108 protein-coding genes and 2 pseudogenes (1 of these 110 running past the window's edge) are annotated in these 111,818 nt (G+C 72.2%); 57 read left to right on the top strand and 53 right to left on the bottom strand.

The window, feature by feature from the left end; genetic code table 11:
• A partial coding sequence (locus ACWDXC_RS32225) for a TetR family transcriptional regulator (protein WP_449988708.1) occupies positions 1-118 on the bottom strand: 118 nt, incomplete at its 3' end.
• A gap of 2 nt (positions 119-120) precedes the next feature.
• Between ACWDXC_RS32225 and ACWDXC_RS32230 the strand changes: the two genes are divergently transcribed.
• Entirely contained in the window at positions 121-777 is a 657-nt protein-coding gene (locus ACWDXC_RS32230) for a response regulator (protein ID WP_449988058.1), read from the top strand.
• Positions 778-841: 64 nt separating this feature from the next.
• Positions 842-2,062, top strand: coding sequence for a sensor histidine kinase (locus ACWDXC_RS32235; RefSeq protein ID WP_449988060.1), 1,221 nt, complete (start codon positions 842-844; stop codon positions 2,060-2,062).
• A gap of 62 nt (positions 2,063-2,124) precedes the next feature.
• Here ACWDXC_RS32235 and ACWDXC_RS32240 read toward each other — a convergent pair whose 3' ends face one another.
• Both ACWDXC_RS32240 and ACWDXC_RS32245 read right to left on the bottom strand, forming a co-directional pair.
• A complete protein-coding gene (locus ACWDXC_RS32240) occupies positions 2,125-3,075 on the bottom strand; it encodes an SDR family NAD(P)-dependent oxidoreductase (RefSeq protein WP_449988062.1) in 951 nt (316 codons plus the stop codon).
• Positions 3,076-3,106: 31 nt separating this feature from the next.
• Positions 3,107-4,528, bottom strand: a complete 1,422-nt coding sequence (locus tag ACWDXC_RS32245) for an MFS transporter (protein WP_449988063.1) — start codon at positions 4,526-4,528, stop codon at positions 3,107-3,109.
• Positions 4,529-4,618: 90 nt separating this feature from the next.
• Between ACWDXC_RS32245 and ACWDXC_RS32250 the strand changes: the two genes are divergently transcribed.
• The gene (locus tag ACWDXC_RS32250; protein WP_449988066.1) at positions 4,619-5,209 is read left to right on the top strand and encodes a TetR/AcrR family transcriptional regulator; all 591 of its coding nucleotides are present in this window, start codon (positions 4,619-4,621) and stop codon (positions 5,207-5,209) included.
• A gap of 401 nt (positions 5,210-5,610) precedes the next feature.
• On the opposite strand, the gene ACWDXC_RS32255 is transcribed toward ACWDXC_RS32250, so the two are convergent.
• The gene (locus ACWDXC_RS32255) at positions 5,611-6,069 is read right to left on the bottom strand and encodes a MarR family winged helix-turn-helix transcriptional regulator (protein ID WP_449988069.1); all 459 of its coding nucleotides are present in this window, start codon (positions 6,067-6,069) and stop codon (positions 5,611-5,613) included.
• Between the two features lie 63 nt (positions 6,070-6,132).
• Between ACWDXC_RS32255 and ACWDXC_RS32260 the strand changes: the two genes are divergently transcribed.
• A complete protein-coding gene (locus ACWDXC_RS32260; protein ID WP_449988072.1) occupies positions 6,133-6,663 on the top strand; it encodes a hypothetical protein in 531 nt (176 codons plus the stop codon).
• Positions 6,664-6,706: 43 nt separating this feature from the next.
• On the opposite strand, the gene ACWDXC_RS32265 is transcribed toward ACWDXC_RS32260, so the two are convergent.
• The 9 genes from ACWDXC_RS32265 to ACWDXC_RS32305 all read right to left on the bottom strand — a co-directional run bounded on the left by ACWDXC_RS32265 (position 6,707) and on the right by ACWDXC_RS32305 (position 15,648).
• Entirely contained in the window at positions 6,707-7,492 is a 786-nt protein-coding gene (locus ACWDXC_RS32265) for a Cof-type HAD-IIB family hydrolase (protein ID WP_449988075.1), read from the bottom strand.
• Positions 7,489-8,292, bottom strand: a complete 804-nt coding sequence (locus ACWDXC_RS32270; RefSeq protein ID WP_364178148.1) for an inositol monophosphatase family protein — start codon at positions 8,290-8,292, stop codon at positions 7,489-7,491. Before ACWDXC_RS32270 ends, ACWDXC_RS32265 begins: the two co-directional genes overlap by 4 nt.
• Positions 8,283-9,047 (bottom strand): HAD family hydrolase, encoded by a 765-nt coding sequence (locus tag ACWDXC_RS32275; RefSeq protein WP_449988079.1) that lies wholly within the window; start codon positions 9,045-9,047, stop codon positions 8,283-8,285. Before ACWDXC_RS32275 ends, ACWDXC_RS32270 begins: the two co-directional genes overlap by 10 nt.
• A complete protein-coding gene (locus tag ACWDXC_RS32280; RefSeq protein WP_449988082.1) occupies positions 9,044-10,141 on the bottom strand; it encodes an ABC transporter ATP-binding protein in 1,098 nt (365 codons plus the stop codon). The genes ACWDXC_RS32275 and ACWDXC_RS32280 overlap by 4 nt, the downstream gene beginning before the upstream one ends.
• Positions 10,142-11,983 carry an ABC transporter permease gene (locus tag ACWDXC_RS32285; protein WP_449988085.1) on the bottom strand — a complete coding sequence of 614 codons (1,842 nt, stop codon included), beginning with the start codon at positions 11,981-11,983 and terminating at the stop codon, positions 10,142-10,144.
• A gap of 26 nt (positions 11,984-12,009) precedes the next feature.
• Complete coding sequence (locus ACWDXC_RS32290; protein ID WP_449988087.1) at positions 12,010-12,666, bottom strand: DUF47 domain-containing protein; 657 nt, start codon at positions 12,664-12,666, stop codon at positions 12,010-12,012.
• Positions 12,663-13,655, bottom strand: a complete 993-nt coding sequence (locus ACWDXC_RS32295) for an anion permease (RefSeq protein WP_449988090.1) — start codon at positions 13,653-13,655, stop codon at positions 12,663-12,665. The genes ACWDXC_RS32290 and ACWDXC_RS32295 overlap by 4 nt, the downstream gene beginning before the upstream one ends.
• Positions 13,656-13,761: 106 nt before the next feature.
• The gene (locus ACWDXC_RS32300; RefSeq protein ID WP_449988093.1) at positions 13,762-14,643 is read right to left on the bottom strand and encodes a Cgl0159 family (beta/alpha)8-fold protein; all 882 of its coding nucleotides are present in this window, start codon (positions 14,641-14,643) and stop codon (positions 13,762-13,764) included.
• Positions 14,644-14,676: 33 nt separating this feature from the next.
• The gene (locus tag ACWDXC_RS32305) at positions 14,677-15,648 is read right to left on the bottom strand and encodes a Gfo/Idh/MocA family protein (RefSeq protein WP_449988096.1); all 972 of its coding nucleotides are present in this window, start codon (positions 15,646-15,648) and stop codon (positions 14,677-14,679) included.
• Between the two features lie 215 nt (positions 15,649-15,863).
• Here ACWDXC_RS32305 and ACWDXC_RS32310 point away from each other — a divergent pair, with 215 nt between their 5' ends.
• On the top strand, positions 15,864-17,030 hold the full coding sequence (locus ACWDXC_RS32310; RefSeq protein WP_449988099.1) for an ABC transporter substrate-binding protein: 1,167 nt from the start codon (positions 15,864-15,866) through the stop codon (positions 17,028-17,030).
• 114 nt (positions 17,031-17,144) lie between these two features.
• Entirely contained in the window at positions 17,145-18,377 is a 1,233-nt protein-coding gene (locus tag ACWDXC_RS32315; RefSeq protein WP_449988101.1) for a phytase, read from the top strand.
• Between the two features lie 80 nt (positions 18,378-18,457).
• Here the strand turns inward: ACWDXC_RS32315 and ACWDXC_RS32320 are convergent, their stop codons facing one another.
• Genes ACWDXC_RS32320 through ACWDXC_RS32330 form a run of 3 tightly spaced genes read right to left on the bottom strand, consistent with a single transcriptional unit; the run spans position 18,458 to position 20,651 of the window.
• A complete protein-coding gene (locus tag ACWDXC_RS32320; protein WP_449988104.1) occupies positions 18,458-18,724 on the bottom strand; it encodes a hypothetical protein in 267 nt (88 codons plus the stop codon).
• Positions 18,725-18,783: 59 nt separating this feature from the next.
• A complete protein-coding gene (locus ACWDXC_RS32325; protein ID WP_449988107.1) occupies positions 18,784-19,470 on the bottom strand; it encodes a response regulator in 687 nt (228 codons plus the stop codon).
• Positions 19,467-20,651 (bottom strand): sensor histidine kinase, encoded by a 1,185-nt coding sequence (locus ACWDXC_RS32330; protein ID WP_449988110.1) that lies wholly within the window; start codon positions 20,649-20,651, stop codon positions 19,467-19,469. Before ACWDXC_RS32330 ends, ACWDXC_RS32325 begins: the two co-directional genes overlap by 4 nt.
• A 170-nt stretch (positions 20,652-20,821) precedes the next feature.
• Between ACWDXC_RS32330 and ACWDXC_RS32335 the strand changes: the two genes are divergently transcribed.
• Positions 20,822-21,709, top strand: coding sequence for a CPBP family intramembrane glutamic endopeptidase (locus ACWDXC_RS32335; RefSeq protein WP_449988113.1), 888 nt, complete (start codon positions 20,822-20,824; stop codon positions 21,707-21,709).
• A gap of 60 nt (positions 21,710-21,769) precedes the next feature.
• On the opposite strand, the gene ACWDXC_RS32340 is transcribed toward ACWDXC_RS32335, so the two are convergent.
• Positions 21,770-22,441: a TetR/AcrR family transcriptional regulator gene (locus tag ACWDXC_RS32340; RefSeq protein WP_449988116.1), complete on the bottom strand. Its 672-nt coding sequence runs from the start codon at positions 22,439-22,441 to the stop codon at positions 21,770-21,772.
• A 45-nt stretch (positions 22,442-22,486) separates the two neighbouring features.
• On the opposite strand from ACWDXC_RS32340, the gene ACWDXC_RS32345 reads away from it, so the two are divergent.
• The 7 genes from ACWDXC_RS32345 (at position 22,487) to ACWDXC_RS32375 (ending at position 30,370) form a co-directional block, all read left to right on the top strand.
• Positions 22,487-23,497 carry a saccharopine dehydrogenase NADP-binding domain-containing protein gene (locus ACWDXC_RS32345; RefSeq protein ID WP_449988118.1) on the top strand — a complete coding sequence of 337 codons (1,011 nt, stop codon included), beginning with the start codon at positions 22,487-22,489 and terminating at the stop codon, positions 23,495-23,497.
• Between the two features lie 92 nt (positions 23,498-23,589).
• Positions 23,590-24,408 (top strand): GNAT family N-acetyltransferase, encoded by an 819-nt coding sequence (locus ACWDXC_RS32350; RefSeq protein ID WP_449988120.1) that lies wholly within the window; start codon positions 23,590-23,592, stop codon positions 24,406-24,408.
• 186 nt (positions 24,409-24,594) lie between these two features.
• Complete coding sequence (locus tag ACWDXC_RS32355) at positions 24,595-25,269, top strand: hypothetical protein (RefSeq protein WP_449988122.1); 675 nt, start codon at positions 24,595-24,597, stop codon at positions 25,267-25,269.
• A gap of 78 nt (positions 25,270-25,347) precedes the next feature.
• On the top strand, positions 25,348-26,577 hold the full coding sequence (locus ACWDXC_RS32360; RefSeq protein ID WP_449988125.1) for a sensor histidine kinase: 1,230 nt from the start codon (positions 25,348-25,350) through the stop codon (positions 26,575-26,577).
• A gap of 51 nt (positions 26,578-26,628) precedes the next feature.
• Complete coding sequence (locus ACWDXC_RS32365) at positions 26,629-29,133, top strand: NPP1 family protein (RefSeq protein WP_449988128.1); 2,505 nt, start codon at positions 26,629-26,631, stop codon at positions 29,131-29,133.
• Positions 29,134-29,440: 307 nt separating this feature from the next.
• Positions 29,441-29,848 (top strand): hypothetical protein, encoded by a 408-nt coding sequence (locus ACWDXC_RS32370; RefSeq protein ID WP_449988131.1) that lies wholly within the window; start codon positions 29,441-29,443, stop codon positions 29,846-29,848.
• Positions 29,849-30,007: 159 nt separating this feature from the next.
• Positions 30,008-30,370, top strand: a complete 363-nt coding sequence (locus ACWDXC_RS32375; protein WP_449988134.1) for a nuclear transport factor 2 family protein — start codon at positions 30,008-30,010, stop codon at positions 30,368-30,370.
• 80 nt (positions 30,371-30,450) lie between these two features.
• Here ACWDXC_RS32375 and ACWDXC_RS32380 read toward each other — a convergent pair whose 3' ends face one another.
• Positions 30,451-31,560, bottom strand: coding sequence for a hypothetical protein (locus ACWDXC_RS32380; protein WP_449988137.1), 1,110 nt, complete (start codon positions 31,558-31,560; stop codon positions 30,451-30,453).
• Positions 31,557-32,063 (bottom strand): SigE family RNA polymerase sigma factor, encoded by a 507-nt coding sequence (locus tag ACWDXC_RS32385; protein ID WP_357592228.1) that lies wholly within the window; start codon positions 32,061-32,063, stop codon positions 31,557-31,559. The genes ACWDXC_RS32380 and ACWDXC_RS32385 overlap by 4 nt, the downstream gene beginning before the upstream one ends.
• Before the next feature lie 173 nt (positions 32,064-32,236).
• Between ACWDXC_RS32385 and ACWDXC_RS32390 the strand changes: the two genes are divergently transcribed.
• Together ACWDXC_RS32390 and ACWDXC_RS32395 are read left to right on the top strand one after the other, a co-directional pair.
• Positions 32,237-35,773: a serine/threonine-protein kinase gene (locus tag ACWDXC_RS32390; protein ID WP_449988142.1), complete on the top strand. Its 3,537-nt coding sequence runs from the start codon at positions 32,237-32,239 to the stop codon at positions 35,771-35,773.
• Positions 35,774-35,838: 65 nt separating this feature from the next.
• On the top strand, positions 35,839-36,411 hold the full coding sequence (locus ACWDXC_RS32395) for a GNAT family N-acetyltransferase (protein WP_449988144.1): 573 nt from the start codon (positions 35,839-35,841) through the stop codon (positions 36,409-36,411).
• Positions 36,412-36,467: 56 nt separating this feature from the next.
• On the opposite strand, the gene ACWDXC_RS32400 is transcribed toward ACWDXC_RS32395, so the two are convergent.
• Positions 36,468-36,953, bottom strand: a complete 486-nt coding sequence (locus tag ACWDXC_RS32400) for a hypothetical protein (protein WP_449988147.1) — start codon at positions 36,951-36,953, stop codon at positions 36,468-36,470.
• Between the two features lie 574 nt (positions 36,954-37,527).
• On the opposite strand from ACWDXC_RS32400, the gene ACWDXC_RS32405 reads away from it, so the two are divergent.
• Positions 37,528-38,337 (top strand): hypothetical protein, encoded by an 810-nt coding sequence (locus ACWDXC_RS32405; RefSeq protein WP_449988150.1) that lies wholly within the window; start codon positions 37,528-37,530, stop codon positions 38,335-38,337.
• A gap of 28 nt (positions 38,338-38,365) precedes the next feature.
• Here ACWDXC_RS32405 and ACWDXC_RS32410 read toward each other — a convergent pair whose 3' ends face one another.
• From ACWDXC_RS32410 to ACWDXC_RS32420, 3 genes are all read right to left on the bottom strand, one after another.
• A complete protein-coding gene (locus ACWDXC_RS32410) occupies positions 38,366-39,160 on the bottom strand; it encodes a sulfite exporter TauE/SafE family protein (protein WP_449988153.1) in 795 nt (264 codons plus the stop codon).
• 53 nt (positions 39,161-39,213) lie between these two features.
• Positions 39,214-39,996: a GntR family transcriptional regulator gene (locus ACWDXC_RS32415; protein WP_449988156.1), complete on the bottom strand. Its 783-nt coding sequence runs from the start codon at positions 39,994-39,996 to the stop codon at positions 39,214-39,216.
• Positions 39,997-40,165: 169 nt separating this feature from the next.
• On the bottom strand, positions 40,166-41,059 hold the full coding sequence (locus ACWDXC_RS32420; protein WP_449988158.1) for a hypothetical protein: 894 nt from the start codon (positions 41,057-41,059) through the stop codon (positions 40,166-40,168).
• Between the two features lie 319 nt (positions 41,060-41,378).
• On the opposite strand from ACWDXC_RS32420, the gene ACWDXC_RS32425 reads away from it, so the two are divergent.
• The 5 genes from ACWDXC_RS32425 to ACWDXC_RS32445 all read left to right on the top strand — a co-directional run bounded on the left by ACWDXC_RS32425 (position 41,379) and on the right by ACWDXC_RS32445 (position 46,320).
• On the top strand, positions 41,379-42,107 hold the full coding sequence (locus ACWDXC_RS32425; RefSeq protein WP_449988160.1) for an ABC transporter permease: 729 nt from the start codon (positions 41,379-41,381) through the stop codon (positions 42,105-42,107).
• Positions 42,104-42,892, top strand: coding sequence for an ABC transporter permease (locus ACWDXC_RS32430; protein ID WP_449988162.1), 789 nt, complete (start codon positions 42,104-42,106; stop codon positions 42,890-42,892). The genes ACWDXC_RS32425 and ACWDXC_RS32430 overlap by 4 nt, the downstream gene beginning before the upstream one ends.
• 155 nt (positions 42,893-43,047) lie before the next feature.
• Positions 43,048-44,007: an ABC transporter substrate-binding protein gene (locus ACWDXC_RS32435; protein WP_449988165.1), complete on the top strand. Its 960-nt coding sequence runs from the start codon at positions 43,048-43,050 to the stop codon at positions 44,005-44,007.
• Between the two features lie 43 nt (positions 44,008-44,050).
• Positions 44,051-45,223: a flavin-dependent oxidoreductase gene (locus ACWDXC_RS32440; protein ID WP_449988168.1), complete on the top strand. Its 1,173-nt coding sequence runs from the start codon at positions 44,051-44,053 to the stop codon at positions 45,221-45,223.
• A 113-nt stretch (positions 45,224-45,336) separates the two neighbouring features.
• Positions 45,337-46,320 (top strand): hypothetical protein, encoded by a 984-nt coding sequence (locus tag ACWDXC_RS32445; protein WP_449988169.1) that lies wholly within the window; start codon positions 45,337-45,339, stop codon positions 46,318-46,320.
• Between the two features lie 16 nt (positions 46,321-46,336).
• On the opposite strand, the gene soxR is transcribed toward ACWDXC_RS32445, so the two are convergent.
• The 3 genes from soxR to ACWDXC_RS32460 form a co-directional block, all read right to left on the bottom strand.
• Positions 46,337-46,813, bottom strand: a complete 477-nt coding sequence (soxR, locus tag ACWDXC_RS32450) for a redox-sensitive transcriptional activator SoxR (protein ID WP_449988172.1) — start codon at positions 46,811-46,813, stop codon at positions 46,337-46,339.
• 26 nt (positions 46,814-46,839) lie between these two features.
• Complete coding sequence (locus ACWDXC_RS32455) at positions 46,840-48,327, bottom strand: MFS transporter (RefSeq protein WP_449988175.1); 1,488 nt, start codon at positions 48,325-48,327, stop codon at positions 46,840-46,842.
• A 65-nt stretch (positions 48,328-48,392) separates the two neighbouring features.
• Positions 48,393-49,358: a LysR family transcriptional regulator gene (locus tag ACWDXC_RS32460; RefSeq protein ID WP_449988177.1), complete on the bottom strand. Its 966-nt coding sequence runs from the start codon at positions 49,356-49,358 to the stop codon at positions 48,393-48,395.
• A 140-nt stretch (positions 49,359-49,498) separates the two neighbouring features.
• On the opposite strand from ACWDXC_RS32460, the gene ACWDXC_RS32465 reads away from it, so the two are divergent.
• The 5 genes and pseudogenes from ACWDXC_RS32465 to ACWDXC_RS32485 all read left to right on the top strand — a co-directional run bounded on the left by ACWDXC_RS32465 (position 49,499) and on the right by ACWDXC_RS32485 (position 53,815).
• A complete protein-coding gene (locus ACWDXC_RS32465) occupies positions 49,499-50,185 on the top strand; it encodes an MBL fold metallo-hydrolase (protein WP_449988180.1) in 687 nt (228 codons plus the stop codon).
• 448 nt (positions 50,186-50,633) lie between these two features.
• On the top strand, positions 50,634-50,966 hold the full coding sequence (locus ACWDXC_RS32470; RefSeq protein WP_449988184.1) for an RICIN domain-containing protein: 333 nt from the start codon (positions 50,634-50,636) through the stop codon (positions 50,964-50,966).
• Positions 50,967-51,685: 719 nt separating this feature from the next.
• Positions 51,686-52,075: pseudogene (locus tag ACWDXC_RS32475) on the top strand (hypothetical protein); the annotation flags it as partial.
• 340 nt (positions 52,076-52,415) lie between these two features.
• Entirely contained in the window at positions 52,416-53,003 is a 588-nt protein-coding gene (locus tag ACWDXC_RS32480; RefSeq protein ID WP_449988711.1) for a hypothetical protein, read from the top strand.
• A gap of 233 nt (positions 53,004-53,236) precedes the next feature.
• Positions 53,237-53,815, top strand: coding sequence for a dihydrofolate reductase family protein (locus tag ACWDXC_RS32485; protein WP_449988187.1), 579 nt, complete (start codon positions 53,237-53,239; stop codon positions 53,813-53,815).
• On the opposite strand, the gene ACWDXC_RS32490 is transcribed toward ACWDXC_RS32485, so the two are convergent.
• Entirely contained in the window at positions 53,797-54,507 is a 711-nt protein-coding gene (locus ACWDXC_RS32490; protein WP_449988189.1) for a helix-turn-helix domain-containing protein, read from the bottom strand. The genes ACWDXC_RS32485 and ACWDXC_RS32490 overlap by 19 nt on opposite strands.
• Positions 54,508-54,717: 210 nt before the next feature.
• Here ACWDXC_RS32490 and ACWDXC_RS32495 point away from each other — a divergent pair, with 210 nt between their 5' ends.
• The 3 genes from ACWDXC_RS32495 to ACWDXC_RS32505 all read left to right on the top strand — a co-directional run bounded on the left by ACWDXC_RS32495 (position 54,718) and on the right by ACWDXC_RS32505 (position 57,546).
• Complete coding sequence (locus tag ACWDXC_RS32495; protein WP_449988191.1) at positions 54,718-55,131, top strand: hypothetical protein; 414 nt, start codon at positions 54,718-54,720, stop codon at positions 55,129-55,131.
• Positions 55,132-55,216: 85 nt separating this feature from the next.
• On the top strand, positions 55,217-56,308 hold the full coding sequence (locus ACWDXC_RS32500; RefSeq protein ID WP_449988194.1) for a PLP-dependent cysteine synthase family protein: 1,092 nt from the start codon (positions 55,217-55,219) through the stop codon (positions 56,306-56,308).
• Between the two features lie 5 nt (positions 56,309-56,313).
• A complete protein-coding gene (locus ACWDXC_RS32505; RefSeq protein WP_449988196.1) occupies positions 56,314-57,546 on the top strand; it encodes an MFS transporter in 1,233 nt (410 codons plus the stop codon).
• A gap of 22 nt (positions 57,547-57,568) precedes the next feature.
• Here ACWDXC_RS32505 and ACWDXC_RS32510 read toward each other — a convergent pair whose 3' ends face one another.
• A complete protein-coding gene (locus tag ACWDXC_RS32510; protein ID WP_449988198.1) occupies positions 57,569-58,132 on the bottom strand; it encodes a copper resistance CopC family protein in 564 nt (187 codons plus the stop codon).
• Between the two features lie 157 nt (positions 58,133-58,289).
• A complete protein-coding gene (locus ACWDXC_RS32515; protein WP_449988201.1) occupies positions 58,290-58,889 on the bottom strand; it encodes a hypothetical protein in 600 nt (199 codons plus the stop codon).
• A gap of 189 nt (positions 58,890-59,078) precedes the next feature.
• Between ACWDXC_RS32515 and ACWDXC_RS32520 the strand changes: the two genes are divergently transcribed.
• Positions 59,079-59,483: a VOC family protein gene (locus ACWDXC_RS32520; RefSeq protein WP_449988204.1), complete on the top strand. Its 405-nt coding sequence runs from the start codon at positions 59,079-59,081 to the stop codon at positions 59,481-59,483.
• A 26-nt stretch (positions 59,484-59,509) separates the two neighbouring features.
• Here ACWDXC_RS32520 and ACWDXC_RS32525 read toward each other — a convergent pair whose 3' ends face one another.
• Complete coding sequence (locus ACWDXC_RS32525) at positions 59,510-59,962, bottom strand: winged helix DNA-binding protein (protein WP_449988207.1); 453 nt, start codon at positions 59,960-59,962, stop codon at positions 59,510-59,512.
• Between the two features lie 94 nt (positions 59,963-60,056).
• Here ACWDXC_RS32525 and ACWDXC_RS32530 point away from each other — a divergent pair, with 94 nt between their 5' ends.
• The 3 genes from ACWDXC_RS32530 to ACWDXC_RS32540 all read left to right on the top strand — a co-directional run bounded on the left by ACWDXC_RS32530 (position 60,057) and on the right by ACWDXC_RS32540 (position 62,885).
• On the top strand, positions 60,057-60,887 hold the full coding sequence (locus ACWDXC_RS32530) for an alpha/beta fold hydrolase (RefSeq protein ID WP_449988209.1): 831 nt from the start codon (positions 60,057-60,059) through the stop codon (positions 60,885-60,887).
• Positions 60,888-61,248: 361 nt separating this feature from the next.
• Positions 61,249-61,722: a SigE family RNA polymerase sigma factor gene (locus ACWDXC_RS32535; RefSeq protein WP_449988212.1), complete on the top strand. Its 474-nt coding sequence runs from the start codon at positions 61,249-61,251 to the stop codon at positions 61,720-61,722.
• Positions 61,719-62,885 (top strand): hypothetical protein, encoded by a 1,167-nt coding sequence (locus ACWDXC_RS32540; protein WP_449988215.1) that lies wholly within the window; start codon positions 61,719-61,721, stop codon positions 62,883-62,885. Before ACWDXC_RS32535 ends, ACWDXC_RS32540 begins: the two co-directional genes overlap by 4 nt.
• 24 nt (positions 62,886-62,909) lie before the next feature.
• On the opposite strand, the gene ACWDXC_RS32545 is transcribed toward ACWDXC_RS32540, so the two are convergent.
• Both ACWDXC_RS32545 and ACWDXC_RS32550 read right to left on the bottom strand, forming a co-directional pair.
• Positions 62,910-64,316, bottom strand: a complete 1,407-nt coding sequence (locus tag ACWDXC_RS32545) for a thiamine pyrophosphate-dependent enzyme (protein ID WP_449988714.1) — start codon at positions 64,314-64,316, stop codon at positions 62,910-62,912.
• Between the two features lie 54 nt (positions 64,317-64,370).
• A pseudogene (locus ACWDXC_RS32550) lies at positions 64,371-64,649 on the bottom strand (thiamine pyrophosphate-binding protein); the annotation flags it as partial.
• A 409-nt stretch (positions 64,650-65,058) separates the two neighbouring features.
• Between ACWDXC_RS32550 and ACWDXC_RS32555 the strand changes: the two are divergent.
• Both ACWDXC_RS32555 and ACWDXC_RS32560 read left to right on the top strand, forming a co-directional pair.
• Positions 65,059-66,549 carry an alpha/beta fold hydrolase gene (locus ACWDXC_RS32555; protein WP_449988217.1) on the top strand — a complete coding sequence of 497 codons (1,491 nt, stop codon included), beginning with the start codon at positions 65,059-65,061 and terminating at the stop codon, positions 66,547-66,549.
• A 149-nt stretch (positions 66,550-66,698) separates the two neighbouring features.
• Positions 66,699-67,802: a hypothetical protein gene (locus ACWDXC_RS32560; protein ID WP_449988220.1), complete on the top strand. Its 1,104-nt coding sequence runs from the start codon at positions 66,699-66,701 to the stop codon at positions 67,800-67,802.
• Between the two features lie 23 nt (positions 67,803-67,825).
• On the opposite strand, the gene ACWDXC_RS32565 is transcribed toward ACWDXC_RS32560, so the two are convergent.
• Positions 67,826-70,918, bottom strand: a complete 3,093-nt coding sequence (locus tag ACWDXC_RS32565; RefSeq protein ID WP_449988221.1) for an AfsR/SARP family transcriptional regulator — start codon at positions 70,916-70,918, stop codon at positions 67,826-67,828.
• A 73-nt stretch (positions 70,919-70,991) separates the two neighbouring features.
• Between ACWDXC_RS32565 and ACWDXC_RS32570 the strand changes: the two genes are divergently transcribed.
• Complete coding sequence (locus tag ACWDXC_RS32570; RefSeq protein ID WP_449988224.1) at positions 70,992-72,524, top strand: MFS transporter; 1,533 nt, start codon at positions 70,992-70,994, stop codon at positions 72,522-72,524.
• Here ACWDXC_RS32570 and ACWDXC_RS32575 read toward each other — a convergent pair.
• Positions 72,521-73,747 carry an MFS transporter gene (locus tag ACWDXC_RS32575; RefSeq protein ID WP_449988227.1) on the bottom strand — a complete coding sequence of 409 codons (1,227 nt, stop codon included), beginning with the start codon at positions 73,745-73,747 and terminating at the stop codon, positions 72,521-72,523. The two genes, ACWDXC_RS32570 and ACWDXC_RS32575, sit on opposite strands and share 4 nt — an antisense overlap.
• Before the next feature lie 56 nt (positions 73,748-73,803).
• Between ACWDXC_RS32575 and ACWDXC_RS32580 the strand changes: the two genes are divergently transcribed.
• Complete coding sequence (locus ACWDXC_RS32580) at positions 73,804-74,187, top strand: winged helix-turn-helix transcriptional regulator (protein WP_449988230.1); 384 nt, start codon at positions 73,804-73,806, stop codon at positions 74,185-74,187.
• 3 nt (positions 74,188-74,190) lie between these two features.
• Here the strand turns inward: ACWDXC_RS32580 and ACWDXC_RS32585 are convergent, their stop codons facing one another.
• Positions 74,191-75,039, bottom strand: coding sequence for an alpha/beta fold hydrolase (locus ACWDXC_RS32585; RefSeq protein WP_449988233.1), 849 nt, complete (start codon positions 75,037-75,039; stop codon positions 74,191-74,193).
• The gene (locus tag ACWDXC_RS32590) at positions 75,036-76,637 is read right to left on the bottom strand and encodes an MFS transporter (RefSeq protein WP_449988236.1); all 1,602 of its coding nucleotides are present in this window, start codon (positions 76,635-76,637) and stop codon (positions 75,036-75,038) included. The genes ACWDXC_RS32585 and ACWDXC_RS32590 overlap by 4 nt, the downstream gene beginning before the upstream one ends.
• A gap of 66 nt (positions 76,638-76,703) precedes the next feature.
• On the opposite strand from ACWDXC_RS32590, the gene ACWDXC_RS32595 reads away from it, so the two are divergent.
• Positions 76,704-77,288, top strand: coding sequence for a TetR/AcrR family transcriptional regulator (locus ACWDXC_RS32595; RefSeq protein ID WP_449988239.1), 585 nt, complete (start codon positions 76,704-76,706; stop codon positions 77,286-77,288).
• A gap of 232 nt (positions 77,289-77,520) precedes the next feature.
• Positions 77,521-78,255: an alpha/beta hydrolase gene (locus tag ACWDXC_RS32600; protein ID WP_449988242.1), complete on the top strand. Its 735-nt coding sequence runs from the start codon at positions 77,521-77,523 to the stop codon at positions 78,253-78,255.
• A 197-nt stretch (positions 78,256-78,452) separates the two neighbouring features.
• On the opposite strand, the gene ACWDXC_RS32605 is transcribed toward ACWDXC_RS32600, so the two are convergent.
• The gene (locus ACWDXC_RS32605; protein ID WP_449988245.1) at positions 78,453-79,046 is read right to left on the bottom strand and encodes a hypothetical protein; all 594 of its coding nucleotides are present in this window, start codon (positions 79,044-79,046) and stop codon (positions 78,453-78,455) included.
• A 96-nt stretch (positions 79,047-79,142) separates the two neighbouring features.
• Between ACWDXC_RS32605 and ACWDXC_RS32610 the strand changes: the two genes are divergently transcribed.
• Positions 79,143-79,736: a TetR/AcrR family transcriptional regulator gene (locus ACWDXC_RS32610; RefSeq protein WP_449988267.1), complete on the top strand. Its 594-nt coding sequence runs from the start codon at positions 79,143-79,145 to the stop codon at positions 79,734-79,736.
• Between the two features lie 64 nt (positions 79,737-79,800).
• Here ACWDXC_RS32610 and ACWDXC_RS32615 read toward each other — a convergent pair whose 3' ends face one another.
• Positions 79,801-80,676: a zinc-binding dehydrogenase gene (locus ACWDXC_RS32615; RefSeq protein WP_449988270.1), complete on the bottom strand. Its 876-nt coding sequence runs from the start codon at positions 80,674-80,676 to the stop codon at positions 79,801-79,803.
• A gap of 142 nt (positions 80,677-80,818) precedes the next feature.
• Between ACWDXC_RS32615 and ACWDXC_RS32620 the strand changes: the two genes are divergently transcribed.
• Positions 80,819-81,469, top strand: coding sequence for a TetR family transcriptional regulator (locus tag ACWDXC_RS32620; RefSeq protein WP_449988271.1), 651 nt, complete (start codon positions 80,819-80,821; stop codon positions 81,467-81,469).
• 83 nt (positions 81,470-81,552) lie between these two features.
• Here the strand turns inward: ACWDXC_RS32620 and ACWDXC_RS32625 are convergent, their stop codons facing one another.
• The 5 genes from ACWDXC_RS32625 to ACWDXC_RS32645 form a co-directional block, all read right to left on the bottom strand.
• On the bottom strand, positions 81,553-82,176 hold the full coding sequence (locus ACWDXC_RS32625) for an RICIN domain-containing protein (RefSeq protein ID WP_449988274.1): 624 nt from the start codon (positions 82,174-82,176) through the stop codon (positions 81,553-81,555).
• Positions 82,177-82,502: 326 nt separating this feature from the next.
• A complete protein-coding gene (locus tag ACWDXC_RS32630) occupies positions 82,503-83,405 on the bottom strand; it encodes a serine protein kinase RIO (protein WP_449988277.1) in 903 nt (300 codons plus the stop codon).
• Between the two features lie 194 nt (positions 83,406-83,599).
• On the bottom strand, positions 83,600-85,105 hold the full coding sequence (locus tag ACWDXC_RS32635) for a pyridoxal phosphate-dependent decarboxylase family protein (protein ID WP_449988279.1): 1,506 nt from the start codon (positions 85,103-85,105) through the stop codon (positions 83,600-83,602).
• 228 nt (positions 85,106-85,333) lie between these two features.
• The gene (locus ACWDXC_RS32640; protein ID WP_449988281.1) at positions 85,334-87,001 is read right to left on the bottom strand and encodes an outer membrane protein assembly factor BamB family protein; all 1,668 of its coding nucleotides are present in this window, start codon (positions 86,999-87,001) and stop codon (positions 85,334-85,336) included.
• Positions 86,983-87,813 (bottom strand): hypothetical protein, encoded by an 831-nt coding sequence (locus ACWDXC_RS32645; protein ID WP_449988284.1) that lies wholly within the window; start codon positions 87,811-87,813, stop codon positions 86,983-86,985. Before ACWDXC_RS32645 ends, ACWDXC_RS32640 begins: the two co-directional genes overlap by 19 nt.
• A 428-nt stretch (positions 87,814-88,241) precedes the next feature.
• Between ACWDXC_RS32645 and ACWDXC_RS32650 the strand changes: the two genes are divergently transcribed.
• On the top strand, positions 88,242-88,754 hold the full coding sequence (locus ACWDXC_RS32650; protein ID WP_449988285.1) for an RICIN domain-containing protein: 513 nt from the start codon (positions 88,242-88,244) through the stop codon (positions 88,752-88,754).
• 46 nt (positions 88,755-88,800) lie between these two features.
• On the opposite strand, the gene ACWDXC_RS32655 is transcribed toward ACWDXC_RS32650, so the two are convergent.
• Genes ACWDXC_RS32655 through ACWDXC_RS32665 form a run of 3 tightly spaced genes read right to left on the bottom strand, consistent with a single transcriptional unit; the run spans position 88,801 to position 92,224 of the window.
• Positions 88,801-89,616, bottom strand: a complete 816-nt coding sequence (locus ACWDXC_RS32655; RefSeq protein WP_449988288.1) for an SDR family NAD(P)-dependent oxidoreductase — start codon at positions 89,614-89,616, stop codon at positions 88,801-88,803.
• A 40-nt stretch (positions 89,617-89,656) separates the two neighbouring features.
• Positions 89,657-90,970, bottom strand: a complete 1,314-nt coding sequence (locus ACWDXC_RS32660) for a wax ester/triacylglycerol synthase domain-containing protein (RefSeq protein WP_449988291.1) — start codon at positions 90,968-90,970, stop codon at positions 89,657-89,659.
• 12 nt (positions 90,971-90,982) lie between these two features.
• On the bottom strand, positions 90,983-92,224 hold the full coding sequence (locus tag ACWDXC_RS32665) for a beta-ketoacyl-[acyl-carrier-protein] synthase family protein (protein WP_449988294.1): 1,242 nt from the start codon (positions 92,222-92,224) through the stop codon (positions 90,983-90,985).
• 170 nt (positions 92,225-92,394) lie between these two features.
• Here ACWDXC_RS32665 and ACWDXC_RS32670 point away from each other — a divergent pair, with 170 nt between their 5' ends.
• The 3 genes from ACWDXC_RS32670 to ACWDXC_RS32680 all read left to right on the top strand — a co-directional run bounded on the left by ACWDXC_RS32670 (position 92,395) and on the right by ACWDXC_RS32680 (position 97,523).
• Positions 92,395-95,874: an SDR family NAD(P)-dependent oxidoreductase gene (locus ACWDXC_RS32670; protein WP_449988297.1), complete on the top strand. Its 3,480-nt coding sequence runs from the start codon at positions 92,395-92,397 to the stop codon at positions 95,872-95,874.
• An 85-nt stretch (positions 95,875-95,959) separates the two neighbouring features.
• Positions 95,960-96,208 (top strand): acyl carrier protein, encoded by a 249-nt coding sequence (locus tag ACWDXC_RS32675; protein WP_219517033.1) that lies wholly within the window; start codon positions 95,960-95,962, stop codon positions 96,206-96,208.
• Positions 96,183-97,523 (top strand): wax ester/triacylglycerol synthase domain-containing protein, encoded by a 1,341-nt coding sequence (locus tag ACWDXC_RS32680; protein ID WP_449988300.1) that lies wholly within the window; start codon positions 96,183-96,185, stop codon positions 97,521-97,523. The genes ACWDXC_RS32675 and ACWDXC_RS32680 overlap by 26 nt, the downstream gene beginning before the upstream one ends.
• Here the strand turns inward: ACWDXC_RS32680 and ACWDXC_RS32685 are convergent.
• From ACWDXC_RS32685 to ACWDXC_RS32695, 3 genes are all read right to left on the bottom strand, one after another.
• Positions 97,513-98,103 carry a hypothetical protein gene (locus tag ACWDXC_RS32685; protein ID WP_449988303.1) on the bottom strand — a complete coding sequence of 197 codons (591 nt, stop codon included), beginning with the start codon at positions 98,101-98,103 and terminating at the stop codon, positions 97,513-97,515. The two genes, ACWDXC_RS32680 and ACWDXC_RS32685, sit on opposite strands and share 11 nt — an antisense overlap.
• A gap of 81 nt (positions 98,104-98,184) precedes the next feature.
• A complete protein-coding gene (locus ACWDXC_RS32690; protein ID WP_449988306.1) occupies positions 98,185-100,380 on the bottom strand; it encodes an MMPL family transporter in 2,196 nt (731 codons plus the stop codon).
• Positions 100,381-100,410: 30 nt separating this feature from the next.
• Entirely contained in the window at positions 100,411-100,806 is a 396-nt protein-coding gene (locus ACWDXC_RS32695) for a hypothetical protein (protein WP_449988309.1), read from the bottom strand.
• Positions 100,807-101,029: 223 nt separating this feature from the next.
• On the opposite strand from ACWDXC_RS32695, the gene ACWDXC_RS32700 reads away from it, so the two are divergent.
• Entirely contained in the window at positions 101,030-101,245 is a 216-nt protein-coding gene (locus ACWDXC_RS32700; RefSeq protein WP_449988312.1) for a hypothetical protein, read from the top strand.
• Positions 101,246-101,268: 23 nt separating this feature from the next.
• Here ACWDXC_RS32700 and ACWDXC_RS32705 read toward each other — a convergent pair whose 3' ends face one another.
• Complete coding sequence (locus tag ACWDXC_RS32705; RefSeq protein ID WP_449988315.1) at positions 101,269-102,279, bottom strand: 3-oxoacyl-ACP synthase III family protein; 1,011 nt, start codon at positions 102,277-102,279, stop codon at positions 101,269-101,271.
• Between the two features lie 198 nt (positions 102,280-102,477).
• On the opposite strand from ACWDXC_RS32705, the gene ACWDXC_RS32710 reads away from it, so the two are divergent.
• The 3 genes from ACWDXC_RS32710 to ACWDXC_RS32720 are packed head-to-tail and all read left to right on the top strand — an operon-like array spanning position 102,478 to position 105,282.
• Positions 102,478-102,726 carry an acyl carrier protein gene (locus ACWDXC_RS32710; protein ID WP_375072813.1) on the top strand — a complete coding sequence of 83 codons (249 nt, stop codon included), beginning with the start codon at positions 102,478-102,480 and terminating at the stop codon, positions 102,724-102,726.
• The gene (locus ACWDXC_RS32715; protein ID WP_449988319.1) at positions 102,726-103,955 is read left to right on the top strand and encodes a beta-ketoacyl-[acyl-carrier-protein] synthase family protein; all 1,230 of its coding nucleotides are present in this window, start codon (positions 102,726-102,728) and stop codon (positions 103,953-103,955) included. Before ACWDXC_RS32710 ends, ACWDXC_RS32715 begins: the two co-directional genes overlap by 1 nt.
• A gap of 16 nt (positions 103,956-103,971) precedes the next feature.
• The gene (locus ACWDXC_RS32720) at positions 103,972-105,282 is read left to right on the top strand and encodes a cytochrome P450 (RefSeq protein WP_449988322.1); all 1,311 of its coding nucleotides are present in this window, start codon (positions 103,972-103,974) and stop codon (positions 105,280-105,282) included.
• Between the two features lie 75 nt (positions 105,283-105,357).
• On the opposite strand, the gene ACWDXC_RS32725 is transcribed toward ACWDXC_RS32720, so the two are convergent.
• Positions 105,358-105,645, bottom strand: coding sequence for a DUF4287 domain-containing protein (locus ACWDXC_RS32725; protein ID WP_449988325.1), 288 nt, complete (start codon positions 105,643-105,645; stop codon positions 105,358-105,360).
• A 105-nt stretch (positions 105,646-105,750) separates the two neighbouring features.
• Between ACWDXC_RS32725 and ACWDXC_RS32730 the strand changes: the two genes are divergently transcribed.
• Positions 105,751-106,398, top strand: a complete 648-nt coding sequence (locus tag ACWDXC_RS32730; RefSeq protein ID WP_449988328.1) for a winged helix-turn-helix transcriptional regulator — start codon at positions 105,751-105,753, stop codon at positions 106,396-106,398.
• Between the two features lie 37 nt (positions 106,399-106,435).
• Here ACWDXC_RS32730 and ACWDXC_RS32735 read toward each other — a convergent pair whose 3' ends face one another.
• Positions 106,436-106,804: a hypothetical protein gene (locus tag ACWDXC_RS32735; RefSeq protein ID WP_449988330.1), complete on the bottom strand. Its 369-nt coding sequence runs from the start codon at positions 106,802-106,804 to the stop codon at positions 106,436-106,438.
• A 228-nt stretch (positions 106,805-107,032) separates the two neighbouring features.
• Between ACWDXC_RS32735 and ACWDXC_RS32740 the strand changes: the two genes are divergently transcribed.
• From ACWDXC_RS32740 to ACWDXC_RS32760, 5 genes are all read left to right on the top strand, one after another.
• On the top strand, positions 107,033-107,227 hold the full coding sequence (locus tag ACWDXC_RS32740) for a hypothetical protein (RefSeq protein ID WP_449988333.1): 195 nt from the start codon (positions 107,033-107,035) through the stop codon (positions 107,225-107,227).
• A gap of 130 nt (positions 107,228-107,357) precedes the next feature.
• Positions 107,358-107,831 carry a carboxymuconolactone decarboxylase family protein gene (locus ACWDXC_RS32745; RefSeq protein ID WP_449988336.1) on the top strand — a complete coding sequence of 158 codons (474 nt, stop codon included), beginning with the start codon at positions 107,358-107,360 and terminating at the stop codon, positions 107,829-107,831.
• Positions 107,832-107,868: 37 nt separating this feature from the next.
• Entirely contained in the window at positions 107,869-108,378 is a 510-nt protein-coding gene (locus tag ACWDXC_RS32750) for a carboxymuconolactone decarboxylase family protein (RefSeq protein WP_449988339.1), read from the top strand.
• A 187-nt stretch (positions 108,379-108,565) separates the two neighbouring features.
• Entirely contained in the window at positions 108,566-109,405 is an 840-nt protein-coding gene (locus ACWDXC_RS32755; RefSeq protein WP_449988342.1) for a helix-turn-helix domain-containing protein, read from the top strand.
• Positions 109,406-109,471: 66 nt separating this feature from the next.
• Positions 109,472-110,053 (top strand): dihydrofolate reductase family protein, encoded by a 582-nt coding sequence (locus ACWDXC_RS32760; protein WP_449988344.1) that lies wholly within the window; start codon positions 109,472-109,474, stop codon positions 110,051-110,053.
• Between the two features lie 148 nt (positions 110,054-110,201).
• Here the strand turns inward: ACWDXC_RS32760 and ACWDXC_RS32765 are convergent, their stop codons facing one another.
• Complete coding sequence (locus ACWDXC_RS32765; protein WP_449988347.1) at positions 110,202-110,621, bottom strand: winged helix-turn-helix transcriptional regulator; 420 nt, start codon at positions 110,619-110,621, stop codon at positions 110,202-110,204.
• Positions 110,622-110,738: 117 nt separating this feature from the next.
• Here ACWDXC_RS32765 and ACWDXC_RS32770 point away from each other — a divergent pair, with 117 nt between their 5' ends.
• Positions 110,739-111,818: the 5' portion of an FAD-dependent monooxygenase gene (locus ACWDXC_RS32770; protein ID WP_449988350.1), read on the top strand. The gene runs 321 nt beyond the window's last position; only the first 1,080 of its 1,401 coding nucleotides appear in the window; the start codon lies at positions 110,739-110,741; its stop codon lies beyond the right edge, outside the window.

Below are 111,818 nucleotides of genomic sequence, written 5' to 3' on the forward strand. Positions count from 1 at the left end.
GGGGCAGCGTGAGCTGGTGGAGGATCTCCTCCTTGGAGTCGAAGTGGTAGTAGAGGGCGGCCTTGGTGATCCCGGCCCGGGCACCACGGCCCGCCAGGGCGGATGGCAGACTCAGCAGACATGATCAGGATTCTGCTCGCCGACGACGACCCGATGGTCCGCCGGCATCTCAAGACCATCCTCGGCTCCAGCACGGAGCTCGACGTGGTCGGCGAGGCACGAGACGGGGCAGAAGCGGTCGAGGAGGTCCTGCGCAACCAGCCCGACGTCGTACTCATGGACCTCAGGATGCCGGGCGTGGACGGGATCACCGCGACGAAGGAGATCACCGCCCTGGCCGCGCCGCCCGCGGTGGTCGCGCTCACCACGTTCGACTCCGACGAGCACGTCCTCGGCGCCCTCGAGGCCGGAGCCGCGGGCTTCCTGGTGAAGGCCACCCCGGCCGAGGAGCTGCTCAACCTGGTCAAGGTCGCCGCCGACGGGAACGTCGTGATGTCCCCGAGCGCGGCGCGCAAACTGATCGCACAGTCCTCCAGAGGCGACGAGCGGCGCGACGCCGCCCGGTCACGGGTGGCCACGCTGGCCGAGCGCGAACGCGAAGTGCTGGCCTGCCTCGGTGAAGGACTCACCAACCCCGAGATCGCCCGGCGGCTGTTCCTGTCGGAGACGACCGTCCGCAGCTACGTCTCCCGCCTCCTGGCCAAGCTCGACCTCACCCACCGGACGCAAGCGGCCCTGCTCGCCCACCAGGCCGGACTCCTCGACGAGCCCGTCTGAACACCACCCGCGACCACCCGGCCGCCACAGACGACACCACGGCGGCCTTCCGAGGTACCCCGCTGTGCACACACTGTCCCGCTGGCCGGAACTCATCGTCCGCGATCGAAGAATCATGCTCATGGCCGCCATCGGCGCGGCCACGCTGTGCGCCGTCGTCCAGATCGTCCTGTACACCACGAGCGGGGACGGCCGCGGCCCCGGCTCACTCGCCGGCCTCGCCCTGAACCTCCTGCTCAACGTGTCCTTGCCGCTGGTCGTCCGCCTCCCGCGGACAGTAGGAGCACTGGCCGTCGTGGTCACGACCGTGCTCGCTCTCGGGACCGGCCTGACGCCGGATGCGGTGGCAGCGCAGACCGGCTCGATCACGACACCCGTGGCAACCCCGGTCGTGGTGTCCTTCCTGGTCACCCTGCTGCCCTGGCACCAGGCGTTCGCCTTCGCCGCCGTCCTCGCGCTGCCGGTGATCCCGATCTGGGCTCCCTCGTGGGGAAATCTGTACGCAGCGCTGTCGTCCACCGCCCTGCCCGCGCTGGGCGCCCTGTACCTCAGGGCCCGGCACGAGCTGCTGCGATCACTACGCAAACGGGCCGAGCTGGCCGACTCCGAACGCCGCCTGCTCGCCGAGCGCGCCGAAACCGCCGAACGACAGCGCCTGGCCGCCGACCTGCACGACATCGTCACCCACCACGTCACGGAGATCGTGCTGCACGCCGACGCCCTCCGCGTCACCACCCGCGACGACGACGCCCGTACGGCGGCTGAGCAGATCCGGCGAGCCGGCACCCGCACCCTCACCGAGCTGCGTGATCTCATGCGCGTGGTCACCACAGGGGCCCGGCCCGCGCCCGCCGGGCGTCCCCAGGACGACACCGGCGGCGACCTCGCCGCCCTCGCGGCAGCCGACCACGCGGCCCTGCACGTCGAGGGCGACCCCGACACGGTGCCCGCCGTCGTGGCCCGGGCCGTCTACCGGGTGGTGCAGGAGTCGCTGACCAACGCCCGCAAACACGCCCCCGGAGCACCGGTCACGGTCGCCATCTCCTACCCCGGCGACCGGGCCGACGTCGAGGTACGCAACGCGCCGCCCCGGCGGAGCGCCGATCCCACGCTGACCAGAGCCGGCTCAGGAATGGGCCTGACCGGGCTCGACCGCCGGGTGACCCTGCTCGGCGGCACCTTCAGCGCGGGACACGACGGCGAGGGCGGCTTCACCGTCACCGCCAGCCTCCCCGCCACCCGCAACGCCGCCACATCAGAACCTCGGACCTCCGGCGTGACGTGAGGAGGCGGCCACCGGCGGCTTCGTGCCGGTGGACAGGCACCTCGGCTCCGGTCCAGCTCCGCTCAGCTGAGGTTCGCGCCTGGGTCGAGGCCGGCCAGGCCGGCGGACGCGGCCCACAGGCGCGCCGCCAGTACGGGGTCGGCCAGGTGACCTCGGACGGGTTCGAGGGCAGGCAGGCCGCGGATCCCGAACACCCGAGGCCCCCAGAGCTGGCCACCGCGTACGGACGGGTCGAGGACCGCCCGCACGGCGGGCCACGCGGCGGCCTCCTTGCCCTGCAAGAGCAGACCGGCCGGCAGGCCCCGCAGTCGTTCGCCGGCCGTTCGGACGCGGACCGGCGGACGTGACGGGGTGAGGGAGTCGAGCGCGCCACCGGGGTGGGTGACCACGCTCAGCGTCGTGCTGCCGGCGGCGCGCAGGCGGCGGTCGAGTTCGAAGCCGAAGAGCATCTGCGCGAGCTTGGACCGTACGTAGGTGCGCTTCGGCCGGTAGTCGCGCATGCTCTGGAGATCGTCGAGGTCCAGGCTTTCGGACTTCGCCGTGAAGCTGCCGGTGGTGACGACGCGGCCGGCGGGTGCAGCCGCGAGCAGGGGTGCGAGCCACGAGACCAGCGCGAAGTGCCCCAGATGGTTGGTGGCGAACATCAGCTCGTTGCCGTCCCCGCTCTCGCGCCGTGGCGGATCGTCGAGCAGCACGCCGGCGTTGCAGACGACCGCGTCCAGCCTCTCCAGCTCCAGGGCATCCACGCAGGCCCTGAGCGAGGAGAGGTCGGCGAGATCCAGGCGGATGTGACGGACGCGCGCACCCGGGACGCGGGCGCGGATCGAGACCCGCGCGGCCTCGGCCCTGGCCGTGTCACGGCAGGCGAGGACGACCGTGGCGCCGGTGCCGGCCAGCTGTTCGGCGACGAAGTAGCCGATGCCCGCGTTGCCGCCCGTGACGAGGAAGTTCTTGCCCTCGGCACGTGGCAGGCGCCGTACGTCCCAGGGGGCAGGGCTGTGGAGGGAGGACACCGTCCGGCTCCTTACGGTGATCGGGTCTGGGTCAGTGCCGGAGTTCAGCCGGCGCTCGTCTGGGCATCAGGGTCACGGCCGGGACGGTGACGGCGGTCAGGGCCGCGACGACGAGGAGGCTGGCCGTCATGGCGGGGCCGAAGCCGGAGCCGGCCGACTGGAAGAAGACCGACGTGACGGCGGCCGAACCGGCACCGGCCGCCAGTTGCTGGATCGCCGACAGGGAACCGCTGGCGCTGCCGGCCTCGCCGGGAGCGATGTCGCCGATCGCGACGTCGAAGATCGTGCCGTAGCAGGCGCCCATCCCCAGGCCCGTGAGGAAGACGGCCGGTGCGAGGGCCCACAGGCTCAGGTCCGTGCCCGAGGCCGCGACCAGGACGAGCAGCCAGCCGCAGCCGGCCAGGATGACGGCCAGGCCGAAGAAGATGAGCGTGCGCCCCAGCTTCCTGATCAGCGCCATGCATGCTCCCGAGGCCACGATGATGCCGACGGTCATCGGCAGCAGTCCCAGGGAGGCGTCCCGGGCCGAGGCGTGCAGCCCTTGCTGCATGAACAGCGACAGGACGTAGACCAGCCCGGTGGTGGCCGCGAAGACGATCAGGCCGACGAGCAGCCCGGAGCTGAAGCCGCGGTTGCGCAGCAGGGACGGCTTGAGCAGCGGATCGGCAGCGGTGCTCTGGCGGCGGGCGAAGGCGGCCAGGAACACCAGGCCGGCGGCGACCGAGACGATCGGGACGGCCGTCCAGCCGTTCTCCGACCCCTCGACCAGCCCCAGGAGCAGCCCGAACATGGCGGCGGCGAGCAGCCCCGAGCCCACCCCGTCCACGCCGGTGGCGGCGTCGCCGTCGTCGTGCGGCAGCAACCGGACGGCCAGGACCAGGCCGAGGCCGCCGAGCACCAGGTTGACCAGGAAGATCGGGCGCCACGACAGCCCGGCGAGGTCGGCGTCGATCACGAACCCGGCCAGGATCGGGCCGCCGACCGAGGCGGCCCCCAGCAGGGGCCCGAACAACGCGAACGCCTTGGTGAGCATGTCACGCGAGAACGTCTTCGTCATGATCGCCATGCCTTGCGGGATCAGCAGCGCGCCGAACGCGCCCTGCGCGCCACGGGCCAGGATCAGCAGAGCGGGGTCGGGCGAGAGGCCCGCCACGGCCGAGGCGATCGTGAAGCCGCTCATGCCCACGAGAAACAGCCTGCGCTGGCCGTACTTGTCGCCCAGCCGCCCGCCGACCACGAGCAGGACGCCCATGGCGAGCATGTACGCCGACCCGAGCCACTTGATCAGGCCCTCGCCGCCGTGCAGTTCGGCGGCGATCGTGGGCGCGGCGATGTTGGTGACCGTGGCGTCGATCATGTCGAGGGCGTCGGCGAGCAGCACCAGCCCCAGGATCGCCCACATGCGGCGGGTGGACGCGGTCGCCGGCGGGCCGGCGGCTGCGGGGATTGCCATGACACATCTCCGTTCGAAAAACCTGAACTGACTCTGAAACTATAATCACTATAGATTCAGAGGCGTTCCAGGTTACGGTACGATGGAGACATGCCGACGACGATGGGACGCCGCGAGCGCAAGAAGGCACAGACCCGCCAGGCACTGTCGGAGGCCGCACTCCGGCTCTTCAGCGAGCACGGCTACGACGGCGTCACCGTCGCCCAGATCGCCGACGAAGCAGACGTCTCCATCGCCACCCTGTTCGCGCACGTACCCGATGGCAAAGAAGCACTGATCTTCGACGACGGCTCCGAACGACGCATCTGGCTGACCGCCGCGGTCCACGACCGGCCCCCCGGCCAGTCCATACTGGAAGCCCTGCGCCGCAGCATGGCGGCCCGAGGCCCCTTCACCGACGACCTCCCGCCCGAACTGCGGCGCAAACGCGACCTGATCGTCAGCACACCCGCGCTGCGGGAATACTCACGCAAGCTCTGGATCGCCTGCGAAGAAGCCCTCGCCGAGGTGATCGCCACCGAGAGCGGCCGCGACCCCTCCGACATGACCATCCGCGCGCTGGCCCGCTACGTCCTGGAGATCCCCGAACTCGCAGGCACCGAACCCGACCCCCTGGCCGCGCTCAACGCCATCTTCGACCTTCTCGAACACGGCTGGCCCCAATCCCCCGGCAAACCCTGACCAGCCCCACCCCGCCGACCCAGCGGAGGCACACATCAAGGGGACCCAGGATTCTGAACTCGAAATCCCGCGTTAATCACAACTGATTGCCATCAGTCTATTACTATGGGTGAGAGCCGAACCCGCCAGGGCGTCTGGTTAGTTGGAGAATGTACGGGCGGAGCCCGTTCGTTTGCGGTGGGCGGTGGATTCGCAACCGCCCACCGCCTTTACATTGTAGATTTCTAGTCGCGTGATACGAGTGCGGACCCGCACTTTGCGTTGATCCCGGCATTGGCCTCACGGGCCTGGAGCTGCTGGTGGCGGCCGGCCCGGCGGCTTCCTCACGGCAACACCCCCGGACGACCGGCTTGGCGCTTGAATCGGGCGCGCGACGCAGTTTGATGGGCGAGAACACTCCCCTACCCGGCGCCGGTCTCCGCCGTCGCCTCCTCGCTCGACAGGAGGCGGTCGATGAGGGCCTTGAGCGTCTTGGCGTGGTCCGGGCCGAGCCGGTCCAGCAGGTGGCATCGGGTGGCCGTTTCCAGCGTCGGCAACGTCATGTCGATCACGCGCCGGCCTACCGGGCACAGCGTGACCTCCACCCCGTTCGGAACCTTGTCGCGGGCCACGTAGCCGCGGTCGGCCATCCGGGTCAGCAGGTGCGACAGCCGCGTCCGATCCCAGCCGAGGGTGGCGGCGAGGGCGTTCTGCCGCAGGCTCCCGCCGGACTCGTGCAGGCAGACCAGGACGCCCAGCTCCGGCTCGGAGACTCCGGACGCCGCCGTGGTTTCGGCGATGACGGCGGCACGGACCAGCTCATGGGCGCGCTTCCACCGCAGCCACAGCTCGGTCGCCTCACCCGGGCCAAGTGTTGACATATCAACAGTCTACTTCCTAGTGTTCGTCCCGACCACATACTTCGATGTGCAAGGACTTCCCTGATGCTCGATCCTCGACGGCACTACGTCAGCCTGCGCCTCGTGGCGCTACTCCCCCTCGTGCTGTTCCTCCCAGCCGTGATCGCCTTCTTCACCGACCCGGACGTCGCGTGGGGAGAATACCTGGGCGTCTTCTTCCACCTCTCGATCCTCTTTCTGGTCTCGCGCCTGGAGGCGGCGCCCTGGGCCAAAGCAGCAGGCTACGGCTGGGTGGCGCTCGACGTGCTCGCCGGCATCCTCATGATCAACGGGGTCGAGTACGACACGGCCTGGGCGGTCCGGCTCGGCGGCCACGTTCTCGCCGGGGTCTGGATCGTGGCGAGCTCCGTGGTCAGCCGGTCCTGGCCGGTCCGGGTGGTCGGCGTCGTCACCGGCGTCTGGCTCGCCGGCTACTCCTTCGTCGGCACCGTTCTCGCCGAGGAGTTCCTGCGCCCGGCCGGGATCATGATCCTGGTCTGGTTCGGCCTCCTGGCGATCTTCCACCGCGACGAGCCCACGCACCTGGCAGCGCCGACCAGCCCCGCACCGGCCTGACGCACGGCACGCCCACAGTCCGGCGAGCGCGTTGATGTCTCCCTCACGACCAGCCGTTGCGCTGGAAGGCCAGCTCCACGAGCTGCGCCACCGCGCCGTCCGCGCACGGGCGGACGACCACGTCGGCGGCGGAACGGACGGCGGGGTGGCCGTCACCCACCGCCGCGCCGATCCCGGCGAGCTCGATCATGTCGAGATCGTTCGGCTTGTCGCCGACGGCGGCGATCTCCGCCGGCGCCACGCCCCGCTCCTCGGCCAGCGCGCGCAGGGCCAGGCCCTTGCTCACCCCCTGCGGAAGGATCTCCAGGTACGTGTCCTCGGACAGCACCGTGGTCGTCCCCGCGACTCGCACATGGGGCAGCTGATCGCCGATCAGCATGCACTTGGTGACCTCGTCGGCCGGCAGCGCCGTCCAGGAGCCGGGGTCGGCCAGCTCGATGCGGTCGCGCCGGGCGTAGTCCCGCAGTTCGGGTACGTCGTCCACGGCGTAGGCCCGGCCGCCGGAGAACACCACGGGGTACGCCCCCGGGGTCACGTCGGCGAAGACGTCGATCAGCGCCTTCCACGCGGCGGCCGGCAGGCAGCGTGAGCGCACCACCGCACCGGTGGCCAGGTCGACGGTGCGGGCGCCGTTGTAGAGGATGGCCGGGCCGTCCAGAGCGAGCTCTTCGTAGTACGGAAGGGCCGAGCGCTCCATGCGTCCGGTGGCGATGACGACCTGCCCGCCCGCCGCGCGGAAGCGGCCCAGGGCGTCGCGGCTCGCGGGCACCATGGCCAGGTCGCGGCCGACCAGGGTGCCGTCGAGGTCGGTGACGATCCAGCGGATCACGGCTGCCTCCCGGCTGCGGCGACCTCGGCCATGACCGAGCCGTCGAGGTCGAAGCCGCCGACGCAGGCCAGGTAGCCGCCCGGGGTGAAGACGCTGCCCGACAGGGGCAGGTAGGTGCCGCCCGCCTGCCGTACCAGAAGGGAGCCGGCGGCGACGTCCCAGGCGTTGACGTGCGTGCCGTAGGCGACGTCGGACCAGCCCGCGGCGACGTGCGCCAGCTTGAGCGCGGCGCTGCCGGGGCGGCGGGTGCTGGCGAAGGCGTTGACCATGCGGGCGAAGCGGTGCAGCGCCGCCTCCCCCTCCTCGGCCAGGTCGCGCGGGGTCGGATAGCTGGACAGCAGGACGGCCTCCCGGTCGGTGCGCGCCCCGGCGCTGCGGATCGGCTCGCCGTTGCACTCCGCGCCACCCAGCCAGGCGGTGAACTCATCGTCGCGGACCGGGTCGTACACGACGCCCGCCACCACCTCGCCGTCCACGACCGCGCCGATGGAGGTGCAGAAGAACGGGAGGCCGACGGCGAAGTTGGCGGTGCCGTCGATCGGGTCGACGTACCAGCTGATCGCGCCGGACCCCCGGGTGCCGCCCTCCTCGCCCACCACGACGCTGTCCGGGCAGCGGCGGGCCAGCACCTCACGGATCTCCTCCTCGGCCGCCTTGTCGTGCTCGGTCACGGGGTCGTGGAAGTCGCGTTTGGTCGCCACCTCCGGGCTGGACCGGAATGCCGTGCGCAGGCGGTCGCCGACGGCCCTGGCGGCCTCGGCCGCGATGGCCGCCAGGGCGCGTGAGGTGGTCAGGTCCATGTGTTCTCCAGCAGTCTCAGCAGGCCGATGGGGTCGTCGACGGTGGCGTGCGGGGTCTGCCGCACCTGGTAGGGGATCTTCTCCGTGCTGCGCGACCGCATCAGCACCGTCGCACCGGCTCCGGCACGGACGCCGCAGACGACGTCACGGTCGTGGTTGTCCCCGACGTACCAGACCCGTCCGGGCGCCACGCCCAGGGCCCGGCAGGCGATGTGGATCAGCTCGGGGTTCGGCTTGCGCACCCCGGCTTCGTCGCTGTAGACCTGCACAGCGAGCTGCCCCGCCAGGCCCTCGCGAGCCAGGAAGTCCCGGTGCACCAGGCCGCACAGGGCGTTGCTGACCACGGCCGGTCGCACGCCGCGCTCCCAGCAGGCGGCCAGGAGCTCCTTGACGCCGGGGCGGAGCGCGCGCTCGCGGCGTCGTTCGCCCATCAGGCGGCACAGCGGGCTCGCCTCCACGGTCACCAGTTCGCGGGCCTGCTCCGGCCAGTCGGTCGCGACGAACTCCGCCCAGAAGCGGCGATGCGTCATCTCCGCCGGGGCGTACTGCCGGGAGGTAGAGTCCTTCCAGCAGGAGTCGGCACGGGCGCCCGCGCGGATGTCGGTCTCGATCTCGGCGGCGCTCAACCCGCCGAACCCGGCGCGCTCCAGCATCGCGTGCACCTCGGCGGCCAGCTCGGCGGCCCACGCCGGGCGTTTGACGGTCTCGGCCACCACGCCGCCGAAGTCGAGCAGCAGGACCTCGGGCACGATCATGCGCGGGCCTCCGCCGTGTCCCGGTCCTGGAGGCGCAGGCCGTCGGCGCCGAACAGGTGGAGCTGATCGGTCCAGCAGGTGACGGTGTCGCCGGGCGCCGCCTCGACGGGGCTGTGGGTGACGGCGAACAGTTCGGTGTCCAGGACGCGCAGCCGTACCGTCCAGGAAGCGCCGGCCGGGAGCACGGCCTCGACGGTGGCGGGTTCGGACCAGACGCCGGGGGGTGGCGTGCCGAGGCGCAGCGCCTCCGGGCGGATGCCGAACGCGGCCGGGCCGACGGCCCCGTGCCTGTCGCGGCTGTGCGCCAGCAAGGAGCGCCCCAGCCCGGCCGGCGTCGAGCCGACGTCGACGAGGGCCATCGCCGGGCTGCCGACGAACTCGGCGACGAACCGGTTGGCGGGGCGGGCGTACACCTCCATGGGGGGCGCGAGCTGCTGGAGCTCGCCCTGGTTCATGACCGCCACGTGGGTGGCCATGGTCAGCGCCTCCAGCTGGTCGTGGGTGACGAAGACGATCGTCGCCCCCGACTCCTCATGGATGCGCTTGAGCTCGGCGCGCATCTCCAGCCGCAGCCGGGCGTCGAGGTTGGACAGCGGCTCGTCGAGCAGCAGCACCGCCGGGTCGACGGCGAGCATGCGGGCCAGCGCGACCCGCTGCTGCTGGCCGCCGGAAAGCTGCGAGGGATAGCGGTCCATCGCGTCGGAGACGTGCACCATCTCCAGCGCCGCCTCGGCGCGGGAGCGGCGTTCCGGCGCGGGCACCTTGCGCATGCGCAGCCCGAACTCCACGTTCGCGCGCACCGACAGGTGCGGCCACAGGGCGTAACTCTGGAAGACCAGTCCCATCCCGCGTTTCTCCGGCGGGACGTACAGGCCCTTCTCCACGGAGTCGAGGACGCGGTCGCCGACGGTGATGGAGCCGGCCGTCGGCTGCTCCAGTCCGGCGATCATGCGCAGGGTGGTGGTCTTGCCGCACCCTGACGGGCCCAGCAGGCACATGAAGGCGCCGTCCGGGACGACCAGGTCGAGGTTCTTGACCGCGTGGTCGCCGCCGCCGTAGCGCTTGGCGATTCCGCTCAGGACGATGGTGGGCATCTATCCTCCCAGGCCGGAGGCGAGACTGCTCTTGGTCAGCCTCTGGGTCAGGTACGTCATGGTGAAGGAGACGAGCGCGATCACGAGCACGACCGCGTTGGCGAGCTGGGTGTAGCCGTAGTCGACCAGGCCGATCGACAGCGTGGTGAGAAGTTCCGTGCCGGTCGTGGTCAGCATGATCACGATGCTCAGCTCCTTGAGCCCGGAGATGAACGGGAGCACGATCCCGGTGACCAGCGCCCCCTTCTGGATGGGGAAGACGATCCGCCGCATGCGTTGCCACCAGGAGGCGCCGGCGATCTGGGCGGCCTCCTCCGGTTCGCGGCCGAGCTGCGTCATCGCCGCGATGCCGGAGCGGGAGCTGTAGGGCAGATGTGTCACCGCCATGACGAGGATGAGCAGGAACGTGGTCCCGTACAGGGCGGGCACCGGGCCGCGGGCGACCGCGAACAGCGACAGCGACGCCGCCGCGAACGCGATGCCGGGGATGAGGTACGGCAGGAACGAGACCTGCCGCAGGAACGCGGCGACGCGGGGCGCCGAGCCGCGCACCACCACGTACCCGATGAGCAGCCCGGCGACCGCGCAGATCAGCGAGGCGATGCCGACGATGCGCAGCGAGTTCCAGGCCGCGGCCCACAGTTCGGCGCCGCGGAAGACGCCGTGCGGGAACCCGACGGCCCCGGGCAGGCTCTCGGCGAACCAGTAGCTCAGGGTGAAGGTCGACAGGTCCATCGGGGTCCGGGTGAGCGACGACAGGAGCAGCGTCAGGATGGGCACCAGGACGCTCGCCACGAACACGACCCCGCCCAGCGCGAAGGCGGGCCAGCGCCATCCGCGCAGGTCGCTCAGCCGGTCCATGGCGCCCTTGCCGCCCACGGTGACGAAGCGGCGGTGCTCGCGCAACAGCCGTGCGTCGGTGAGGACGATCAGTACGCCGATGAGCACGATGACGGCGGTCAGCACGGAGGCGACCCCGGTGCTGCGGTCACGGATCGACTGGTACAGGCCGGTGGAGAGCACCCGGTAGTCGGCCGGCAGTCCCAGCACGTACGGGGTGCCGAACGTGCCGAGCACCCGCCCGACGACCAGCAGCACGGCCGACGACAGCGCGGGCAGCATCAGCGGGGCGACGATCCTGCGGATGACCACCCGGCGGGGCGCGCCCAGGATGCGGGCCGAGTCCTCCAGTTGCGCGTCGATGCGCCGCAGCGCGTTGCCGACCAGCAGGAAGACGAAGGGGTAGTAGTGCAGGCCGAGCGTGATGACGATCGGCAGCGGCCCGTAGGCGAGCCAGTCCGGCGTCGCGATCCCCTGGGCCTGCAGCACGCCGGCCTGCCCGCCGGCCCGGTCGTTCTTGAACAGGGTGAGCCAGGCGAGCGAGAAGGTCCACGAGGGCAGCATGTACGGGACCACGAGCGCCCCGGCCAGCCACGTGCGTCCCGGCACGTTGGTACGGGTCACCATCCAGGCCATGCCGCCGCCCACGACCAGCGCGAACACGACCGTGCCCAGCGAGATGACCAGCGTGTTGAGCAGCGGCTCCCAGAACAGCAGGTCGCTCACCTGCGAGCGGAACACCCGCCACAGGTAGTAGCCGGTCCACTCACCGGGTTGCTGCCCCGCGTGCGCCTGGTCGCCGTACTGGAGCCGGAAGGCGTCCGACAGCACCGCGACGAGAGGGGCGACGACCATGTACGCCAGCACGACGACGAGAATGAAGCCGAGCGCGGCGGTCGGGTCGTGGCGCAGGACGCGCAGGCGGTAGAGCACCCTGCGCCGTCTCGGAGGCCGTGGTGGGGGCGGCGGTGGCGGCGGCTTCGGCTCGGTGAGAACAGCCATGATGGGTTCCTTCGGGGGGTCGTGCGTCAATGGCTTCGTTTGAGCATCGCGTCGGCCAGGGCGTCGGCCGCCTCCCCGAGACGCTGGCCGACGGCGTCGAGGCGGGAGAGCAGTTCGCGGCGGCGCAGGGTGTCCATGTCCAGGGGCATGGTGAACAGCTCGCCGAGCCTGCACTGGCGTAGCTGCCGCATGCGCGTCCTGGCCTTGCGCGTGGCCAGCACCGCGGTGGTGACCGCGCCAGGGTCGTCCACCATGTGCGTCACCGCGCGTTCGAGCTCGTCCAGGCCCTCGGCCAGCGCCTGGAGCGGCTCGGCGGCGAAGCCGAGGTCGCCCGGGCCGAAGATGTCGGCCTCGCGCACGTAGTCGCGCAGCTGGTCGAGCACGTCGTCGATGCAGCGGGACAGGCGGAACAGGTCCTCCCGGTCGATGGGCGTCACCAGGACCCGGCGCAGCAGCGCGACCAGCTCGGCGCGCGCCGCGTCGCCTTGGTGCTCGACCTCGGCCATCCGGGCGCGGGCCAGCGGCCGGTCGGACCCGGCGGCCACCTCGCCCGCCAGCCGCGCGCCCGCCCGGGCGGCGGCGATCTGCGCCTGGACCAGCTTGACCACGCGCCCGCCCGATCCGCCGCTCAGCTCGTCCCAGACCCGCGCGAGCCCGCGCCGCCCGCGTCCCGGCCGGCTCACAGCCACCTCACCGCCAGCCCGGCCAGGCAGCCCAGGGCCATCGACGACGGCAGCGTGACCATCCAGGCCGCCCCCAGGGTCACCACGCCGCGCCACCGCACCCTCTTGCCTCCCTCGCTGGCGGCCGCGCCGACGACGCCGGCCGTGACGGACTGGGTCATGCTCACCGGCGCGCCGAGGACCGAGCTGCCCAGCACGGCCCCGGCCGCGGCGGCCTCCGCCGACACCACGTGCAGCGGCCTGGCCAGGACGAGCCCCCGGCCCAGTCGCGCGCCCACCCGGGGCAGGCTGGTCAGCGCCCCGGCCAGGAAGACCGCCACGAGCAGCGCCATCCACGCCGGACCGACGTGAACCGGGCCGATGCCGCCGACCCCGTGCCTGCCGACCTCGTGCCTGCCGACCTCGACTGCCACACTGACGACGGCCAGCATCTTCTGGCCGTCGTTGACCGCGTAGGCGACGCATTGCGCGCCGTAGGCCAGCAGGTGGGCGGCCAGCACGATCCGCGGCATGCGCCCGTGGCTCGGCACCCGGCGGGACACGGCTCCCATGACGTAGCCGAGCAGGACTCCCGCGAGCGGCGCCGCCACGCCGACCGCCAGCACCGTGCCGAGCCCGGACAGCGACACCGGCAGTCCCGCGCCGAAGCCGGCGCCGGTGATGCCGCCGACCACGGCCAGCGTCAGGCTCGTCGGCAGGCCCCGCCCGGCCAGCACCGCGACCACGCCGACGGCGATCACCACGCCGGCGAGGAACGCCGCCGCGCCGCCGTCCGCGTCGAGCCCCGCCAGCCGCTCGGTGAAGGTGGCCGCCACCGCGACCCCGAGCAGGTACGGCACGGCGATCAGCGCGCCGGCGAGCAGCCCGACGGTGAACCAGCCGGGCGCCTTGGGGAAGCGCAGGCCGAGACCGATCAGCGCCGCCCCGTCGTTGGCGCCGGTGACCAGCACGAACAGGACCGCGGCGACGGCGAAGGCGATGGTCCACATCACCGGTACGGCCGCCGGTCGCGCGACAGCCGTACGGCCGGCGGCCTCCGTCCGGGATCGGCCCGCCACTCCCCCGGCCGGACGGCGCGCCCGCGTGGGAGGGGCGTCATGTCTCCTCCAGCAGGCTCGCCGCCGCGTCGACGGCCGCCGCCACGTCGTCGCCTGGCGGGTAGAGCAGGGCCCGGCCGACGACCAGGCCACGGGCCCCGGGCAGGCGCAGGGCCTTGCCCCAGGCGGCGAACGCCTCGCCGGCCGCCCGTCCGGGGTCGCCGCCCAGCAGCAGCGTCGGCAGCGTGGTGGCCGCCAGCACCCGCTCCATGTCCTCGACCACCGGGATCTTCAGCCAGGTGCGTGCCGAGGTCGTGCCGAGCGCCTGCACCACGCTGATCGCCTTCACCATCGCCGCCGCCGACAGCTCGTGCCTGACCGAACCGTCCACGTGCCTGGACCAGAAGGGCTCGATCATGGCCATGAGGCCGTGCCCCGCCAGCGCGGAGACGGCCCGCCCGCAGGACTCCAGGGTGCGTACGGTCGCCGGGTCCTCCGGGGCGATCCGGCACAGCATCTTGCCGCCGTCCAGTCCCATCGCGGCGATCGACGGCGCGTCATAGGCGGTGAACCGGTCGTCGAACTCGAAGACCGAGCCCTGCATGCCGCCCCGGTTCATCGAGCCGATGACCAGCTTGTCGTCGAGCGCGCCGAGCAGCAGCAGATCCTCGACGACGTCCGGCGTCGCCAGCAACCCGTCCACGCCGGGCCGCGCCAGCGCGGTCATCAGCCGGTCGAGCAGGTCGAGCCGGCTCTCCATCGCCATCGGCCGCTCCCCCGCCCCGAGGGCGGCCCGGCCCGGGTGGTCGGCGGCGACGATCAGGAGCCGGCCGCGACCGGCCAGCAGCGGCCGGCGCCGCCGCCCGGCGGCCAGTTCGCTCACGCGCTCCGGCCGCCGGGCGCGGTCCTCCCGCAGCCGGCAGAGGGCGTCCTCAAGCATGCGCTTCCTCCTCGGAACGGGTGGCGGCGATTCTCACTTGGTCACCTCCGCGAGCTGGACAGGGCGTCCGTCGCGGCGTGACAGGTCGGCCGCCTCCGCGAGGTGCAACGCGGCCAGCGCGTCGCGCACGGTGCAGGGGCTGTCCCGCTCGCCCCGCGCCGCGGCCAGAAAGGCCTCGATCTCGGCCGTGTAGGCGGCGGCGAACCTGCTCCGGAAGTCCGGCCACGGCTGGTCGGGATGGCCGCCGTCGTCGGCCCGATGCAGCGGCGCCCGCTCGCCCAGCCCGACGGCCCAGGTGGCCCGGGTCCCGGCCAGTTCCATCCGCACGTCGTAGCCGGCGCCGTTGTACCGGGAGCCCTGCAGGGTGACCAGCGTCCCGTCGGCCATCGTGATCAGGGCGGCGCTGGTGTCGACGTCGCCCGCCTCGGCGAAGAACGGCTCACCCCGGTTGGCGCCGGTGGCGTAGACCGTGTCGGCCTCCAGCCCGGTCACCCAGCGCAGGATGTCGAAGTCGTGGATGTGGCAGTCGCGGAAGATGCCGCCCGAGCTCGGGACGTACTCGGGAGCCGGTGGGCGCGGGTCACCGGTCAGGAGGTGAGCCCGGTGCAGCTCCCCGAGCTCGCCGTCGAGCAGCGCCTGGCGCGCGGCGGCGAACCCGGCGTCGAAGCGCCGCTGGAACCCGATGTGGACCAGGGTTCCGCCGCGTTCGGCCGCCTCGGCCACCCGGATCGTCTCGGCCACGGTGGGCGCGGCCGGCTTCTCGCAGAACACCGGGATGCGCCGCTCGCAAGCCCTGACGAGCAGCTCCGCGTGGGTTGAGGTGGGGGTCGCGATCACCAGCGCGTCCGCGCTCCACGGGTCGCCGAGGGTGCTCCCGAGCCGACCGGCGACCTCCGCCGCGTGATCCTGGTCGGCATCGGCGACGATGAGGTCGTCGACCAGGCGGGTCAACGTTTGTGCATGAAATAACCCAATTCGCCCAAGCCCTATCAAACCGACCCGCATATCGTCTCCTTCGCCGGGAGCTTCAGTCTTAGATGAACGAGAGATGAACGTCAATGATTTGTCCTGACATTCTGACGAGATGACGTTCTTTCAAGATTGGGCATGAATATGTCTTGACAACCTATTAATTACGCGTTCATCGTGGTGCGCACTGCGGCGTCAGTCGGGGCTCTGAGCCGCGTACGGCACTGCGAGCCATGAGGAGTACCGCCATCATGCGGCGTACCAAGAAGATCGTCACCGTTGCAGCCCTGCTGGCCCTGGCCGCATGCGCACCGTCCACCGGCGGCCAGGCCGGCACCATGAACGCGGAGGCCGAACCGCTGCCCTCAGCCTCCGTCGACGCCGCCTTCGACCTGAACGCGCTGGTCGAAGCGGCCAAGAAGGAAGGCAGCCTGCTCGTCTACGACTCCAGCGGCGACATCGAGGAGGTCGCCAAGGCCTTCACCGCCAAGTACGGCATCGCGATGGAAGGCGTGAAGTCCGACACGCCGCAGACCGCGGAGAAGATGACCCGCGAGCACGCCGCCGACAACGTCACCATCGACGCCGCCATGTACGAGGACGGCGGGGTGCTGATGGGCCAGCTCATCCCGCAGGGCATCGTGCGGACCTGGGTGCCCGCCGACCTCCAGGACCAGATCCTGCCCGAGGACCGCAACCCCCTGCGCGCCCTGTCGAAGGCCACCGTGTTCGCCTACAACACCAAGCTCTCCCCCGGCGGCTGCCCGGTCGGGAACATCTGGGACCTCACCGAAAGCGACTGGTCGGGCAAGGTCGTCATGCAGGACCCGCTCGGCAAGCCGACCGTGCTGTCGTTCCTCACCCAGCTCGACTCACACGGCAACCAGGCGCTGCAGCAGGCCTACCAGGCCAAGTACGGCGAGCCGCTGAAGACCGAGGAGAAGAGCGCCGCCTACGAGTGGATCAAGCGCCTGGCAGCCAACGAGCCCGTGCTCACCGGCTCCGACGAGGACACCTCCGGCGCCGTCGGCGCGCCCGCCGCCACCGACAGGAAGATCGGCTTCATGTCGATCTCCAAGTTCCGCAACAACGAGGACAAGGGCTACACCCAGGCCACCTGCGAGGGCATGGCGCCCTTCGCCGGGTTCAGCTATCCCAAGTACGTCGCCATCGCGGCCAAGTCGAAGCATCCGAACGCCGCCAAACTGTACGTGCACTTCATCATGACGGAGGAAGGCGTCAAGCACGAGATCGGCGAAGGCGGCATCTCCGGCAACAGCACCGTCAAACCGCTGGTCGCCCCGGCCGGCCTGAGCGACTGGAAGGGGCAGCTCTTCCACACCGACCCCCGATCCCTGGTGGCCGATCTGCAGAACAGGCAGATCATGTCCGACTTCTGGCGGCTCAACCACCGCTGAAGCCATAGGACCGGGTCGTTCGCCCTGGCGACCTCCCCCGCAAGAAGAGTCCCTCACTGCCCAAGGAGAACAATGCGTCCTGCCCGCCCCCTGTTACTGGCAGCCCTCAGCGTCATGCTGACAGGCAGCCTGGCCGCACCCGCCTCCAGTCAGAGCATCCCCTCCGTCGACCCGAAGATCGAGACGCCCGCCCTGTTCGACGACGAGGCCGGCGGCAACGCCAACGGCGACGACCCCGCCATCTGGGTCGACCCCGACGACGACGAGGACAGCCTCATCGTCACCACCGCCAAGGAAGGCGGCCTGAACGTCTACGACCTCGACGGCGACCTGACCCAGCACATCGACGCCCCCGCCGCGCCGGGCCCGGACGACGAGAACGGCCGCTTCAACAACGTCGACGTCGCCTACGGCTTCGCCGGCAAGGACCTGGCCGTCGTCTCCGACCGAGGCCGCGACCACCTGCGCTTCTACGCCGTCAAAGACGGCCGTCTCACCGACGTCACCGACCCGGCCGTGCCGTTCCTGTTCAACACCACCCAGGAACAGGTCAACGACCAGGAGACCGGCTACGGCCTGACCACCTGGAAAGACGCCACCGGCACCTACGCCCTGGTCAGCCGCCGCCACAAGACCTCCATCGGCCTGTTCAAGCTGGTGGCCACCGCCGGCGGCAAGGTCAGCTACCGGGCCGTCCGCACGCTCGACCTGCCCGCCTCCTTCACCCTGCCCAACGGCGCCACGTGGACGCCGTGCATGGAGCCCGACGAGCTCGCCCAGGTCGAGGGCATGGTCGTCGACCAGCAGCGCGACGTGCTCTACGCCGCGCAGGAGGACGTCGGCATCTGGCGCATGCGCGCCGACCTCACCGGCGCCCCGGTCCTGGTCGACAAGGTCAAGGAGTACGGCGTGCCCGGCACGTACGACCCCGAGACCGAGGAGTGCGTGCCCGGCGCCGACCCCGGCTACGGCGGCGCCCACCTGTCGGCCGACGCCGAAGGCCTGACGATCTACTACCGGGAGGACGGCAAGGGCTACCTGCTCGCCTCCAGCCAGGGCGACAACACCTTCGCCGTCTACCGGCGCGAAGGCGCCAACGCCTACCTCGGCCAGTTCCGCGTCGGCGCCGACGACGGCATCGACGGCGTGGAGCACAGTGACGGCTCCATGGTCCTCAACGTGCCGCTCGGCGACTTCGACAGCGGCCTGTTCATCGCCCACGACGGCGCCAACACCCCCGAGGTGCCCGACCGGGAGAACACCAACTTCAAGTACGCCGACTGGAACGACATCGCCGACGACCTCGGCCTCGACGTCGACACCGACGGCTGGCACCCGCGCGACTGACGAGCCCGGAGCCTGCACAGGGCGCACGACCTCCAGGCCCGGGTCCGGCCTGGAGGTCGTCAGTCCCGGACCTGGACCTCCTAGCCGGCCACGTCACTGTTCTTGTCATGCGTGAGGTTCGCCTGGCCGCGGGTGATGACGCCGGTGGCGCCGGCGCCGCAACGGTCTCCTTGGCAGTAGCCGTTGCTGAGAATCAGCTGGCCACGCTGGACCGTGAAGGCTCCCGCTTCGACGCCGACGATCACTCCCTGGCAGGTGGAACAGACGAGGGCCTGCGCGGGGGCATCCGCCCGGGTGACTGAACTGGGGGCATCGGGCACGACGCTGGTGGCAGGCGAGTCGCTCATGCGATCACTGTGCCGCACGCCACCGACAATTCCCGGGAGAGGCGGTGTGACCGGCCGGTTCAGTACGCGGTCGAGACCAGCCCCACCCGGTAGGCCAGCACGACCGCCTGGACGCGGTCACGCAGGTGCAGTTTCGCCAGGATGCGTGACACGTACGTCTTCACGGTCTCAGGAGTGATGAACAGCTTGGCGGCGATCTCCGCGTTCGACAGTCCGGCGGCGATCTGCTCGAGCACCTCCAGCTCGCGCGGCGTCAGGGCCCGTACGACCTCCTCCCTGGCGGAGCTGGAGGTGTCGGCAGGGCGGAGGCGGTCGGCGAAGTGGCCGATGAGGGAGCGCGTGACGGCGGGGGCCAGCAGCGACTCGCCGCGTGCGACGGTACGCACGCCGTTGACCAGCTCCGCCGGTTGCGTGTCCTTGAGCAGGAAGCCGCTGGCTCCCGCCCTGAGCGCTTCGTACACGTACTCGTCGACGTTGAACGTGGTGACGACCAGCACCTTCGCCGGAGTGGCGCTGCCGGGGCCGGCCAGTTGCCGGGTGGCCTCGATGCCGTTCAGGACGGGCATCCGGATGTCCATCACGATGACGTCCGGGCGCAGCCGTCGCGCCGCCTCGACTGCCGCCCGGCCGTCGGCGGCCTCGCCGACCACGTCGAGGTCGGGCTGGGCGGAGAAGATGGCGGTGTAGCCGGCTCGTACCAGCTCCTGGTCCTCGCAGACGAGGACCTTGATCGGGGTGTCGGTCATGTCTCACTCCTGGCGGGGATGCGGGCACGTACGCCGAACCCGCCGTCGGGCCGGTGCTCTGTGACCAGTTCGCCGTCCAGCAGGCGCAGCCGCCGGCGCAGGCCGTCCAGCCCGCGCCCGCCCGACGGCACGGCGGGCACAGCGGGCACGGCGGGCACAGTGCCGGCGGCGCCGTCGTTGGTCACCTCGACGGCGAGGTGGTCGGGGTGGTGGTGCAGCGTGACCGTGGTGCGGCGTCCTGGCGCGTGCTTCATCGCGTTGGTGAGCGCTTCCTGCACCACCCGGTAGGCGGCCAGCTCGACGTCCACGCCCTGTGGCCGCTGCTCGCCGTGCTCGGTCAGCTCGGCGGGCTGGCCGGACAGGCGGGCGTTCTCCACCAGGCCGGCGATCCCGGCCAGCGTCGGGGCGCGGTCCGCGCCGCCCGAGTCGCCGGTGGCTTCCAGTACGCCGAGCAGGTGGCGCAGCTCGGTCAGCGCCCGCCGCCCGCTGTCGCTGATGGCGGCGAACCCCGCCGTCGTGCCGGACGTGAACTGTGCCGCGTCCGCCTGGACGACCATGGCGGTCACGTGATGCGTGACCACGTCGTGCAGCTCGCGGGCGATGCGGGCGCGTTCGGCGGCCCTGGCCACGTCCGCGCTGAGCCGCCGGCGCTCGGCCTCGTCCGCCCGCCACCGGCGCATCGCCGCGCCGGCCGTCCAGATCACCGCCAAGGTCAGGTAGAACGCCACGAAGTCCTGGACCCGGCTGGGCGACCCCAGGCCGTGCAGCACCACCGCCAGCACGGCGTAGCCGGCGGTCGACGCCGCGGCGAGTCCATGACGGAACCGGGCCTGATGGGCTCCGGCCGCGTACACCGCCAGGTAGAGCCCGATGCTGGCGAAGGTCGGCGGGTAGGCCAGCGCCTGGTGCAGAGCGAACGCGGTGCCGGTGACCGCCAGGCAGAGCGCCGGCCAGCGGCTGCGCACGGCCAGCGGCGCGGACTGCGCCAGGGTCAGCACCACGGCCGCCGCGTCGGACGGCCGCTCGGCCAGATCGCCGATCCGCGCCGCGATCGTCGACAGTGTCGGCACGAACCCCAGCAGCGTGAGCGACGCCGCGAGCGCGCTGTCCTTGGCGAGGGTGGAGCGAGTTCCCCAGAAGTCCAGCCAGGAGCGGGCAGAACGGACGACGTTCGCGAACACCGTGCAAGCTTAATGGCGCAGGCCGGTTCCGCCGTGCCTCCATCCCCCGTGAGAGCTACAGCGAATGTCCGTTCCGGTGGGATGGCAGGCCCCGCGCCGCTTCCTAGTCTCGGTGAGGTCGCGGAAATCGCCGCGGCGATTCGGTCGAGAGGAACGCGATCATGGCGTCCATGGAACACCCGGCAAGCGCTTCCCCGGAGGCCGCCCCCTCGGCGGGGCGGCTCCGGTTGCGGCAGTTCCGCTTCCCTGTCCTGCTGGTGGCCATGTTCGGTGTGATGACCGCGATCGCCGGGATCAACCAGGTCGTCTCACCCGTCCCGATCCTCGCCCTGCCGGTGGGGGTCGGCCTGGCCGTCGCCGCCGTGACCTGCTACCGATGGCTGTGCCGGACCGTCGAGCTCCGCCAGGACATCGCCGAACTCCCGAAGGCGGGCAGCCGGTCCCAGCTGTGGCGCGGGGCGCTGCTCGGGTTCGGCCTGTTCGCCGGGTTGATGGTGCTGATCGCGATGTTCGGGGGCTGGCAGGAGGTGTCCTGGGGCTCCGTCGGCGGGCTCGCCGGCGCCGCAGGCATGATGTCGAGCGTCGCGGTGGCCGAAGAGCTCCTGTTCCGCGGGGTTCTGTTCCGCATCATGGAGGGGCGTATCGGCACGGCCGGCGCGCTGGCCGTCTCCACGCTGCTGTTCGGCGCGCTGCACCTGGTCAACCCCAACGCCACGCTGTGGGGAGCGCTCTCGATCGCATTGACGGGCGGCTTCCTGATGACCGCCGCCTACGTCGCCACCCGTGCGCTGTGGCTGCCGATCGGGCTGCACTTCGCGTGGAACTTCACCCAGAGCGGGATCTTCGGCGTCACGATCTCCGGGGCTGACGTGCCGTCCCACGGCCTGCTGAACGTCACGCTGTCCGGCCCCTCCGTGCTGACCGGCGGCACGTTCGGACCCGAGGCCAGCCTGCTCGCCCTGCTGCTCTGCCTGGTGCCCACCGTCCTCCTGCTGCGGCGGGCCGCGCGCAACGGCCAGATCCGGCCCCGCTCCCGCCGCACCGAGCACGCCGCCTGACCTCCCGGCTCGTACGTCCCGTCATCGCATCAGACCCAGGCCGGGTGCCACGCCCGCGGTTCAGGCGTGGCCGTCCGCCGGGGTGAGCAGGCGGGTGAGCGCGTCGACGGCCCAGTCCTGCCACTGCTGGTGGGACCAGCCGCGGTGGTTGACGAGCAGGTTGTAGTTCTCCGGCGAGAGCACGGCCAGGGCGACGTCGGCGGCGGCCTCGGCGGTGAGCCCGCCGCGCAGGGTCGTCTTGCGGGCCAGGGCGTCGGTGAAGACGCGTTGCACGGTGAGGCGCTGCTGGAGGTTGGCGGCCCAGACCTCGGCCAGGTCGGGGTCGGTGGTGGCGGCGCTGCGGACCACGTCCAGCAAGGGTGCGGCGCGCAGGTAGATGTCCGCGGCCCCGGCGACCTGGCGGCGTAGCTGCCCGAGCGGGTCAGGGTCGGCGAGAGCGTCGCGCACCCACTGCCGTTCCAGGGTGGGAACGGGCTCGTCGTCGCCGGCGACGGCCAGGTCGAGGGCGGTGGTGAGGATGGCCCGCTTGGTGCCGAAGGAGTAGTAGACGGTCGGTTCGCTCACCTCGGCCTTGGCGGCGATCGCGGTGATGCTCGTGGTGGTGTAGCCCGCCGTGGTGAACAGTTCGGCGGCCGCGGTGACGATGCGGGCACGGGTGGACCGGGCCCGCGCCGTGCGCCCGTCCTTCTTCCCGGGTACGCGCCCCGATGGGGTTCGTGGTGTTTCGCTCACGACTTGACTATAGCGGCACTATGAAAACATCCTTATAGTGTGACTATGAAAACTCGGGGCTCAAGGGCGCCGCGCTCGATCCTCGTCCTGGGCGGCTACGGCGCGGTCGGCCGCGAGGCCGCGCACGCGCTCACCAGCCACCCCGGCGCGAACGTCATCGTCGCCGGGCGCAACCCCGGCAAGGCCCCGCCCGTCCCCGGCACCACCGCCAGGCGCGTGGACGCCGCCGACCCGGCCGACCTGGCCAGAGCGCTGGACGGGGTCGACACCGTGCTCATGTGCGCCGAGGTCGACAACGCCCGCGTCGCCCGCGCCTGCGTGGAACGCGGCATCCACTACGTGGACGTGACCGCCTCCCACCACCTGCTCGCCGCCCTCCAGGCCCTGGACGAGCCGGCCAGGGAGCACGGCGTGACGCTCGCGATGAGCGTCGGCCTGATCCCCGGCGTCACCAACCTGCTGGCCCGCGTCTGCGCCGAACGCTCCCCCTCCACCGAACTGCTCATCGGCGCGCTGCTCGGCTCGGGCGAGGCGCACGGGCCCGCCGCACTCGCCTGGACGCTGGACGGGCTCGGCCGGCTCGACGGCTCGTGGACCATGAACTTCCCCGCGCCGTACGGCGAACGCACCGTGCACCGCTTCCCGTTCTCCGACCAGCACACCCTGCCCACCACCCTGGGCGTCCCCTCGGCCCGTACGGGGCTGTGCCTGGACTCCCGCCTGGTCACCCGGTTGCTGTCGGTGGCCGGACGGCCGGCCGTCGCCCGCCTGCTCCACCGCCCCCGAGTCCGTCGCCTGCTGCTCACCGCACTCGGCACGGCCCACGTCGGCGGTGACGGCTTCGCCGTGACGGTGCGTTGCGGCGCGGTCCAGGCCTCGTTCACCGGACGGCGGCAAAGCCTCGCCACCGGGCGCACCGCCGCCCTGCTCATCCGCCACCTTCCTGACCTGCCACCCGGGGCCGCCCACATCGAGCAGCTCGTGGACCCCGTACCGTTCCTGACCGAGCTGGCCACCGGCGGATTCACCCTCGACCTCGGCGACGACCCCGCCTGACCGTCGCTCAGCACGAACCCGCTCCCAGGAACAGGCAGCAGCGTGCCGAGCCCGGTCTTCATGGCGAAACCAGGGGATGTAGGTTCTCGCCTGTGAGTGATATTCGACGTCTTGGTCCGGAAGACCTGCCCCTGTGCCGGCGGCTCGAAGCCGATCGCGGCTGGGCCACCGACGAGGCCAAGTGGCGGTTGATGTTCGAGGCGGGCGAGGTCTACGCCGTCGACGCGGCGGACGGGGACGGGCTGGCCGGGTGCGTGGTGGTGAGTCCGTACGGCGATGCGCTGGCCGCCGTCGGCATGATGATCGTCGCCGGCAGGTACGGCAGGCGGGGGCTCGGCACCCGGCTGATGGAGCATGCCCTGGAGGTCGCCGGGGACCGCGTCGTGGAGCTGACCGCGACCCGCTTCGGGCGCCCTGTCTACGAGCGGCTGGGCTTCCGGCCGACGGGAAGCCTGACGATCACCACGGGACCGATGCGGGAGACGGCGTCGTCGTCCGCCGTCCGCGTGGCCACACCCGACGACCACGCCGCGCTGATCGCCCTGGACGCCGAGATCACCGGGGCCGACCGGAGCAAGGCGCTGGCCGCCCTGCTGTCCATGGCCGAGCGCGTGGTCGTCACCGACGGCGGCTTCGCCGTGGCCTGGAACGCCGGCCCCCACCGTGTCATCGGCCCAGTGGTCGCTCCTTCGGAGGAGGCCGCCCGCGAGCTCATCCTGGCCGCCGCGCACGGCGCCGACCGCGACGTGCGGATCGACCTGCTGGACGCCTACCCGGGCCTGCGTCCGTGGCTCACCGGGCTGGGGCCCGTGCAAGGACCGTCGGCCCTCCCGACGATGGTCCACGGCGCCGACCGGCATCCGGGCGACCGCAGCCGATACGTCGCGCCCATCCTCATCTCGATGGGCTGACCGGACATCAGAAGGGGGCCGGTCGCGTAGAGATCAGCGAGCCGGGGTGCGCCGCTGATGGCCGTGCCCGCCGCGTACGCCGAACCGCTCGCCGCGCTTCAAGCCCCGATGCCCGGGACATTCCTCCCGGGCATCGGGGACCAGGGCCCCGGGCCGCCCGGGACCGGTTGCCGGTTGGCTGGGCGCATGATGAAGGATCCTGACGCGTTCCGGCGGGTGGCCGCCGCGATCGCCCTGTTCGCCTGGCCGGTGCTGGAGTTCCTGGCCTTCCTCACCTCTCCGCCGGGGGCCGAGCACGATCCGGCCGTCTTCCGCGCGAGCGCGACGGCGGTGCAGGTCAGTGCCCTGCTCTACATCTGGGCGGCGCTGAGCCTCATCCCGGTCGTCCTGGCCCTGGGACACCTCCTGCGCCGGCGCGCCCCCGTGACGAGCGGGATCGCGACCGCGGCCGGGCTGGTCGGCGCGGGCCTCGGCCTGACCTTGTTCACCACCGACTTCTACGACCTGGCCCTGGCCCAGACGCTGCCCGACGCCCAGGCCGAGGCGGTCATCCAGCAGGCCAACGGCCTGCCGGGCTTCGTGTACGGGATGCTCCTGCCCGGATTCGCGCTGCACCTCGCCCTGCTCACACTGCTGGTGACCCTGGCCAAGGTCAAGTCCGTGCCCTGGTGGGTCCCGGCCGCCGCGCTGGCCGGCACCCTCGTGCCGTTCCTGACCATGGATCAGGCGCCCGTCGTCCAGTCCACCGGCGCCCTGCTGCACCTGGCCGCCTACGGCTGGATCGGGTGGCGCGTACTGCGCATGACGGACGCCGAATGGCGGAGCGGAGTCCCGGGAGCGCGGCACCTCGCCCTCGCGTGACAGCGAGCGACCTTTATGACGATTCCTCCATCCGAAGGCGTGCACTATGCGTCCAGCTCCAGGAGAGGCAGAGGCCGGATGGCGACGCTGCCCCCGCATCTCCAGGTGATGATCGTGGTCGGATGGACGCTCATTTACACGGCGATGACGTTGCGGCGGCTGGTGGACCGGTTGCTGTACGGCAGGGTCGGTGACCCCGCGCTGCTGGCCGAGCGGCTGACCCAGGCCATCCGGCGTGGTGATCCCGCCGAGGCGCTCACGTCGGTCGTCGCGGTGCTGAAGGACGGGCTGGCGGTGGAGGGCGTGGCCGTCGAGGTCGCCGACGGCGAGCCGCGCTACGTCGAGAACGGCCGCGTCGGCGCTGCGCCGCGGCGGGTGCCGCTGGTCTGGCACGGCGAGCAGGTCGGCCGCCTGCTGGTGGGCGCGCCCGGCCCACGCCGCTTTCCGGCCGCGCACAACGAGCGCGTGCTGGCCACGCTCGCCCCGTACGCCGCCGACGTGGCCCACGCCGTGCGCATGGCCGCCGACCTGCAACGCTCACGCGAACGGATCCTCAGCACCCGCGAGGAGGAGCGCCGCCGCCTGCGCCGCGACCTGCACGACGGGCTCGGACAGAGCTTGTCGAGCATGGCGATGATCATCAACATCGCGCGCAGCCGGCTCAAGGACTCGCCCGATTCGGCCGACGCCCTTCTGCAGGATCTGCGTACCGGCATGGACGCGGTGGCCGGTGACGTCCGCGAGCTGGTGCACGGGCTGCGCCCGCCCGCGCTCGACGACCTGGGCCTGGCCCGCGCGCTGCGTGAGCTGGCGGGGCCGCAGGTGCCGGTCCGGGTCGAGGGGGCGCTGTCGGATCTGCCGGCGGCCGTCGAGGTGGCGGTCTACCGGATCGTGCAGGAGGCGCTGACCAACATCCGGCGGCACGCCGAGGCCGAGACCGTCACCGTCACGCTGCGCCGGGAACGGTGCGTGCTGCGGGTCACCGTCACCGACGACGGGCGCGGCCTGCCCGAGTCCCACCGGCCCGGCGTCGGGCTCTCCTCGATGCGGGAGCGGGCGGCGGAGCTGGGCGGGATCTGCGTCATCACCGGAGAGCCTGGCCGGGGGACGCGGGTGGAGGTGATGCTGCCCCTGCCGACGACGGTCTCGGCGGGAACGCCGGCAGGCGGCCGTCCTGATGCCCCAGGAGGACGCCCCCTTCTGACCACAAAATGGACAACAGGTGGTCTGTCGGAAGATCGCGCCGGTGGTGGACCCTGGCCAGGCGAAGGTCGATCCGGTCATCGACGGCCGGCATGCCAATGCTGAGGGGAAGCATTCATGAGAAGATCGTTAAGGCTCGCGGCCCATGCCCTGACCATGGGTTTGGTCGCCGGCCTCGGCATCGTGGGCGTCACCGCGCCCGCGTGGGCCGAGCCGCCCCCTCCCGAGATCGCGGAGAGCGCCAGCGCCGCCCACCTGAAGTTCCGGCCGCTCCTGGACTATGACAACGACGGCTGCTACCCGTCGGTGGCCATCGGCCACGACGGCGCCTTGAACCCGGGGCTGAAGCTCGGCGGCGCACGCAACGGGGCGTGCCACGACGCCTCCGACCTGAAGAACAGCAACATGTACGCGCGCACCCGGTGCAACGCCAACGGCTGGTGCGCGCACAAGTACGCACTGTACTTCCAGAAGGACCAGAAGAACGACGGCACCCTCGTACACAACGGACACGTCCACGACTGGGAACACATCGTGGTCTGGACCAAGGACGACCAGGTCAAGTACGTCGCCGCCTCCCAGCACGGCAGCTACGTCGTCAGGGAGCCTGCCGAGATCGAGATGGACGGCGACCACCCGAAGATCGTCTACCACCTGCAGGGCGGCGACACGCACGCGTTCCGCTTCGCCGACAAGGGCGAGCAGCCGGAGAACCACGAGGGGCGCTGGCACGAGCCGGACCTGATCAGCTGGAGCGGCTTCCCCACCAACGCGCTGCGCGACGACCTCGCGGCACACGACTGGGGCTCAGCCACCCTCGCCCTCAAGGACCAGGGCAACGAATTCGCCCGCGACCTCGCCAAGGCCCACCGCCGGCTCGTCGCCAACGGCGAGTATTACGAGGAGGAGGAACTGCCCTTCGACTTCAACATCTACACCAACATCCTGCCGCCGGGGATGCCGGACCCGAACACCCCGCCCCGTGACGACGACGGCGGCGGCGACGACGACGGCGGCGACGGCGAACCCGCGGACTCCCTGCGGGTGATGGGGCTGGGGTCGTCCAGCACCTTCGGCGAGGGCAGCCCGGACGGCAACGGCTACAGAGACGTGGCCGACCACGGGTTCAGCGACCTCTTCGAGGCCAAGGGCGCGACGGCGGCCGCCGCCCAGGACACCACCCCCAAGGTGGACTGGGTCGGATCCGTACGGGTCGGGACCATGCCCGACCGCGACGTCGAAGGCTGGCGGGGATACAAGATCAACGAGATCGCCGGCAAGGCGCGGTGCGCCGTCAAGACGTACCAGCCCAACCTCATCACGCTCATCGCGGGCGGAAACGACGTCATCTATGACCACGAGATGGGCGGGGCGATCGGCCGGCTCGAAGCCCTGATCAAGCAGGTCATCGAGGACGACTCGCGCGTGACCGTGCTGGTGGCCGGCATGCAGCCGTTCGGCGACCCGGCCACCAACCGGCGCGGAGAGGCGTTCACCGCCCAGATCGCCGAGCTGGCCGGACGGCTGGCCGGCCAGGGACTGCGGGTCGGGTACGCCGACACCACCGGGCTGGACCTGTCCGATATCGGCTCCGACAACGTCCACCCGAACGCCGCCGGCTACCGCAAGATCGGCGAGGCGTTCGTGAAGGCGGCCCGCGAGGCCATGGGCAAGAACTGGATCCGCAAGCCCCACGCGATGGCGGCGAACGCGGGCAGCAATCCCTGCGGTCTCGTGGACCACGGCCCCGGCCTGCACGTGCCGTCGTCGGACAAGCTGGGCACCGGCTGGGAGGACCGCGGCGTCATCCAGGAGACCCAGTTCCCCTCCAGCAACAGGTTCTGGATGGTGGACATCAACCAGGACCGCAAGGCCGAGTTCGTGACCGTGGACACGAACCAGAACTTCCGCTTCTGGTGGAACAGCGGGCCCTCGGGGAGCAAGTGGGTGCCGTTCGTGGAGGGCACCCACTCCTACAAGCCGCCCGGCGGCGCGGTCGGCAACATGCTGCGCTTCGCCGACGTGGACGGCGACGGCTTCCCCGACTGCCTGACCGTATGGCTGACCGGGCAGGTGGACGTGCGCACATGGAACGCCGGCGCCCCTGCCGGGCAGCGCATGTGCATGAAGAAGTACGACGGCGTGGCGAACGTCTTCTCCAACGGCTCAGAAGGGGACAAGCTGACCATCGATCCCACCACGAGGATCCGCTTCGCGGACGTCACCGGAGGCGGGCGCGACGACTACCTGCTGCTCAAGCCCGACGGTACGGCGACCGCGTGGTACAACAGGGACTTCCAGGTCAAGGGCGAGCGCAAATACCTGGACTGGGCCCCGCCCCAGAAGATCAGCGGCCCGCTCAAGTATCCCCGCGAGATCCGTTACGCCGACATCAACGGCGACAGGCGCGCCGACCGCATCCTCATCACCGCCAAGGGCGGCGCCAGGGCCTGGATCAACGAAGGAGCCAAAGGCGCCGGCGGGAAGTATCGCGACATCGGGCGCATAGCCGGTGACGCGGAGGTGCCGGTCAAGGACATCCACTTCGCCGACCTCGACGGGGACGGCAAGGCCGACTTCCTGCGCATCGGCTGGACCGGCGTCACGCACGCCTGGCTCAACAAGCTGCCGCCCGAGTACTTCGCCAAGTTCCACCCGTAGGACACTCCGGCCGGGGCGCGGAGCCGGTCAAGGACGGCGTCGTGCCGCGCGACGGTGATCCCGTCGAGCTCCGCCCTCCGGCCGCCCGAGCATCACGGAACCCTCTGGGGAAAACCAGGCCACGACTTCTTGGGGACAGGCCGCACCATGCAGTGTTTGCGTAAAAGCTTGAATCGACCGTAAAAACTCCCGCACCGCCGCGCGGCAGCGGTTCCGGAAATCTTGCGCAGCGACTTGACGTCGGCCCGGAAGCAGGAGTGACGATGGAAGGAGAAAGCGCGAGGCGACACAAAAAGGGGGTGGTCTCATGCTCAAGGAAGTATTCGCGGCGAGCGCTCTGGTGACGGTCGCGATCGCTCCCTCGGCGGTGTCGGCGACTCCGCAGGTCCGGGCCGGGGGCTCTACTCAATACACGCCGGCGGCAGCGCCGGCGTCGCTCGGCGCGTGCGCGGCGGCTGCGGCCCCGAAATGCAAGTGGATGGAAGGCAGCAAGAACCGGTGCCGGCTCTGCAAGACGAAGAACGGCAACTGGAAGCAGCAGTACTGCGAGCCGAAGGCCGGCAAACCCCAGAAGGAAGAAGGGCCGAAGCAGATCACCTGCACGGTCAAGACGAGTCAGATAATCGAGGACGGAAAGACGAAGACCCGTCACTGCGAGGTGTGCAAGGACAGAAATACAGGCAAGGTGATATCCGATAAATGCTTCGAAGGCTGACCCGAGTCGCTGCTGGGCTGTGCCGAAACGGCCCAGCAGTTCCGTGCCCCGCAGGAGAGCCCGCCCCCGCGCCGCCGGGGTCCCTGGATCGGGCTGCGAAGATCAGCCGAGCGTGAACGTCCTGGCCGGGACACGGCCCCGGCTGGGAGGGTGGGCGTCATGATGGAAGACTTGCGGGACGCCGAGCGCCGACTCCAGGCCGCGCAGCTCGCCGGAGATGTCGAGGCGCTGGATCGGCTGCTGGACGATCGGCTGATCTTCACGTTCGGTGCGAACGTCGCGACCAAGGCGGACGACCTGGAGCTGCACCGCACTCGGACGCAGGTGCTGACGAAGGTGGCCGAGGAGGAGTTGACCGTCCTCGCCGATGGGCGCACCGGGGTGACGTGGTTCCTCGGCACCGTCGAAGGGACCGTCTCCGGTGCGCCGTTCTCGGCCAGGATGCGCTACACCCGTACGTGGCTGTACACCGAGACGCACGGCTGGCGAATCATCGCCGTGCACGCCGGCACGACCGATTGACATAGGCGCGCACGGGCCGCCGTCGCAGCCACGCCACCACCCGCCTCCCCCGGTGGCTGCCCCGGGCGAGGCGGTTTCCGCTACTTGAACTCGCCGTTGATGCCGGGCAGGGCGAGCGTGGCCCGGGAGGAGGATTTCCCGTAGTCGGCCACGAGCCGGGACTGGCCGGTGGTCACGTCGACGGCGTAGGCGTATCGCTCTCTCCGGTCGGCGGCGATGACCGTGACCTCCTTCGGGTTGAGCCACACGCCGGTCCCGTCGATGGCGCTGCCCTTCGGCAGGCCGCGCACGGGCAGCGGCCGCAGGATCCGCCCGGTCCTGGCGTCGAGCACGGTGAGTTCGCGCGAGCCGGACTGCGAGTGGCGCACGGCGACGACCGTGCGGCCGTCCGGCGCGAGCTCGCTGAACATGATGAACACTCCGTCGAACCGCACCGGCCGGCCGCCCCCGGTGACCGGCATCAACCACAGGTCGGTCTTGCGGTAGCGGACCAGCGAGGCGACGCCGTCCTTGACGCCGACCACCTCGTACACGCCCGGGACCTGCGTGGTCCTGCCGGTGCGCAGATCGATGAGCAGCCCGGGGTCCTTGCTTCCCTCGCGCGGGTCGAACGCCAGGTAGCGGCCGTCGTCGGAGATCGCCAGCGTCGAGCCGATGCCGATCCGGCTCTCCGGGATCGGCACGGGCGAGGTCAGCTCCCCGCCGTCGACCAGGTCGCGGACCACGAGCGTGCCGGCGTCGTGGCTGTAGTAGGCCACCTTCCGCCCGTCCCTGCTGATCGCGACGGGGACCCGGGTGGCGTCGCGGACCGCCGTGAGCGCGTCCGGCAGCGCGTACGTCCTGCCGTCGCGGGTGACCACCCGCCACTCCACGGCCGAGCAGTCCGGGCCGCGGTCCTCCTTGTCAAGCTCGCAGGGTGTCTGGTAGGCGTGGGCGACGGGTCCCACGCGGCCCGTGGGCAGGTCGGGCACGGTCACCCGCTCCTGGGTGGCCGCCGTGTCGACGCCACCCGGCCAGAGCTCGATCGTGCCCATCGTGGCGACGACCCCCAGCGCCGCGGCCAACGCCACGGTGCCCGCCGCCAGCCTCGCCCGCCGCCCGCGCCGGTAGCGGGCCATGGCGGCGTCCGCCAGGCTCACCGGCGGAGCCTCCTCCGCCAGGCCGTCCAGTGCCTCACGCAGCCGCGTCATCGGGCCACCTCCTCAAGGCGCGCCTCCACCAGGCCGGGGGCGAGCGCCCGCAGGCGGGCCAGCGCGTGATGGGTCTGACTCTTCACATTGCCGATCGAACAGCCCAGCGCGTCGGCGGTCTGCGCCTCGGTCAGGTCCGCCCAGAAGCGCAACACGATCACGGCCCGCTGCTTGCGGGTCAACTCGGCCAGCGCCCGGCGCAGCATGACCCGGTCGAGCACCGCCTCGTCGTAGGACACGCCCGTCTCGGGCGGGCTGGCGCTCGCCACCTCGGGCCGTGCCCGGCGCGTCCAGGAGATGTACTGGTTGACCAGCGCTTTCCTGGTGTATGCCTCGGGGTTGCCCTCCCGGGACAGCTTGGGCCAGTGCCTGGCTACCTTGGCCAGCACACTCTGGAGCAGGTCTTCCGCGAGGTGCGCGTCCCCGATGAGCAGGTACGCGGTGCGCATCAGCGCTTGCTGGCGGGCCAGCACGAACTCGTGGAAGCCTTCATGACGGTTCAATGGGCTCTCCTCTCAACCGTTGCCAACGCCACCGGCGCGGCGAAAGGTTGCAGGCGGAGGATCGGCCGGCCCCGGTCGGGGAAATGGCTCAGCTCGTGGCGGCGGGGGGACAAACCCTGGCACGTAACGCGGAAGACGCAAACTTTCCCGGCTGACCGCACATCCAACGCTCCGTGGACATACTGATCGACGGGGATCCTCAGTACCTGGGGACGTACTGGCTGGCCGGGCGGCTCGGGGCGGGCGGCCAGGGGGTCGTCTACGAGGGGTACGCGGAGGACGGCGCCCGCGTCGCGATCAAGGTGCTGCACAGCGACCAGGACGCCGGCCAGCTCGCCAAGGAGGCCGCGGCGGCCCAGCGGGTGGCGTCGTTCTGCACGGCGCGGGTGATCGAGGCCCGGCTGGACGGGGCCAGGCCGTACATCGTCAGCGAGTACGTCGCGGGCCCGAGCCTGCGCGCCGCCGTCACCGAGGGACGCCGTTTCTCCGGCGGTGACCTGCACCGGCTGGCGACGGCGGTGGCGACCGCGCTGACCGCGATTCACGACGCCGGGGTGATCCACCGCGATCTCAAGCCCGACAACGTGCTGCTGGGCCCGGACGGCCCGCGCGTGATCGACTTCGGCATCGCCAGGACGGCCGAGATGTCGCTGACCGCGACCGGCCTGGTCCGGGGCACGCCGACGTACATGGCGCCGGAGGTGTTCACCGGCGACCGGGCGGGGATGCCCGCCGACGTGTTCGCGTGGGGCGCGATCATGCTGTACGCGGCGACCGGCAAGGACCCGTTCGAGGCCGCCACCCTGGGCGCCGTCATGCACCGGGTGCTGTCGTCCATCCCGGACCTGGGGGTGCTGCCCGAGTCGCTGCGCCCGCTGGTCGAGGCGGCGCTCAGCAAGGAGCCGCTGCACCGGCCGAGCGCCCGCGACCTGCTGCTCTCCCTGGTCAGCGGGGGGCCGGACCTGGGCCAGCTGCTCGTGCAGGGCGGCAGGGAGGCGGCCGGGGTGACCGGCGCCGCCGATCCCGGCCTCGGGGCGCTGGCCGAGGACGCGTACGGGATGCTCGCCCCGGAGGAGCGGGAGCTGGTGCCGGAGGTGTTCCTGCGGCTGGTCACGGTGGGTGAGAGCGGCGGGCTGTCGGCGTGCCGGGCGGAGCTGGCCGAGCTGGTCGAGGGCAGGTCGCTGCCCGAGGTCTCGTCGGTGAACAGGATTCTGGAGGTGTTCGGGTACCTGCTGGGCCGGGACGGCGAGTCGGTCTGGCTCACCCGTCCCGCGCTGCCGCGCGCCTGGCCGCGCTACCGCCACTGGGTGGAGGCCAACCGGGACGGCCTGGCCGTGCACCGGGAGATCCTGACCGCGGCACGGCGCTGGGACCAGTCGGGCCGCAGGGACGGCGACCTGTTCCAGGGCTCGGCCCTGGAGAACGCCCTCCAGTGGGCGGCCACCTCCCGAAGGAACATCACCCTCTCCCCCACGGAGCGCGACTTCCTGGAGTCCGCCGCCGCCCTGACCAGGCGCAGGGCCAGGCGCAGCCGCCTGGTCACGCTGAGCCTGGCGGGATTGCTGACGATCGCGCTGGTCGCGGGCGGCCTGGCGGTGCAGCAGGGCAGGCTGGCCGACGAGCGGGCGGCCCGCATCGCCGTCCAGCTCGGCAAGGCGGAGGCGGCGCGGCTGGCGCAGGTCGCGGACACGTACCGGCACAGCGATCCCCGCCTGGCCATGCACCTCAGCCTGGCCGCCTGGCGGCTGGACCGCACGCCGCGGACCAGGACGGCGCTGACGGCATCGCTGGCGCAGCGCGAGGTGTCCATGTTCAGGGACCCGGCGACGGCGGGCGACACCCTTCGCGTGCTCAGCTCGGACGGCCGGACGATGGCCAGCGTGAGCGGCGACGCGGTACGGCTCTGGGACGTGACCACGGGCAGGTCCAAGGGCGGGATAGCCAGGCTGGGGCTCGGGGACGGCAGCCCGGCCGGCGCCGCGCTCTCCCCGACCGGCCGCCGGGTTCTGGTGGCCACCGGCACGCAGGCCGGGGTGTGGGAGCTGCGAACGGGCCGGCGGATCGCGACGTGGCGGTTCGACAAGGAACTCGGGCAAGGCGTGGACCTGCCGGTCAGCGTGGAGTACGGCAGCGTGGACAGGTACGCGGTGGTCCGCATCGACCGCGACGACTACCTGTGGGACGTGGAGCGGAACCGCCGCGCCAGAACCGCCGACAAGCTCGGCCCCATGACCCCGACCGGGACGGCCGTCTACTCCTCCGCCTCCGTCTCGCCCACCCGGATCGACCGGCGGCGCGTCCCGGACCTCGCCACGCAGGCCACCCGCCGCGCGGCCGGCCGGTGCGACCTGTGCGGATGGCCGCTCGCCCTCACGCCGGACGGCCGCGGGCTGGCGCAGGCGGCGCCGAACGGCCTGGTGATCACCTCGGTCAGGGACGGCTCGGTCATGCACACGATCGGGGACCGCGGCACCCTCTGGAACCAGGGCGAGGTGACCTTCAGCGCCGACGGGCGGCTGCTCGCCACGGCCACCCGCGACGACATCCAGGTGTGGATGCGGGACGGCCACTTCCTCACCGAGGTGACGCTTCCTGAGGGCCTGTCGGACGAGGCCCTGGCCCCGGGCGCCATCCCCCAGGTCGCCTTCGACGGCCGCGTCCTGCGCTACCTCCTGGTGGACCGGGTCGTCACCGTGAGCCTCGCCGACGTGTCACTGGTCTCAGGGAGGACGTACTGGGCGAAGGCCGCGCTGACCCCGGGACGCCTGCTGAGGGTCGAGGCCGACGGCCGCGAAGAGATCCGCGTGATGACGCCCGGCGAGCCGGGCGAGATCCTTCAGCGCCGGACCGGCGACGACGGGACGACGGCGCTCGCCCTCAGCCAGGACGGGCGGCTGGCGGCCGTCGGCGGCGCCCGGACGATCTCCGTGCTGGACGCGGACGCCCGGCGGGAGCTGGCCAGGCTGACCCCTGCCGCCTTCACCGCCACAGAACAGCTGGCGTTCAGCCCGGACGGCACGCGGCTGGCCGCGGTGGTGCAGGGGCCGGAGGACGGCGCCGCCCGCACGTACTCGCTGGCGGTGTGGGACTGGAAGGCCCGCCGCCTGCTGTGGTCGCGCGACGTGCGGCGGGCTCAGGACGTGGAGTTCGCGCCGGACGGCAGGACGCTGGCGGTCGCCACCGACGCCGAACGCCTCTACGACGCCGCCTCCGGCCGTCCGATCGGCGGCCCGTTCGGCGGCGCGGGCCAGGGCATCACGCTCACCGACGCCGTCTTCACCCGGGACGGCCGGTCGCTGGCCGTCGTGGACTCGGGCGGGCGCCTGACCGTCTACGACGTGGCCACCCGCCGCCCGGCCGGGGAGGCGATCCGGGGGAACCTCAGCGGGCACGCGGTCAGATCGCCGCGCGAGGACGTCGTCGCGGCGGTCACGCGGGACGACCGGGTGCAGCTGTTCGACCTGGCGGGACGGGCGTCGCTGGGGGTGCTGGCCGACGCCAACCAGTACGGCGTGCAGTCCCTGGCCTTCGCCGCCGACGGTACGAGGGTGCTGGTGCTCGACGGCAACGGGACGGTGCGCGAGCAGCTCGTCGAGCCGGGCGCGGTCGCGGCGGCGGTGTGCGCCCGCGCCGGGAGCCCGTTGAGCAGGACGGAGTGGGCGCGTCACGTCACGGGTGCGCCCTATCACGAGACGTGCCCCCGGCGATGACGGCGACGGGCCGGGCCCGGATATTCGGTGGCCGGCCTGCCCGCCGAGGACACAGGATGGTGCCCGTGACTCTGGCCACCCCCATGCTGAACACCGCTCGCCTGCGCCTGCGACCCTTCGCCGACGGCGACGCGGACGCCCTCTTCGCGCTGCACGGCAACACCCATGTGATGCGCTACTGGGACTCCCCGCCGTGGACCGAACGGGCCCGCGCCGAGCGTTTCATCGCGGTATGCCGGAAAATCGCGGACGAGGGCACCGGAGCCCGGGTGGCCATCGACCGTGTCTCCGACGGCGCCTTCGTCGGCTGGTGCGGTCTGACCGGCTGGAACCCGGACTACCGCAGCGCGTCGCTGGGCTACTGCCTGGACGATGCGATGTGGGGCCACGGCTTCGCGACGGAGGCCGCGCACGCGTTGCTGCGGTGGGCGTTCGACACACTGGACCTGAATCGCGTCCAGGCCGAGGCTGACACGCGCAACGTGGCATCCGGCCGGGTTCTGGAGAAGATCGGATTCGTACGTGAAGGAACGCTGCGGGAAGACTGCATCGTCAACGGCGAGGTGTCCGACTCTTGGGTGTTCGGGTTGCTCAGGCGGGAGTGGCGCCCGTCAGCCGTACCGGTCCCGGCCTCCTAGGGCCTGGCCGGGAGGGCCGTCCGCGAGAGGACGACCCTCTGGCCATCGGAGGTACGTCAGTTCACGCAGTCCTGGCTCTTGAGGGCGAGGCCGAGCTGCTCGACCTTGTTCTGCCGGTTGAGGCCGAAGTAGTAGTGCGCCTTCCGGTTGCCGGGCACGGTGGCGTAGTAGCCGCTCGGTTCCTCCTTGACGCCCGGGTAGGCCTTCTTGATCTGGCGGAGGGTCGAGCCGGCGCCGATGCCCTTGGGGGTGCGCACCCCGGCCGGCGCGAAGATGACGGCGACGCCGCGCTTCTTGGAGATGTAGAGCCCCACCTCGTCGCGAGCGTTGCGGTGGGCCTTGTAGTCCCAGCCGGAGCAGTAGCCGCGCCACTTGAGCACGAGCTTGCCGGTGGCCTTGGCCTGCTTGGCCGTCATGCCCAGCTTGACGCCGCCGTAGCCGTACGGGCCGAACGTGCCCGACGGAGCGGTAACGGCTCCTGCCGGGCTCGCGATCACCAGCGTCGCGCCGGCGACCGCCAGCGCCGCAACCAGCGGAGTCATCTTCATTCTCATCGCCCCGTTTCTTCAGTGGTTCGTGGAAATCCCTCCTTTTGATGCCGCCCGCGGGTGGTTGGTTCGCCACCAGTCGATCTCAGTGGCGAAGACGTACGGGCGGAGCGTCCAGGACCGGCCGGTCAGGGCCGATGATCACACCCAGCGCCCCTCTGCGCGCCGGTTCTTCACCTGAGGGAGATCGTGCTCTTGACAGGGAGCACTCCAGAGCGACGCCGAGCGCCTGCGCAGCGGACACGGCGTCCCCGTGTTCGTGCCTGCCGCCGACGCGGCCCGCAGCCCGCGCCGTTCACCGACGACCCGGCCGAAGCGCTCTCTTCCCTCGACCGGATCTCCGGACTGCCGGCGTCCTGGGTTCTCCCCGGCCACGGCGCTCCCTGGCGCATCTCGCCGACCCGAGTGCGCGAAGCGGTTCAGTCCGCGTAGCCAGGCAGCGACAGCACCGTGCCCGTGCCGCCTGACTGCTGCCTCCCGTCGCCAAGCCGCTCCTCACCCAGTACATTCCCCTTAACGGGTTCGGGTTCGGTGTCTCCTTTCCTCTCGGTGTGGACGGGACGGTGGCATGGATTTCCAGCTTGCCGTGGTCGCCGACCATGTCGTCTGCGTGACCAGCATCCTCATGCTCGTCCTCTCGGGGGCGGTCCTCGCCTTCTCCGCGTTCAAACGCGACGCCGCGGAGAACGCCGGGAAGAGAGGGCAGGTGTTGTCCGCCGGCGCCCTCACTCTCCTGGGCAGCCTTCTGGCCGGCGCCACGTGCCTGCCGACGTGGTTCGGCGTCTCGTACGAGGATTCCAGCAAGGTCATGCAAGCGATCGGCGGCGTCGCGGCGCTGGTGGGCGCGACGATGGCCAACAAGTCGCTGCCCGGTTTCATGCGCTTCATCCGTCCCGCGCTCCGGCTCCTCCAGGCTCTGGGAGCGCTCGTCGTCTTTCTCGCCGTGATCATGGGCATAGCCACGATCCCCCGGGCGGCCACCGGGTACATGGACATCGCATACCTGAAGGGCGACAAACCGGCCAAAACTCGCGAATGCGGGCCAATTCTGGGCTTCGCCTACTGCACCGACCACTACACCCTGCGACTCCCCAGCCGCTCCGAAACGGACACGACATACCGGGTCAACTGCCTGGCCTACTGCGGCGGAAACACCGTCATCCGCCTCCAGCTTGCCGGATGCCCGGAAGCGGAATCCAGCTACGAAATCACCGGGACCGTCCCTCCCCTCCGAGGCGAACTCCACTCCGCCCACTCACCTCTCCAGGTCAAGACGGACGACATGTCCCCCGGTCAGGACCTCCGAATCCACCTCCGCAGAACCGATCCGGCCACCTGCCCTGCCGACCTCATCCTGACCTCCGGCAAGCTGATGTAGTTCTCCCGTACGCCGGCGGGTGGCCGGCTCAGCCGTGCAGGGCGAGGTAGGGGGCGAGGGCCAGCAGGGTCACGAGCAGCGCGTACTTGAGCGTGCGGGCGGGCAGCGCCCGGGCGATCTTCCAGCCCAGCAGGACACCGGCGAGCTCGGGGACGCCGACCAGGACGGCCAGCGGCCAGTCGACGGCGTCATGGGCGAGATAGCCCGCGCTGCCCACGACGGCGATGGCGATCGACTGGGCCTGGGCACAGGCGAGGGATTCCAGCACGGGCACGCCCAGGGCGACCAGCAGGGGGACGGTGAGCATCGGCCCGCCGACGCCGACGACGCCCGCCGCGACGGCCACGGCCAGCCCCAGTACGGCCACCGCGCCGGGTGACGGGTGCGGCCGGGTCTCCGCCGGACGGCGGCGCTCGCGCAACCACATCAGGGCCGCCACGCCCGCCACGAAGACGGCCAGCACCCCGCCGAACACCTGCCTGGACACCAGCGTGTTGATGAGCACACCGAAGGGGGCGCCGGCCAGGGCGGCCGCCGCGAGGATCAGCGCCGTGCGCCGGGTCCGGGGGTCCCGGAGCTGCCCGGAGCGGGTGTAGGCGGCGGTGGCCAGCACCCCGGTGGCGACATGGGTGACCATGGCGGTGCCGGCCACCTGGGCAGGCGCCAGATCGGTCAGGGCGAACAGGGCGATGGTCGGCAGCACCCCGCCGGGTCCCACGGCGGTGATCCCCACCCCGCCGACCAGCCCGGCCAGGCCGAGCGCGACCAGCACCGGCAGGCTCAGCCCGGCCATCACCGACCACTCCAGACGTGGGGCCGGCACGGCAGCGTGGGACACAGCACGGACAAGACGATCTCCAGGAAGAGGCGGGGCGGTCAGGCCGTGGCCGGTGGCAGGCCGCGGTGCAGCGTCGCGCGCAGGGTCATGCGGTCCGCGCGGATGCGGATGGACTCGGCGTCGACGGGGCGGCCGTCGGCCAGCCGGGTCAGCCGTTCCAGGGCGAACACCGCCGCCCCGGCCGCGATGCCCAGCAGCGCCGCGGTGTCCGGGTCGGCGCACACGGCGTGGACCGCGACGTCGGCGCGGCCCAGCCGGCTGCCGGTGGTCTCCTCGATCAGGCCGAACACGTCCCGGCGCACCAGATCACCGGCGAGCACCGCGGCGCCGACGTCGGCGGTGAGATAGCTGGTGTCCAGCGACAGCGGCAGGCCGTCCAGCCACCGCAAGCGCTCCAGGCGCACCCCGCCCGCCTCGGCGGGCACCTCCAGCCGGGCGGCGACCGCGTCCGGCAGGATCGCCACCTTCTCGGCCACCCGCACCTCGTTGGTCACCGTCCCGTGGCCGGCCAGCGTCTCGGCCAGGCCCGCCAGCCGGTCCAGCCCGTGCCCGTACTTGGGCATCACCACCGTGGTGCCCACCCCGCGCCGCCGCGTGATCAGGCCCTCCTGCCGGAGCAGGCCGAGCGCTTCACGAACCGCGTTGCGGGAGGCTCCCAGCTGCCTGCCGAGGGTTCGCTCGTCCGGCAGCGCGCCGCCGAAGCGGTCCTCCGTGATCTGCTGCCGCAGCACGTCGGCCACCCGCCGGGCGCGCTCGGCCCGGGGCCGCGACGACCCCCACTCCGCGGCCGGGGCACCGGCCGCCTTCCCGCTGCGGTCCATGCCGGCCACGCTAACCGCCGCCCGTTACGCCAGTGTTACGCCACCCGCGCCGACCAGCGCGAACGCCTCACCAGCCGGTACGGCGGCGGCCCCGCACGCTCCGCCACCCGCCCCGCCCGCTCACAGCTCCGATGCCCGGTCGCCGGGTCCACGGACCGGCGATGGCCGGCTACCCCGGCTGCCGGATCAGGCGGACGTAGGTGCGATCGTCGAAGCTGTCCGCACCAGGCCGGACCGCTTTGGTCGCCGGGTGCTCGTCGATCCGCAGCGGGTCGGTGGCCACGGACGCCGCCAGCCGGCGCTCGGCCGCGGCGAGGCTGGGTTCGGCGCTCAGGTAGCCGTCCGAGGCCAGCACGACCTGGTCGACGCCGTCCAGGGGGAAGATGTCGATGTACTGCTCGGGCACCCGCCGCCCGTCCAGCACCCCGTACCCGTAGGGGCCTGCCCGGTTGGCCAGGATGCTCTGCCGCCGCAGGAGCGGCAGGATCAGAGCCCGGCCGGGATCCTCGGCCGCCAGCGTGCTGACGTCGCCGTCGCCGGCCAGCAGGCAGTGCAGGAAGGCCGCCCTGGCTTGCGCGAGCACCCGGTCCAGGAGTTTGTCCCCGTCATGCCGCTCCCAGCGTGATCCCGCTCCACCGTCCGGCCTGGGCGCGGCCTCCTCCGCGCTGCGGGCCAGCGCGACATGGACGTCACCCACCCGCCACACCACCTCCTGCTGCGGCAGCATGACCGCGGCCACCGCGCAGGGCGCGACCAGGTCGTCGTTCGCGATCCCCCACCGGGCGCGTAAGCGGGCCAGATCGGCGGTGATCTCCCGCACCGCCCGTTCCGGTCGAGCCTCCGCCGGCAGGCGGGCCAAGGTTCCGGCCACCTGCTCGGCGGCACGAGCTCCGCCGCTCAGCCCGCCGTAGTCCCGGCCGCTCTTGTCCGTTGCCCCGTCGACGACCGCCACGCAGCGCAGCGCACCGTGCCTGTCGTGCAGGACCACCAGCCGGTCCTCCCCTGCCCCGCCTTGCCGATCCTTGGGGACAGAGTGCCGCTCGGCCACGCTCCAGGTCCGCATCTGCCGCCTTCCCTACCCCACCGGACTTTCGCCACAACGCTGGCATGACGGTCACGGTCCTGCGATGCGCGCATTTGAGCACATCCGAAATGCCCTCGCTAATACTTCAAGAGTCACAAAATATTTACGGACCGCGCAAAACCGTACAAATCGCACGATAAGCGCGGCAGTCGGCTCGGGTTACGCTGACACCTGGACACCTCCTCGAGAGAGCTGAAATGTCATCCTTCACGAATAGTGCGACGGCGTTATCGTGGGTCTGATCCCCCCGCGCCCTTTTCAGAGCGTCGTGGTCTGCGGTGTCGCGGGAGTTGCCGGGGTGGTCTGCCTCGCCGAGGTCGCAGGCCGGCTCGGCCTGGTGTCTCCCCTGCAGTTCCCGCTCGCCTCGACGATTCTCGTCACCGCCGCCGCGCTGGCCGGTGACACCGGCTTCCTCGCCGACGTCCTGGCCACCTTCACCGGCTGGGCGCTGGGGCTGCTGGCCGCCGTGGCCCTCGCCGTCCCCGCCGGAGTGCTGCTCGGCAGCCTCCCGCCGCTCGAACGGGCGCTGCGTCCCGTGATCGAGTTCCTGCGGCCGATCCCGTCGGTGGCGCTCATCCCGCTGGCCGCCTTCGTCTTCGCCGACCGCCTGGAGATGAAGGTGGCGATGATCGTGTACGCGTCGGCCTGGCCGATCCTCCTCAACACCCTCTACGGCCTGCGTGAGACCGACCCGGTCGCCAAGGACACGCTGCGGGCCTTCGGGTTCGGCCCGCTGTCGGTGCTGTGGCGGGTCAGCCTGCCCAGCGCGGCGCCGTTCATCGCGACCGGGATCCGGGTGGCGGCGGCGATCGCCCTCATCCTGGCGGTGAGCACCGAGCTGCTGGCCGGCGGCACGCGCGGCATCGGCCATTTCATCATCCTGGCCGAGAGCAGCCCGGACGGCCTGCGGCTGACCATCGCCGCCACCATCTGGGCCGGAGCGCTGGGCCTGCTCACCAACGGGCTGCTCGTCCTCGCCTCCCGGCGCCTGCTGCCCTGGCACACCGCAGCGAGGGCAGAGCGATGATCAGATCGCTGCTCGCCGCCCTGGCGCGGCTGTGGCTCGTCCCGGTCATCCTGGGTGTCTGGGAACTGACCACCCGGCTCATGCGGCACCCATACTTCCCGCCGCCCACGGCGATCGCGCAGCGCATGCGGGAGCTGTGGTTCGACGGCCCTCCCAGCAGGCTCTGGCTCAGCGCCATGGCTCTGGACAACGCTCCGCACAGCCTCTCCAGGCTGCTGGCCGGATGGGCGCTGGCCGGGATCATCGGCGTCCTCGCCGGGATCGCGCTCGGCCGGTCGCCGCTGCTGTCCAGGTTCCTCGACCCGATCATCCAGTTCGGCCGCGCCCTGCCGCCACCGGCTCTGCTGCCCATGTTCCTGGCCCTGTTCTCCACCGGCACCCGCATGCAGATCGCGACCATCACCTGCGGCATCATCTGGCCGGTCCTGATCAACGCCGCCGACGGCGCCCGCAACGTCGACCCGCTCCACCTGGACTCCGCCCAGGTCTTCAAGCTGTCCCGCACGCAGCGGCTGCTGCGGGTCCTGCTGCCCTCGGCGGCGCCCAAGATCCTCGCCGGGTTACGCGTCAGCCTGTCGCTCGCGCTCATCCTCATGGTGATCGCCGAGTTCTTCAGCACCGAGGGCATCGGCTTCCAGCTGCGTGCCGCGCAGCGCGCCTTCGACCTGCCGGGCATGTGGGCCGCCATCGTCCTGCTCGGCGTCCTGGGCTATCTGCTCAACCAGGCCTTCCTCCTGCTGGAACGCCTGGCCTTGAGCCGGCACCCCGCGCACACCACCACCTGACCGGCACCCCGCCACGTCCGCCGACACAATAGTCGTCGCCGAAATCGTCTCGCGAAAAGGCGACCCGAATGGCAAAGTCGCCCCATGGAACTGCTGGCCATCTGACGTTTTCCCCTTTCTTTGGAGCGTTCATGTCCGGACCCAAAAGCTGTCGCATGCGCATTCGCGCGCTCTTACTCACCGTCATCGCCGTGGTCGCCGCAGGCTGCGGCGGTGACCCGGCCACCGGAAAGGCCGGGCTGGAAAAGAGCACCATCACCCTCGGCATGCTCCCCCTGCCGGAAGTCGCCCCCATCCAGATCGGCATCGACAAGGGCTATTTCGCAGCGCAGGGCCTCACCGTCAAGGTCGAGATCATCCAGGGCGGCGCGGCCGCGATGCCGGACCTGCTCAGCGGCAAGCTGGACGTCCTGCACAGCAACTACGTCTCGGCGATGCTCGCCGCCGGTCTCGGCGTGGCCAAGCCCAAGGTCATCGGCGAGGCCTACGTCGCCCAGGACGGCAACTTCGTCCTCATGACCAAACGCGACTCCCCCATCACGACGCTCGCCCACCTCAAGGGGAAGAAGGTCGGCGTCAACACCCTCAACAACGTCGCCACCCTCGCCGTCAGCGCACTGCTGAAGACCGCCGGGCTGGCACCGGACGACGTCAAGTTCGTCGAACAGCCCTTCCCGCAGATGGCCGGCGCCCTCGACAGCGGGCTCGTGGACGCCGCCGTCCTGCCTGAGCCCTTCTGGCAGACGGCGGCCAAGGACAGCGGCGCCCGCCAGTTGTCGGAGCTGTTCGCCGCGGCGACGGCCAAGTGGCCGATGGCCGGCTACGTGGTCACCGACCAGTTCGCCCAGCAGCACCCCAAGACCGTCGCGGCCTTCCAGCGCGGCCTGCGGCTGGCCACGACCACGGCCATCTCGAACTCCGCCGACGCCAAGGCCGCCATCCTCAAATACACCAAGATCGAAGAGGCGACGGCCGACCTCATGCGCCTGGGCGGCTACTCCACCTCGGTCGACAAGGACCGGCTCCAGCGGGTGGCCGACCTCATGCTCGAGTTCGGCTACCTGAAGGAGAAGCTCGACGTCTCCTCCTTGCTCCTGACGGCAGGCACGTCATGAGCACCACCCCACCACCCACGCCTCGCCAGCGGGAGAACAAGCCATGCGCGTGAAGATCGCCGGCGCCGGGATAGCCGGGCTGAGCACGGCCCTGAGCCTGCACGCCGCCGGAATCACCGACGTGGTCGTCCACGAAGCCGTCGAGGACATCCAGCCGCTGGGCGTGGGCATCAACATCCTGCCGCACGCCGTACGCGAGCTCATCGAACTCGGCCTGGGTGATCGCCTGGCGGAGATCGGCGTCGAGACAGCCGACCTGACCTTCATCAACCGGTACGGCCAGCGCATCTGGAGCGAGCCGCGCGGGCGGCGGGCCGGCTACGCCTGGCCGCAGTACTCCATCCACCGCGGCCGCCTGCAGCTCATGCTCCTGCGAGCGGTCCGCGAACGCCTGGGCGCCGGCGCCGTCGTCACCGGCTCCCCCGTGACGGGACTTCACCATGACGCCGACCTGCTCGTGGGCGCCGACGGCATCCGCTCCAGCGTGCGGCAGGCCCTGTTCCCCGGCGAGGGTGAACCTCTGTGGGGCGGGCACGTGCTGTGGCGCGGCACCACCTACCGGGCCCCGTTCATGACCGGCCGATCCATGATCATGGCCGGTGACGGGGCGACGAAGATCGTCATCTACCCGATCGCGCCCGACGAGGACGGGAACCAGCTGATCAACTGGGCCGTCCAGCACCAGGCCCCCGAATCGACCCCGCGCGGCGACTGGAACCAGCCCGTCAGCGTGGACAAGGTCCTCCCCCACGTCCGCGACTGGCACTGCGACGAGCTCGACATCACCGAGCTCGTCGCCGCGGCGACGAAGGTGTACGAGTACCCGCTGGTGGACCGGGACCCGCTGCCCCGCTGGTCGACCGGCGACGTCACCCTGATCGGCGATGCCGCTCACCCGATGTACCCCACCGGGTCCAACGGCGGCACCCAGGCCGTCATCGACGCCCGCGTGCTCGCCTACGCCCTGGCCACCGGCCGGGGCCTGAAGTTCTACGAGGACGAGCGCCGCCCTGTCACGAACCGCATCGTGCTGGCCAACCGCCAGGACGGCCCCGAGATCATCCTGCGCCTGGCCCACGAGCGCGCCCCCCACGGGTTCGCCGACATCGAAGCGGTCCTGCCTCTCGCCGAGCGCGAGGAGATCGCCCTGCACTACAAGCGGCTGGCCGGCTTCGAACCCGCCACCCTGAACGCGCGCCGCAGCTGGTCCAGGTGAGCCTCCGCCTCCTGCCACGGCACCGGCGTACGACCTGAGGCGTACCAGCGGCCGTCCCCCGTCTGGCCTGAGGGGGACGCGCGGACGCCGGCGCGACTCCTAACGTCGGCGCCATGAAGGTTCCTACGCTGCTGGACGGCCGCGTGTGGCCGCCGGTTCTGTTCCTGGTGGTGTCCGCGCCGCTGCTGGCCGAGGTGCTCAGCGGGGCCACCTCGCTGATCGGCTTCCTGGCGCCGGGCACGTTCGCCGCCTACGTCCTCGTCCTGTACGGGATGCCGGTGCTGGTGATCCGGGAGGTCGCCGTCCGCGCCCGGATCGGCCTGCTCGGGCTGCTCTGCCTCGGCATGGTGTACGGGCTCTACAACGAGGGCCTGCTCACGGAGTCGCTGTACCACCCGCTGAGCGTCCAGGACGACAACTGGGCGGCGTACGGCCTGGTGGCCGGGCTGCGGATCCCGTGGCTCGTGTTCATCGTGCCGTGGCACGGGCTCTTCTCCGTACTGACCCCGATCCTGCTGACCGAGCACGTGTTCACCCGGCAGGCGGGACGCCCGTGGCTGCCGCTGCCGGTCACGTGGGTGCTGGGCGTCCTCGTCGCCGCCCTGGGGGCCGGGCGGTTCCTGACCATCGGTGAGGACGTGCGCACCCAGCCGGTCTCGACGTTCGCCGTTCACGCCGTGGTGGTGCTGGGGGCGGCGGTGGCGCTGTGCCTGGTGGCGGCGATCGCGCGCCGATCGGCGCGGCCGGAACCCGCCGCGGGGGCCGGCCGGCCGTGGTGGGCGGCCGGACTCGGCGCGGTCGTGTTCGTGGCGCTGTTCCTCGTCCTGCACCTGCTGGCTCTCTCGCGGGTGCCGTGGCCGTGCCTTCCGGCGTACGGTGCCCTGGTCGGCGGTGGCGCGCTGTGGTCGGCGGTCCGGCGCGGGCCGATCGGGCCGCGCGACGCGGTGGCGTTCGTGCTCGGCGCCGGGCTGGCACAGGCGGCGCTGGCCGTGCTGTTCGGCGCACTCACCGGAAACCCGCTGTGGGCGGCCGCGGGGGCGTTGTTCGGGGCCGCGTTCGTGGTGCTGCTCGCACGGGTCCGCCGGACCGGCCCCTGACCGGGTGGCCGGCGGGTCAGCGGCTAGCTGGGCCAGCAGGGGCGCCGGGCTGCTGGAGCCGTACCGGCCCGGGCCCGCTGCCCTGGAGGGCGTCGTCGGGGTTGAGGAGCAGGCAGGCCCTCATGGACAGGCAGCCGCAGCCGATGCACCCGGTGAGCTCGTGCTCAAGGCGTTCGAGGGCCCGGCGGCGTTCCTCCAGCTGCTTCTTCCACACCCGGGAGACCCGCTGCCAGTCCCTGTGGGTGGGGGCGCGGTCGGCAGGCAGGGTGGCGAAGACGTCGGCGACGTCCGACAGCGGGATGCCCAGCCGCTTGGCCACGATGATCAGCGATATCCGGCGCAGCATGTGGCGGGAGAAGATCCGCTGGTTGCCGGTGCCGCGTTCGCTGAAGATCAGCCCCTTGCGCTCGTAGAAGCGCAGCGCGGAGGCGGGCACGCCGGTCCGGCGCATGACCTCGCCGATGGTGAGGGGATCGTCCGGACTGGCGCGCACGGCATCTCTCCTTCGAGGAGGGGTGATCAGGTGTGGTGGTGCGAGCGTGGGACGCGGAGGAGCAACACTCCCACGGCGATCGACAGGACGAGGCAGAGCAGGGCGACGCCGAGCTGGGTCACCTGCCAGGCCCAGGTGAACGCGTCCAGTTGCGCGGCCGCCCCGGCTCCGCCGGCCAGGCGTCCGGCGCTGACCGCGGCGGCGTCACCGGCGTCGCCGAGCCTGACGGTCAGGAGGCCGGCGAGCGAGGCGCCGAACGCGGCGATCACGAGCGCCTCGGCCGCTCCGCGCAGGGTGTTGAGGAATCCCGTGGCCATGCCGACGATGTCCGCCGGGACCAGGGCCATGGCCTGGCCGTCGGTGATGCCGAAGGAGGCTCCCATGCCGATGCCGATCATCAGCAGCGGCGCCGCGACGGCCGTGACCGTGTCGTCGGCGTTCAGCCCGGTGAGCAGCAGGTTCCCGGCCACGACCAGCACCAGCGCCACCATGATGAGCAGGCGGGCCGCGACCCCTCTGTTCACCAGGGTCACCGCGACCATGGGCATGAACAGGACGGGAGCCGTCAGCAGCAGCATGACCACTCCCGCGGCTGCCGGGGAGAACCCGCCCGTCGCCTGGAGGTAGGTGGGCAGGAAGACCAGGACGCCGAGGAACCCGATCGAGGTGGTCAGCGTCGCGAGGCTCCAGCCCAGGAAGCCGCGGTTGGCCACCAGCGAAGGGGCCAGCACCGGTGCGGCGCTCCGCCGCTGCCCGGCGCTGAAGATCGCCAACGTGGCCAGGCCGGTGATCCCGGTGACCAGGATGACCGGGTGGGTCCAGCCGAGCGCGGGCGCCTCCAGAAGCGTGAACATGAGCAGGGCCAGCGCGGCGACGAACAGCGCGTTGCCCGCCCGGTCGATCGGGCCGGCGCTGTCGGCTCGTGACTCGCGGGTCCGGATCGCGCCGAGGGCGATCAGCAGGCCGATCGCCGTGAAGATCGCGAAGCTGCCCCGCCATCCGGTGGCGGCGATCAGGAAGCCCGTCAGCGTGGGGCCGATGGCGATGCCGATCCCCGCCATGGTCCCCATCAGCGCGAAGGCGCGGTTACGGGCGGCGCCGTCGTAGCTGGAGGCGAGGATGGCGCCGCCGGCCGCCATGATCCCGGCCCCGCCCGCGCCGGAGACGATCCGGGCGAGGTCGGTGACGACGATCGCCGGGCTCAGCGCCGTCACGAGGAACCCGGCCGCGAAGACCAGCGCCGCGACGAGGAACACCCGGCGGCGGCCCACGCGGTCGGCGGCCGAGCCCGCGACGAGGGTCATCGCGGCGAAGGCGAGGTTGTATCCGGCGACGACCCAGTTCAACGCCGATCCGGAGGCGTCGAGATCACGTCCCATGCTCGGCAGCGCGACCGCGGTTCCCGAGATGGACATCGCCACCAGGACGACGCCGGCGAGGACTACGGGAAGTGTCAGCGGTGACGGCCGGTCCCTGACGGCCGAACCGGGGGACGCGTCTGTGGTGGGGTTCATGCTGCTCGCTCTCCCTGGGCTTGGGTCCGAGGGCGAACAGCCCATCAGTTCAACCGAAGTTGAGGTCAACTCCCCTGGTCAGCCGCCGACTGCCCCGGCGCGACGTGGTCGATGTCGGGGACCCAGTGGCGCGGGTCGGCCGGGTCGGGCAGGTGGGCGGGCCGGAGCTGGGCGAGCAGGGAGCGCAGGAGCGGGCGGGGGTTGCGCCGGTGCCAGACCACCGACCACGGCAGCAGGGGCGTCGGCTCGACGATCGGGATCCGGCGCAGCCCGCTCGCGGCGGCGTCGATGCTCATCTCGCCCAGCCCGACGGCGCTCTTCTCGCCCAGGAACTGCTCCACCAGGTGCTGCACGCCGATCGCGGGCACGTTGAAGCGCAGCGGCACGCCGAGCCTGGCGGCGAGGCGTTCCAGGTAGCCGCGCCACTCCTCGGCGCCCGCCGGGTCCGGCATGGCGATGCCGCCCGCCCGCAGGTCCGCCGGGCGCAGCTCGCTCCGTCCCGCGAGCGCGTGGTCCTCCGGTACGAACGCGGCCAGCGGCTCCACGCGCACGAGCCGGTACGCCAGCTCCGGCGGCCACGGCCCGGGCAGGTCGTGCACCCGCCCGAAGGCCGCGTCGATCTCCTGCCTGCGCAGCGCGGGCAGCGCGACCGCCAGCCCCTGCCGCATGCTGAGCTCCACCCGCAGCCGGGGGTCGCGCTCGCTGGCCTCGCGCACCAGGCGCAGCGGCGTGAACCGCTCGTCGTAGATGTCCACCCGGACCGGGTCGGCGGCCTCGCGGACCGCCTCGACGGCCCGGTCGAAGGCCGCCACCGCCTCGGCCGCCGCAGGCAGGAAGCTCCGCCCGGCGTCCGTCAGGCGGATGGACCGGGTGGTCCGCTCGAACAGCGCGGCGCCCAGCCCCTCCTCCAGCCTGCGGATGCGCTTCGACAGCGCCTGCTGCGTGACGAACAGGCGCGCTGCCGCCCTGCCGAAGTGCAGCTCTTCCGCGGTCACCACGAAGGCGCGCATGCCGGAGATGTTCGCGTCCACGTCAGGAGCATGGATTGACAACCACCAGTTGTCAATCGGGCGCGGATGGCTGTTGGACGCGGACGGCGCCGACCGGGTTACCTGGTCGTCGCGACGCAGGAGGGCTGCTCGCGGCGTTGGGAGGCGGAACAGTGGAGATCGTGGAGATCCGTCCGGAGCTGCACCTGCTGCGGCTTGCGTTCGGGCAGGCGTACCTGTGGAACGACGCGGGCGCGCTCACGCTGGTCGACACGGGCATCGCCACCAGCGGTGACGAGATCGCCGAGGCGATCGGCCGGCTCGGCCTGCGTACGGACGCCGTACGCCGGGTCGTGCTCACCCACTACCACGAGGACCACTGCGGCGGCGCGGCGGCGGTCGCGGCGTGGGGCGAGGTGGAGGTGCTGGCCCACCGGGCGGAGGCGCCGGTGATCAGGGGCGAGGTGCCGGCGCCGCCGCCGAACTTCACCGACGAGGAGCGGGCGCTGCACCGCAGCCTCGGCGCCCATCTGCTGCCGCCGGCCCCGCCGTGCCGGGTGGATCGGGAGCTGGAGGACGGCGACCTGATCGCCTTCGGCGGCGGCGCCCGCGTGATCGCCACCCCCGGGCACACCGCCGGCAGCATCGCCGTGCACCTGCCCCGGGCGGGAGTGCTGTTCACCGGCGACACCGTGGCGCACGTCGACGGGCAGGTCATGCCCGGGGTGTTCAACATGGACCGCCACGAGATGCTCCGCTCGTTCCGGCGGCTCGCGGACCTCGACGCGGAGGTGGCGTGCGTGGGGCACGGCGACCCCGTCACGGACGCGCGGGCCGCGCTCGGGAAAGCGGCCCTGTCAGCGCCGTAGCGCGACCGGCTCCCCTGCCTGCGGGCGACCATGCCGCCGCCGCCCCCACACAGGGCCCAGAACAGCTCGTCATCCGACGGTGGGGCACCGGTCCAGCGGCAGCCCGGCTCCGGCAGAGGCCAGGCCGGCGGGCACCCGGATGGTCGAACGGCGGCGGAAGCGGACCGACCTGCCGGGGCGGCGATGACCGTGCCCGGCAGGATGCCGCAGACCTCACCGTGACGACACATCACAGATTGTAGTTAATTGCTTACTCTGTGCGATGTACGGTGGTCCGCCCTTCCTCTCACGGCCTCCGGCTCCTCCCCGGCCCCTCCCTCGATCTGACCCCGGGAGGTCTCGGCTGCCGCAGTTGGGCCGTCTGGCGGGCCGCCAACGACCCGACGATGTCCCGCATCCCAGAAAGGCACCGCCCAACGTCTGCCGCCTCCTGGCGTGGACCGCCGGCGTGACGCCGCCGGCCAACGAGTGGTACTTCGAGGAAGCGCAGACGCGGCATGGGTACGTCTGGTTCCGCATGCGCAACGCCAAGTCCAGCAAGTGCGCCGTCCCCGGCGGCATCGCCTGGGGACTGCCCAGCGCCGTCGTCAGGACCTGCAGCAGCGGCGACGAGTTCCTGTGGCGGGCCGAGCCCGACCGGCCCGGCGACTGGCGCACCGTCAAGTTCGTCTCCTACACCACCAGGGACGCCATCAGGCCGTACAGCACCTCGCCGCACGAGTACGTCGTCCTGACCGATGACGGCTACGGCCCCACCTACTACTGGTCGGTCTCCCGATAGCCTCCCGGCACCCGGCACCCGGCACCCGGCCGCGCGCCGGGTGCCACCAGCAGGACAGCGGCCCGCCGATTGGCCCCGGTGACCCAGGCAGGGCTTCGGACACGGGCCGCTCCGACGCCCACGCCCCTCACCGCCGTCAGGCGAATCCATGGCAGTGATGACGGCCACCAAGACGTAACGGTAAGTAATCACCACCTCTCCTTCGCGATGGTGAAAAGAGCGCCAATCAGCCGCTATCACTAATAGTAGTCAAATGACTACGGAGCGCGCTCGACGGAACACGACCCCACCGGCGTCGGCATCGGCACGAGCAGGCCCCAAGACGGCCTCCGCTCCCCCGCCCCCTTCACGAGAGGCAACCCGCCATGGCTGAACCCCAGGACCCCACCCCCGGCGGCTGCGGCAAGCCCGTCCGTCTCGACAACGGCGGCTTCGAACAGCCGCACAACAGCGACCGCAAGTATCCGACCTTCCTCCAACAGGGCAATGTCCCCGGCTGGAACACCACCGACAGCCAGAGCCAGATCGAGGTCTGGCCGGCCGACTCCAACATGGAGGGCATCGAAAGCTCGGGCGACGGCAACCAGTTCGCCGAGCTCAACGCCAACTCCGCCTCCATGCTGTTCCAGGACCTCGACACCGTCCCCGGCCAGAAGCTGTACTGGAGCCTGAAGCATCGCGCCCGCCGCGGCGGCGGCGTCAACAACGGCCAAGACACCATGTACGTGCGGATCGGCCCGGTCCCGCAGTCCGGCGGCGCCTTCACCCCCAACAACCCCGACAAGGACAGGGCCCTCACCGACGGCACCGCCTGGGGATCGCACACCGGCGTCTACACCGTCCCGCCCGGCCAGACCCGCACTCGATTCGGCTTCGAGGCCGGCGCCACCGCCACCGGCGACAGAACCGTGGGCAACTTCCTGGACGCCATCTCCTTCGGCACCGAGCCCTGTGTGGTGCTGACCAAGACGGCCGTCCCCGCCTCAGGTGAGGTCAAGGCGGGCGACACCATCACCTACGAGGTGACCGCCACCAACGAGGGCGGCTCCCCTGCCGACAATCTCGTCCTCACCGACGCCATCCCGCCCGGCACCAGCTTCGTGCCCGGCTCGCTGCGCATCACCGCCGGCCCCGGCACCGGCAACTACACCGACAGCCGCGGGGACGACCGCGCCTACTACGACGCGAACTCCCGTACCGTGGCGTTCCACCTGGGCGAAGGCGGCAACGCCAGCAAGGGCGGCCAGCTGAAGGAGACCAGCCAGAGCGCGCCCGTCTCCACCACCGCCCAGTTCAAGGTCACCGTCGACCGCATCGGCGGCGGCAGGAACATCGAGAACCAGGCCACCGCCACCTACGACAACATCATGGAGACCCCGGCCGTCCACAAGAGGTCGGTTTCCAACGTCGTCGGCCACACCCGGCAGCGCCTACGACCCGGCCACCGGCGTGTGGAACGTCGGCACCCTGGCCCCCAACGCGGCCGCCCACCTGGAGCTCAAGGCCGTCGTCACCAGGCCGGGCGCCATCCGCAACATCGCCCGTGCCACCGCCAACGAGACCAATACCGAGACCGGCACCGGGATCAGCACGCTGATCATCTGCGCCCACCCTCAACCGCCCTGCCCGCCCGGCGGGGGCGGCAACTGCGGCTGCGGCGGCGGCGGAGGCGGCTGGAGCGGCGGGAGCCAGGGCGGATGCGCGCCCTTCCCCGCTCCCTGCCCCGACGCCTGCGGCCTGACCGCCTCCGGCCGCACCGAAGCCGGGCAGGGGTGGAAGTCCATCGACTCGACGCACCTCTACATCGACGTCGACACCAGCGACGCCGGCTTCACCGCAACCCCGGCCTACGTCACCACCATCCACACGTCCGGCACCCGGGCGTACGTCTTCGACGGCTTCACCGACTTCGGCGCCACCAGCCCCACCGGTTTCCGCCTCTACTTCTGGCGAGCCGACCACAACCCCCTGACGCCCGCCGACGCCGAGCGCATCGGGCTACGGGTGAACTGGATCGGGCACCAGCAAGCCACCTGACACATCAGGAGCCCCACCTCCCGAGGGGGGCGCGCCACGCAGCCACTGGCATTCCGCCAGTGGCTGCTTCGGTGACGCGTGTGGACGAGAAAGTCGTTGAAGCCGGGGTCCGGCACGACTGGTGGTGATGATGTCCGTTCCGGCTGTGCTGTCGGTTTCGTTCAAGACGGCGACCGCAGCCGTGGTTTACCGTGTGGACCCGGCAGTTCGCCCGCGTATGAGGAGACAGCACAGTGCGTAAGTTGGTCTACACCGGTTTCATGTCGCTCGACGGCGTCGTGGACTCGCCCGGCGGCGGGCCGGGAGAGGAGCACCGCAGCGGCGGGTGGGTGTTCAAGGACCTCGACTTCGTCCCCGAAGCCTGGTCGCTGAAGGGTGAGGAGCTCGCCGACACGACGGCGTTGATGTTCGGTCGCCGCAGTTACGAGGCGTTCTCAGCGGTCTGGCCCGCCTCGCAGGACCACGCCGGCTACAAGGAGCTGCCCAAGTACGTGGTGTCGGCCACGCTGTCCGATGACGCGATCGTCGACGGGTGGGGGCCGACCACGATTCTGCGCTCGGCCGAGGACGTCGCCGCGCTCAAGAAGGGTGAGGGCGGTGCGATCTTCATCCACGGGAGCGCGGAGCTGGCCAGGCGGCTGTCGGACGCGGACCTGATCGACCAGTACAAGCTGCTCGTGTTCCCCGTGCTGCTCGGCGCCGGGAAGAGCCTGTTCGGCCGGGCCGACCGGGGCAAGCACATGCTGACGCTGCGCGAATCGGAGAGCTACTCCAACGGGATCCTGAAGCTGGTCTACGACGTCAGGCGCTGATCCAGGTCGAGGGCGATCGCGCCGCCGGCGCCCTCGCGCAGTTGCCCGGCGGTGCGTCCGACGTAGGAGCGCAGGGCCCGGGCCAGGTGCGGCTCGTCGCAGTAGCCCAGCTTGGCGACGACGTCGGCGGCCGGGGCGCAGGCGGTCAGCAGGTGCGCCGCCGTACGGGCGCGTTCGATCTGCCGGACGGCGCCCCGCGTCAGTCCGGTCGCGGAGCGGAACCGGCGTTCGACCGTGCGCTCCGAGACGGCGGGACGGTGACCCCGCAGCACCTCGGCGCAGAGCGGGTCACGGACCACGATCCCGGCCCGGACGAGACGTCCGGCCAGAGCCTCGGCGTCGTCGGGGCCGGGCCTCTCCCAGCGCGTGCCGTCCAGCCGGAACGTCCGGCGCGAGGTGTCGGGAAGCTCGATGCCGCCGTCGACCAGCGACGGCGTGGGCACGGCCCGCAGCGAGGTGCCCACGGCGAACTCGATGCCGGTGAAGGTGGCGCCCTCCGGCACCGGCGCCGTGCCGGTCCGGGTCTCCGGACCGGTGATGCCCGCGTACGACCGGCCGGCGTGCTCCCAGAACACCAGGCCCCAGCGCGCGCCCGCTACCGACGTCATCGCGGTGACCTGCTCGCTCGTGCACGTCCACACGGTGTCGACCCATGCCGAGTCCGACTCGCGCGTCTTGAACCACAGCCCCACGGGGGAAGGATACGTCGCCTCGCGTTCTCCGTGGTCCAGGGCCTTTCTCACCTCATATCAGCGGGAACTTTCAGGCGGCAGCGGATATTTCCTTTCTGCACGACGACCTTCTCCGATGTCGACGGGATATGGCGACGACGGCGGGAGTTTTACCTGAAGCTTTGCGATCGCCCGGCGCGCCGGGCGGCTTTCCGGGCATCATCACCGGTGATGCTCGCGACACGAACGGCACGTTCACGCCGCCCGGCCACCTCCGCCGCCGGGCGACTGGCAGGGCACGCGCTGCTCGTGATCGTCATGGTCCTCGGTGCGGTGTTCGCCCACGGCGGCGCGTGCGCGGCCGTGGAGCTGTCCGAGCAGGCCGGCCACAGCGCCGACGCGGGCGTCGTCACCGCTGATCACGACGCGCACTGCCGGCATCGTCAGCTACCGGCGGGACACCAGCACGGCACGGAGCAGAACTGCTCGGCGGTCAGTCCGGCGAGCCCACCGGCCGGCGCGCCCGCGCACTCGGCCGCCGCCGTCTCTCACCCTCCCGCCGCCGCCGCGGTCGCCGCGCCCTCAGCAGCAACGATCCGCCTTACGGCGCCCTATCGGGAAGATCTCTGCGTGATGCGCATATAGGACACACGACTTCTTGAGTCGTCAAATGTCCGTCATTGTTCGCGGTATGTCGTGAACAATGCTATTCACTTCGGGGATCGTACCCATGTCGTCATCAGCGATTTTCGCGCGCCCGAAAGAGGCGCCGCCCATCGGATTCTCCACACTTTCCCTCTCGGTCGGAAACACTCCGCTGGCCTTCATCTCCGAGCCGTTCGTGCCGGGCGGCGGAGGGTTCTGGGCCAAGCTCGAAGGCTTCAATCCCGGCGGCATCAAGGACCGCCCCGCCCTGCACATGGTCCGCCAGGCGAGAGCACGGGGAGACCTGCGGCCGGGCGCTGCCGTCATCGAGTCGACCAGCGGAACCCTCGGGCTCGGCCTCGCGCTGGCCGGCATCGTGTTCGGCCATCCGGTCGTCCTGGTGGGCGATCCCGGGATGGAGCCGCTCATGCGCCGGCTGCTCACCGCCCACGGCGTACGTCTGGAGATCGTCACCGAGCCGCATCCCGCCGGTGGATGGCAGCAGGCCCGGCGCGAACGGGTGCGGCGCCTGCTGGACGAGGACCCAGGCGCCTACTGCCCTGACCAGTACAACAACCCGGACAACGTGGACGCCTACGCCGGGCTGGCCCACGAGCTGCTGAACCAGCTGCCGCAGATCGACACGCTGGTGTGCTCGGTCGGCACCGGCGGGCACAGCGCGGGCATCTCCGGCGTCCTGCGCCGCCACTTCCCGGACCTGCGGCTCGTCGGCGTCGACACGGTGGGCTCGACCATCTTCGGCCAGCCCGCCCGGCCGCGCCTGATGCGGGGGCTCGGCTCCAGCATCCATCCGCGCAACGTCGCCTACGACGCCTTCAGCGAGATCCACTGGGTCTCCCCGGCCGAAGCGGTCTGGGCCTGCCGGACGCTGGCCGCCCAGCACTACGTCTCGGGCGGCTGGAGCACCGGCGCCGTCACCCTCGTGGCCCGCTGGCTGGCCCGCACCCGGCCCGGCCGGACCATCGTCGCCGTCCTTCCCGACGGGCCCTGGCGCTACTGGAACACCGTCTTCGACGACGCCTACTGCCAGGCTCACGGCCTGCTCGGGACCGTCCCGGCCGACGAACCGGACGTGGTGCACGCGCCGTCCGAGCGGGAGGTGCACCGCTGGACGCGCTGCACCCGCGTGACCGATCCGCTGGCGGGCACCCGATGAGGGGCATGCTGGCGGAGTTCCGCTCCTTCGACCGGCCCGTCCAGCTCCTGCAGATCAACCAGGCGGGCATCAATCTCGGCTTCTACATGCTCATGCCCTACCTCGCCCAGCATCTGTCGGCCGGCGCCGGTCTGGCCGCCTGGACGATCGGGCTCGTCCTGGGCCTGCGGAACATGAGCCAGCAGGGCCTGTTCCTGATCGGCGGCACCCTGGCGGACCGGCTCGGGCACAAACCGCTGATCATGCTGGGGTGCGGGCTGCGTACCGTCGGCTTCGCCCTGTTCGGGCTGAGCACCTCGCTGCCCTGGCTTCTCGTCGCGGCGGCTGTGACGGGGTTCGCCGGGGCGCTGTTCAACCCGGCGGCGCGCGCCTACCTGGCGTGCGAGGCAGGTGAGCGCAAGGTGGCCGCGTTCGCCGTGTTCAACGTGTTCTACCAGGGCGGCATCCTGCTCGGCCCGCTGGTCGGCATCGCGCTGCTGAACGCCGGATTCACCGCCGTGTGCCTGTCCGCCGCGGGGGTCTTCGCGGTGCTGACCGTGCTGCAGGGCGTGTGGCTGCCGGCCCGGCGTGCGCCCGTGACCGGACGGCCGCCGGTGCTGAGCGACTGGCGCCGGGCGTTCGGCGATCGGACGTTCGTGTCGTTCGCCGCCGCGATGATCGCCTCGTACGCGCTGTCGTACCAGATGTATCTGGCCCTGCCGCTCGAAGTGGCCCGGCTCGGCGGTGGCGAGACGGGCGTCATGGTCCTGTACGCGCTGTCGGCGCTGCTGGGCATCGCCGCTCAGGTGCGCCTGACCGCCTGGTGCTCGGCCCGCTGGCGCCGGGGGCAGGCGATCAGCCGCGGCCTGGCGCTCATGGGGGCCGCGTTCGTGTACCCGGCCATGACAGCCGGCCTGGCCCTGCCCACCGGGTGGGCGCTGCTGCCGCTGGTGGCGTGCACGCTGCTGCTCACCGTCGGGACGCTGATCGCCTTCCCGTTCGAGATGGCCACCATCGCCGACATGGCGGGAGAACGGCTCGTCGGCACCTACTACGGGCTGTACAACCTGCTGTCCGGCGTGGGCATCCTGGCCGGGAACCTGGTCGCGGGCGCCCTGGTCGACGCGGGCCGCTCCGTCGGGCTGGCCGGGCTGCCGTGGGTGCTGCTGGCCGCCGCGGGGTTCGCCTCCGCGGCGGCCGTCCGGCACCTGGATCGGCGCAGCCGGCTGCCGGTGGCCGGTCAGGTCGTCACCGGCTGACCGCACCCGGCCCGGGCGCCGGTCAGGTGCCGCCCAGGCCGGAGCTCCGGTTGCGGCGGCCGACGAGGAAGACCGCCGCCCCCGCGAGCAGGAGCACCACGGCGGCGATCAGCAGCCAGCCGGGCACCCCCGCGCCGCCCTCGGCGGCAGCGGGCTGCGCCTCGGCCGGGGAAGGAGGGTCGACGGATGGCGCCGGCTGCGTGGTCGCGGCCGACGCGTCGGGGGTGGGGCTCTCCGTGGTCGGTGGCGCGGCGAGGGTGAAGCGCAGCTCGCCCTCGATGGGGTGGCCGTCGGAGGAGACCACCCGCCAGGCGATCCGGTACCGGCCGTCCGCGAGCTCCCCCTCGGGACGAGCGGACACCGTCGTGCCCTCCGCCCGCGGCTTGCTGATCGGTACGGGCTTGCCGCCGGGACCCTCCAGAACGACGATCGGCATGGTCATGCGCGAGGTGAATTCGAGCTCGATCATCTCCAGACGCTCGATCTTGGCCTTGTCGGCGGGTGAACTGGACTTGAGCCGGTCGTGCGCCAGCGCGGCAGGCGCGGTCAGCGACAGCACCAGGGCGGCGCCGGCTGTCGCGGCCACAGCCCGCCGGATGAACGTATACAGGTAAGCCAAAAGGGACTCCGAAGGATGCGGGGCCCAGCAGCATGCCGGGCGAGGGAACGGACGCCCGCCCCGGGCACGGCGTAGTCGCCGGGCGAGCGTCGAGGAAATGTCAGAGATGGCCGTACGGCGCGCGTCAGCCGCAGAGCCGGAGCGCCGGTGGCCCGCGCCGGGAGACGGCACGGACCAGGGCCGCCGGGATGCGCCGGGCCGTGTCCGGCCAGGCCGGCGTGAGGCGGGGACGCGTGGTGACCGGCGGGCCGGCCGGCACGGCGAGCGCCGCCATGAGCAGGCGCCAATACCTGGTCATCCCGACGGCGGCCAGGTGCAGGACACACGCCAGCGCGCTCTCGCCGCGCGCCAGCCAGCAGCTCGAGGCGAGGGCGACCGCGACGTGGATCAGCAGCATGCCGAACCCGGTGCCGTGGTCGTGACCGCTCTGCGGAATCGCCTGCATGGCCGAGGCGGTCTGCTCACCGGCGGCGAACAGCTGGTGCAGCCCCCACTGGGAGGCTCCGCACAGGGCCAGCAGCGTCGGCCGGCCACGCTGGCGCGAACCCAGCGCGTAGGCGCTCGCCCAGGTCGCCGCCACGGCGACGACGAGCGCGCCCGGCCTGATCGAGGTGCCTCCGACCAGCATGTGCAGGGCGGCCGAGGCCAGCACGCAGATGGCGGTGAAAGCCGCGGCGCGCAGCGCGCGGACCGCGGGACGCCCGATCTGCACCCCGGCATGCACGCCGCCATCCTGCCAGACCAGGCCGTCGCCGGCGCCTTACGGATTCTCCTGGACCTTCGAGAACCGTACCTCCGCCGCGCTCTCGCCCTGGACGGGCCGCGCATGGAAGAACGTGCGCGAATACGCGACACAGGATGTCGTGATTCGCTGGGAGGCTTCCCGCAACCCACGCATTCGGAGGATCATCACATGGGATCTCAGCTCAACCCCTGCCTCGCCTTCAACGGGAACGCCCGGCAGGCGATGGAGTTCTACCGGGACCTCCTGGGCGGTGAGCTGGAGATGGGCACGTACGCCGACTTCGGCTCCTCGGACGCGCCCGCCGACCAGATCATGCACGCCACGCTCCGCACCCCGGACGGCTACACGCTGATGGGCTGGGACGTCCGGGACGGGATGCTCCACACTCCCGGCAACAGTGTCGCGGTCTTCCTCGGTGGCGACGACGCCGTGCTTCGCGACCACTTCGAGCGGCTGTCCGCCGGTGGCACCGTGACGTTGCCGCTGGACAAGCAGTTGTGGGGCGACGAGGCCGGCTCGCTCGTGGACCGGTTCGGCATCACCTGGATGGTCAACATCACCCAGCGGCCCTGATCGCCCGGGGAAGCGGCCCGCACTGGTCAGTCGCGCAAACGGCTGAGCGCCTGGGGGGACAGGTGCCGGGCGAGCTCCTCCAGGAGGGCGGTGATCTCGGCGACCCGGTGCGGGTCGTCGCTGCCCAGCGCCTTGGCCAAGGCCGCGTCGATGGCGGTCGAGCGGACCTGCTCCACGCGGCTGGAGAGCTCCGGGGCGGGCCGGACGCGGAGTCGCCGGCGGTCGCGGGCGTCCGGCTCCGTGACGACGGCGCCCGCCTCCCGGAGCCGGGCGACCGCCGCCGACACGGCGCTCTGCGGCAGGCCGGTGCGGGTGACGATCTCGCTGATCGCGCTGCCGGGGTGCGCGCGGATGTCGCTGACCACGATCAGCACGCTCCGGGTGCTCCCGGGCTGGTCGCCCAGCCCTTCGGTGGGCAGGGCCTCTTCGCCGATCTTCATCAGGGTGCGTCCCAGCAGGAACAGGTCCACTCCGTTCACGTGACCGAGGTTACATCACAAACGATACATCAATTTTGATGTATCAACAATGATGGAATATGGTGATCGTGAGCCAAGGCGAAAGGACCCTCCCATGACCACGACAACCGGCTACCTGCCCGTCCCGGGCGCCGGCCTCTACTACGAGATGCGCGGCAACGGCCCCACGCTGCTGATCGCCCAGAGCGGCGAGGGCGACGCCGGACGCAGCGCCGATCTCGTCGACCAGCTCGCCGACGCCTACACCGTGATCACCTACGACCGGCGCGGCCTGTCCCGCAGCACCCTGGACGACCCCGGCAACGGTGTGACGATGGCCGAGCACGCCGGCGACGTCCACCGGCTGCTGGCCGCGCTCACCGACGAGCCGGCGGCGATGCTGGGCTGCAGCCTGGGCGCGGTCATCGGCCTCCACCTGGCCGTCCGGCACCCCGGCCAGCTCAGCACCCTCATCGCGCACGAGCCGGTCGCGCCTCGCCTGCTGCCCGCGCCGGACCGCGCCCGTCATGAGGCCGAGCTGGCCGAGATCCAGCAGCTCTACCGCGAGGAAGGGCTCCCGCCGGCGCTCAAGGTGGTCGCCGAGGTCCTGGGCATCGACCCGGCCAACCCCGATGCCGAGCCCGGCCTGACGCCACAGCCCATGACCTCGGGGCGGATCGCCAACTTCGCCTTCTTCATCGAGCACGACTTCACCGCCGTCATCGACGACACCCTGCCGGTCGGCGAGCTGGCGCACACCTCTGCCCGCATCGTCCCGGCCGTCGGCCGCACCACCCCGCGCACGGTCTTCGACCATCGCTGCGCGCAGGAGTTGGCCACGCTGCTCGGCGCCGAGGTCACCGAGTTCCCCGGCGGCCACAACGGCAACACCACCCACCCCCGCGCCTACGCCGCCCAGCTCCGGCGCGTCCTGCAGAACGCCTGACTCCCCCGGCGCACCGGCCGGAGCCGTACGAGCTGGTAGGGCGAGCACCTCGGAGGGCAGGGCCGGGCGGTCGGTGACGTGCCGCACGACCGGCTGTTCCCCCAGGTGGCCGCCGTCGCCCACCCCTGCGGCAGCGGTCACCGGCCCGGCCTACCGGCGCCGGGCCCACGCCCTCGCGGCCCGGGTCCCGGCGGAGGACGGCGCGGCGCCCGTGGTCGAGGCGGTGAACCGCCTCTCGGCAGTGTGACCTTCGTCTCACCAGGCAACCTGCACAGCGAGCAGGCATGGAAGAGGTATGCGATTCGCGATTCAACGAGCGGTGGAGGATTCGGCACCGCCGCCGCAGGGAGTGCCGCCTGCTGTGGCCGACCTGTTCCTGACTGAACGGCTGGGCCTGGTCCGGTTGGCGTTCCTGCTGGTGGGCGATCAAGAGACGGCCGAGGACGTCGTCCAGGACGCCTTCACGGCGCTGCACCGCCGATGGAGCCGGTTGACCCACCATGATCGTGTCCTTCCCTATCTGCGGGCGAGTGTGGTGAACGGATGCCGCATGGTCCACCGGCGCCGGTCCATCACGAGCAGGTTCACCGGCGATAGGCAGACGCCAGCTCGGTCGGCGGAGGCTGCCACGCTGCTCGGAGAGACGCGCCGGGAAGTGTCCGAGGCCGTACGCGCCTTACCCCGCCGCCAGCGAGAAGCCGTGGTGTTGCGTTACTACCTCGACCTGTCCGAGGCAGAAATCGCCGAAGCCATGGGAATCAGCCGTGGCACGGTGAAATCGACCGTCTTTCGAGCCCTGAAGACACTCACCGTCAAACTGGAGGGAAACCGATGACGTCCTGGCTCGAAGAACAGCTCCGGGATGCCCTCACCGCCGACGCCGAGCAGATCCGCCCGGAGAGCTTGCGCCCTGCCGAAAAGGCGGCGCGAACAAAGACCGTCGTTCCCACGCGCCGGTTCGCCCTGGCGATCCCGCTCGCGGCCGCGCTCGTCGTCGTGGTCATCGGCACAGTCGCCGCCATAGTGGCCGGAACAGGCGGAACGACCCCAACCAGGCCCGCAACGCAAACCCTCGGTGGTCCGCGTTTCCTGCTGATCGCCGGCAATGACGGCGTGACGGTTCACGACGCCCGCACCGGGAAGGTGACGAGTCGACTCGAACTGCCCCCAACCCCGGAGGGCAGCTTCCGGCAGCCCGGCGGATACCTGCTCGCGGGCGCCGGTGACGGCAAGACCTTCTACATCGCCCAGAGCGTGCGATCCCGCGAAACTCAGGTAAGCAGCACGACGTTTCACCGGGCTCGGGTCGACGAACAAGGCAAAGCAGCCGAGTTGGTTCCCGACGCGATCCCCAAGGTGATCGGTACAACAGCGAGCTCCCTCGCCGTTACCAGTGACGGCACTCGACTCGCCTACAGCCTCGACGGCAAGGTGTGCGGTCAAGGGAAAACCTTGCGCTTCTGCCCCGGGGCCCGGCTCACGGTCGTCGATCTGCCCACGGGAACCCTGCGAACCTGGACGACCAACGCAGAGCAGATCCAGAGCCTCTCCTGGGCGGCCGATCGCCGCACGCTCGGCCTGGTGGTCAAGTCCGAGGCCCGGGTCCTGGACACGGCCGCCTCCGGGACCACCCTCGCGGCCAGCCAGGTCATAGCCCCGGGGAACGACGCCACCGCCTCGGCGATCAGCCCGGACGGACGCAGCATGCTGATCGGCCACATCCGGCTGTCCGACGGGCCACGACCGCATCGCTACACCCTTGACGAGTACTCCGTCCCGGACGGGCGCAAGATTCGCACCCTGCTGGACAGGAGCCACGACGGCGACGTGGGCGCGCGCTGGAACCTGATCCGTTACGACGGCACGGGCAAGCATCTGCTGCTCGCGGGGACCGCAGAGCCGCTGAGCAGGGTCGACGACGGGCGGATCACCCCCTTGATCCGCCCCGCGTCCCCCGGCGCCCTGGGATTCCTCCCGGAGATCCACGCGGCCTGGTAACCCTCGAACCGGCCGGCGGGCTGGTCAGGGGCGGGTGTACGCGCCGAGGTCGTCGCCGTGCCGGGCGACGCCCGGGGAGAGGGCGGGACGGCCCGGGGCCAGCAGGTTGGCGGCCATGGGGGCGGCGGCCTTCTCGCCCCGCGCGTACGCCTGGACCAGTTTGGCGACCTGGGACGGTTTGACCGTCTCCCCGAACGGCGGCTCGTACGGGTCCACCAGGCACTCCACGAGCGCCGGCCCGTCGTGGGCGAGGGCCTGCGCGAGCACGTCACGCACCCGGCCGCCTTCCGCGACGTGGAACCCCGTCAGCCCGCAGCCCTCGGCGATCTTGACGAAGTCGACGGGTGACAGGTCGCAGGCGTACTGCGGATTGCCCAGGTACGCGTTCTGCTCCCAGACTTCCAGGCCGAGCGTGTCGTTGCGCAGGACGATCACCTTGACGGGAAGCCGGTGCTGCGCGAGCGTGGCCAGTTCCCCCAGGCACATCGTCAGGCCGCCGTCGCCGACGACCGCGATCACGGGCCGGTCCGGGTAGGCGATCTGGGCGCCGACCGCGTACGGCAGGGCCGAGCCCATCGAGCACAACGTGCCGGAGAACGAGAACTGCATGCCACGGCGCAGCATCACCCGCGACCCCCAGGAGCTGACCGTCCCCGCGTCCCCGGTGAGGATCGTCCCGTCGGGGATGAGCTCGCTGAGCGCGCAGGTCACCGCCTGCGGCTTCATCGGCACCGCGGGGTCGGCGGCGCGTCGCTGCTGGAGCCGCCACCACTTGTCGTAGAGCTCGCGGGCCCGTTCGGCGAACGAGCGGTCCTGGCGCACCCGCAGCATGGGCAGGAGCCGGGCCAGCGTGGCCCCGGCGTCGCCGCACAGCCCGACCTCGACCGGGTAACGCATGCCGATCCGGTCCCCGGCCACGTCGATCTGCACCGCCCGCGCCTGGCCGGGCTCGGGCCAGAAGTCGTAGAACGGCGTGCTGCTGCCCACGATGAGGAAGCCGTCGCAGTTCTCCATCGCCCATTGGGAGGCGCGGGTGCCGATGAAGCCGATGCCGCCGGTGCACCACGGGCTGTCGTCGGGAACGGCGTCCTTGCCGAGCCCCGCCTTGGCGATCGGCGCGCCCAGCGTCTCGGCGACCTGCTCCACCAGCTCCCCGGCGCCGAACCGGGCGCCCGCCCCGGCCAGGACGGCGACGCGGGCGCAGGAGTTGAGCAGCTCCGCCGCGCGCATGATGTCGTCCTCGGGCGGCACCTGGACCTGACGCTGGCGGGCGGTGGAGGTGTGGCCGGGGACGTTCTTCTCCGACACCGTGTCCTGCTCCTCGGTCCAGGACTGGATGTCGATGGGGATCGTCAGGTGCGCGGGCGCGCGGCGCTGGAGCGCGGCCCGCACCGCGCGGTCGGTCACCGCGACCGCGTGCGCCGGACCCATCACCCGCTCGCTGAACACGCAGGCCGGCTCCAGCACCTTGTCGTTGTCGACGTCCTGGAGGAAATGCGTGCCGACCAGGTCGTGGTAGGTCATGCCGGTGATCGCCAGCACCGGCGCGCCGTCGATCTTCGCGTCGTACAGGCCGTTCATCAGATGCAGCGCGCCCGGCCCCGACGTGGCCACGCAGGCGGCCGGGCGGCCGGTGAACTTGGCGTACCCGACCGCCGCCATCGCGGCGTACTCCTCATGCCGCACGTGGACGAACCGCATCTGCGGGTGGGTGCGCAGAGCCTCGAAGAACCCGTTGACGGCATCGCCGCAGATCCCGAAGCAGGTGTCGACGCCCCCATTCCAGGAGCCGTTCCACGATGAGGTCCGAGGTCGTCCTGGGCATCACACTGCTCCTTGCGGCGGGAACGGCATCAAGCCGTCCATACCCGTGCCGCCGCGACGGTGGTGCGCCTTGTGCGAACGCTGCCTGGGCGCATGCCGAACAATAGGCCTGCTCGCACCCGCCGCGCCGCCCAGCCCACCTTTTGCGCCATATTCGTCCCAATGCGAGGGATCTGCCCACGATGCGGCGGTTGCCTGTTAGATTCGAGAGTCATGATCGAAGAGAGGCGTGTCAACGGCCCCGCCACGGGTCACTGAGGCGCGACGGTACGGCGAGGTCAGGGCCGATCATGTGCCGTGCGAGCAGCTCCGCGTGCCGGTCGACGCGCCGATCGAGAATAGGAGCAATGTGCTGAGAAGAACTCCCCTGCTCGCCACCGCCCTCATGATGATGACGACGCTGTTAACTGTCCCGATGGCGGGGACGGCCGGCGCGGCGGTGACCGGGCGGGACGTCACGGATGCCGTCGGCAAGCGCGGCATCACCTGGGGGCCGTGCGAGGAGGAACCCACGGTCGAGTGCGGCACGCTGACCGTGCCCGTCGACTGGTCGAAGCCCTCTGGGCCCACGGTCAAGCTGGCCCTGGCCCGCCGCAAGGCCACCGACCCGTCCGCGCGGATCGGTTCCCTGCTGAGCAACCCGGGCGGTCCCGGCAACTCCGGCGTGAACGGCATCCTGCGGCCGTCCGGCTTCAGCGAGGACATCCAGCGGCGCTTCGACATCGTCAGCTTCGACCCTCGCGGCGTCGCCCGCAGCGGCTCGGTGACGTGCTCGGCCTCGGTGTACAACAAGATGCCGTACCCGGTCATGACCAGCCAGGCCGACTACCTCAAGTGGTTCCTGTTCGACGCGCGGCTGCGCTCCGACTGCCGCAAGCTCACCGGCCCCGTGTACGACCACCTCGACTCGGTCAACGTGGCCCGGGACATGGACGCCATCCGCGCCGCGCTCGGCGACGACAAGCTGACCTCGTACGGCGTCTCCTACGGGACGCTGGCCCAGCAGATGTACGCCGAGCTGTTCCCTCACCGCGTCCGCGCCATGGTGCTGGACAGCAACATGGACCACAGCCTGGACGCCAAGGCGTTCCAGGTCAGCGAGGCGGCCGCCGTTCAGGACAGCTTCGACGAGTTCGCCGCCTGGTGCGAGCGCGACAGCGAGTGCGTCCTGCACGGTCGCGACGTCCGGGCGCTGTGGAAGAAACTGCTCGAAAAGGCCGACCGCGGCGAGCTGCTGTGGCCGGGCGACGGCCGTCCGGTGAAGGGCCACAACCTGCTGTGGCTCGGCGTGATCCTCAACGAGGGGCCCGCCTGGCGGCTGGAGGCCGAGGTGCTGCGCGCGCTGGACGGCGGTCCGGTGCCGGACGACATGCCCGGCCCTCCCGGCAACTGGCCCGTGAACGGCAAGCACGCCGAGCTGCCCACCGCGATCCTGTGCTCGGACTGGAACCTGACGCTGCGGGGCTACCGCGAGTACGCCGATGTGATGCGCGCCTCCAACGCGGTGGCGCCGGACATGCGGTACAACCCGATGCCGATGGGCGACATGCCGATCTGCCAGGGTCACCCGGTCAACAACCCGCAGCACCCGCTGCGGTACCGGGGCAGCGCCCCGCTGCTGGTGACCACCACCGTGCACGACCCTTCCACGCCGTACGAGTGGTCGGCCAACGTGGCCCGGCAGCTCGGCCCCAAGGCCACCCTGCTCACGTACGAGGGCTGGGGCCACGGGGTCTACGGCAGGTCCGAGTGCACGACGGTGGCCATGGACAACTATCTGATCTCGCGGACCGTCCCCGCGAAGGGCACCCGCTGCCCGGCGGAGCAGCCGCAAGGCTAGGCGGCACGACGGTGTGAAGGTGCCGGGCCGCCGTCGGCCCGGCACGGCACCCGGTGTCCGACCTCGCGCATCGCGTGCGGACCGCCACCCGCTCCTGTGCGGCGTTTAGGGTGGTTCCGATGCGACGGGAGTCGCGAAGGACCACCAGCGTGACGGGAGTTACAGTGCAGCGCGTCAGCCGACGGACCAGCGCCATCGCCGGAGCGGGCGTTCTCGCCCTGCTCCTCGCTGGTTGCGGGGGCCCCGCCACCAGCGAGGGCACCAGCGGGACCACCAGCGGCGGCAAGCCGGAGACGGGCAAGGCCGCCTCCGCCGGGACGCCGCTGACGCTCGACACCACACCGCGGCGAGCCGGCTACACCGACCCGGACGACAAGGCGCACAAGCTGACGCTCCACCCGACCGGGCTCAAGCGCGGCTCGGCCGACGACCTCAAGGACGTGCGGCTCGACGACGACCTACAGGGGATGGTGCCGCACTATCTCACCGTGTCGATCACCAACACCGGATCCGGCACCGTCAAGAGCGCTCAGGCGGTCAGGAACTTCCGCCTGGCCCTCGCCGACGGCACCGCCGGCCGGCCGGTCTCGTTCTTCGCCGGCAACCCCCTGGCCTCACCCGGCGCCGGCCCGCTGGAGACGTGCAACCGCACGAAGGCCCCCAGCACCTTGACGGCCGGCCAGGCGGCGACCGAGTGCCGGGTCGTCATGCTCCCCCAGGACGCCAAGCCCGCCGCCGTCTCCTACGCCGACGAGTCCGGCACCCGGATCTGGAAGGTCGAGGGCGGCGACCTGGGCGGCGGCGTGCTGCCCGCCGGCAAGCCGGTCGAGGTGACGTGGAAGGACACGCGGGGCAGGGACGTGCCGCTGACCGTCACACCGAAGAGCGTGCGCAGAGCCGGCGCCGGCGCGCTCGCCGGCTACAACCTGAACGCCCGGCAGAAGGCCGCCACGGCGTACTTCGTCACGCTGGAGTACCGCAACAACGGCACGTCCAAGCTGTACCCCGGCATGGACAAGGCGGTCGTCCTGCGCACCGAGAGCGGCGGCACCGTGCCCAGGCTCACGCTCATCGCGATCGGCAGCAACGGCCCCAAGGGGTGCGAATCCTCCGTGCCCTACGGCATGGTGAAGCCCGGCAAGAGCGTCCGGCAGTGCGGCGTCTACCTCGTCAGCCGGGGCGACAGGCCGGTCACCGTCACGTTCTCCCCCACCGCCGAGGGAGCCGAGCCCGTGACGTGGAAGGTCTCCTGACGCCTGGAGCCGGGCGTTCGTCATCAGGACGTGGCAGGCCCCAGCGCGGCACGTACGACCGCCGTGGTCCGCTCGACGGCTTCGCGGTCGGCGGGTGACAGGGGCACGGCGGCCCTGACCTCGGCGGCGCGGCCGAGCAGCCGGGCGGCGGCGCGGTGATCCCCCAGGTGCGCGAGCGTCCCGGCCCGGCCCTCCAGGGCCCGGGCGAGCGTTCGCGGGTCGCCGCCGGCCCGCGCGGCGCGGCACGCCTGGTCGTGCAGCGCGAGGGCGTCCTCGGCGTGCCCGCGCGCGTGGGTCGTGAGGGCGAGCTCCGTCATGGCCGCCGCCGCGATGCCCGGCTCGTGGCCGTGCCGCCGGTGTCGTTCGAGCACCGCGCGCAGGTGCTCGTCGGCGGCTTCGAGGCGGCCGGCCAGGCGGGCGACCCGGCCCAGCCCGATCAGGGCGTACGTCTCGGCCAGCCTGACCGACTCGCGGGCCGCCAGCCGCCTGGCCCGTTCGTAGAGCCGGCCGGCCTGTTCGTGCTCGCCCGTGGACAGGTGGACGTCGGCCAGCCCGCACAGCTTGAACGGGATCTCGGCGGCCAGACCGAGCCGCTCGGCGATGCCGAGGCTGCGCTCGTACAGGCCGGCGGCCCGCCGGTAGTGCCCGGTGGCCTCGGCCGCCGCGGCCAGGCTCTCGACGGCCAGCATCTGCCCCCAGGGGTCGCCGAGCCGGTCGAAGGCCGCCAGGCTGAGCCGCGCCTCGCCTTCGGCGGCGGCGCTCCGTCCACGGGCCAGGTGGTGCCAGGCCAGCGTGTTGCGGGCCGCGGCGGCGCCCCACTCGTCGCCGCGGGCCTCGAACGCGGCCAGCGCCCGCCGGGTCAGCCGCTCGCTCCCGGGCAGGTCACCGCTCCCGAACAGGCTGGAGCCGAGCACCCACAGCGCCATCGGCTCGTCGGTGGGCGGCGGGTCACCGATCGTCGTCGCGGCGTCGTGGCCGGTCATCACCGACAGGGCGGCGTGCCAGGCCCTGCCGGTCCCGGTGGAGGCGAGCGGCAGCGCGTGGGTGAAGGCGCGGTGCGCCTCTTCCAGCCGGCCCCGGAGCATCCAGTACCAGGCGAGCGCGGTGGCCAGCCGCAGTGCCGCCGCGCCGTCGCCGCTCTGGACCGCGTCGTCGAGCACGCCCCGCAGGTTGACGGTCTCGGCGTCCAGCAGCGCCAGCCATCGCTCCTGGTCGGGGCCGCGTACGTGCGCGTCGGCGCGTTCGGCGAGCTCGGTGTAGTAGGCGGCGTGACGGGTGCGGGCGGCGGCCAGGTCGCCGGACTCGGTGAGCCGTTCGACGCAGTAGGCGGCGACCGAGTCCGCCAGCCGGTAGCGGTGGCCGGCCACGACCAGCAGTGACCGGTCCACCAGCCTGGCCAGCACGTCCATCACCTCCTCACCGGCGATGCCGCCGGTCGCGCACACCGCCTCGGCCGCGTCGAGGGTGCAGCCGCCGGGATGCAGGGCGAGCCGGCACAGCGCGACCCGTTCGGGTTCGGTCAGCAGCTCCCAGCTCCAGTCGATCACCGCGCGGAGGGTCCGCTGCCGCGCGGGCGCGTCGCGCCGCCCCTGGGTCAGCAGCCGGAAGCGGCTGTCGAGCCGCCGGGCGACCTCCGCCACGCCGAGCGACCGGACGCGGGCGGCGGCCAGCTCCAGCGCCAGCGGGAGGCCGTCCAGTCGGCGGCAGATCGCGGCGGCGGCCGGGGCGGTGGTCTCGTCCAGGACGAACCCGCCGGCGGCCGCGGCACGGGCGGCGAACAGCCGCACCGCGTCGGCGGCGGCGATGCCGGCGAGGGGTGCGTCCCGCTCCGGCACGGCCAGCGGGGCCACCACGTGCAGCCGCTCGCCGGAGAGGCCCAGCGGCTCCCGGCCGGTGGCCAGGACGCGCAGCCCGGGCGCGCCGGCCAGCAGCCGCCCGGCGATCTCGGCGACCGGTTCGACCACATGCTCGCAGTTGTCGAGCACCAGCAGCGTCCGGCGCTCGCGTACGGCCGTGACGATCCGGTCCGCGGGCGGGACGGGCTGCCCACGCGAACCGGGACCCGTGGCCCCGGTGAGCCCGAGCGTGGTGGCGATGAGGGTGGCCACGTCGGCGGGCGCGGGCGGCGCGCCGGTGTGCGCGGGATGGTCCAGCGCCGCGAGCTCGACCAGGTGGACCCCGCCGGGGAAGGCCGCGGCCAGCCGGTCGGCGACGGCGACCGCCAGCCGCGTCTTGCCCACGCCGCCCGGCCCGGTGAGGGTCACCAGCCGGCCGGCGTGGACGAGCTCCGCGACCCGCGTGATCTCCTCGTCCCTGCCGATCAGCTCGGTGAGCGGAACCGGCAGCTCCGTGCGGGGTCGGGCCGGCTCGAGCATGGCGTCCTGGCGGAGGATCGCCTGGTGGACGGCGGCCACGGCGGGTGACGGGTCGACGCCGAGCTCGCCGGCGAGCCGTACGCGCAGGTCGTGGTAGTCGGCCAGGGCCTCCCCCTGCCGCCCGGCCTGGTAGAGCGCGCGCATGTGGCAGGCGCGCAGCCGCTCGCGCAGCGGGTGCCGCCGGACCTGCTCGGCCAGCTCGTCCAGGACTTCCGCGGGCCGGCCCAGCTCCAGTTCGGCCTCGGCGCGCTCCTCGATCGCGGTCAGCCGCTGCTCGGCGAGCTGGGCGATCGCGCCCTGCAGGCACGGCTCGGCGGAGAAGCCGGCGTACGGCTCGCCCCGCCACAGCTCCAGCGCGTCCGCCAGCAGCGCCGCCCTGGCCTGCGGGTCCGCGCCCGCTCGCGCCCGCGCGGCCAGCGCCGCGAACGCGCGGGCGTCGACCGCGCCGGCGGCGGCCCGCAGCGCGTAGCCGCCGGCGCGCCACTCCACCAGGTCCCGGCCGCCCGGCTCGGCGCTCTCGAGTGCCCGCCGCAACTGCGCCACCTTCGTACGCAGCACCGCGGCGGGGTCCTTGGGCTGTGCGGGGCCCCACAGGTGCTCGGCGAGCGCGTCCACCGGCACCGGCCGGCCGTCGTGGCTCAGCAGGATCGCCAGCAGCAGCCGCACCTTCGACTCCGGCACCTTGACCGGCACGTCGTCGTCGGTCCGCACCTCCAGCGGGCCGAGCACCCCAAACCGCATACCGACACGCTAGCCGCCACGGCCGGAACCCGTTCAGAACTGGATCACAACCGGCCTCCTGCACCGTGGCGGCATGCTGACACACGCACAACCCTCCGCGCGGGCCGGCACGCGCGCCTGGATCGGGCTGGCCGTGCTCGCGCTGCCGACGATCCTGCTCGCGCTCGACATGACCGTCCTCTACATGGCCCTCCCCCAGCTCGGCGCGGACCTGGGCGCCACCGGCACCGAGCTGCTGTGGATCACCGACATCTACGGCTTCATGATCGCCGGCGTGCTGATCACGATGGGCACGCTGGGCGACCGGGTCGGCCGGCGGCGGCTGCTGCTCATCGGCGCGACCGCGTTCCTCGGCGCCTCCGTGCTCGCCGCCCTGTCGACCAGCCCGGAGATGCTGATCGTGGCCCGCGCGCTGCTCGGTCTCGCCGGCGCGACCCTCACCCCCTCCACGCTGTCGCTCATCACGAACATGTTCCCCGATCCCCGGCAGCGGTCCATGGCCATCGCGATCTGGCTGATGTCGTTCTCCCTCGGCGGTGCGATCGGGCCCGCGGTCGGCGGCGCCCTGCTGGAGCGGTTCTGGTGGGGGTCGGTCTTCCTGCTGGGCGTCCCGGTGATGCTGTTGCTGCTGGTCTGCGGGCCCTGGCTGCTGCCGGAGTACCGCGATCCCTCGGCCGGGCGGCTGGACCTGATCAGCGCCGCGCTGTCCCTGGCCGCGATCCTGCCGGTCGTCCACGGCGTCAAGCAGATCGCCAAGGACGGGCCGCAGGTCGTACCCCTGCTGTTCGTGGCGGCGGGCGCGGCCGTCGGCGTGGTGTTCGTCCGCCGCCAGAGATCGCTCGCCAGCCCGCTGCTGGATCTGCGGCTCTTCGCCGACCGCCGCTTCACCGGCGCGCTGACGAGCATGCTGCTGGGCATGGTGACGCTGTACGCGTTCACGTTCTACTTCACGCAGTACCTGCAGCTCGTCGAGGGCCTGTCACCGTTCACGGCGGGGCTGTGGTTCATCCCGCTGGCCGCCGCCACCATCCTGGGGTCGATGGCCGCGCCACTGATCGCGCGCCGGCATCCGCCCGCCCGCGTGATCGCGGCCGGGCTCGTGCTCGCCGCGGCCGGCTACGGCTCGCTCGCCTTCCTCGGCGTGCAGTCCGGCCTGGCGCTGCTCGTCACCGGCGGAGTCGTCGTCGCGATCGGCATCAACCCGCTGCTCGTGCTCAGCACGGATCTGATCGTCGGCTCGGTGCCCCCGCAGCGGGCCGGGTCGGCCTCCGCGATGCAGGAGACCTGCGGCGAGCTCGGCGCCTCCCTGGGCATCGCCGTCTTCGGCACCCTCGGCGCCGCCGTCTACAGCGCGCGGATCACGCTGCCGGAGGGCCTGCCGCACGCGGCGGCGACGGCGGCTCGCGACAGCTTCGCCACCGCCGCCGCCCTCGCCCAGGACCTGCCGGGCCCGCTCGGCACGAACCTGATCGTCTCCGCCCGGGAGGCGTTCGTGGCGGGCATGACCGTGGTGACCGTCATCAGCGCCGCCGTCCTGCTGGGCATCGCCGGGCTCGTGCTGGTCACCCTCCGCCGGGTACGCCCCCACAGCGCCGAAGGCGACTAGAAGCCTCCGATGCGGGTGCGCGCCGCCGGGACCGCGCCGCCGATCGCCGTGGCGAGCACGGCTCCGAGGACGCTCACGCCGGCCAGGGTCAGCCAGATCGCCGCCGCCCCGGCGGACAGCAGTCCGGCGAGCGCGGCCGGGGCGAGCGCTCCCGCGACGGTCACGGCGAGCTGGTGGAGGGCCAGGTACCGGCCGCGGAGAGCGTCCGGGGCGCTCTCCGCGGCGACGGTCGACGTGACGGGGCCGCCGAGGAGCTCACCGAAGGTGTAACCGGCCGCGCCGAGCAGCACGAGGCCGACGGCGAGGGCGAGCGCGTCCACGTGGCCGGCGGTGAGGAACAGCAGGTAGCCGGCCGCGAAGCAGGCGTGTCCGGCGGCGAGGACGCGGCTGCGGATCCGCCCGCGCAGCCACCGGAGGACGAGTCCTTGCCCGAAGCCGACCATCAGCGTGTTGAGCGTGAAGACCGTGCCGGCGGTCCAGCCGGGCAGGTCCAGCACGTCCACGGCGTAGACCGGGATCGCGATGTTGAGGGCGAACAGGGAGATCGCGAAGCACAGCTGATGCGCGACCAGCGCCAGGTACCGCCGGTCCCGGATCACCCGCCCCCAGCCTCCGGCGGCGTCCTGACGCGCCTCGGGACGGACGTCCGGCACGGCGCGCGTCAGGACGTAGGCGAGAACGTAGGAGGAGGCGTTGACGATCACGATCCCGGCGTAGACGCCTGGAGTGCCGACGCCGACCGCGACGGCGGACAGGAGGCCGCCGAGCGCGTAGCCGAGGTTGCGCACCGACCCGAGGAGACCGAACCAGCGCTCCCGCCGGCCGGGCTCGGCCAGCGCCGTGATGGTGACGCCGTAGCAGCTGAAGGACACCGCCCGCCCGGCGCTGTTCAACCAGGCGCAGACGACGATCTGCCAGGGCTGGTCCACGGCCAGATATCCGGCGAAGCCGAGCGCCTGGGCCAGGTTCGCCGCCTGCAGGACCGGCTTGGCGCCGTAGCGGTCGACCAGCCCTCCGGCCAGCGGGCCCGCCGGGAGCGCCAGCAGTCCCGCCGTCGTCAGCGCCGCGCCCGCCTGTACCAGCGTCAGCGGCGTCGTGGCCAGGAAGTACAGCATCGAGACGGGGACGAAGACACCGGTGCCGATCGAGTCGATGGTGATCGCTGCGAGGAAGCGGCGGTGCCGGGCTGCCGGTGGCCGGGCCGTGTGATCGGGATGGGACACAACCCGGGACGGTATAGATTCTATACCGGTATCTACAACGCTACCGGGAGCCGCGCATGGCCAAGGCCTACGACATCATGGCCGCGACCTGCCCCAGTCGCACCGTTCTGCACCGGATCGGGGCGCGCTGGACGGTGTTCATCGTCAACGCGCTGGACAACAGGCCGATGCGCTTCACCGAGCTCAAGGCGCACATCCGCGGCATCACCCCGAAGGCGCTCACCGAGACGCTCCGCGCGATGGAGTACGACGGCCTGATCTCCCGCACGGAGATCCCCGCGAATCCCCCGCATGTCGAGTACGCCCTCACCGACCTCGGCCGGTCCCTGCTGATCCCCCTGCGCGCCATCCGGGAATGGGCCGAGACCCACGTCCCCGACATCGAACGCGCCCGCGCCCAGGCCCTGGCCCCGTCCCCGTCCGCCCCGACGCGCCGGTAGCGGTCACGCGCCTGCGGCGGTGTCCAGGAATTCCCGTACGGTGGCGGCGAAGGCGGCCGGGGCGTCGTCGTGGACCCAGTGGCCGCAGCCGGCGAGTTCGCGCAGCACGGTGCCCGGACGGCGCTCGGCCATCTGCCGGGCCATCGCGGTGGGCAGGACGAAGCTGTCCAGGCCGTGGATCAGCAGGGCCGGGCAGGCGGAGCCGAGCCAGCCGGGCCACCAGTCGCCGATCAGGGCCTCCTGCGAGGCCATCATGTCGTCGCAGTCGAACAGCAGCCCCCACCCGTCGGGGTGTTCGACGGCGCTCTCCAGGAAGTAGCTCGCGTCCGGGATGCCCTGGGCCTCGATGGCGCGGCGCAGGGCGTCCAGGGTGGGGGCGCGGCGGGGCCAGCCGGTCACGTCGAGGACGGGATGCGGGATCTCGGGCCGCCGGTTGAGCGCGCCCGCCTCCTCCACGATCAGGGCCCGTACGAGCCCGGGGTGGCGGGCGGCGAGCCGGAAGGCGGTGACGCCGCCCATCGAGTGGCCGAGCACGACGACCGGCCCCAGGCCGAGCCCGCGCAGGAACGCTGCGGCGTCGGCCACGTAGGCGTCCTGGCTGAAGTCGCCGTCGCCGCGATCGCTGTGGCCGTGGCCGCGCTGCTCCAGGGCGATCAAGCGGTAGCGGGGCGCCAGGGCGGCGGCCAGCGGCGCGAAGTTGCGGCCCCGGCCGAAGTGCCCGTGCAGGGCGAGCACCACCGGCGCCCCGCCCTCGGGCCCACCACCACGGGCGCCGCCGGTCGCGGGGTGGGAGTCGAACCAGGCCAGGCGGAGGCCGCGGACGGTGGTGAAGTGCTCGGTCATCCTGTTCATGAGCCGTGGTGTCCTTTCGTGGCTGGGAGATCGCGTAGGAAGAGGGCGGTCAGGGCGCCGACGGCCGCCGCGAGGATCGCGGTGATGGTGGCGGCCTGGGCGAAGGCGTCGGTGAACGCGCCGGTCGCCGCGGCGGCCAGCCGGACGCCGTCCGCCCCGCCCAGGTCGCGGGCCGCCTCGAGGGCGCCGGAGATCGACACGGCCTGATGCGCGGGCAGCCGCGCGGTCACGTGGGGGGCGGCCAGGTGGGCGGCGGCCAGGCCACCGAGTACGGCCACGCCCAGGCTCCCGCCCACCTTGAACGCCGTCTCGTTCACGGCCGCGGCCGACCCGGCACGATGTGCGGGGGCCGAGCCCAGCATGGCGGTGGCGCAGGCGTTCACGGTGACGGCGTTGCCGGCGGCCAGCACGGCCAGGCCCGCGATCACGGCGGCGTACTGGCCGGATCGGATCCCGGCCGCCATCAGCGCCGCGCCGCCCGCCAGCACCAGCAGCCCGGCCGCCGCCGTGGACCGTACACCACGCCGTGCGACCACCCTGGCCACCAGCGGCGCCACCCCGAGCTGCGCCACCGCGACCGGCAGCAGGAGCAGCGCCGCCCGGGACGGGGAGTGCCCGCGTACGTCCTGCAGGTACTGGGTGATCAGGAACAGCACGCCCATCAGCACGAAGAACCCGGTCGCGGCGGCGAGCGCGGCCGGCCAGAACGAGCGGGCGCGCACCATGCCCAGGTCGAGCAGCGGATGCCGCGCCCGCCGCTGACGCACGGCGAACGCGGCCAGCAGCGCCACCGCCCCGGCCGCCTCCGCCAGGGCGACCGGCCCGAGCCACCCCCGGTGCGGGGCCTCGATCACCGTGTGCACCGTGGCCACGAACGCCCCCGACACCAGCAGCGCGCCGATCACGTCCAGCCGGCCGGTGGCGCCCCCGCGCGGCCGGGCGTCGGCCGGGACCACGTACGCGATGGCGAGGGCGGCGACCGCCAGGACGGCCACGTTGACCACGAACAGCGAACGCCAGCCGAAGCCCTCCACGAGCAGCCCGCCCGTCAGCGGCCCCAGCACCACGCCGAGGCTGGCGACGACACCCCAGGCGGCCAGCGCCCTGGGCAGCTCCCCGCGGGGGAAGACGGCCCGGACGATCGCCAGCGTGGCCGGGGTGATCATCGCATTGCCCACGCCCTGGAGCGCCCGGGTGACGATGAGCTGCTCCGGCGTCCGGGAGAGGGCGGCCAGGACCGAGGCCAGCGCGAACACGGCCACTCCCGCCAGCAGCACCCGCCGCCTGCCGATGCGGTCGGCCAGGGCGCCCATCGCGACCAGCAGCGACGCCAGGGTCAGGACGGCGGCTTCGGTGATCCACTGCAGTTGTGAGGTGGTGGCGCGCAGGTCCACCGCGATGGACGGCAGCGCGATCGTCACCGCCATCACGCTGACGCTCATGACCAGGAGCGCCGCGCACAGCGCCACCAGGATCTCCCGCCGCCGAGGATGCCCGCAATCCCCTGGCGGACGGCAGGGTCCCGGCGCGGGTGGGGGCATGGGGCACCTCCGAGGGGGCGGTCGACGGCGAGGAGCCGTTAGCATAACGACCGTCATGTTAATTGAGCAAAACAGTCGTCATGCGAATAGACTGGGCGCCTGCCCAGCGAAAGGAAGGCGGACGTGGCCAGGCCCCGCGATCCACAGCGCCGCGAGGAGCTGCTCGACGCGATCGTCGGCTACCTGGCCGAGCACGGCATCGCCCAGCTCTCCCTGCGCCCGCTGGCCAAGGCGCTCGGCCACAGCACCTACGTGCTCACCCACCACTTCGCCGGCAAGGACGAGCTGATCAGCGCCATCCTCGCCCACCTCGACGAACGCCAGAGAGGACGCGTGGGCGCCCTGCCCGGCCCCGGGACCAGCGGCGGCCCGGGCCTGGGAGACGTGGTGCGCGCCTCGTGGGCCTGGCACCTGCGCGAGGACCTGCCGATGGTCCGGCTGCTGCACGAGATCGAGGGCCTCTCGGCCGCGGGCCGCCTGTCCGGCCCGTACGTGCCCAAAATGCTCGGCGACCGCGCCGAGTTCGTGGCCGACGTGCTGCGCGCGCACGGCGTGCCCGAGGAGGCCGCGCTGCGCAAGGCCACCCTGCTCAACGCCGCCTACGCCGGCCTGCAGATCGACTACCTGACGACCGGCGACAAGGACCGGGTCGAGGCGGCGCTGGACGAGCTGGCCGACACCGCCGACTCCTGGACCCGCCCGCAGTAGACCGCCCGCGCTGCTCGAGTTGCCCGGGTGCTTGGCGAGCGGCTCTCCGCCTTCGCGAAAACCCGTTGGCGGACCGCGGCGGCCGCTGCTAGCTTTCTGGAGGCCGTGCGAGAGCAACGAGGAGGTGGTACCCGTGGACACCGTATCGACATGGGTGCTCCCCTCCGGGGTCACGGCCGGGCGATAGGTCGTCCGGGAGCGCCGTTCAAGAGCACTCCCGAAGGGCACGACCATGCGATTCACCTCTGAGCAGCGCCTCGACGACGGCGTCGTCGAACGCGCGTTCACCCTCGATGAGATCCCCGGCTTCCTGTGGACGCCCCCGTCCGCACCCGCACCGGTCCCGCTGATCCTGCTCGGCCATCCCCCGCTCGGACTGGACAGGATGTACCCCCGGCTGGTGGCGCGGGCCCGGAGCGCCGTGGCGGACGGCTTCGCCGCCGCCGCCATCGAACTTCCCGGGAGCGGTGACCGGCCCCGCCTGGCCGGCGCCGAGCAGGCCCGCGCCGACCTGCGCCGGGCCATGGAGGCCGGCGAGCCGGTCAGCGACGAGATCATCGACGCCCTCGTCCTCCCGCTCGTCGACAGGGCGGTCCCGGAATGGCAGGCCGCCCTGGACGCCCTCCTGTCGCTGCCCGGGATCGGCGGCCCCGTCGGATACTCGGGGGGCGTGATCTCCATCGGCATCCGGCTTGCGGTGGTCGAGCCACGCATCGTGGCCGCCGGCCTCTTCGCCGGGAGTTTCGTGCCGCGCACCATGTTCGAGGAGGCCCGGCAGGTCACCATTCCGCTGCATGTCCTGCTGCAGTGGGATGACGAAGGGAACGACAGGCAGGCGGCCCTGGACCTGTTCGACGCCTTCGGCTCCAAGGAGAAGACGCTGTACGCCAACATGGGCGGGCACACCGGCGTCCCGCAGTTCGCCGGGGATGACGCGGCCGGGTTCTTCGCCCGGCACCTGCGCTGATCGAGGACGAGCTCCGGCCCTCCTCGACAGCGTGGGCAGGCAAGACGCACCACCGCCCCGGCCGGCCCACCACCGGCCGGTCGGGGCGCCGCCCGGCCACCACCGCCTCCATCAGCCGGGCCGCCCACATCACGGAAGGCCACGAGCACGGCCCTCGGCGTCAAGAGCTCCGTCGAGCTGGGCGACCTACCCGGCGATCAGCAGCTCGCCCGGTGGAAGGCGTTGTAGAGGGCGTTCCCGGGGACGCACGACGGCGTCCCCGGGGCGCTCTGGTCGATCGGGTGGGTGAACCACCAGGTCATGCCGAGGGCGAGGAGCACGGCGGCGAGGGTGACGGCCGCGGCCGTCGGACGGTTCCGGCGCCAGGCCGGTCCCGACAGAGCGACGGCAGCCATGACCAGGGCCACCGCGGCAGCGGCTCCGGCGGCGATCTCCAGCAGGCCGCCGACGTCGGACGGCGGTTCGCCAACGGTGAGGGTGTTGGACAGGATCTCCCCGGCCAGGTACACCCACTCGGAGACGATCAGCAGAGTGACGACGGCGGTGCGCAGCCGGGTGGCGGGCAGCTGCGGCCACAGGGCGATCAGGGCCGCCATCGCCCCCAGCATGACCAGCAGCGTCGAGCCGGCGAGCATCGGATCCAGCCAGTCGGTGATCGGCATGCGCCCGTCCCGGGCCCTGACCGCGGTGAAGCCGAACCAGGCCGCGGCGAAGACCAGGCCCAGGATCAGCGAGTATCCGAGCACGCGCGGCGGGCGCACGGCGGCGCTGACGAGGGGGGAAACACTCACAGGCTCTCCAACAATAGTGAGGTGCGCACGCACCTCATTTCATCTCCAGTACTGTGGTGCGCACTCACCACACTTGTCAACCTGGAGAGATCCCCCATGGCTCCACCCGCACGACAGCGCATCCTCGACGCCGCCGCCCGGCTCCTGCGCGAACGCGGCCTGGCCAGGCTCACCACCCGCGAGATCGCCCACGCCGCGGACGCCGCCGAGGGCAGCATCACCAAGAACTTCGGCGGCAAGATCGGCCTGCTGATCGCACTGCTGTCACAGGAACTCCCGGAACTGCGGGCCTGGCAGGCCGCCGCCACCCCGCCCGGGCAGCGGCCGATGCGTACCGTGCTCATCGATCTGCTGGAGCGCGGCATCGCCTTCTACGCGGCGTCGCTGCCGCTGGTGGCCGGAGCCGCCGCCGACCAGGAGCTGTTCGCCGCCTACCAGGCGACCAACCGCGAGAACGGCACCGGCCCCCACTTGGCGCTCGACCAGGTGGCCCACTACCTGGCCGAATGCCAGAAGGCCGGCGAGCTGCCGCATGGCGTCGAGCCGTACACACTCGCCCTCACCCTGTGCGGCACCGCGCAGTTCGAGGCGTACACCGCATACGTCTCGGGGCCCGCCGCACTCCCGGGCGAACGCGCGGACCGGCTGGCCGCCACCGCCGACCTGATCCTCGGCCGGCCGGGAGCCTGACCAGGAGCGCCGCAGCCGTGACACACCGGATGTCACACCGCCGCCCAAGGGGACGGCAGGACCGTCAGGTGAGGTCGAGCACCGCCTTGCCGTGCAGCCGGCGCTCCAGGAGAGCCCCCACCGCCTCGGACGCGTCGTTCCAGCCGCCGCGCCACGTGATCTCGGGGCTCAGCACTCCGTCCGCGACCTGCTGGGCCAGCCAGGTCAGATCCCGGTCCAGCCCGTCACAGAACAGCAGCATGAACGTGACGATCGAGCGATCGTCCCGGCCCGGCCCGCTGAACAGGGCGCCGAACGGGAAGTTCTCGCCCTCACCCGCGGAGTGCCCGACCGCCACCAGCGTGCCCCCCTCACCGAGCTGATCGAACGCCTCCACGAGTTGCGCGCCGCCCACCATGTCGAGCACGCCGTCGAGCCCGCCGCCGGCCTGGGCGGGACCGGCCACCACCTCGTGCGCGCCCAGAGCGCGCAGCGCCTCGCCGTGCCTGGCGGGATCACCGGTGGAGGCGATCACGTGCGCGCCGCCGAGCCGGGCGAGCTGGACGGCGTAGCGGCCGACGCCTCCGGTGGCGCCGGTGACGAGGACCCTGCGCCCCAGGAGGGGCCCGGTCCGGTGGAGCGCGCGCAGCGCGGTGCCGGCCGCGACCGGGATGGTGCTGAGCGCGCCCGGCTCCGCGCGCTCGGGCGCCACGCCGATCCAGTCGGTACGCACGGCGCGCACCTCGGCCCAGCCGCCACCCTCGTCGAGGGTCACGACGGGGGTCCCCACGGCCGGACCCGACCCGTCCGCCGCCGCCTGGACGACGACTCCGGCGGCGTCCCAGCCGAGCACCGTCCCCTCGGCGGCTGTCTCGATGCCGTGGCTGGCCTCACCGTAGTTGAACGAGGTGGCCGTGACCCGGACCAGTGCCTGGTTCGCCGCGGGCACAGGCTCGGGCACTTCCCCCACTCGCAGGCCACCGGGGGCGGAACGATCGACGATCAGAGCGCGCATGGCGATCCCTTCATGAGACATCAGCTCAAAGTGCTACTCAGGAGCATAAGCCTATCGAGGGCGTTCGCGCTCCCATTACACTTGAACGATGACCGTCGACACCGCCTCCCCCTCCGCGCCGGAAACGCTCTCCCTGCGGGAACGCAAGAAGCTCCGGACCAGAACCGCGCTCGTCGACACGGCCCTCGCCCTCTTCACCGAGCGGGGCTTCGACGGCGTGACCCTCGACGAGCTGTGCGACGCCGTCGAGGTCTCCAAACGCACCTTCTTCCGGAACTTCGCCAGCAAGGAACAGGTCGCCTCCGCCCCGCTGGAGGCACTGTGGGACGGCCTGCGGGACGACGTCGAGCGCCTGCCCTTCGGCCACGCGCCCGTCCTGGAGATGCTGCAGGAGGCGCTGCTCGCGGCACTCGAACGCCTCGACGACGGCGGCGCCTGGGTGACCCGCGTACGTCAGAGCCGGGAACTGGCCGAGCGCACGCCGTCGATCACCGCGTACGGGCTCCAGTACTGCGACCGCACCAGCGCCGCCGTCGAGGCGACCTTGCAGCGCAAACTGGGCCTGGACCCTGCCGACCCACGGCCGAGGCTGGCCTTGGACCTGGTGGTCGCGTCCTTCCACGCCGCCCTGCGGACCTGGACCGCCAAACCCGGGACGCCCACCCACGCGGCGCTCGCGGCCGAACTGCGATCCGTCTTCGCGGTCCTCCCCGGCGCACTCACCTTCACCACGGCCTGAACGAGCTGCGCGCAGAGGTCACGCGCGCGCCGACGGACCGCGGAGTCCGCCGGCACACGTGGATCTACACCGCAGCAATGCCCTCAGTACCAGCGCTGGTAGTCGTTCGGGCTGCTCAGATCGCACTTCCACAGCCCGACCGGACTGCCGCTCCCCTTCCAGCGCGACGAGTACCCGTCCAGGCAGGCGTACTGCGGGCTCACCGGAGAGGCCAGCGCGAGGCTGGAACCGTTGGTGTAGAGCCTGAAGGTCTGGCCGTGCGCGCCGCCGTCCTTGCAGTCGTAGACGTTGAACTGCCAGCCAAGCTGGTCATTGGACGAGGAAGGATAGTCGAGGCAGCGTCCGGACGCGTGGTTGACGAGCTCCCACCCGTAATAGGCCGTCGAACTGTAGTACCGCCACCGCCACTGCTCGGTGGCGCCGCCGTTGCACCACCAGAAACCGACCGGGGAATTGTTCGCCCCGTTGCCGCTGGCGAAGTTGTCCAGGCAATAGCTGTCGCCGTAAGCGCGTACGTGGAAGAAGAACGGCGCGGAATCATAGACCGTGACTCCGCCGGCCAGCCTCTGCCCGCCGATCCCGTCCACCGCGTTCTTCTTGACCTGCTCGTACGCCTCGACCGCCGAGACAGTGGGAGGCTCCGCGGCCCAGACAGGAGCCACCCCGAGCGAGGCGAGGACCGAGATTCCCGCGATGACGATGAACAAGGACCGGATGCCGCGCCGTTCCCGGTTGCGTCTTCTCACGAATGTGCCCTTCTCTGGAAGGTGTGGGCCCTCAGAGTGAGGCATCAATTCCTGCACGGCTTGTACGAACGAGTCGATTCGCGCAACCGGAGACCATCCGGCAGCGAGGCGCACATGATGACGATCAGTGGGCCTCTTTCTCAGCTGACGTCCGGTACTCCAAACCGCTCCCGGCCGCTGGGGGGTTGTTGCTTTGTTTGTAGGTTGTTGTGAACTATCCCGACCCCTTTACACTGTAGATTCACGCGGCCACACGATCTCGGTCAGCCGCTGGCTCCCATCGGCGGTCAGAACACCATCGTGAGCAGGTCGGCGAACAGCTCCTGTTCGTCGACCTCGAGCCCGCGGCCGGTGAACCAGGTGGCCATGTTGTGGCAGTCGCGCATCAGGAAGTCCATGCCCTTCGGGTTGCCGACGATGTCGACGACCTGGGGCAGGTCGATCAGCACGATCCGCTCGGCCTGCGCGAGGACGTTGTACGGCGAAAGGTCGCCGTGCGCGAGGCCCGCGCGGGCCAGTTCACGCATGCCGTTGCGGAGCTGCTCGAAATACACGCCGAGCAGCTCCTTCGACGGCCGGACATGGGCCAGCCGGGGCGCGGCACCGCCCTCGCCGTCGTCGATGAACTCCATCAGCAGCTCGGTCCCGTCCACCTGCACGGGATACGGCACCGGGACGCCGGCCTTCCACAAGCGGTTGAGGGCGTCCCATTCGGCGTACGCCCACTGGCCGGCCGCGACGCCGCGGCCGTGCGTGGTCTTCTTCGCCATCGCCCGGCCGTCGCGGCTGTTGCGGGTGCGGCGGCCTTCGACGTACGACGTACTGCGGTGGAAGGCCCGGTGCTCGTCGGTGCGGTACCTTTTCGCGGCCAGCAGCGAGGACTTCGCCGGGTTGTCGCCGATGGCTTCGACGGCCCGTTCGAGCAGGAAGACGTCGGCTTCCTTGCCGGTCTTGAGGATGCCGAGCTCGGTGTCGATCGCGGCCTGGTCCGTCACGACCCACGAGGGGCGTGGTTCGGGGCCGCGAGAGCCGCGCTCGACCTCCAGCCAGGTGGACCACCGCTGGTCCGGCCCCAGTTCCTCGTCGACGGCATGGAACGTGAAGGCGAAGGCCGCGGCCGGATCCGGCTGGGACTCGTCGCGGGCGGACTCGGAGAAGTAGAGGTCAGCGGCCTCGTACTCGGAAGACAACGGGTGTGCTCCTGAACGAAGAGGTGGGACTGATGCGGACATGCCGCAGCGCAGTGATGGCCATCCGTCAGCCCTCCTTCGTCCAGGCAGCGCTCTCCGCCGCTCGATCGCCCCAGCATGCCCCGCCGCTTTCCGGCCCCGCAACGTATTTACCGGAGCTGGGATCGCACAGCCGGGCCTCGTACGGCAGGCGACTACGTGAGGCTCGTCGCGGCGCGGGCCGCGTCGAGGGCGGCCACGACGCGGTCGAGGTCCGACGCCGTGGTGCGGTAGCTGGTCACGCAGAGCCTGATCGCGCTGCGGCCGTCGAGCCGGACCGGGCTCACCCACGCCTGGCCGCCGCGCACCACGTGACCGGCCACCTCCGCGTGCCATCTGCCGCTGCGCTCCTCCCCCGCCGCGTCCGCCTCGGGGTCCACCACGCACACCAGCGGGAGCGGGGTCTGGTTGATCCGCTGCCAGCCGCGCTCGGCCAGGCGCCGCGCGAGCAGGTCGCCGAGCCGTACGTCTCGCTCCAGTTGCTCGGCGACGGCCGGCAGCCCGGCCACGGCCAGGTGCAGGAACACCTTCAGCCCGATGAACCGCCGCGACCACTGCACGCTGGTGGTGTACGGGTCGTGGGTGCCGTCGACCTCGGCCGGCATGTAGCCGGTGCTGCACTGGAAGCTCGCGGCGAGCGCCGCCGGATGGCGGGTGAGGAAGACCCCGGCTCCCATCGGGGCGGACAGCCATTTGTGCGCGTCGACCGTGACGCTGTCGGCCCGTTCGATGCCGGCCAGCAGGGGCCGCAGCCGGTCGGACAGCGCGGCGGCGCCGCCCCACGCCGCGTCCACGTGGAAGTGCAGGCCCCATTCCGCGGCCAGGTCGGCGAGCGGGCCCAACGGGTCCAGCACTCCCGCGCCGGTCGTGCCCGCCGTGCCGACGATCATGAAGGGGATCCTGCCGCCGGCCACGTCCGCCGCGTACGCCTCGCGCAATCGGTCAAGGTCGATCCTGAGGGCGGCGTCCACCGGCACCAGGCGGACGGCGTCGCGGCCCAGCCCGGTCATGTGCGCGATCTTGAGCCAGGCGAGGTGGCTCTCCGCCGAGGCGTAGAACACCGGCCGGCCGGGCAGACCGAGCAGCCCGGCGCTGCCGTACTCGGGGAAACGGCGGGTGAGCGCGACGATGACGGCCGTGAGGTTCGCCTCGGCCCCGCCGACGGTGAAGCTCCCGTCGGTGTCCGAGGGCAGGCCCAGGCCGTTCGCCAGGAGGCGCAGCACGTGCCGCTCCATCTCGGTGGCGGCGGGCGCGTGGCTGTAGGCGGCGAGTTGCGGGTTCACTCCCGCGACGATCAGGTCCCCGGCCATGCCCCACCAGGTGGGCGACGGGTTGAACAGGCCGAAGTAGCGCGGGTGAGTGGTGTGCACGGTCCACTTCCGCAGCGCCGACATGACCGAGCCGAGCACCGCGTCGGCGGGCTTGGCCTCGGCGAAGTCGAAGCCGGCCAGCCAGTCACGGATGCGCTCGGTGTCCACGCTCGCCGGTGCCACCGGGCCGTGCACGACCTCGCCGGTGTGCCCCGCCACCAGGGCAGCGGTCTCCGCCAGCAGCCGTCCGCCCGCGTCGACGCCGAGATCGTACGGACCGGCGCCGTCCAGGTCGGCCCCCACCGGGGTCAGCTCGTCCGAACCGGTCTCAACCAGCGGGTCGTTCGACATCCTGCTCCTCTTTCACATGGCCCTTCACCACGGCATCGTGGGTCCCACCAGGATCGGAGCCCCGCCGCGCCTCCGCCAGCGATGAACGGGCCATAAACCGTGAACATCAAGCCACCTGCACCGCAACCGAGACCACGCCAGGATGCGAACGTCTGGAAGCAGAAGTCCTGGGAGGCGCAGCGTATAGAGGAACAAGGTGACCGGCCGGCCGGCCGGTGCGGGGCGGGGTCATCGTGATGGGCGCCCCGGAGGGCAACCAGCTCTGCCCGGACGGACCGCGTTCAGGCAGGAGGCCACGGCGAGGGCGGCGCGGCGGGTCAGCGCCGGGTCACCCGCGGCCCGTACGTCCACCAGCGCTCGCCCGCCGGTGACCCACGCGAACGTGCGCAGGTCGTCGGTGCCGGTGTCGGACCTCAGGTACGCCCCCTCCCCCAGCCGCTGGGCGCCCGGATCCGCGGCGAGGGTCGTACGGGCCAGCCGGGTCGCGTCCGCGTCCGTCGCGGCGACCCAGGAGACCGCCACCCGCACCACCGCACCCGCGTCATCGGGCGGGAGGAACTCGCACACGTTCGGCTTGGGCCAGCGGATCCCCAGATGCTCCACGGTGCCCGGAACCGGCACGTACCCGGGCAGCACCGCAGGGTCGAGCAGCGCGCACGCGTCAGGCCAGCGCTCCGGCGGCACCGCCAGCGGCGAGGATGCGCCCGGCCCGTCGCGGAAGGTGTAGGCCGTGACCCGGTCGCCGCCGGGGTGCTTCTCGAACACCAGCAGGTCGCGCGAGGTGCTGCCGACGATCCTGCTCGCGCGCTCGCTCACGGGCAGGGGCAGCACGTCACGAGCGCCGTCCGCCCGCGAGACGATCTCGATCATGCGGGGGGTGAGCTCGGTGTTCGTGGCGCCCATCGCGTGGCCGGCCGTCAGGTGGTCGATGTTCCCCAGATGTCCCTCGGCGGTGCCCGGCGACGTGCGCGGCCTGAGCGACCGGCGCCAGAGCACCCGCCCGTCGCGGGTGCGCGTCGCGGTCGTCTCCCGGCGTCCGTTCACGCTGCGGACCAGCAGGGTCAGCTCGGCGTCGTGGATCACGGTCGGCCCCCCGGCCTCCGGGAGCGTGATCGGCGACCGGGCCACCAGCCGGCCGTCCGCGTCCAGGACGGTGACGTGCCCGGGCTCCCTCGCGATGATCAGGCGGGTGGAGGAGACCGTGATCTGTACGAGTTCCTCGCCCGAGTCCCGGATGCGACGAGTCCAGGTGAGCCGTCCGGCGCGCGGGTCGACACCGTGCAGGGCCGGCGACCGGCCTCGGCAGTCCTGGACGATGACGGCGACCTCGGATTCGAGCAGGCGGAAGTGGGGGCACCCGTCGGGCCACGGCACCGTCCACGTGTCGCGGCCGGAGGCCGGGTCGAGGCCGTGCAAGCCGCCGCCCGACGCCCACACGATGCCGGTGGGGGTGATGGCTGTCCTGGTCAGGTAGTCGAGGATCGGCGCGTCCGCGGACGGGAGCAGCCGCGTCCACCGCGTCCGGCCGGTGACCGGGTCGACGACCGTGACCCTCTCCGCGGCCCCCTCGGAGATGCTCACCGCGAGCAGCTCTCCGACGAAGCCCATGTGGTCGTCCAGCGGGTGGTACGGCCGGGCGAGCGGAAAGGTCCTCAGGATCGCGCCCGTCTGCGCGTCGTGGACCCGGATCGCGGCCGGCCGCGTCGACGGCAGCGCCACCAGGGGCCGGCCGCCGACCGTGGCCACAGCCACGTCGAGGTTGATGCCGTGCACGCCGATCTCGCCCAGGTCGGCGCTCCAGGCGGCGGTGAACGCGGGACGCGCCTGCCGGGCGTTCCCGCTTCCGGCGGCGCAGGCGAGGACGAGCAGGGCGGCGATCAGCGCGCGGACGTGCATGCCCGCCCCGGCAGGAAGAGGCGGCAGGCGGCCCGCCCGGTGACGACCTTCAGCCCGGCGCCGGTGTTGCGGTAGACCGTCCTGTAAGCGGTGTAGGCCGTGGGGGCGCCGGTGACCCGGAAGGGCCGGCCGGCAGGGTCCTTCACGGTGATGGTCTCCGCCTTCCCGGTCCCCGCCGCGACGTACTCGACCTCCAGCACGAAGGTGTGGCTGTGCTCGCGCGCCCTGATCTCCAGGCCGAGCTCGGCCTGGTCACCTCGTTTCAGGGACAGGCTGTGGGGTCCGAAGTAGGGGCGGCCGGGCTCGCCCACCTGGGTGAAGTACGCGTCCCGCGCGTCGAGGGAGACGGTGAGCTGCGGGTTCCCCGGCCCGCCTTGCCGTGGGTGCTCGACGAAGGCGCCGGTGACGATCGGCTGCCTGGGGGCGACCTCCTTGACCCGCACATCGGTGACGCGGACGAGGTCACGCTGGGACTCGAAGACCACCCGCATCTCCTTCTCCCCCACCCACGCGCCCTTCAGGGTGGCCACCACGTCGTCGAACGCCCGGTCGCCGAAGCGCCCGCTCAGGAACACCGCGCGGTCACGGGGCGCGGTGGGCCGGGAGGCGACGGCCAGGTCCTGTTCGGCACCGGTGCCGGGCAGGACGGTGACCAGCAGCGGTGGTCTGGCCGCGCTCACCAGGTCGGCCGGCCGCAGCAAGAGGCTGAACGCGTCGGTCAGCCAGGCGGTGACGACCGCGGTGAGCAGCGCGCCGATCCACAGCATCACCTTGGCGAGTTTCCCCGGCCCCTTGTCGTCGCTCTCCGGCACGAGAACGGCCTCCTCGCGGGTCGGCTGTCTGTGCGGACAAGGTAACGCGCCGGCAACGGTTCTGGCGGCCGATCCCGCACACCATTCGGCGTCGCGGGGTGTCGGAGCTGTCAATTCCGAGAGTCGTCCCCGTTCCGGGCGTCGTGGTCTTCGGCCTGCCGTGTTGTCTCATGCGCCGCCAATGTGTCGATCAGGTTCTGCATCTGCGCTTCCTGCATCATCAGATCCCATAAGCGGCTTTCTCCGTGATATGTCACAGCTCTGGTTCGTACGTGCGGCTCGGCCGGATGACGGGACGTGGACGGACAGGTAGGCGTCACCGCTCCGGCATATCACTCTCCGAGACTGATCCACTACTTTCGGTATGCGTTTTTCCCGTCCGCCACCGGCGTCCTGCCTTGGCGTAACCCCCCGATGGAGGAATCCTCATGCCCGTCAGTCCCCTCGCCCGCCTGCTGGCCACGTCCGCGGTCGCCACGGTGGCCCTGACCTTCACCGTCACCACCGCCCCGGCCGCCTCGGCCGCACCCCGCCAGGTGTGCCTGGACGCCACCAACAGCCGGGCCGACAACACCAACGTCCGCCTCTGGACCTGCCTCAACCACCCCAACCAGAAGTGGGTCATCCGGGGCGGCCAGATCAAGGTCGAGGACACCGTCGGCACCGGACGCGAAGTCTGCCTCGACGCCACCAACAGCCGCGCCGACAACACCAACGTCCGCCTCTGGACCTGCCTCAACCACCCCAACCAGAAGTGGGTCGTCCAGAACGGCCAGATCAAGGTCGAGGACACCGTCGGCACCGGACGCGAAGTCTGCCTCGACGCCACCAACAGCCGCGCCGACAACACCAACGTCCGCCTCTGGACCTGCCTCAACCACCCCAACCAGAAGTGGGTCATCCAGAACGGCCAGATCAAGGTCGAAGACACTCTGACCTGACCCGCGGCTCACCGGCCGTGACACGGACGCGGACCTCGCCGGCCGTTCAGAGGAATCGCGAGGCGCCGGTGGCGGCCAGGCTTCTCGCGACGGTGTCGGCGTAGGAGTCGGCCCGGCCGAGGCGCTGCAGGTGGGCGCCGAGTGCCGGGGACAGGCCGCCCAGGTGCGCCACCAGGCGGATCAGCAGGGGCGCCACGTCGGCCTCGGCGGCGTTGGTGCGGATGGCGCGGCAGACGGCCCGCGCCACCTGCTGCGGCGTCCGCGTGCCGATCGCGGCGATCCAGGAGGGCAGGGGCGCCGGTGCGCGGGTGAGCATGCCGGCGTTCCTGATCAGTCCGGGGCAGATGACCGAGACGCCGACGCCGTGCGGCGCCAGATCGGCCCGGGCCGCGTGCCCGAACCCGCGCAGCCCGTACTTGGTGGCGTTGTAGAGGGCGCACCGGGCGTGTGAGATCTTGCCGCCGAGCGAGCTCATGAGGACGATGTGGCCGCGCCCGTTGGCGATCATGTGTTCGGCGGCCGTGCGCGCCATGACGATGGGGGCGCGCAGGTTGAGCGCGAGGTAGGTGTCGATGTCGCCGGTGGTGTGGTCGGTGATCGCGGCGGGGGCGATGACGCCGGCGTTGGCCACGAGGATGTCGACGGGACCGGCCTGCCGCATCAGGGCGGTGAGGCTGGCGTGGTCGGTGAGGTCGGCGGCGATGGCGCGCCCGCCCAGCCGGCCGGCCAGGGCTGTCAGGACGGCGGTGTCGCGGCCGGTGAGGATCACGCGGACGCCGTGGCGGGCCAGCGCGTGGGCGATGGCCTGGCCGAGGCCGCCGCTTGCTCCGGTGATCAGGGCGGTCGTCCCGGACAGCTCCATACGCGTTCTCCTTGATCGGTGATCGGCGTGGTCGCTCGTGTCAGGAGCGCGGGGGGACGACGTCGGCGTGCAGGTCGGCCAGGGCCTGGCGCACCAGGGCGGGCAGGTGACCGAGGCCGGGCAGGCGGGCGTCGAAGGCGTACGAGAACGAGACCGTCCGCCGGCCGGGCAGGACGGCGACCTGGCCTCCCGCGCCGGGCAGCAGCGAGGGCACGGCGAAGATCTCGTGGGCAGGCGGAAGCGCGGCGGCGCCGTGGAGGAGCGTCAGGCCGAGGCTGTCACGCAGCGGGCGGCGCGCGGCGGCGGCGGCCAGGCGGGCCAGGACGTGGCTGAGCGTGGCGGACATCGCGGGGGCGTGCGGGCCGCGCCGGTGGCGGGCGAGTTCGGCGAGACCGGTCTGCTCGGCGACGGCTCGCAGGCGGGTACGGGGGGTGGGTTCGGCGCTCGGCAGCCGGATGGGCATGAGGACGGCGTGGTTGCCCAGGCCGTCGTCGCGGCGGCGATCGCGCCGTCCGACCGGGAAGGAGAGCACCGGCTGCCCGAGGGGGCGACGCGGCTCGGGCGGGAGTGGGCCGGCCTCCGTCCACTCCTTGACGACGCCGGCCAGGACCGCCGCGGCGATCTGGGCGAAGCTGGTCCCTGTCGAGCGGGCGATGTCGCGGAACGCGCCGGCGTCGAGGCTGACGGAGCCGAGGTGCCGGGTGGCGGGGGCGTCCGTCGCCGGCGGGTGCCAGGGCTCGGTGGCGGCGGCGAAGCGGGCGATGTCGCCGATGGCCTGACGCAGGGCGGCGCCGCCGGGGCGCCCACGACCGCCGCCCGGCGCGGCTGCGGGCGGTGGCAGCGTGCCGCCCAGGGCGAGCGCGCTGATCGTGCGGGCGGCGGCGAGCCCGTCCTGGAAGACGTGGTGGGCCCGGTAGCACAGCAGGTGCTCGTCGGCGGCGTGACCCTCGACGACCACGAGGCTCCACAGCGGTCTGGACCGGGGCAGGGGGTGCTCGCGCAACGCCTGGCCGACCGCCTGGCACGGGTCCTGGCCGGGCGCGGCGTGGTGGTGCTGTACGTGGTGGGCGGGGTCGAACGCGGGGTCGGGCTCCCAGCGCACCCGCCGGCCCGTTCCCGTCAGCCGGTAGGTCAGCGCGCGGGCCCGGACGGCGGCGTCGCCGATCAGGCGGTGCAAGCGGTGGCCGGAGGGCGGCGGTCCCGGGAGGCGCACGGCGACGCCCAGGTGCAGGTCGGCGTCCCTGTCCGGGTCCGCCTCGTCGGCCAGCCGGAGCAGGAAGCGGTCGTTGACCGTCAGCGGCACCGCCGTGGTCCGTGCGGCGGTCGCGGGCTGATGATCTGCGGTCGTGGGCATGGCTCGGCGTCCTCAGGTCACGGGAGCGATGATCAAGGTGGCGTTGTGGCCGCCGAACCCGAACGAGTTCGACAGCACCGCTCCCGCCGGCAGCGGCCGGGCCTCGCGCACCACGTCGACCTCGCAGCGCGGGTCGAGCGTGCCGAGGTTGGCCGTCGGCGGGACGGTCCCGTGGGCGAGCGTCAGCACGGCGGCGACCGCTTCGATGGCGCCCGCCGCTCCGAGCGCGTGGCCGGTCACCGCCTTGACGGCGGTGACGGGCACCGCGTGCGGCCCGAACAGGCGGGTGATGGCCTGCGCCTCGGTCAGGTCGTTGAGCTGGGTGCCGGTCCCGTGCGCGTTGACGTGGGAGACCTGGCCGGGCGACAGCCCAGCGTCACTGAGGGCCGCGCGCATGCACCGGTAGGCGCCTTCGCCCTCGGGGGCCGGGGCGAGCAGGTGGTGGGCGTCGTTGGTGCGCCCGTAGCCGGCGAGCTCGGCGTGCACGTGCGCGCCACGGGCGCGGGCGCCGTCGAGCGTCTCCAGGATCAGGAACGCGGCGCCTTCGGCCAGCACGAAGCCGTCGCGTCCGGCGTCGAACGGCCGGCAGGCCCGCTGGGGCTCGGCGGTGTGGCGCGACAGGGTCCGGCACTGGTCGAACGCCTGCAGGATGGTCGGGGTGACGCAGGCTTCCGCCCCGCCGGCGACGACGAGGTCGGCGGAGCCGTCGCGCAGCAGCCGTACGGCCTCCCCGATCGCGTGCGCGCCGGAGGCGCAGGCGGTGGTCACGGACATGCTGGGCCCGTGGATACGGTGACGCAGGCCGATGGCCGAGGCGGGCGCGTTGCTCATGATCTTCAGGACGTGGAGAGGGCCGGGGTTCCCGCGCCCCGGGTGGCGGACGTCGAGCATGCCGTCCTCGTAGGTCTCGACCCCGCAGAACCCGATGCCGGTCACGACGGCCCGCCGCTCCGGTGGCGTCCGGATGGCGTCGCCGGCCCCGAAGGCGTCGTCGAACGCGTCGGCGGCCGCGCAGACGGCCAGCTTGCTCACCCGGTCGAGGTGGCGGGCCTGCCGGGGAGTCAGGTACGGCGCGGTGTCGAGGTCGCCGACCTGGCAGGCGACGTCGACGCCGAGGCCGGTGGTGTCGAAGGAGGTGATGCGCCGCGCTGTGGAGCGCCCGCTGATCAGCGCGTCCCACAGGTGTTTGGGGTGGGGTCCGGCGGCGGTGCGCACGCCCAGCCCCGTCACCGCTATCCGCGCCCGCGACGTCATCGAGCCTCCCCCTTGATCGGTGGTCCTGCCGATCAGCCTCGCTCATCGGAGGCCGGGAGATCGGCGCGCGACGCGCCACGTCCGGGCAAGAAGTGGATCAGAACAGGCAATGACTCCCCGGGCCGGTGTTGCGCCTTGAATGCCGCAACCCCGTCACTCACAGTAGCCGCGTGCGACGCCCATCGGATCATGACCAGGTGCCGATCCTGCGGCATCACACCCAGTTGCGTGCGGCTCCGGACCCCGTGGGCGGGGACGGGGCGTGCCCGCTGCCCTCCCCGCGGGTGATCCTGGAGGAGGCGGGCGACGACCTCGACCGGGCGCGCCGGTCGTGGCAGGACTCGCGTTATGACCGGTTCCGGCCGCGCGCCTTCCGCGCTGTCGCGGACCACCTCGCCGCCGCGCTGGCCGCGCTGGCCGGGCGGCAGGGCGAGCCGTTCGCCGTGGACGACCTGGTCGCCGCCGGGATGCTGCCCCGGCACGTCCGGCTGGTCAACACCGCGCTGGCCATGCTGGAGACGGACGGCCTGGCACGGGCGTGTCCCGGCGGGCGGTGGCGGCTCGGCGTCCCGGCCGACCCCGGCGACCTCGCCCGGGACCTGCTGCGCGACCATCCGGCCTTCTCCACCGAGGTGCTGCTGGTCAGCCGGATGTGCCGGGAGCTGCCTGACGTGCTGCGCGGCGAACGCGACCCGCGCGAGGTGCTGAGCCGCGGCGGCGGCGGCGAACTGCTGCGGCAGCTCTACGACACCGCCCCGCTCAGCCGGTTCGCCAACCAGGTGGCGCGGGCGCTCCTCGGCCGCATCGTCGCGGCCCTGCCGGACGACCGGCCGTTGCGCGTGCTGGAGGTGGGCGCGGGCACCGGCGGCACCACCGCCGCGCTGCTGCCGCTGCTGCCGCCGCACCTGACCCGCTACACCTTCACCGACGTGTGGCCGCTGTTCCACGCCACCGCCCGCCGCCGGTTCGCCGGCTACGACTTCGTCGACTACCGGCGGCTCGACCTCGACGAGGACCCCGCCGCTCAGGGCTTCCCCGAAGACGCGTACGACGTGGTGATCGCCGCCAACGCCCTGCACACCGCCCGCGATGTGCGCGCCGCCCTGGAACGGGTGCGCCGCCTGCTAGCGCCCGGCGGGCACCTCCTGGCCGTCGAGACGCACGACCCGCGCCTGATGATCGGCATCTTCGGCGCGCTGGACAGCTTCTGGCCCATGGCGGACCACCGGCTGCGGCCCGACAGCCTGCTGCTCGCGCGCGAGCAGTGGCCGCCGCTGCTCGGCGCGTGCGGCTTCACGGGCGTCGTGCAGACCGGCGACGACAGCGGTCCCGCCCGCGACGATCTGTCGATCACGCTGGCCGCCCGCCCACTCCCCCGAAGCCGGCCGCGCGCCGGGGCGGCGCCGCCGCCGTCCGGGACGCGGTGGATCGTCGCCGCCGAGGACGCCGGTGAGCTGCCGTTCGCGCAGGCGGTGGCCCGCCTGCTGACCGCCGGCGGGCAGGCGGCGGGACAGGGCGGCGCCGTGGCCGTGCTGAGCACGCCCGATCCCGGCCGCTGGCGGACGCTGCTGGCCTCCGGGCCGCCCACCGGCGCGGTGGGCGTCGTCCTCGTCGCGGCCGAGCGCACCGGCGGCGCAGGGAGCGACGACGAGCCGCGCCTGCGGCTGGACGAGGCCGTCGAACGGATGCTGGTGCTCAAGGCGATCGCCCTCGCCTGCGACGACCTTCCCGCCGGACTGAAACGGTCGTTGTCCGTGGTGACCCGCCCGAGCGGCGCGCTGCCCGCGCCGGAGGAGCCGCTGGTCCCCGCCGACGCGGTGCTGTGGGGCGCCGCCCGGGCGCTGGCCGGTGAGGACGCCCGGCTACGGGTGCCGCGCATCAGCCTGCACCGCACCGGCGACCTCGCGGCCGACGCCCGGCGGCTGGCCCGCGAGCTGCTGTCCCCACCGGGCGAGGGCGAGGTCGCGCTCACCCGCCGGGGCCGCTTCGTCGTGCGGGAGATGCCGTACGAGCCCCTCGACGCGGGAACGGGCCCCTGCGTCCTGGCCTTCGGCGACCTGGACCGGACGCCGTACTGGACACGGGCCGAGCCGGCGGGTCCGCCCGGCCCCGGCGCGGTCGTCATCGAGGCTCGGGCCGTCTCGTGGAGCGGGCCGGACGCCTGGTGGACGTGCGCGGGCCGGATCACGGCGGTGGGGCGGGGGGTGGGCGAGGTCGCCGTCGGCGACCGGGTCGTGGGGGTGGGCGGCGGCGCGCCCGGCTCCCACCTGAGCACCACCGCCCGGCTGGTGCGGGAGATTCCCGCCGGCATGGGCTTCGCCGAGGCCGCCGTCAGGCCGGGGCCGGCGATGCGGGCGCGCCGGGCGCTGGCGGCGGCGGGGCTGTCGGCGGGCCGCACGCTGGTGCTGCACGACGCCACCGCCACCGGCCTCGCGGCGTTGCACCTGGCTCTCCGGCAGGGCGCCCGAGTCGTCGCGCTCGCGCGGCATCCGGGGCAGCGGGACCTGCTGGACCGGCTCGGCTCCCATGAGGTCGTGGACGCCGCCGATCCGGACGTGGTCGCGCGGGTGCTGGCCCTCACCGGCGGGCGCGGTGCCGACGTGCTGGCCGGAGCCGTGCCGGAGAGCTGGCGCGCGATGCTCGCCCCGGCCGGGCGGCACGCCTGCCTCGACGCCGCCGGCCCGCCCGATCCCCGGCTGTTCCACGAGGTCATGGACGCCGCACGGGACGGCCTGGACCCGGCGCCGCCGTACCACGTCCATCCCGCCGCCCGGGTGGGTGAGGTGTGGGCGGAGCGGTGCGCGGCGGCGGTGGCACTGTCGTTCGACCCGCTGGACGGGCCGGTCCCGGCCCGGCCGCGGGCCGTGGAGCTGCGCCCGGACCCGCAGGGCGCCTATCTCGTGATCGGGGGCGTGGGCGGGTTCGGCGCCGCCGCCGCGCGCCGGTTGGCCGAGCGCGGCGCCCGCCGGCTCGCGCTGGTCTCCCGCCGGGGCGAGGCGGCGCCCGAGGCCGCCGCCGTCGCGGCCGGGCTGCGCGCCCTGGGGGCGCGGGTGAGCGTGCACGCCGCCGACGTCACCGACCTGGCCGCGATGGCGGCGGTGCTGAAGAGCGTCGACGCGGGCGAGCATCCGCTGCGCGGCGTCGTGCACGCCGCCATGACGCCCACCCTGAGCGAGGTGCGGCAGCTGACCGCCCGGCACGTGACCGACGTGCTCGGCTGCAAGATGGCCGGCGCGCTGGTGCTCCATCGGCTGCTGGAGGGCCGGGACCTGGACCTGGTCTGGCTGTTCTCCTCCATCAGCGGCACCTACGGCGGGGCGCGGCAGGCGGCGTACGCGGCGGGCAACGTGTTCGTGGAGGCGCTGATCCGACGGCGCCGCCACCTCGGGCTTCCCGGCCACGCCACCGCGTGGGGCACGATCGCGGACACCGGCTTCGTGGCCCGCCACGGCGCGGTGCCGCTGCTCAGCGCGTACGGCTTCGCGCCCATGCCGTCGGAGGCGGCGCTGACACTGGCCGAGCGGATGATGGCGGCGGACGTGGCCGTCGCCGCCGTGTCCAGTCCCGACGCCCGGCGGCTGCGCGTCGGCGATGACGAGGCCGCCCGGTTGGGGCCGCTGCTGGCTTCCCAAGGCAACAACCGTTCTTGACCGGACACGCGGGGCCGGGACGGCACGGCCCGCGGGCGTCCGCGAGATGCTGAAGACCTGAAGATCAACGGAAAGGTGACGACCCGTGCCGAAAGAAGAGATCCTGCTCCTCATCCGCCGGTACTGCGCTGAGATCTTCGCGCTCGACCTCGCCGACGTGACCCCGGACACCGCCTTCGACGATCTCCAGGCCGACAGCATGGCCCTGATCGAGCTGCACACCGCGCTCGGCCGGCACGAGCTGCACGTCGACCTGTTCGACTTCCGGATGTCGATGACCCTCGCCGAGGCCGCGGAGCTGGCCCACCGTGCGCAGCCGGCCCCGGCTCCCTGACGCCCCGGCGGAGCGGCGGCCCGGCGCGCCGGTCCCGCTGGACGGGGGTGACCTGGCGTTCCTGTCCTGGCTCGGCACGGACCGCGATCCGCTGCTGCACATCGCGCTGGCGGCGCGCCTGCCGGGTCCCGTTCCGTCCGCCCCGCAGCTGCGTCGGCTGGCCGCCGGGACGGCCGCCCGGGCCCCGGTGCTCACCTACCGGCTGACCGGCGCCGGGCGGCACGCCCGCTGGGAGCCTGACCTCGCCTTCGACCCGGCGCACCACGTGGCGCACCGCCGGGTGCCCCCGGGCACGGACGTGCGGCAGGCGGTGATCGACGCCGTGCGCGAGCTGCCCCTGCATCCTCGGCGGCCGCTGTGGACGCTGATGGTGATCCACGGGCATCGCGACGACGAGCACGTGCTGTGTTACCGGGTGCATCACGGCTTCCAGGACGGGGTGGGCGCCGCGCGGACGATCAACGCCGTTCTCCTCGGCAAGCCGTTGTCCACGCCGGTATCGCGGGCACCCGCGAAACCGGCGGCGGGCCGGTGGCTGCGCCTGATGACCACCGGGGCGCGGCTGGCGGGGCGGTCGGCCCGGCTGCGCCCGCCGGCCACCACGGCCGACGGCGGCACCCGGCTGCGGGTCCACCACTGCGACGCCGCGCCGCTGACCGCCATCGCGGCCGAGACAGGCGCGAGCATCACCCAGGTGGCCCTGGCCGTCCTGACAGGCGCGCTGCGCTCGTGGAATCCGCGTCACTGGGAGCGCGGCCGGCCGGCCCGCCGGGGGCTCACGATCTCCTTCCCGCTCAACCTGAGCGGCCGGCTGCACGACGGCGGCCTGGGGAACGGCTGCATCAGCGTGCCGGTCGTCCTGCCCTGCGGGGAACCCTGCCCCCGGGGACGCCTGCGCCGCGTCATGGCGGAGACCGGCTTCGAGCGGCTGTCGAGGTATCGCCACGACCGCTACCTGCTGCGTTCTCCCCTGCTGGCCTGGGGGGCGGGCGCGGTGATCGGCTCCCGGGCGATGGAGCGCCTGCTGTTGCGGGGCGCCGCCGGAGGGCTGGTGGTGAGCGCCATAGCCGCCGGTGACAGCCTGCCGGTCGACCGGTGTTTCGCGGTGCCCCCGACGCTGGACTTCGGCGGCGGCGTGATAGTGATCGTGCACGGCGGCGGGTCGGTGGTGTTCTCCGGCCTCTGGTCGCGCTCGCTCGGGGGGACGGAGCGCCTGGCCGGGCTGCTGGACGCGGCGGTGGCGGAGCTGGCTGCCGCCGTCGGCGTGGGCGGCAGTCCTGGCTCACCGGTGGGCGGGGCCGCCGTCAGGCGATGAAGGAGATCTTGCCGGTGCCGGTCACGGCGGCGATGCCGGTGGTGGTGCACGTGGTGATGTCGGAGGTGGGGATGGCGCTGCCCGCCACGGACGCCCCGGCCAGCCGTCCCTTGGTCACCTTGCCGCCGAGCAGCATGTCGCCGGGGTTGTAGCTCTTGACGCTCCTGGCCGCCTCGATGGCGGAGTGATCAGGCTTGATCACGGAGGTGCCGGCGGGCCGCTTGTCGGCGTCGTACCAGGTGATCCGGCCGGTGGCGCTGATGTCGTCGACGTTGGTGCACGAGCCCAGGCCGGTGCCGTGGGCGGTCAGCCAGCCCGAGCGCAGCCGGGCGTGGGCGCCGTTGGGCGAGGTGCAGTGGGTCAGCGCCAGCGTGGCGCGGGCGGTGATGCGGCGCACGGTCATGCTGACGGGCGGGTCGAGAGTGATCGGCCGGCCGGGGGTGGTGCTGACCGTGCAGGTCACCAGCTTCTGGCCGGTGTGGGCGGCGACCTGGGGCGTGGCGGCGAGCAGGGACACGACGGCGGCGGCGGCCGGGAGGGTCGTGCTGCGGATCCGTCCGCTGGCGGGCAGGGTGAACATCTCATCTCCTGGCAGTGAGTAACTGATCAGTTACAGAAATAGCACGACAGGTGCCGGTACCTCGCCAGCCGCGCGGGCGCGTCAGCCGGTCGGCGGGCCGTCAACCGGCCTCAGGGGCGGCAGCAGCCGGGCCAGCGGCCGGGGAAGCCACCAGTTGCGGTGGCCGAGCAGGCGCATCAGCGCGGGGACGAGGACCATGCGGATGAGCGTGGCGTCGATGATGATCGCGACGGCCACGGCGAATCCCGCCTGCTGGAAGTCGTGCCGGTGGGTGAACAGCAGGCCCGCGAAGGTGACGGCGATGATGGCGGCGGCGAGCGTGATGGGCCGGGCGGTGTGCCGCAGGCCGTGCAGCACGGCGGCGGTGTTGTCACCGGTGCGCCGGTAGCGCTCGGCGATGCGGTGCACCAGGAACACCTCGTAGTCCATGGACAGGCCGAACACGACGGTCAGGGCCAGCAGCGGCACCGCCGCGTTGATGTCACCGGTGGAGCCCGTGCCCTGGAAGCACAGGGTGACCAGGCCGAGGGTGGCTCCCACGGACAGCAGGTTCATGGCGATCGCCTTCAGCGGGATCAGCAGGCTGCGGAAAGTGATCAGCAGCAGGACGAACGACGCCAGCAGCACCAGCGCGATCACCTGCCACGCGCGGCCGCGCATCTCGTCGTAGACCTCGGCCAGCATGGCCGCCGCCCCCGTCATGAGCACCCGCTGGCCGGCGGGCAGCGACTCCTGGGCCGTCCGGCCGATGTCGCGCACCAGGTCGGCGGCGTCGGTGCCGTCGGGGGCGCCGCGCCCGGCGATGGTGACGAGCGTCAGGTCCCGGCCGTTGTCGATGGCGCCGGTCATCGTCACGCGCGGATCGCGTTCGAGGGCGGCGGTGAGCGCGCTGGGATCGACCGGGCCCGCGCCGGGGGCGTGGGGCAGGGCCAGCAGGGTCAGGTTGGCGAGGTGGTCGTCCTCCATCTGGGCGAGCCCGCGGCCCACGTCGGTCCTGGCCAGGGTGTGGCGGTCGAAATGCAGGCCCAGGCGCAGGTCCAGCGCGGGGACGGCGGCCAGCAGCAGGAGGAGGGTGGCGGCGAGCGCGTACCGGCCGGGGCGGCGCATGAGGTGCCCGGCCATGCGCAGCCAGGCGGGCGGGCGGTCGTCCCGCCGGGCACGCCGCCAGAGCCGCCTCGTCGGCTCCAGTCGCCGGTCGAGGAGCACCAGCAGCGCGGGAGCCAGGGTCAGGGCCGCCGTGAGCGTGAGGAACGCGGCCAGCACGGCCGCCAGCGCCATGCTGAGCACCGCCGGCGCGGGGATGATCAGCATGCAGGCGGCGGTGATCATGATGATCGTCGCGCACCAGCAGACGGTGCTGCCAGCCGTGGCGACGGCGTGAGCGGCGGCCTCGCGCGGCCCGCCGCCCTCCCGGCGGCCCTGGCGGTAGCGCAGCAGGATGAGCAGGCAGTAGTCCAGCCCCAGGGCCAGGCAGATCGTCACGGTCGCGGTCAGCAGCGTCGAGTCGATCCCGATGGCGGCGCCGCCCAGCGCCAGCACGCCCAGGCTGAGCAGCCCGGCGCCGCCCGCCACGAGCAGCGGCACGGCCACGGCCCCGGCCGCCCCGAGTCCCGCGACGAGCAGGAGCAGGATCAGCGGAACCGTCACCAGCTCCATCCGGCGCAGGTCGTCCAGGTCGGCGCGGATCAGCTCGGCGAACACCGGGCTCACGCCCACCAGCGTGACCGTCACCGTCCCGCCGGAGGCGTCGCGGGCCGCCCGCGCGGCCGTCGCGATCTGGGCGGGCAGGTTCCGCTGGCGGGCGCGTTCGTCGCCGTGCACGCCGGCCATCACGTACGCGTGATGGGGGTTGACCTGGGCGGGCGAGGGAAGCGGCTGCAGGCCGCCGATGTCCGGGCGGGCGTGCAGCGCCTCCACCACCGCCGCCACCGCCCGCTGGTAGCGCGGGTCGCGGGAGCGGAGCGTCGCGGAGTCGAACGCGAGCACCAGCTGCTCGTCGCCCTGGTGCGGGAAGCTGCGGGCGATCAAGGCGGCGGCCTCGGCCGAGACCGAACCCCGCAGCTCCAGCGGGGGCGGGCTCAGCCGTTGCAGCAGGCCGGGCACCAGGGCGGCCGCCGCGGCGGCCAGCACCAGCCATACCGCCACGACCAGCCGGGCGTGCGCGGCCGACGCGGCTCCCAGGCGGGCCAGGACGGCGCCGCGGCGGCTGCCGCCCCGGCGGGCCGTGCCCGGTGCGGGGACGTCGCGGCTGCGACGGCGGACGGTGCCGAGCGGCATGAGCACACCTCTCCGTGCCGGTGGGTCGAGCTACGGGAGGGGGGTGGCGGCGGTGTTGCCGGCCGGGCACGGGGCCACCGCCAGGAGCGGGACGTTCTGTACGCCGCCGCCCGTCATGAACGTCATCCCGGCCGTGACCAGAGCCTGCCCCTGCAGCGTCACGCAGAAGCTCATGAGCGGCGGGTCCCCTGCGGCGTCCGCGCCCGGCGGCGGCCCCTCGGGCGTCGCCGGCAGCACCGGAGAGGCCACCGTGTCCGGCGGCGTGCCCTCAGGCGTGCTCTCCGGCGTGGTCTCCGGCGGGCTCGCCGGCGTGGTGAGCGGCGTGGAGGGCTGCGGCGTGCCGGCCTCGGCGGCCTCGGCCGTGGCCGGAAGGATGCCGACGGCCGCGACGGTCACGGTCAGCAGGAGCAGGGTGCGCTTGTCCACGTCGATCCTCTGATGGTCCGGCCACGTACGCGTGTTCGCGGGCACCGCGCATGCGGCCGCGGCACCCTTCAACACTTTCCGTACTATCACGATCACTCACTGCACATCGGTCGGCGCGGCCGAAGCAGCACGAAGGAGTGGCGTTCCGGACCTCGTTTCAAACGCCGCTCGATGCGGTAGCTAGCACACACATCGGTCGTCACTCTATGTAACGGAGCACGTCATGTCGCGGATCACGATGGCACTCGGCATCCTCGCGGTGGCCGTGGCGCTGCCCTTCGCCGGCGCCACCGCCGCGTCCGCGACCCCGATCCAGGCGGTCTCGATGGCCGACTGCCTGCTCGGCTCGGGCGTGGTGGTGCCGAGCGCCACCAGCCCGACCCGTCTCACCTGCTACGGCGGCCGCTTCCACGGTCAGCCCGTGGGCGGCCTGGCCTGACGTACGGCGGCGCGGCCGGCCGCTCACCAGCGCAGGAGCACCGTTCCCGCGCTGAGGCCGCTGGCCACCCCGACGAGGGCGACCAGATCGCCGCGCCGCACCCGCCCGCTCCGCGCCGCCTCGTGCAGTTGCGCGGGCAGGGTGGCGGCGACGAGGTTGCCGTGCTCGGCGATGGTCACGACGACCTTGTCCAGGGGAATGCCCGCGCCCTCGCAGAACGAGCGCAGCGACGGCAACGACGCCTGGTGGACGCAGATCGCGGCCAGGTCGTCCCAGCCGACGCCGTTCTCCCGCAGCGGTTGCGTCAGCACGTCCAGGTCGAGCTTGTGCACGGCCACGGCCAGTCCCACGGCGTCGACGGTGAACGGGCCGGTCACGTGCCCGCCTGATTCCAGCCGCCGGAGCGGCATGACCGCCGCGGGCCAGAACTCCGGCACGGCGCAGAAGCGGTGCCCCATGATCCCGGGGGCGGCCGCGGCCTCGAGCAGCAGCGCGGCCCCGGAGTCCGACACCGTGTAGGACGGGATGGCGGCCCGGAACTCCTGCTCGCTGCCCACGCGCCAGCGGATGGCGCTGGTCGCCACCTCGCCGCAGACGACCAGGACCGTACGGTAGCGCCGGGCGGTGATCAGCGTGTCAGCCAGCTCGATCGCGTTCAGCACGCTGTTGCAGGCGTTGCGCACGTCGAACGCGGCGCAGCCCGCCCCGAGCTCGGCCGCCACCATGTGCGCGGTGGCCGGCTCCACCGCGTCCAGGGACACGCCCGCGAAGATGATCAGGTCCAGCGCCGTCGGCGGGTGCCCGGTGCGTGCCAGCAGCTCGCGGGCCGCCGTCACCGCGAGGTCGCGGGCCCGCTGGTCCGCGTCCGCCACATGACGGCTGCTCACGCCGGTGACGCACTCGATCAGCTTGCGCGGGATCGGCACGCCGGGATTGAGGCCGGCGAGCCGCTCCTCCAGCTCGGCCGTGGTGAGGCTGGTGCCGGGCAGATGCAGCGCCACGTCCGTGACCTGCGCGTACAACGGCGCCCCCATGGCGGCCTCCTCTAGATCAACTACGGCCAGGATAGGAACGACCCCGTTGATCACGGCGTGTGACGCGCCGCCTCGTCCCGCACCGCCAAAATTCGATCAACTCCGCCCCGCACCCGCCGTGTCCTGCCTGGCAGGCCGCCCCCGTCGCCGAGACTGGCCCGGATGTGGTTGCCCTGGCCGAGCGACGGGAGTGGGACCGTGAGCGACGACGAGATCGAGACCGTGGTGCGGAACACCTGCGCGCAGGTGCTGAAGACGGACCCCCGGCTGGTCACGGCGCAGGCCCGGCTGCGCGAGGACCTGGACGCCGACAGCCTGGACCTCGCCGAGATCCACGTCGCCCTGGAGGAGGTGTGGGGGCCGATCCCCCGCGAGACGCTCGCCGACGTGCGAACCGTGGCCGACGTGCTGGACCAGGCCCGCCACCTCGCCGGAGAGCGGGCCTGATGCCGCCACGGACGCGCATCGCGGTGACGGGCCTGGGCGTGCGCACCCCGGCCGGCGCGAGCCCGAAGGAGCTGTGGAACACGCTGCTCGGCGGGCGCTCCACCGCGCGGACGATCACCTCCTTCGACACCGAAGGGCTGGAGGTGGACTTCGCCTGCCAGATCGGCGACCTGGACCCGGCCGGCTACCTGACCCCGAAGCAGGCGGGCCAGCTCGACCGGGTGGCACTGCTGGCGATGTGCGCGGCCGGTGACGCGCTGGCCGACGCCGGTGCGAGCACCGCGCCTCCTGAGCGTCGCGCCGTCGTGACGGGCACGGGCTTCGTCGGCACCGAGACGTACGAGCGGAACATGCTGGACAGCCGTCACGCGGGGCGCGGCAATCCACCGCCCCGGTTCGTCCCCATGATCATGGCGAACGCGCCGGCCGCCGCCATCAGCATGCACCACGGCCTCCTGGGGCCGAGCTTCACGGTGGCGACGGCGTGCGCCTCCGGCGCCCACGCCATCGGCGAGGGGGCCCGCCTGCTGCGTGACGGCTCGGCCGACCTGGTGGTGGCGGGCGGGGCCGAGGCGTGCATCACGGCGACCATGCTGCTGGCCTTCGACCGCTGCCGGGCCCTGTCGCGGCGCACCGCCGAGCCCGAACGGGCCAGCAGGCCGTTCGACACCGCCCGGGACGGGTTCGTCCTGGCCGAGGGGGCCGCGTTCCTGGTCCTGGAGCCCCTGGAGGACGCGCTGCGCCGCGGCGCCCGCGTCCATGCCGAACTGGCCGGATACAGCCGCACCTCCGACGGCCACCACCTGACCGCTCCCCACCCGCAGGGACAGGGGGCGTACCGCAGCATGCGCGCGGCGCTCGCCGACGCGGGCCTGACCCCGGACGCGGTCGCGCACGTGAACGCCCACGGCAGCGGCACCCAGCTCAACGACCTGGCCGAGGCCCAGGCGATCGCCCGCCTGTTCGGGCCGGACGGCCCGCCGGTGACCTCCACCAAGGGCGTGACCGGTCACGCCATCGGCGCCGCCGGAGCCATCGAGGCGGTGGCGAGCGTGCTGACGCTCACCGAGCAGACCATCCCGCCCACGGCCAACCTCGACGACCCGGACGAGCGCTGTGACATCGACGTGGTGCGCCGGCCGCGCCCGCTCCCGTCCGGGGCGGTGGTGTCGAACTCGTTCGGGTTCGGCGGCCACAACGCCACGCTGATCTTCACCCCGGCCTCCTGAGCGCATGATTTCGCAGATGCGCCCCGCGCGGCTCGGGATCCGGGCGCTGCTGGAGTATCAGCGCCAGGGCGAGACCTGGATCGAGCGGACCTTCGACCGGTACGGCCCGATCTTCACCATGTGGAACCCCGGCGTCGGGCGCGTGGCGATGCTGCGCGATGCCGACCACGTCAGGCAGGCGTCCTCGGCCAGGGAGCGGCTGCTGGCCCCGTTCGAGGGCGGCCCGCTCGACCTGGCGGCGGGTCCGCGCTCGATCCTGGCGCTGGAAGGGTCGCAGCACCTCCAGGTCCGCAAGCTTCTCCTCCCCCCGCTGCGCGGCAGCGCTCTCGAACGGCACCGCGCCCTCATGTCGGCCGCCGTGAGCCGGTCGATGACCTCGTGGCCGGTGGGCGTCCCCTTCGAGCTGCTGCCTCACCTGAGCGACACCGTCTTCGACATCTTCCTGGGCGTCCTGCTCGGCGTCGAAGGCGATCGGCTGGCGGCCTGGCGCGCGCCGTTCGCCGCGCTGCGGGCGCGGCTGCACGCGCCGTCGACGCAGGTCCGCTACATGATGCGGCGTACGGGCGCGGTCGCGGCATGGCGATCGTTCCACCGGGCGCGTGAGCAGTGCGTCCGCCTGATCGGCGCGGAGATCGAACGCCGCCGCCGCGACCCCGCCGGGCAGGGGGACGACGTGCTCGGCTCGCTGATGGCGGCGCGGACCCCGTCCGGGTCAGGGCTGACCGACGCGGCGCTGTGCGACCAGATGATGGCGCTGCTGCTGGCCGGGCACGAGACCACCGCCGTGGGCCTGGCCTGGACCGTGGAACGGCTGCTGCGGCACCCGGAGGCGATGGCGCGGCTGACGGCGGAGGCGCTGGCCGGGGACGGCGAGGCGTTCGCCACCGCCGTGGCCTGCGAGGCGCTGCGGCAGCGTCCGCCCGTCGCCTTCAAGCCCCTCGGCGTCACCCGGCACGCCTGCCGGCTCGGTCCCTACGTCATCGAGCCGCGCACGACGCTGCTGGTCCACCTGCGCTCGCTGCACCACGACGCCCGCCACTTCCCCGCGCCCTCGGCCTTCAGGCCCGAACGCTTCCTCGACACGCGCCCCGCGCCGGGAAGCTGGCTGCCGTTCGGGCTCGGCGCCCACCTGTGCCCCGGCAAGCCGTACACGATGGCGCAGAGCGGCGCGCTGCTCCACACGATCCTGCGTGGTGGTGAGCTCTCGTTGCCGCCGGACGCGCGGGACGAACCCATCGAGCGGGCACATGTGGTGATCAACCATCCGGGCCGCAACTGCCTGGTCACCTACCGCCCCCGGGCCCGTCCGGCCTCTCAGGGCCGTTGAGCCGCTAGCAGGCCGGCTGCGGGATACCGGGGAAGCGGAGTCGGATGCCACGAGTTCCGTTGTTCGTCCGGCTCGTCAAGGCCGGTTGTTCTTGCCGTCCAGCCATAGCGTGTCGGACGCGTCGCGGTGGGAGCCCGAGCTGCCGACGTGTTTGGCGTCGATCTTCGGCCCCTTCTTGATCACGTGCACCAGCGCCATCGCGTGCCCGCGCCCGAGGTCGTAGTCCTGCTTCAGCCAGTCGACGATCACTCCGGCCTTCACGGACGGGGCGTCGAAGCCGCGTTCCTTCGCCAGAGCGATGAACTCACGAGGGGTCAGTCCGGTCTTGTCCTCGATGTTGTCGAGGTAGGCCTGGAACGACATGCGCTTCTCCATTCTCCAGCGAAGAGGCTTCGCGACCGCGTGGGCTGCAAGCTTGTCTTTTGCAAGTACGCTTTGTCAACTGAAGTATGGGTTATGATTGCCACCATGGCGCCGAGGGAGTACGGACAGTTCTGCGGCCTGGCCCGCGCGATGGAGATGGTCGGCGAACGGTGGACCATGCTGGTCATCCGCAACCTGCTCACCGGGGCCCAGCGCTACACGGACCTGCGCAATGGCCTGCCGGCCATCCCGACCAACATTCTGTCGGCCCGCCTCAAGCAGCTGGAAGAGGCGGAGCTGGTCACCCGTCGCGCGCTCCCGTACCCCGATCGCGCCGTCGTCTACGAGCTGACCGACTACGGACGCGACCTCGAACCCGCGTTGATCGCGCTGGGCCGCTGGGGCGCGCGGACGCTCACCGAGCCCCGCCCCGGCGAGCTCGTCACCGCCGAATCGGTCGCCATGTCGTTCCGTACCGCTTTCCGGGCGCAGGCAGCCCGGGGGGTCACGGCCGGTTACGAGATCCGCCTGGGTGACTTCACGTTCCGCTTGCAGGTCAGCGATGGCGAACTCGAGGTCGGCATCGGCCCGCACCCGGCGCCCGACCTCGTCATCGAGCGGTTGAGCGGCCACCCCGTCCGCGAGCTGATGGGTGGCGGCAAGACCCCGGATGAGCTGCTCCGCGACGGCAGCCTGCGTGCCGAGGGCGATCCCGAGCTGCTGAGCCGATTCGCCGAGATGTTCCGCTTCTGATCACCGGGGGCCCCGCGAGGTCCTCACGAGCTCGGGATCAGCAGGTGATCCTCCGGCTCTTGTTGGTGAAGCCGCCGGCCTTCTCCGCGTAGACCCAGACGCGCCAGTCGTAGGTGCCGTCACCGCACCTCGCCGGGAGTCCGACCTTCTTGTCGGAGTCCTTGGTCCAGGTGTCCGAGTTCATGGTCTGCCAGCCGTACCATCGCTTGCGCTGCACCTTCAGCGTCATCTGCCCGCAGTCGCCGACCCACGTGACCGTGCCCTCGACGTGCGCGCCGTCCTTGTACGGGATGCCCGGGCTGACGCTGCACGCCGCTGCTGCCCGCGTCGCGGCGCCCGCCGGCTGGGCTCCCGCGAGCAGTCCGGCGGAGACTGTCAGAGCGATGATTCCGACCGATAGCCGCATGGTTCTCCTGTCCCTTTCGTTCCTGGGTCGATGTGGAGGGGACGATACGGACGAGCGGTATGTCCGCGGTATGTCGGGGACGCGCGTCCGGCGTTCTCAGCATCCCGAAACATGACGGTCTCACGACCGGTGCGCGGCCATAACGCGTTCGGGAGCCGGGAACGGGTGAGGTTGGCAAGTGCGGCGCCGGCGTGCCGGGTCCGCGGCCGGTGTCCTCGAGGTCCGCAGGTGAGGACAGGAATGATGTCACCGCAGAGCAGCCAGCCCAAGACCGCCCCGGAACCCGTCCGCGATCCGCGCCAGGACCACCTGCTGACCTCGCGGAACAGCGCGATCGTCCTGATCGATTTCCAGGAAGGCCAGTACGCGACCGTGGGGTCCGCGACGCGGGCCATCGGGCAGCGCTCCGGCAACCTGTTCTAGGGCTCCGACCGGGCTGGGGACACGTTCCGGGGGCTCCCCGATGTGACGTGCGTCATGCCGGCCGGTCGTCCCGGGCGTCCCGGCTCCTTCGTCTCTGAGGTGTAACAACCGAAGCAGCGAGGAGATCGTCATGGAGAGCCGTTTCAACTACGCCGAGAACCCGGTCGGGGCCAAGGCCGTGAAGTACGTCATCTCGGCGGGCAAGGTCGTCACGGACTCGTCCCTGCCGCCGCTCACGAAGGAGCTGGTGGCGCTCCGCATCAGCCAGATCAACGGCTGCGCGCCCTGCGTCGAGATCCACACCAAGGACGCCGAGCACGCGGGAGAGACCTCGCTGCGGATCAACCTGGTCCCGGTCTGGCGGGAAGCTCCGGTCTACACGGACGCCGAGCGGGCCGCCCTGGCACTCGCGGAAGAGGGCACCCGCGTCGCCGACGCCGCTGGGGGCGTCAGCGACGAGACGTGGGCGGAGGCGTCCAGGCACTACGACGAGGACCAGCTCGCCGCCCTGGTGGCGCACATCGCCGTGATGAACGCCTTCAACCGCATGAACATCATCACCGCGCAGCCCGCCCCCGGCACCTACCGGCCCGGCCAGTGGTAGATCCGGAAACCCCCATAGCCGAGAGGACGACCTTGTCATGACCGAACACGCCACGACCGCGCGGAGCGGTCCCGAATCGCGTCTCTCCGACCCGAGCACGTTCGTGCCCGAACTGGGGGCGATCGCCGGAGGAATGACCAGGGCCGCCGAGAACGGCTCGGTCCCGCGGGCCACCATCCTGCTGGCCCAGCTCCGGATCGGCCAGCTCATCGGCAGCACGTACCACACGGTCGTGCAGTCAGGCCAGCTGCGCGAGGAAGGGGAGCCGGAGGAGCGCATCACCGCCGTGGCGAGCTGGCAGGACGCGCCCCACTACTTCACCGGCGCGGAGCTGGTCGCACTGGAGCTGGTGGACGCCATTCTCACCCCGAACCCGTCCGGCGAGCGCGTCCCGGACGAGCTGTTCGCCAGGGCGTCCGCGCACTACGACGAGAAGGCGCTCGTGACGCTGTGCATGGCGATCGGCAGGAGCTGCTTCTTCGCCCCCATCACCCTCGTCGGCAAGCCCTCCCCGGGCCGGGCGCCGGGCGAGAACTGGAGGAAGTGACCTGAGCGAGGCCCGGCGCGCGTCCAGCGACATCGTCATGTGGCTGAAGACCTTGCCCTTGAGGGTCCTCCTCTGGTTACCGCGCGGCCCGGTGGTTCCGGCCCGTCCTCCAAGGGTCATGGGGCGGACCGTTCCCGGCGGCGGAACTCATCGCGCCCGGTCGGACGGCGTCGGCGATACTGTGGGCGTGGAGTACGTGTCCAGAGTGCCGCGTCCGCCGCTGGACAGGCTGATCGACGACCTCTACTACCTGGAGGGCGCGTCGCCGTACGCCCGGCTGACGCTGCCCCCGATGCCGGCGGCGCTGCTCATCGTCAACCTCGGGGCGCCGTTCCGCATCCGCGCCGGCGCCGACCTCGAGACGGGCGCGTACGCCGACGGCTGCGTGGTCACCATGCCCACCCGCGCGCTGGAGTTCGGCTACCCGCTGCGGACCCGGTCCGTCGGCGTGCACTTCAAGCCGTGGGGGCTGGCGCCGTTCCTGCCGATGCCCGCGGCCGAGCTGTGCGACCGGCCGGTGACGGTGGAGCAAGTCTGGGGCCGGCCCGCCGTCGCCGAGCTGCGGGACCGGCTGGCCACGGCGGACGGCCCGGACGAGATGCTGACGCTGCTCGAACAGGAGCTGACGCGACGGCTGCGCGAGACCACCGGCCTGGGGCTGGTCCGCCACGCGAGCAGCGTCATCGCGGCGGCCGGCGGGGCGGTGGCGATCGGCGACCTGAGCGCGGCGGCCGGGGTCAGCAGCACGCATCTGGCGCAGCGGTTCAAGGAGGTCGTCGGCGTCACGCCGAAGCGGCTGGCCCGCACCCACCGTTTCACCGCCACCGTGTTCGCGATCGACCCCGCCGGACCGATCGACTGGGGCGAGCTCGCCGGTGGCGCAGGCTACTTCGACCAGGCCCACTTCGGCCACGAGTTCCGGGCGTTCACCGGGCTCACGCCGACCCGGTACGTCGAGGTCCGGCGGCGGTTCCTGCGCGAGCATCCCGGCCACGCGCTCGACGGCTGGCCGCTGCCGGCCGATTGATTTCTTACAAGAGCGGCAGCGCACGGCACGCTAATTTGAGGGCACCCAAAATGGAGGAGGGGCCCTGTGGGCAAGGTGGTCATGTACAGCTCGGTGTCGGCGGACGGTTTCATCGCGGACGAGAACGACCTGCCCGGACCGCTGTTCGACTGGTTGACCAGCGGTGACGTCCCGTTGGACGAGAGCGGTGAGCTGAAGGTGTCGCAGACGTCCTATGACTACACCAGGGCGTACTGGGACCGGATCGGGGTCACGATCGTCGGCCGCCACGTCTTCGACCTGACGGACGGCTGGGACGGAAAGCCGCCGAGCGGCATCGACCACGTGGTCGTCGTGACGCACCGGCCGCAGCCCGAGGACTGGGACCCCGGGGCGCCGTTCCACTTCGCCGACGGCGTCGAGGCGGCCATGGCCAAGGCGCAGGAGCTCGCGGGCGACCGCGTGATCGAGGTCGCCGCCGGCGACGTCGGTGGCCAGGTGCTCGCCGCGGGGCTGGTCGACGAGGTGCGCATGGACGTCGTGCCGGTGGTGTTCGGGTCCGGCAAGCGCTATTTCGGGTCGGTCCACGCGCAGCACCTGCTGGAGGATCCCGACGTGGTGATCCAGGGCAACCGGGTGCTTCACCTGCGTTATCAGGTGCGCCGCTGATCCATCTGGTTCACCTGCAGACGAGAGGCGTGGCGCCTGGGGGCGGTGCCACGCACGTGGAAGTGCCTTTTGTAGGCCCTCTCTTACTCACTCATGATGGTGTTACGCACTACGAGTGAGGTGAGGAAATGGCCCCCTTGATGCCACATCAGGCGTCGCGGAGCCGGCCGGATCTGCCCCGGCCGACTCCGATGAGCTCGCTGGCGGCCCGGTTGCGGGCGATCTCGCCGTGATGGGTGGCGGCCCAGCCGGCCATCGCCGTCACCGCGTCGATCAGCGACCGGCCCAGCTTCGTCAGCTCGTACTCCACTCGCGGCGGGACCTCGGCGTACGCGGTCCGGGTGATCAGGCCGTCGCGCTCGAGATGCTTGAGCGTCTGGGTCAGCATCCGCTGGGATATTCCCGGGATGCTCGCCTGCAGGTCGGAATAGCGCAGCGGGCCGGCGTTCAGGGTGCCGATGGTCAGCACCGTCCACTTGTCGCCGATGCGGTCGAGCACCTCACGGATGAAGGCGCTGTCCTCCGGCCACGCCTGGCACGGACCGGCGATCTGTCGCGCTGACGCCATCTCGTTTCCCTCTCATTCGGCTGTAACCGCACTACCAGTATGTGACACGTGCGGGGCGGTCACCCCGATCCACGACCACGCCCGCGCCACACCTCAACGCAACGGAGAGTGATCACTGTGAACGCACATGACACCGTCGTGGTCGGCGCGGGCCCGGTCGGGCTGTGGACGGCTGCGGAGCTGGCCCTGGGCGGCGGGCGACCGCTGGTCCTGGAACGGGCCGAGCAGCGCAGCCCGCACTCCAAGGCGCTGGCCATCCACCCGCGCACGATCGAGGTGCTGGCGATGCGCGGGCAGGAACAGGCCTTCCTCGACGGCGGGCTGCCCGTGCCGGACGGGCACTTCGGCATGCTGCCCGCCCGCCTGGAGTTCCGGGAGCTGGCCACGCCGTTCCCGTTCATGCTCGCGCACCCGCAGCTGCGCACCGAGGAACTGCTCGAACAGCACGCCCTGGCCCTCGGAGTGGTGATCCGGCGCGGGCACCGGGTGACCGGGCTGAGCCAGGACGAACAGGGCGTGACGCTGCGGGTCAGCGGGCCCGCTGGCGCGTACGAGATCACCGCGGACCACGTGGTCGGGGCGGACGGCGCGGGCAGCACCGTACGCCAGGCGGCGGGCATCGGCTTCCCCGGCACCGACTCGACCATCTTCGGCTTCCTCGGCGACGTCGAGCTGGCCGACCCGCCGGAGCGGCGGCCGGGCACCTGGCACAACGAGCACGGCGCGCTGATCGTGGCCCCGATCCCCGGCGGGCGCTACCGCGTCACCGGGTACGCCCCGTCAACCTTCACCCCGACCCTGGAGTCCCTGCGGGAGACGACGCAGCGGATCGCGGGCACGGACTTCGGCATGCACTCCCCCGTGTGGCTGTCCCGCTTCGGCAACGCCACCCGGCTCGCGGCGCAGTACCGGAAGGGCCGGGTGTTCCTGGCGGGCGACGCCGCGCACATGCACTTCCCGGCGGGCGGCGTCGGGCTGAACGTGGGCCTGCAGGACGCGATGAACCTGGGCTGGAAGCTGGCCGCGGTCCAGCGGGGCCGGGCGGAGGCGTCCCTGCTGGACACCTACCACCAGGAACGCCATCCCGTCGGCGAGTCCCTGGTCGAACACACCAAGGCCCAGACCGCCCTGATCACCGCCACCACCGAGGACGGCCTGCCCCTGCGCCGGTTCATGGCGGACCTGCTGCGCGCCCAT

Source organism: Nonomuraea sp. NPDC003214, from assembly GCF_053590035.1.

Bases quoted from the DNA above. Each gene is read 5' to 3' on its own strand.
- ACWDXC_RS32655 (WP_449988288.1), bottom strand. From the start codon at position 89,616: ATGGAGCTGTCCGGGACGACCGCCCTGATCACCGGAGCAAGCGGCGGC.
- ACWDXC_RS32690 (WP_449988306.1), bottom strand. From the start codon at position 100,380: ATGCCGCTCGGCACCGTCCGCCGTCGCAGCCGCGACGTCCCCGCACCG.
- ACWDXC_RS32415 (WP_449988156.1), bottom strand. From the start codon at position 39,996: ATGGACCGCAGCGGGAAGGCGGCCGGTGCCCCGGCCGCGGAGTGGGGG.
- ACWDXC_RS32705 (WP_449988315.1), bottom strand. From the start codon at position 102,279: ATGGGGGCGCCGTTGTACGCGCAGGTCACGGACGTGGCGCTGCATCTG.
- ACWDXC_RS32660 (WP_449988291.1), bottom strand. From the start codon at position 90,970: ATGCCCACGACCGCAGATCATCAGCCCGCGACCGCCGCACGGACCACG.
- ACWDXC_RS32520 (WP_449988204.1), top strand. From the start codon at position 59,079: ATGGGATCTCAGCTCAACCCCTGCCTCGCCTTCAACGGGAACGCCCGG.
- ACWDXC_RS32640 (WP_449988281.1), bottom strand. From the start codon at position 87,001: ATGCACGTCCGCGCGCTGATCGCCGCCCTGCTCGTCCTCGCCTGCGCC.
- ACWDXC_RS32495 (WP_449988191.1), top strand. From the start codon at position 54,718: ATGCTCGCGACACGAACGGCACGTTCACGCCGCCCGGCCACCTCCGCC.
- ACWDXC_RS32650 (WP_449988285.1), top strand. From the start codon at position 88,242: ATGCCCGTCAGTCCCCTCGCCCGCCTGCTGGCCACGTCCGCGGTCGCC.
- ACWDXC_RS32295 (WP_449988090.1), bottom strand. From the start codon at position 13,655: ATGTGGACCATCGCCTTCGCCGTCGCCGCGGTCCTGTTCGTGCTGGTC.
- ACWDXC_RS32445 (WP_449988169.1), top strand. From the start codon at position 45,337: ATGAAGGTTCCTACGCTGCTGGACGGCCGCGTGTGGCCGCCGGTTCTG.
- ACWDXC_RS32505 (WP_449988196.1), top strand. From the start codon at position 56,314: ATGCTGGCGGAGTTCCGCTCCTTCGACCGGCCCGTCCAGCTCCTGCAG.
- ACWDXC_RS32400 (WP_449988147.1), bottom strand. From the start codon at position 36,953: ATGACTCCGCTGGTTGCGGCGCTGGCGGTCGCCGGCGCGACGCTGGTG.
- ACWDXC_RS32455 (WP_449988175.1), bottom strand. From the start codon at position 48,327: ATGAACCCCACCACAGACGCGTCCCCCGGTTCGGCCGTCAGGGACCGG.
- ACWDXC_RS32440 (WP_449988168.1), top strand. From the start codon at position 44,051: ATGCGCGTGAAGATCGCCGGCGCCGGGATAGCCGGGCTGAGCACGGCC.
- ACWDXC_RS32610 (WP_449988267.1), top strand. From the start codon at position 79,143: ATGGCTCCACCCGCACGACAGCGCATCCTCGACGCCGCCGCCCGGCTC.
- ACWDXC_RS32335 (WP_449988113.1), top strand. From the start codon at position 20,822: ATGGAACACCCGGCAAGCGCTTCCCCGGAGGCCGCCCCCTCGGCGGGG.
- ACWDXC_RS32250 (WP_449988066.1), top strand. From the start codon at position 4,619: ATGCCGACGACGATGGGACGCCGCGAGCGCAAGAAGGCACAGACCCGC.
- ACWDXC_RS32545 (WP_449988714.1), bottom strand. From the start codon at position 64,316: ATGGGTCCGGCGCACGCGGTCGCGGTGACCGACCGCGCGGTGCGGGCC.
- ACWDXC_RS32245 (WP_449988063.1), bottom strand. From the start codon at position 4,528: ATGGCAATCCCCGCAGCCGCCGGCCCGCCGGCGACCGCGTCCACCCGC.
- ACWDXC_RS32715 (WP_449988319.1), top strand. From the start codon at position 102,726: ATGCCGCCACGGACGCGCATCGCGGTGACGGGCCTGGGCGTGCGCACC.
- ACWDXC_RS32620 (WP_449988271.1), top strand. From the start codon at position 80,819: ATGACCGTCGACACCGCCTCCCCCTCCGCGCCGGAAACGCTCTCCCTG.
- ACWDXC_RS32585 (WP_449988233.1), bottom strand. From the start codon at position 75,039: ATGAACAGGATGACCGAGCACTTCACCACCGTCCGCGGCCTCCGCCTG.
- ACWDXC_RS32255 (WP_449988069.1), bottom strand. From the start codon at position 6,069: ATGTCAACACTTGGCCCGGGTGAGGCGACCGAGCTGTGGCTGCGGTGG.
- ACWDXC_RS32720 (WP_449988322.1), top strand. From the start codon at position 103,972: ATGCGCCCCGCGCGGCTCGGGATCCGGGCGCTGCTGGAGTATCAGCGC.
- ACWDXC_RS32420 (WP_449988158.1), bottom strand. From the start codon at position 41,059: ATGCGGACCTGGAGCGTGGCCGAGCGGCACTCTGTCCCCAAGGATCGG.
- ACWDXC_RS32570 (WP_449988224.1), top strand. From the start codon at position 70,992: ATGCTGACACACGCACAACCCTCCGCGCGGGCCGGCACGCGCGCCTGG.
- ACWDXC_RS32300 (WP_449988093.1), bottom strand. From the start codon at position 14,643: ATGCTTGAGGACGCCCTCTGCCGGCTGCGGGAGGACCGCGCCCGGCGG.
- ACWDXC_RS32325 (WP_449988107.1), bottom strand. From the start codon at position 19,470: ATGACCGACACCCCGATCAAGGTCCTCGTCTGCGAGGACCAGGAGCTG.
- ACWDXC_RS32750 (WP_449988339.1), top strand. From the start codon at position 107,869: ATGACCGAACACGCCACGACCGCGCGGAGCGGTCCCGAATCGCGTCTC.
- ACWDXC_RS32685 (WP_449988303.1), bottom strand. From the start codon at position 98,103: ATGTTCACCCTGCCCGCCAGCGGACGGATCCGCAGCACGACCCTCCCG.
- ACWDXC_RS32540 (WP_449988215.1), top strand. From the start codon at position 61,719: ATGACGTCCTGGCTCGAAGAACAGCTCCGGGATGCCCTCACCGCCGAC.
- ACWDXC_RS32370 (WP_449988131.1), top strand. From the start codon at position 29,441: ATGCTCAAGGAAGTATTCGCGGCGAGCGCTCTGGTGACGGTCGCGATC.
- ACWDXC_RS32435 (WP_449988165.1), top strand. From the start codon at position 43,048: ATGCGCATTCGCGCGCTCTTACTCACCGTCATCGCCGTGGTCGCCGCA.
- ACWDXC_RS32665 (WP_449988294.1), bottom strand. From the start codon at position 92,224: ATGACGTCGCGGGCGCGGATAGCGGTGACGGGGCTGGGCGTGCGCACC.
- ACWDXC_RS32745 (WP_449988336.1), top strand. From the start codon at position 107,358: ATGGAGAGCCGTTTCAACTACGCCGAGAACCCGGTCGGGGCCAAGGCC.
- ACWDXC_RS32375 (WP_449988134.1), top strand. From the start codon at position 30,008: ATGATGGAAGACTTGCGGGACGCCGAGCGCCGACTCCAGGCCGCGCAG.
- ACWDXC_RS32320 (WP_449988104.1), bottom strand. From the start codon at position 18,724: ATGAGCGACTCGCCTGCCACCAGCGTCGTGCCCGATGCCCCCAGTTCA.
- ACWDXC_RS32405 (WP_449988150.1), top strand. From the start codon at position 37,528: ATGGATTTCCAGCTTGCCGTGGTCGCCGACCATGTCGTCTGCGTGACC.
- ACWDXC_RS32275 (WP_449988079.1), bottom strand. From the start codon at position 9,047: ATGATCGTGCCCGAGGTCCTGCTGCTCGACTTCGGCGGCGTGGTGGCC.
- ACWDXC_RS32380 (WP_449988137.1), bottom strand. From the start codon at position 31,560: ATGACGCGGCTGCGTGAGGCACTGGACGGCCTGGCGGAGGAGGCTCCG.
- ACWDXC_RS32430 (WP_449988162.1), top strand. From the start codon at position 42,104: ATGATCAGATCGCTGCTCGCCGCCCTGGCGCGGCTGTGGCTCGTCCCG.
- ACWDXC_RS32280 (WP_449988082.1), bottom strand. From the start codon at position 10,141: ATGCCCACCATCGTCCTGAGCGGAATCGCCAAGCGCTACGGCGGCGGC.
- ACWDXC_RS32730 (WP_449988328.1), top strand. From the start codon at position 105,751: ATGGCGCCGAGGGAGTACGGACAGTTCTGCGGCCTGGCCCGCGCGATG.
- ACWDXC_RS32590 (WP_449988236.1), bottom strand. From the start codon at position 76,637: ATGACGGTCGTTATGCTAACGGCTCCTCGCCGTCGACCGCCCCCTCGG.
- ACWDXC_RS32530 (WP_449988209.1), top strand. From the start codon at position 60,057: ATGACCACGACAACCGGCTACCTGCCCGTCCCGGGCGCCGGCCTCTAC.
- ACWDXC_RS32600 (WP_449988242.1), top strand. From the start codon at position 77,521: ATGCGATTCACCTCTGAGCAGCGCCTCGACGACGGCGTCGTCGAACGC.
- ACWDXC_RS32565 (WP_449988221.1), bottom strand. From the start codon at position 70,918: ATGCGGTTTGGGGTGCTCGGCCCGCTGGAGGTGCGGACCGACGACGAC.
- ACWDXC_RS32500 (WP_449988194.1), top strand. From the start codon at position 55,217: ATGTCGTCATCAGCGATTTTCGCGCGCCCGAAAGAGGCGCCGCCCATC.
- ACWDXC_RS32285 (WP_449988085.1), bottom strand. From the start codon at position 11,983: ATGGCTGTTCTCACCGAGCCGAAGCCGCCGCCACCGCCGCCCCCACCA.
- ACWDXC_RS32270 (WP_364178148.1), bottom strand. From the start codon at position 8,292: ATGGACCTGACCACCTCACGCGCCCTGGCGGCCATCGCGGCCGAGGCC.
- ACWDXC_RS32230 (WP_449988058.1), top strand. From the start codon at position 121: ATGATCAGGATTCTGCTCGCCGACGACGACCCGATGGTCCGCCGGCAT.
- ACWDXC_RS32635 (WP_449988279.1), bottom strand. From the start codon at position 85,105: ATGTCGAACGACCCGCTGGTTGAGACCGGTTCGGACGAGCTGACCCCG.
- ACWDXC_RS32700 (WP_449988312.1), top strand. From the start codon at position 101,030: ATGTCGCGGATCACGATGGCACTCGGCATCCTCGCGGTGGCCGTGGCG.
- ACWDXC_RS32365 (WP_449988128.1), top strand. From the start codon at position 26,629: ATGGGTTTGGTCGCCGGCCTCGGCATCGTGGGCGTCACCGCGCCCGCG.
- ACWDXC_RS32765 (WP_449988347.1), bottom strand. From the start codon at position 110,621: ATGGCGTCAGCGCGACAGATCGCCGGTCCGTGCCAGGCGTGGCCGGAG.
- ACWDXC_RS32260 (WP_449988072.1), top strand. From the start codon at position 6,133: ATGCTCGATCCTCGACGGCACTACGTCAGCCTGCGCCTCGTGGCGCTA.
- ACWDXC_RS32725 (WP_449988325.1), bottom strand. From the start codon at position 105,645: ATGTCGTTCCAGGCCTACCTCGACAACATCGAGGACAAGACCGGACTG.
- ACWDXC_RS32355 (WP_449988122.1), top strand. From the start codon at position 24,595: ATGATGAAGGATCCTGACGCGTTCCGGCGGGTGGCCGCCGCGATCGCC.
- ACWDXC_RS32580 (WP_449988230.1), top strand. From the start codon at position 73,804: ATGGCCAAGGCCTACGACATCATGGCCGCGACCTGCCCCAGTCGCACC.
- ACWDXC_RS32315 (WP_449988101.1), top strand. From the start codon at position 17,145: ATGCTGACAGGCAGCCTGGCCGCACCCGCCTCCAGTCAGAGCATCCCC.
- ACWDXC_RS32310 (WP_449988099.1), top strand. From the start codon at position 15,864: ATGCGGCGTACCAAGAAGATCGTCACCGTTGCAGCCCTGCTGGCCCTG.
- ACWDXC_RS32735 (WP_449988330.1), bottom strand. From the start codon at position 106,804: ATGCGGCTATCGGTCGGAATCATCGCTCTGACAGTCTCCGCCGGACTG.
- ACWDXC_RS32305 (WP_449988096.1), bottom strand. From the start codon at position 15,648: ATGCGGGTCGGTTTGATAGGGCTTGGGCGAATTGGGTTATTTCATGCA.
- ACWDXC_RS32345 (WP_449988118.1), top strand. From the start codon at position 22,487: ATGAAAACTCGGGGCTCAAGGGCGCCGCGCTCGATCCTCGTCCTGGGC.
- ACWDXC_RS32360 (WP_449988125.1), top strand. From the start codon at position 25,348: ATGGCGACGCTGCCCCCGCATCTCCAGGTGATGATCGTGGTCGGATGG.